96 protein-coding genes, 1 tRNA gene and 1 other annotated feature (1 of these 98 only partly in view) are annotated in these 115,343 nt (G+C 51.7%); of the genes, 63 read left to right on the plus strand and 34 right to left on the minus strand.

Annotation, left to right across the window (positions count from 1 at the left end; genetic code table 11):
* From hisD to hisL, 3 genes are all read right to left on the minus strand, one after another.
* On the minus strand, window positions 1-666 hold the 5' portion of the coding sequence (gene hisD, locus BUB06_RS00250) for a histidinol dehydrogenase (RefSeq protein WP_029368343.1). It extends 663 nt beyond the left edge of the window; only the first 666 of its 1,329 coding nucleotides appear in the window; it begins with the start codon at window positions 664-666; its stop codon lies off the left edge, out of view.
* Window positions 667-671: 5 nt separating this feature from the next.
* Entirely contained in the window at window positions 672-1,571 is a 900-nt protein-coding gene (gene hisG, locus BUB06_RS00255; protein ID WP_010277135.1) for an ATP phosphoribosyltransferase, read from the minus strand.
* Between the two features lie 49 nt (window positions 1,572-1,620).
* Window positions 1,621-1,742: a sequence feature (His leader region), on the minus strand.
* Window positions 1,718-1,765: a his operon leader peptide gene (hisL, locus tag BUB06_RS21830; RefSeq protein WP_106389040.1), complete on the minus strand. Its 48-nt coding sequence runs from the start codon at window positions 1,763-1,765 to the stop codon at window positions 1,718-1,720. (Overlaps the previous feature by 25 nt.)
* A 497-nt stretch (window positions 1,766-2,262) precedes the next feature.
* On the opposite strand from hisL, the gene BUB06_RS00260 reads away from it, so the two are divergent.
* Window positions 2,263-3,099 carry an SDR family oxidoreductase gene (locus tag BUB06_RS00260; RefSeq protein ID WP_039472690.1) on the plus strand — a complete coding sequence of 279 codons (837 nt, stop codon included), beginning with the start codon at window positions 2,263-2,265 and terminating at the stop codon, window positions 3,097-3,099.
* Between the two features lie 104 nt (window positions 3,100-3,203).
* Here the strand turns inward: BUB06_RS00260 and BUB06_RS00265 are convergent, their stop codons facing one another.
* The 4 genes from BUB06_RS00265 to BUB06_RS00280 all read right to left on the minus strand — a co-directional run bounded on the left by BUB06_RS00265 (window position 3,204) and on the right by BUB06_RS00280 (window position 10,254).
* The gene (locus BUB06_RS00265; protein ID WP_039472700.1) at window positions 3,204-5,156 is read right to left on the minus strand and encodes a methyl-accepting chemotaxis protein; all 1,953 of its coding nucleotides are present in this window, start codon (window positions 5,154-5,156) and stop codon (window positions 3,204-3,206) included.
* A gap of 302 nt (window positions 5,157-5,458) precedes the next feature.
* A complete protein-coding gene (locus BUB06_RS00270; RefSeq protein WP_039472702.1) occupies window positions 5,459-7,393 on the minus strand; it encodes a methyl-accepting chemotaxis protein in 1,935 nt (644 codons plus the stop codon).
* Window positions 7,394-7,864: 471 nt separating this feature from the next.
* Window positions 7,865-8,566, minus strand: a complete 702-nt coding sequence (locus BUB06_RS00275; RefSeq protein WP_039472703.1) for a response regulator — start codon at window positions 8,564-8,566, stop codon at window positions 7,865-7,867.
* 92 nt (window positions 8,567-8,658) lie between these two features.
* Window positions 8,659-10,254 carry an ATP-binding protein gene (locus BUB06_RS00280; protein WP_039472705.1) on the minus strand — a complete coding sequence of 532 codons (1,596 nt, stop codon included), beginning with the start codon at window positions 10,252-10,254 and terminating at the stop codon, window positions 8,659-8,661.
* A gap of 419 nt (window positions 10,255-10,673) precedes the next feature.
* On the opposite strand from BUB06_RS00280, the gene BUB06_RS00285 reads away from it, so the two are divergent.
* The 11 genes from BUB06_RS00285 to BUB06_RS00335 all read left to right on the plus strand — a co-directional run bounded on the left by BUB06_RS00285 (window position 10,674) and on the right by BUB06_RS00335 (window position 21,596).
* Complete coding sequence (locus tag BUB06_RS00285) at window positions 10,674-12,044, plus strand: 2-hydroxycarboxylate transporter family protein (protein WP_039472706.1); 1,371 nt, start codon at window positions 10,674-10,676, stop codon at window positions 12,042-12,044.
* Between the two features lie 116 nt (window positions 12,045-12,160).
* Window positions 12,161-13,045: a fumarylacetoacetate hydrolase family protein gene (locus BUB06_RS00290; protein WP_010305304.1), complete on the plus strand. Its 885-nt coding sequence runs from the start codon at window positions 12,161-12,163 to the stop codon at window positions 13,043-13,045.
* 87 nt (window positions 13,046-13,132) lie between these two features.
* Entirely contained in the window at window positions 13,133-14,197 is a 1,065-nt protein-coding gene (gene citC / locus BUB06_RS00295) for a [citrate (pro-3S)-lyase] ligase (protein WP_039472712.1), read from the plus strand.
* 23 nt (window positions 14,198-14,220) lie between these two features.
* Window positions 14,221-14,511, plus strand: coding sequence for a citrate lyase acyl carrier protein (gene citD, locus BUB06_RS00300; protein ID WP_039357949.1), 291 nt, complete (start codon window positions 14,221-14,223; stop codon window positions 14,509-14,511).
* The gene (citE, locus tag BUB06_RS00305) at window positions 14,511-15,386 is read left to right on the plus strand and encodes a citrate (pro-3S)-lyase subunit beta (protein WP_010305292.1); all 876 of its coding nucleotides are present in this window, start codon (window positions 14,511-14,513) and stop codon (window positions 15,384-15,386) included. Before citD ends, citE begins: the two co-directional genes overlap by 1 nt.
* Window positions 15,387-15,439: 53 nt before the next feature.
* On the plus strand, window positions 15,440-16,969 hold the full coding sequence (gene citF / locus BUB06_RS00310; protein ID WP_039472714.1) for a citrate lyase subunit alpha: 1,530 nt from the start codon (window positions 15,440-15,442) through the stop codon (window positions 16,967-16,969).
* A gap of 25 nt (window positions 16,970-16,994) precedes the next feature.
* Window positions 16,995-17,522, plus strand: coding sequence for a citrate lyase holo-[acyl-carrier protein] synthase (citX, locus tag BUB06_RS00315; RefSeq protein ID WP_039473329.1), 528 nt, complete (start codon window positions 16,995-16,997; stop codon window positions 17,520-17,522).
* Entirely contained in the window at window positions 17,500-18,405 is a 906-nt protein-coding gene (citG, locus tag BUB06_RS00320) for a triphosphoribosyl-dephospho-CoA synthase CitG (RefSeq protein ID WP_039472717.1), read from the plus strand. The genes citX and citG overlap by 23 nt, the downstream gene beginning before the upstream one ends.
* A gap of 441 nt (window positions 18,406-18,846) precedes the next feature.
* Window positions 18,847-19,602: a flagellar brake protein gene (locus BUB06_RS00325; RefSeq protein WP_010305276.1), complete on the plus strand. Its 756-nt coding sequence runs from the start codon at window positions 18,847-18,849 to the stop codon at window positions 19,600-19,602.
* Between the two features lie 412 nt (window positions 19,603-20,014).
* Window positions 20,015-20,236: a hypothetical protein gene (locus tag BUB06_RS00330; RefSeq protein ID WP_010305272.1), complete on the plus strand. Its 222-nt coding sequence runs from the start codon at window positions 20,015-20,017 to the stop codon at window positions 20,234-20,236.
* A complete protein-coding gene (locus tag BUB06_RS00335; protein WP_039472719.1) occupies window positions 20,226-21,596 on the plus strand; it encodes an APC family permease in 1,371 nt (456 codons plus the stop codon). The genes BUB06_RS00330 and BUB06_RS00335 overlap by 11 nt, the downstream gene beginning before the upstream one ends.
* Before the next feature lie 249 nt (window positions 21,597-21,845).
* Here the strand turns inward: BUB06_RS00335 and sbcB are convergent, their stop codons facing one another.
* The gene (gene sbcB, locus BUB06_RS00340; protein ID WP_039472721.1) at window positions 21,846-23,273 is read right to left on the minus strand and encodes an exodeoxyribonuclease I; all 1,428 of its coding nucleotides are present in this window, start codon (window positions 23,271-23,273) and stop codon (window positions 21,846-21,848) included.
* A gap of 303 nt (window positions 23,274-23,576) precedes the next feature.
* On the opposite strand from sbcB, the gene BUB06_RS00345 reads away from it, so the two are divergent.
* The 5 genes from BUB06_RS00345 (at window position 23,577) to tmaR (ending at window position 27,706) form a co-directional block, all read left to right on the plus strand.
* On the plus strand, window positions 23,577-24,521 hold the full coding sequence (locus tag BUB06_RS00345) for a siderophore ABC transporter substrate-binding protein (RefSeq protein WP_394297198.1): 945 nt from the start codon (window positions 23,577-23,579) through the stop codon (window positions 24,519-24,521).
* Window positions 24,522-24,543: 22 nt separating this feature from the next.
* Complete coding sequence (locus tag BUB06_RS00350) at window positions 24,544-25,506, plus strand: ABC transporter permease (RefSeq protein ID WP_039472724.1); 963 nt, start codon at window positions 24,544-24,546, stop codon at window positions 25,504-25,506.
* Window positions 25,493-26,500: an iron chelate uptake ABC transporter family permease subunit gene (locus BUB06_RS00355; protein WP_039472726.1), complete on the plus strand. Its 1,008-nt coding sequence runs from the start codon at window positions 25,493-25,495 to the stop codon at window positions 26,498-26,500. Before BUB06_RS00350 ends, BUB06_RS00355 begins: the two co-directional genes overlap by 14 nt.
* Window positions 26,497-27,255, plus strand: a complete 759-nt coding sequence (locus BUB06_RS00360; protein WP_039472730.1) for an iron ABC transporter ATP-binding protein — start codon at window positions 26,497-26,499, stop codon at window positions 27,253-27,255. Before BUB06_RS00355 ends, BUB06_RS00360 begins: the two co-directional genes overlap by 4 nt.
* Window positions 27,256-27,388: 133 nt before the next feature.
* Window positions 27,389-27,706: a PTS system regulator TmaR gene (gene tmaR, locus BUB06_RS00365; protein WP_005967626.1), complete on the plus strand. Its 318-nt coding sequence runs from the start codon at window positions 27,389-27,391 to the stop codon at window positions 27,704-27,706.
* Between the two features lie 135 nt (window positions 27,707-27,841).
* On the opposite strand, the gene BUB06_RS00370 is transcribed toward tmaR, so the two are convergent.
* The 3 genes from BUB06_RS00370 to BUB06_RS00380 form a co-directional block, all read right to left on the minus strand.
* Entirely contained in the window at window positions 27,842-28,672 is an 831-nt protein-coding gene (locus BUB06_RS00370; protein ID WP_039473331.1) for an ABC transporter permease, read from the minus strand.
* A 12-nt stretch (window positions 28,673-28,684) separates the two neighbouring features.
* Window positions 28,685-29,521, minus strand: coding sequence for an ATP-binding cassette domain-containing protein (locus tag BUB06_RS00375; RefSeq protein ID WP_072886112.1), 837 nt, complete (start codon window positions 29,519-29,521; stop codon window positions 28,685-28,687).
* Window positions 29,522-29,631: 110 nt separating this feature from the next.
* Entirely contained in the window at window positions 29,632-30,555 is a 924-nt protein-coding gene (locus BUB06_RS00380) for a LysR substrate-binding domain-containing protein (RefSeq protein ID WP_039472731.1), read from the minus strand.
* Window positions 30,556-30,661: 106 nt separating this feature from the next.
* Between BUB06_RS00380 and betC the strand changes: the two genes are divergently transcribed.
* From betC to BUB06_RS00425, 9 genes are all read left to right on the plus strand, one after another.
* A complete protein-coding gene (gene betC / locus BUB06_RS00385) occupies window positions 30,662-32,206 on the plus strand; it encodes a choline-sulfatase (RefSeq protein ID WP_039473334.1) in 1,545 nt (514 codons plus the stop codon).
* Window positions 32,206-33,153 carry a choline ABC transporter substrate-binding protein gene (gene choX, locus BUB06_RS00390; RefSeq protein WP_039472734.1) on the plus strand — a complete coding sequence of 316 codons (948 nt, stop codon included), beginning with the start codon at window positions 32,206-32,208 and terminating at the stop codon, window positions 33,151-33,153. Before betC ends, choX begins: the two co-directional genes overlap by 1 nt.
* Window positions 33,154-33,380: 227 nt before the next feature.
* Complete coding sequence (locus BUB06_RS00395) at window positions 33,381-35,657, plus strand: ComEC family protein (RefSeq protein ID WP_039473336.1); 2,277 nt, start codon at window positions 33,381-33,383, stop codon at window positions 35,655-35,657.
* A gap of 37 nt (window positions 35,658-35,694) precedes the next feature.
* Complete coding sequence (msbA, locus tag BUB06_RS00400; RefSeq protein ID WP_039473337.1) at window positions 35,695-37,443, plus strand: lipid A ABC transporter ATP-binding protein/permease MsbA; 1,749 nt, start codon at window positions 35,695-35,697, stop codon at window positions 37,441-37,443.
* Entirely contained in the window at window positions 37,440-38,441 is a 1,002-nt protein-coding gene (gene lpxK, locus BUB06_RS00405; protein WP_039472736.1) for a tetraacyldisaccharide 4'-kinase, read from the plus strand. Before msbA ends, lpxK begins: the two co-directional genes overlap by 4 nt.
* A gap of 111 nt (window positions 38,442-38,552) precedes the next feature.
* A complete protein-coding gene (locus tag BUB06_RS00410) occupies window positions 38,553-38,735 on the plus strand; it encodes a Trm112 family protein (protein WP_005967647.1) in 183 nt (60 codons plus the stop codon).
* On the plus strand, window positions 38,732-39,484 hold the full coding sequence (gene kdsB / locus BUB06_RS00415; protein ID WP_039286895.1) for a 3-deoxy-manno-octulosonate cytidylyltransferase: 753 nt from the start codon (window positions 38,732-38,734) through the stop codon (window positions 39,482-39,484). The genes BUB06_RS00410 and kdsB overlap by 4 nt, the downstream gene beginning before the upstream one ends.
* Window positions 39,485-39,789: 305 nt before the next feature.
* A complete protein-coding gene (gene pelN, locus BUB06_RS00420) occupies window positions 39,790-41,103 on the plus strand; it encodes a pectate lyase PelN (protein WP_039472738.1) in 1,314 nt (437 codons plus the stop codon).
* A gap of 201 nt (window positions 41,104-41,304) precedes the next feature.
* Window positions 41,305-42,198: a YcbJ family phosphotransferase gene (locus BUB06_RS00425; protein ID WP_039472742.1), complete on the plus strand. Its 894-nt coding sequence runs from the start codon at window positions 41,305-41,307 to the stop codon at window positions 42,196-42,198.
* On the opposite strand, the gene elyC is transcribed toward BUB06_RS00425, so the two are convergent.
* Window positions 42,150-42,998, minus strand: a complete 849-nt coding sequence (gene elyC, locus BUB06_RS00430; protein ID WP_039472744.1) for an envelope biogenesis factor ElyC — start codon at window positions 42,996-42,998, stop codon at window positions 42,150-42,152. The two genes, BUB06_RS00425 and elyC, sit on opposite strands and share 49 nt — an antisense overlap.
* Before the next feature lie 167 nt (window positions 42,999-43,165).
* Here elyC and cmoM point away from each other — a divergent pair, with 167 nt between their 5' ends.
* From cmoM to BUB06_RS00465, 7 genes are all read left to right on the plus strand, one after another.
* Window positions 43,166-43,951: a tRNA uridine 5-oxyacetic acid(34) methyltransferase CmoM gene (cmoM, locus tag BUB06_RS00435; protein ID WP_010309622.1), complete on the plus strand. Its 786-nt coding sequence runs from the start codon at window positions 43,166-43,168 to the stop codon at window positions 43,949-43,951.
* Window positions 43,948-45,273 (plus strand): chromosome partition protein MukF, encoded by a 1,326-nt coding sequence (gene mukF / locus BUB06_RS00440; RefSeq protein ID WP_010309619.1) that lies wholly within the window; start codon window positions 43,948-43,950, stop codon window positions 45,271-45,273. Before cmoM ends, mukF begins: the two co-directional genes overlap by 4 nt.
* Window positions 45,254-45,976 (plus strand): chromosome partition protein MukE, encoded by a 723-nt coding sequence (mukE, locus tag BUB06_RS00445; RefSeq protein ID WP_010309617.1) that lies wholly within the window; start codon window positions 45,254-45,256, stop codon window positions 45,974-45,976. Before mukF ends, mukE begins: the two co-directional genes overlap by 20 nt.
* A gap of 19 nt (window positions 45,977-45,995) precedes the next feature.
* Window positions 45,996-50,435 (plus strand): chromosome partition protein MukB, encoded by a 4,440-nt coding sequence (mukB, locus tag BUB06_RS00450; RefSeq protein ID WP_039472747.1) that lies wholly within the window; start codon window positions 45,996-45,998, stop codon window positions 50,433-50,435.
* Window positions 50,436-50,869: 434 nt separating this feature from the next.
* Window positions 50,870-52,609 (plus strand): L,D-transpeptidase, encoded by a 1,740-nt coding sequence (gene ldtD / locus BUB06_RS00455; RefSeq protein WP_039472750.1) that lies wholly within the window; start codon window positions 50,870-50,872, stop codon window positions 52,607-52,609.
* Window positions 52,610-52,787: 178 nt separating this feature from the next.
* Entirely contained in the window at window positions 52,788-53,336 is a 549-nt protein-coding gene (locus BUB06_RS00460; RefSeq protein ID WP_010277035.1) for a peptidoglycan L,D-endopeptidase MepK, read from the plus strand.
* An 82-nt stretch (window positions 53,337-53,418) separates the two neighbouring features.
* Window positions 53,419-54,066 carry an MBL fold metallo-hydrolase gene (locus BUB06_RS00465; protein ID WP_010307825.1) on the plus strand — a complete coding sequence of 216 codons (648 nt, stop codon included), beginning with the start codon at window positions 53,419-53,421 and terminating at the stop codon, window positions 54,064-54,066.
* Window positions 54,067-54,163: 97 nt separating this feature from the next.
* On the opposite strand, the gene BUB06_RS00470 is transcribed toward BUB06_RS00465, so the two are convergent.
* The 4 genes from BUB06_RS00470 to pncB all read right to left on the minus strand — a co-directional run bounded on the left by BUB06_RS00470 (window position 54,164) and on the right by pncB (window position 59,815).
* Window positions 54,164-55,354, minus strand: a complete 1,191-nt coding sequence (locus BUB06_RS00470) for an amino acid aminotransferase (protein WP_039472753.1) — start codon at window positions 55,352-55,354, stop codon at window positions 54,164-54,166.
* A 290-nt stretch (window positions 55,355-55,644) separates the two neighbouring features.
* Window positions 55,645-56,721 (minus strand): porin, encoded by a 1,077-nt coding sequence (locus BUB06_RS00475; RefSeq protein ID WP_039472756.1) that lies wholly within the window; start codon window positions 56,719-56,721, stop codon window positions 55,645-55,647.
* Window positions 56,722-57,016: 295 nt separating this feature from the next.
* Window positions 57,017-58,417: an asparagine--tRNA ligase gene (gene asnS / locus BUB06_RS00480; RefSeq protein ID WP_010307810.1), complete on the minus strand. Its 1,401-nt coding sequence runs from the start codon at window positions 58,415-58,417 to the stop codon at window positions 57,017-57,019.
* Window positions 58,418-58,609: 192 nt separating this feature from the next.
* Entirely contained in the window at window positions 58,610-59,815 is a 1,206-nt protein-coding gene (pncB, locus tag BUB06_RS00485) for a nicotinate phosphoribosyltransferase (RefSeq protein WP_039472760.1), read from the minus strand.
* A 223-nt stretch (window positions 59,816-60,038) separates the two neighbouring features.
* On the opposite strand from pncB, the gene pepN reads away from it, so the two are divergent.
* The 3 genes from pepN (at window position 60,039) to BUB06_RS00500 (ending at window position 64,657) form a co-directional block, all read left to right on the plus strand.
* Window positions 60,039-62,654 (plus strand): aminopeptidase N, encoded by a 2,616-nt coding sequence (pepN, locus tag BUB06_RS00490; protein ID WP_039472764.1) that lies wholly within the window; start codon window positions 60,039-60,041, stop codon window positions 62,652-62,654.
* A gap of 203 nt (window positions 62,655-62,857) precedes the next feature.
* Entirely contained in the window at window positions 62,858-63,868 is a 1,011-nt protein-coding gene (gene pyrD, locus BUB06_RS00495; RefSeq protein ID WP_010277017.1) for a quinone-dependent dihydroorotate dehydrogenase, read from the plus strand.
* Window positions 63,869-64,069: 201 nt separating this feature from the next.
* Window positions 64,070-64,657: a cell division protein ZapC gene (locus tag BUB06_RS00500; protein WP_010308830.1), complete on the plus strand. Its 588-nt coding sequence runs from the start codon at window positions 64,070-64,072 to the stop codon at window positions 64,655-64,657.
* Between the two features lie 64 nt (window positions 64,658-64,721).
* Here BUB06_RS00500 and BUB06_RS00505 read toward each other — a convergent pair whose 3' ends face one another.
* Window positions 64,722-65,825, minus strand: a complete 1,104-nt coding sequence (locus BUB06_RS00505; RefSeq protein WP_039472768.1) for a YcbX family protein — start codon at window positions 65,823-65,825, stop codon at window positions 64,722-64,724.
* Between the two features lie 110 nt (window positions 65,826-65,935).
* Between BUB06_RS00505 and rlmKL the strand changes: the two genes are divergently transcribed.
* The 7 genes from rlmKL to BUB06_RS00545 all read left to right on the plus strand — a co-directional run bounded on the left by rlmKL (window position 65,936) and on the right by BUB06_RS00545 (window position 76,004).
* Window positions 65,936-68,053 (plus strand): bifunctional 23S rRNA (guanine(2069)-N(7))-methyltransferase RlmK/23S rRNA (guanine(2445)-N(2))-methyltransferase RlmL, encoded by a 2,118-nt coding sequence (rlmKL, locus tag BUB06_RS00510; protein WP_039473339.1) that lies wholly within the window; start codon window positions 65,936-65,938, stop codon window positions 68,051-68,053.
* Window positions 68,054-68,056: 3 nt separating this feature from the next.
* Window positions 68,057-69,985, plus strand: coding sequence for an ABC transporter ATP-binding protein (locus tag BUB06_RS00515; protein ID WP_039472771.1), 1,929 nt, complete (start codon window positions 68,057-68,059; stop codon window positions 69,983-69,985).
* Window positions 69,986-70,080: 95 nt separating this feature from the next.
* Window positions 70,081-71,388, plus strand: a complete 1,308-nt coding sequence (gene pqiA / locus BUB06_RS00520) for a membrane integrity-associated transporter subunit PqiA (RefSeq protein ID WP_072013007.1) — start codon at window positions 70,081-70,083, stop codon at window positions 71,386-71,388.
* Entirely contained in the window at window positions 71,348-73,015 is a 1,668-nt protein-coding gene (gene pqiB / locus BUB06_RS00525; RefSeq protein WP_397265047.1) for an intermembrane transport protein PqiB, read from the plus strand. The genes pqiA and pqiB overlap by 41 nt, the downstream gene beginning before the upstream one ends.
* A complete protein-coding gene (gene pqiC, locus BUB06_RS00530; RefSeq protein ID WP_039472776.1) occupies window positions 73,015-73,581 on the plus strand; it encodes a membrane integrity-associated transporter subunit PqiC in 567 nt (188 codons plus the stop codon). The genes pqiB and pqiC overlap by 1 nt, the downstream gene beginning before the upstream one ends.
* 303 nt (window positions 73,582-73,884) lie before the next feature.
* On the plus strand, window positions 73,885-74,052 hold the full coding sequence (gene rmf, locus BUB06_RS00540) for a ribosome modulation factor (protein WP_010276992.1): 168 nt from the start codon (window positions 73,885-73,887) through the stop codon (window positions 74,050-74,052).
* A 392-nt stretch (window positions 74,053-74,444) separates the two neighbouring features.
* Window positions 74,445-76,004, plus strand: a complete 1,560-nt coding sequence (locus BUB06_RS00545; RefSeq protein WP_039472781.1) for a methyl-accepting chemotaxis protein — start codon at window positions 74,445-74,447, stop codon at window positions 76,002-76,004.
* 115 nt (window positions 76,005-76,119) lie between these two features.
* On the opposite strand, the gene BUB06_RS00550 is transcribed toward BUB06_RS00545, so the two are convergent.
* A tRNA-Ser gene (locus BUB06_RS00550) sits at window positions 76,120-76,209 on the minus strand.
* A gap of 279 nt (window positions 76,210-76,488) precedes the next feature.
* On the opposite strand from BUB06_RS00550, the gene BUB06_RS00555 reads away from it, so the two are divergent.
* Both BUB06_RS00555 and BUB06_RS00560 read left to right on the plus strand, forming a co-directional pair.
* A complete protein-coding gene (locus BUB06_RS00555; protein WP_039472784.1) occupies window positions 76,489-77,226 on the plus strand; it encodes a phosphatase in 738 nt (245 codons plus the stop codon).
* 61 nt (window positions 77,227-77,287) lie between these two features.
* Window positions 77,288-77,869, plus strand: a complete 582-nt coding sequence (locus BUB06_RS00560; protein ID WP_039472787.1) for a TorD/DmsD family molecular chaperone — start codon at window positions 77,288-77,290, stop codon at window positions 77,867-77,869.
* Between the two features lie 57 nt (window positions 77,870-77,926).
* Here the strand turns inward: BUB06_RS00560 and BUB06_RS00565 are convergent, their stop codons facing one another.
* From BUB06_RS00565 to mdtH, 3 genes are all read right to left on the minus strand, one after another.
* Entirely contained in the window at window positions 77,927-78,493 is a 567-nt protein-coding gene (locus BUB06_RS00565) for a lipoprotein (protein WP_010306811.1), read from the minus strand.
* Between the two features lie 199 nt (window positions 78,494-78,692).
* Complete coding sequence (gene grxB / locus BUB06_RS00570; protein ID WP_039472790.1) at window positions 78,693-79,340, minus strand: glutaredoxin 2; 648 nt, start codon at window positions 79,338-79,340, stop codon at window positions 78,693-78,695.
* 182 nt (window positions 79,341-79,522) lie between these two features.
* Window positions 79,523-80,728, minus strand: coding sequence for a multidrug efflux MFS transporter MdtH (mdtH, locus tag BUB06_RS00575; protein WP_010306805.1), 1,206 nt, complete (start codon window positions 80,726-80,728; stop codon window positions 79,523-79,525).
* A 315-nt stretch (window positions 80,729-81,043) separates the two neighbouring features.
* On the opposite strand from mdtH, the gene rimJ reads away from it, so the two are divergent.
* The 4 genes from rimJ to murJ all read left to right on the plus strand — a co-directional run bounded on the left by rimJ (window position 81,044) and on the right by murJ (window position 84,960).
* Window positions 81,044-81,628: a ribosomal protein S5-alanine N-acetyltransferase gene (rimJ, locus tag BUB06_RS00580; protein ID WP_010306801.1), complete on the plus strand. Its 585-nt coding sequence runs from the start codon at window positions 81,044-81,046 to the stop codon at window positions 81,626-81,628.
* A 9-nt stretch (window positions 81,629-81,637) separates the two neighbouring features.
* A complete protein-coding gene (locus BUB06_RS00585) occupies window positions 81,638-82,276 on the plus strand; it encodes a YceH family protein (protein ID WP_039472793.1) in 639 nt (212 codons plus the stop codon).
* Between the two features lie 25 nt (window positions 82,277-82,301).
* A complete protein-coding gene (locus tag BUB06_RS00590) occupies window positions 82,302-83,297 on the plus strand; it encodes a Gfo/Idh/MocA family protein (RefSeq protein ID WP_039472796.1) in 996 nt (331 codons plus the stop codon).
* 127 nt (window positions 83,298-83,424) lie between these two features.
* Window positions 83,425-84,960, plus strand: coding sequence for a murein biosynthesis integral membrane protein MurJ (gene murJ, locus BUB06_RS00595; RefSeq protein WP_010306786.1), 1,536 nt, complete (start codon window positions 83,425-83,427; stop codon window positions 84,958-84,960).
* A gap of 173 nt (window positions 84,961-85,133) precedes the next feature.
* Here the strand turns inward: murJ and argS are convergent, their stop codons facing one another.
* The gene (gene argS, locus BUB06_RS00600; RefSeq protein ID WP_010306783.1) at window positions 85,134-86,864 is read right to left on the minus strand and encodes an arginine--tRNA ligase; all 1,731 of its coding nucleotides are present in this window, start codon (window positions 86,862-86,864) and stop codon (window positions 85,134-85,136) included.
* 657 nt (window positions 86,865-87,521) lie between these two features.
* Here argS and BUB06_RS00605 point away from each other — a divergent pair.
* Window positions 87,522-88,070 carry a VOC family protein gene (locus tag BUB06_RS00605; RefSeq protein ID WP_039472799.1) on the plus strand — a complete coding sequence of 183 codons (549 nt, stop codon included), beginning with the start codon at window positions 87,522-87,524 and terminating at the stop codon, window positions 88,068-88,070.
* Window positions 88,071-88,354: 284 nt separating this feature from the next.
* Window positions 88,355-89,113 carry a copper homeostasis protein CutC gene (gene cutC, locus BUB06_RS00610; protein WP_039472803.1) on the plus strand — a complete coding sequence of 253 codons (759 nt, stop codon included), beginning with the start codon at window positions 88,355-88,357 and terminating at the stop codon, window positions 89,111-89,113.
* 156 nt (window positions 89,114-89,269) lie between these two features.
* On the opposite strand, the gene cmoB is transcribed toward cutC, so the two are convergent.
* The 5 genes from cmoB to BUB06_RS00635 all read right to left on the minus strand — a co-directional run bounded on the left by cmoB (window position 89,270) and on the right by BUB06_RS00635 (window position 93,814).
* Window positions 89,270-90,256, minus strand: coding sequence for a tRNA 5-methoxyuridine(34)/uridine 5-oxyacetic acid(34) synthase CmoB (gene cmoB, locus BUB06_RS00615; RefSeq protein ID WP_039472806.1), 987 nt, complete (start codon window positions 90,254-90,256; stop codon window positions 89,270-89,272).
* On the minus strand, window positions 90,253-90,996 hold the full coding sequence (gene cmoA / locus BUB06_RS00620) for a carboxy-S-adenosyl-L-methionine synthase CmoA (protein ID WP_010306764.1): 744 nt from the start codon (window positions 90,994-90,996) through the stop codon (window positions 90,253-90,255). The genes cmoB and cmoA overlap by 4 nt, the downstream gene beginning before the upstream one ends.
* Window positions 90,997-91,151: 155 nt before the next feature.
* Window positions 91,152-91,547: an MAPEG family protein gene (locus BUB06_RS00625; RefSeq protein WP_014915147.1), complete on the minus strand. Its 396-nt coding sequence runs from the start codon at window positions 91,545-91,547 to the stop codon at window positions 91,152-91,154.
* Window positions 91,548-91,702: 155 nt separating this feature from the next.
* On the minus strand, window positions 91,703-92,515 hold the full coding sequence (locus BUB06_RS00630; protein WP_080726783.1) for a DUF72 domain-containing protein: 813 nt from the start codon (window positions 92,513-92,515) through the stop codon (window positions 91,703-91,705).
* 78 nt (window positions 92,516-92,593) lie between these two features.
* Window positions 92,594-93,814, minus strand: a complete 1,221-nt coding sequence (locus BUB06_RS00635) for an EAL and HDOD domain-containing protein (protein ID WP_039472810.1) — start codon at window positions 93,812-93,814, stop codon at window positions 92,594-92,596.
* Between the two features lie 458 nt (window positions 93,815-94,272).
* Here BUB06_RS00635 and aspS point away from each other — a divergent pair, with 458 nt between their 5' ends.
* The 6 genes from aspS (at window position 94,273) to ruvB (ending at window position 99,593) form a co-directional block, all read left to right on the plus strand.
* Window positions 94,273-96,069 carry an aspartate--tRNA ligase gene (gene aspS, locus BUB06_RS00640; RefSeq protein ID WP_039472813.1) on the plus strand — a complete coding sequence of 599 codons (1,797 nt, stop codon included), beginning with the start codon at window positions 94,273-94,275 and terminating at the stop codon, window positions 96,067-96,069.
* A 1-nt stretch (window position 96,070) separates the two neighbouring features.
* Complete coding sequence (gene nudB, locus BUB06_RS00645) at window positions 96,071-96,514, plus strand: dihydroneopterin triphosphate diphosphatase (RefSeq protein WP_010275904.1); 444 nt, start codon at window positions 96,071-96,073, stop codon at window positions 96,512-96,514.
* Between the two features lie 23 nt (window positions 96,515-96,537).
* Window positions 96,538-97,281 (plus strand): YebC/PmpR family DNA-binding transcriptional regulator, encoded by a 744-nt coding sequence (locus tag BUB06_RS00650; protein ID WP_010275900.1) that lies wholly within the window; start codon window positions 96,538-96,540, stop codon window positions 97,279-97,281.
* Between the two features lie 63 nt (window positions 97,282-97,344).
* Complete coding sequence (gene ruvC, locus BUB06_RS00655) at window positions 97,345-97,866, plus strand: crossover junction endodeoxyribonuclease RuvC (protein ID WP_010307920.1); 522 nt, start codon at window positions 97,345-97,347, stop codon at window positions 97,864-97,866.
* Window positions 97,867-97,957: 91 nt separating this feature from the next.
* On the plus strand, window positions 97,958-98,575 hold the full coding sequence (gene ruvA, locus BUB06_RS00660) for a Holliday junction branch migration protein RuvA (RefSeq protein WP_039472816.1): 618 nt from the start codon (window positions 97,958-97,960) through the stop codon (window positions 98,573-98,575).
* Window positions 98,576-98,582: 7 nt separating this feature from the next.
* On the plus strand, window positions 98,583-99,593 hold the full coding sequence (gene ruvB / locus BUB06_RS00665) for a Holliday junction branch migration DNA helicase RuvB (RefSeq protein WP_010307912.1): 1,011 nt from the start codon (window positions 98,583-98,585) through the stop codon (window positions 99,591-99,593).
* A gap of 75 nt (window positions 99,594-99,668) precedes the next feature.
* On the opposite strand, the gene BUB06_RS00670 is transcribed toward ruvB, so the two are convergent.
* From BUB06_RS00670 to BUB06_RS00680, 3 genes are all read right to left on the minus strand, one after another.
* Window positions 99,669-101,048: a carbohydrate porin gene (locus tag BUB06_RS00670; RefSeq protein ID WP_010307908.1), complete on the minus strand. Its 1,380-nt coding sequence runs from the start codon at window positions 101,046-101,048 to the stop codon at window positions 99,669-99,671.
* A 167-nt stretch (window positions 101,049-101,215) separates the two neighbouring features.
* The gene (locus BUB06_RS00675) at window positions 101,216-101,521 is read right to left on the minus strand and encodes a PTS lactose/cellobiose transporter subunit IIA (protein WP_138255298.1); all 306 of its coding nucleotides are present in this window, start codon (window positions 101,519-101,521) and stop codon (window positions 101,216-101,218) included.
* Between the two features lie 166 nt (window positions 101,522-101,687).
* Window positions 101,688-103,016: a PTS cellobiose transporter subunit IIC gene (locus tag BUB06_RS00680; RefSeq protein WP_010307901.1), complete on the minus strand. Its 1,329-nt coding sequence runs from the start codon at window positions 103,014-103,016 to the stop codon at window positions 101,688-101,690.
* Window positions 103,017-103,475: 459 nt separating this feature from the next.
* Between BUB06_RS00680 and BUB06_RS00685 the strand changes: the two genes are divergently transcribed.
* Window positions 103,476-104,435 carry a LacI family DNA-binding transcriptional regulator gene (locus BUB06_RS00685; protein ID WP_039472822.1) on the plus strand — a complete coding sequence of 320 codons (960 nt, stop codon included), beginning with the start codon at window positions 103,476-103,478 and terminating at the stop codon, window positions 104,433-104,435.
* A 94-nt stretch (window positions 104,436-104,529) separates the two neighbouring features.
* On the opposite strand, the gene znuB is transcribed toward BUB06_RS00685, so the two are convergent.
* Both znuB and znuC read right to left on the minus strand, forming a co-directional pair.
* Window positions 104,530-105,315, minus strand: a complete 786-nt coding sequence (gene znuB, locus BUB06_RS00690; RefSeq protein ID WP_039472825.1) for a zinc ABC transporter permease subunit ZnuB — start codon at window positions 105,313-105,315, stop codon at window positions 104,530-104,532.
* Window positions 105,312-106,070 (minus strand): zinc ABC transporter ATP-binding protein ZnuC, encoded by a 759-nt coding sequence (gene znuC / locus BUB06_RS00695; RefSeq protein ID WP_039472827.1) that lies wholly within the window; start codon window positions 106,068-106,070, stop codon window positions 105,312-105,314. Before znuC ends, znuB begins: the two co-directional genes overlap by 4 nt.
* Before the next feature lie 77 nt (window positions 106,071-106,147).
* On the opposite strand from znuC, the gene znuA reads away from it, so the two are divergent.
* From znuA to lpxM, 3 genes are all read left to right on the plus strand, one after another.
* Window positions 106,148-107,167 carry a zinc ABC transporter substrate-binding protein ZnuA gene (gene znuA / locus BUB06_RS00700; RefSeq protein WP_039472830.1) on the plus strand — a complete coding sequence of 340 codons (1,020 nt, stop codon included), beginning with the start codon at window positions 106,148-106,150 and terminating at the stop codon, window positions 107,165-107,167.
* A 12-nt stretch (window positions 107,168-107,179) separates the two neighbouring features.
* Window positions 107,180-108,502, plus strand: coding sequence for a murein DD-endopeptidase MepM (gene mepM, locus BUB06_RS00705; protein WP_010307879.1), 1,323 nt, complete (start codon window positions 107,180-107,182; stop codon window positions 108,500-108,502).
* Between the two features lie 314 nt (window positions 108,503-108,816).
* Window positions 108,817-109,788 carry a lauroyl-Kdo(2)-lipid IV(A) myristoyltransferase gene (gene lpxM, locus BUB06_RS00715; RefSeq protein ID WP_039469143.1) on the plus strand — a complete coding sequence of 324 codons (972 nt, stop codon included), beginning with the start codon at window positions 108,817-108,819 and terminating at the stop codon, window positions 109,786-109,788.
* A gap of 124 nt (window positions 109,789-109,912) precedes the next feature.
* Here lpxM and pyk read toward each other — a convergent pair whose 3' ends face one another.
* Window positions 109,913-111,355, minus strand: coding sequence for a pyruvate kinase (pyk, locus tag BUB06_RS00720; protein WP_010310094.1), 1,443 nt, complete (start codon window positions 111,353-111,355; stop codon window positions 109,913-109,915).
* A 384-nt stretch (window positions 111,356-111,739) separates the two neighbouring features.
* Window positions 111,740-112,609, minus strand: coding sequence for a MurR/RpiR family transcriptional regulator (locus BUB06_RS00725; protein WP_010275858.1), 870 nt, complete (start codon window positions 112,607-112,609; stop codon window positions 111,740-111,742).
* A 399-nt stretch (window positions 112,610-113,008) separates the two neighbouring features.
* On the opposite strand from BUB06_RS00725, the gene zwf reads away from it, so the two are divergent.
* Together zwf and BUB06_RS00735 are read left to right on the plus strand one after the other, a co-directional pair.
* Window positions 113,009-114,484, plus strand: a complete 1,476-nt coding sequence (zwf, locus tag BUB06_RS00730) for a glucose-6-phosphate dehydrogenase (RefSeq protein WP_039472832.1) — start codon at window positions 113,009-113,011, stop codon at window positions 114,482-114,484.
* 172 nt (window positions 114,485-114,656) lie between these two features.
* A complete protein-coding gene (locus BUB06_RS00735; protein WP_010275853.1) occupies window positions 114,657-115,298 on the plus strand; it encodes a bifunctional 4-hydroxy-2-oxoglutarate aldolase/2-dehydro-3-deoxy-phosphogluconate aldolase in 642 nt (213 codons plus the stop codon).
* The last annotated feature ends 45 nt before the right edge of the window (window positions 115,299-115,343 follow it).

The raw sequence follows: 115,343 nt of genomic DNA on the forward strand, positions 1-115,343 counted from the left end.
GACATATGCGTTACCGGGGCCAAAGATCTTATCCACTTTCGGCACGCTCTCGGTGCCAAATGCCATCGCAGCAATCGCTTGCGCGCCACCGAGCTGAAAGACTTCTTTAATGCCGCACAGCTGTGCGGCATACAGAATTTCATCGGCAATCGGCGGCGGTGAGCACAGTACGACACGACCACAGCCGGCAATGCGTGAAGGCGTTCCCAGCATCAGCACGGTTGACGGCAGCGGGGCAGAGCCCCCAGGAATATACAGCCCGACGGTTGCGATAGGGCGAGTGAGCTGCTGGCAACGTACGCCTGGCTGCGTTTCGATATCGACAATCGGCAGTTTTTGCGCGTTGTGGAATGTCTCGATATTACGCACGGCGATCGCCATCGCCTGTTTTACCTCATCGCCCAAACGGGCGGAGGCGGCGGAAATCTCGGCCTCGGTGACGCGAATCGCATTCACCTGAACCTTATCGAACTGTGCGCTGTAGTCGCGTAACGCGCTATCACCACGGCTTTTCACGTTTGCCAGAATATCGCTCACGATGGCGGTGATGCGGTCTGATGCGGAAATAGCCGGGCGAGTCAGTAGCTGACGCTGCTCTTCTGCTGAACAGCGCTGCCAGTCAACGAGCGTGCTAAAACTGCCGGTGCTGTTGGTGTTGTCAGCCATCGTCATCACTCCATCATTTTTTCAATAGGCAGAACCAGAATGGAGCTGGCACCCAACGATTTCAGTTTTTCCATCGTTTCCCAGAACAGCGTTTCGCTACTGACCATGTGCATGGCAACGCGGCTTTGGTCGCCGGCCAGTGGCAGAATGGTTGGGCGCTCAGCGCCAGGCAACAGGGCGATGACTTCTTCCAGACGTTCGCTAGGCGCGTGCAGCATGATGTATTTCGATTCACGTGCCTGAATCACGCCTTGCATACGGGTCAGCAGTTTATCGATCAGCAGCTGTTTCTCTTCTGGCATCTCGCCGTCGCGCTGAATCAGGCAGGCTTTGGAACGGTAAATCACTTCCACTTCGCGCAGGCCGTTGGCTTCCAGCGTGGCACCGGTAGAGACCAGATCGCAGATAGCATCGGCCAGACCGGCACGCGGTGCTACTTCGACGGAACCGTTGAGCAGACAGGATTTGAAATTGACGGATTGTCTGTCGAGATATTGTTTGAGCAGGTGAGGATAAGAGGTGGCGATACGTTTGTTTTGCAGACATTCAGGACCGGTATAGGCTTCGTCCAGCGGCATCGCCAGCGACAGGCGGCAGCCGCCGAAATCCAGACGACGCAGCGTGAAGTAACGCGGATCTTCACCCTGTGCACGACGGTTTAACAGCTCTTCTTCCAGCACGTTTTCGCCGATGATGCCCAGATCGACTACGCCATCCATGACCAGACCAGGAATATCGTCATCGCGTACGCGCAGGATATCAATCGGCATATTTTCTGCGAATGCAATCAGACGCTGTTGCTGTAAGTTGATTTTGATCCCGCAGCGCGCCAGCAACTCTCGTGAATCGTCGCTCAGGCGACCTGACTTCTGCATTGCTATCCGTAAACGTGTTTTATCCAGCATGGAAACCTCATTAACCTGTCAAATTTAAAATTTTTAGAAACATTGGGCCATAAAAAAACCCTCGGAAGGTGATCTTCCGAGGGCTCTCTTTGTGTTCTGCGCCACTGGAAGATCTTAATGTCTTCCAGCACCAACTGCCCGAAAGACTAATCAGGATGATGGTGATGATGGTGGTTAAACAGAACGCGTGTCATAAGATGTCTCTTTGTTGTACAAATATTGTTGTGTCAGTGTTTATTAAACCAATAACGATTTCTGTCGAATAACCTAAACCATGTTCGGGCTGTTGTGCAACATTTTTTTAGCAGATGTGGGAAGTTCGTTTTGGTTGCGTGATGTGCCAGCATAATCGCGCTGGATATCCGCTTTTGATAGGCAGAAAAGACTACGGAAATCGGACAGGCATCCGTAGCGGTGGGCGTCAAAGCCGTTTACTCTGTAGGCGTGCGTATACTCGTCATACTTCAAGTTGCATGTGCGTTGGCGACGCTACTCGGTCCACTAGCGTGGACCTCGCCCCGTTGGGGCCGCTGCAAGCAGCGTTCAAACCTGCCTCTGGCAGATTTGTCAGTCACCCGAATCACTTACTTGAGTAAGCTCATCGGGATGCCTTCTCTTGCCGCCTGCCTGAAACTCGAATTATGTAGAGTATAGTGTTAATTAACAGGCTCCTTGCAGGGGAGAACGGCTGATGAAAAAAGTATCGATTGTGGGATTGGGCTGGCTGGGTATGCCGCTAGCTCTGGCGCTGAATGGGCACGGCTACCACGTGACAGGGACGAAAACCACTCAGGATGGCGTTGAAGCGGCGCGTATGAGCGGTATTGAGTGTTATCAACTGGCGCTGACGCCTGAACTGGAATGTGACGCTGATGAACTTAGCGCACTACTACAGGTTGACGTGTTGATCGTGACGTTGCCCGCTAGCCGAACGGCGGAAGGGGGCGATGGGTATGCCCAAGCGGTACAGCAGTTGGTGAATATGGCGCGCGTGTTTCATGTCCCGCGTATTATCTTCACCAGTTCAACCTCGGTTTATGGCGATAGCAGCGGCACGGCAAAAGAAAACTCGCCGCTACAGCCGACGACGGTAGCAGGGAAAACGCTGGTGTCCCTCGAACAGTGGTTGCAGCATCTACCTGATACCTCCGTCGATATCTTGCGTCTTGCGGGGCTGATCGGTGGTGAACGCCATCCTGGACGTTTCCTTGCGGGCAAAACCAATCTGCCGCGCGGTAATCATGGCGTGAATCTTGTACATCAGGAAGATGTGCTGGCGGCGATCCTATTGCTGCTTAAGCTTCCAAACGGCGGGCATATCTATAATCTGTGTGCGCCAGAACATCCTGCCAGACAGGACTTTTATCCTGAACAGGCGCGCAGATTGCACCTGTCTCCGCCGCAGTTTGCGCCCGTAACCGACAGCGATCAGGGGAAGATTGTGGATGGACAGCGTATCTGCCATGAACTCGGGTTTGAGTATCAGTACCCTAATCCCTCAACGATGCCGTTGAACGAGGGCTTGTAGCGCGAATCCCAATGCGTTCTAGTCTATTTGCTTCGATTTTTTGATACACCGCGACAGGGTTTCTGATACGCCCGAATGTGTGTGAAGCATCCGGGCGTGAGGCGTTAAAACGACGTCCAGTCGCTTTCTGACGATGCGGTTTTTTTGTCTGCCGTTGATAGACGTTTTGGCAGCGCGTGGCGTGACGCGGAGGATGATGCGCGTGAGCCTGTGCGGTTATCCGATTGGGACACGCGGAAGTGCTCAAGCAACTTCTCTAACAATACAGCCTGTTCTTCCAGCGAGTTGGCGGAAATGGAAGATTCCATTACCAGCGAAGCGTTCTGCTGAGTGGTGGTATCCAGTTCGCTGATGGCCTGCGCGATTTGCCCAATTCCCCGGCTCTGTTCTTCAGACGCGGATGAAATTTCCCCCATGATGTCGTTCACGCGAGAAACGGAATCGACGATTTGCTCCATGGTTTCTCCAGCAACTGCCACAAGATGGCTACCCGCATTGGTGCGCTCGACGGACTCTGAGATCAACGCTTCGATGTCTTTGGCAGCCTGAGAACTGCGCTGCGATAAACTGCGTACTTCGCCTGCGACCACGGCAAAACCGCGCCCTTGTTCACCGGCGCGTGCGGCTTCTACCGCGGCGTTCAGCGCCAGAATGTTGGTCTGGAAAGCAATGCTATTGATGACGGTGGTGATATCGGCGATTTTTTTGGAGCTGGCCGCGATATTGTCCATGGTCGTCACAACCTGTTTCACGACCTCACCGCCTTTCAGCGCATTCTTGGAGGCATCGGCAGCGATCTGGCTGGCATGTTTAGCGTTATCGGCGTTGTTTTTCACCGTTGATGTCAGTTCTTCCATGCTGGCTGCGGTTTCAACGACGGCAGCCGACTGCTGTTCGGTGCGTGATGAAAGATCGCTATTGCCTGTGGCAATTTTACTTGCTGACTGGCTAACGCTACCGACGCTGTCCCGCACTTCGGAGATAACGTGGCGCAGCTGTTCATTCATTGTCCCCATTGCGTGGGTAAGCCGCCCCAGTTCATCGTGGCGATCGGTCTGAATTGTCGTCGTCAGGTCACCACTGGCAATACGTTCCGCCAATGCCAGATTATGGATGATAGGTCGGGTGATAATCCGGGTAATGTAGATCGAAATGATAATACCGATAATGACGGCAATGAAGCCGATAATCATCGTAATGGTGGCGGAGTTATAGGCCAGTTCATCGTTTTTCGCTTTGATAATGGCCGTCAGCGCGTTGATGTCTGCGCTGCTTTTCGTTCCTGCTCTCATGACCAAATACTCTGCTTTTTTCACGTCATCGAAAGCGGTGTAATAGTCTGCGTTAATCTGTTGATATTGCTTGATGTAATTGCGTAATGCATCCGCCTGGCCTTTCAGATCGGAAGGTAAAATCGGTAAGGCCTGATAGGCTGATTCCGTCTCTGCATAACGGTTATTCAGTGCGGCTATTGTTTTCTCATCTTTTGTTATTTGCAGCTCATAACTCAGTTTTTGCACCTCACTCAATAAGAAAGCCAGTTTGCTCATCGCGTAATAAGCATCATTATCGGGGAACGAGCTGGTGTTATGAATGGTCTGTGCAACGGGTTCCAGCGTGGCTTGTGCATGCAGTTGATTCATTTTTCCCTGAATCTCAACTGCTTTTTGTGTCGCAACAGACATGGCGGATACCGATGTCTGAAAACCCTCTAAGTTTTCTTTTAAGCTGTTGATGTGGCCTAACTCATCGGCGCTCCAAGCCAGAGTTTTTGCACTGTCTGTTAAGTCTGTCGCGCTTTTAACGAATTTTGCCAGAATATCTTTTGTCTTCTCATCGGGGGCGTAGAAATATTTAACACGGTTTATTTTTGCCTGAAATACCTCAATGTTGATGCTGTAAATAAGATTGGTTTTCTCATAGATATCTTTGATGTCTTTAAATCTTTTTGTACTAAGCGATGAGGCAACAATAACGAGTAATAAAATAATGCCAAATCCGGCATACAGTTTATGTGCGATTTTTGTGTTACGAATTCGACTAGCAAAATGCTGCATTATAACTCTCCATGTGTGACGCTTTTTTAATAAAAATAATGCTCACGATTTTATTGCTAACAGCTTTTTATGACTCACTACTATGAGTTATCGGGTTTTCTTATCGCGATGTTAGTGCCAAAGTAGGGGATAATAACATTCTGTGATGGGTATCAAGATAGAATGTGCAAATGCATAGTTTTTTATGTAAATACTGCCAAATTAACGTAGCCTACTGATTATTTAACGATTTATTTATCGTTGAATAATGTTATGCCGTTGAATCCAGCCCTGACGTGATATCAGGGCTGGAAGGTAAAACGTTAGAATGTTGTCCAGCCGGAATCCTGCGTTTGTTTTGATGCAGGCGGTAAGTGTTTCTGCTGTGGCGGCAAACTGGGGAGAGTTGCTTTGGGTTTGCGCCCCTCGTGATCGGACAGGCGGAAGTTCGCCACCATACTTTCCAGTATTGCAGACTGTTCTTCCAGCGAGTTAGCGGAGATTGAGGATTCCATTACCAGCGCTGCATTCTGCTGCGTGGTGGTATCAAGCTCGCTGATGGCGCGAGAAATTTGCTCAATGCCGCGGCTTTGCTCATCGGAAGCGGAGGCTATTTCTCCCATGATGTCGTTAACCCGCGAGACAGAGGAGACGATCTGATCCATCGCGGTTCCCGCGTTAGCCACCAATTGTGTGCCGACATTGATACGCGACACCGATTCGGATATCAGGCTGGCGATTTCTTTCGCAGCTTGAGAGGTGCGTTGAGAAAGCGTCCGTACCTCGCTGGCAACCACGGCGAATCCACGGCCTTGCTCCCCGGCGCGTGCGGCCTCTACCGTGGCGTTGAGCGCCAGAATATTGGTCTGGAAAGCAATGCTGTTGATAACGGCGGTAATGTCGGCAATTTTTCGTGAGCTGTCTGAAATCCCTGACATGGTATCTACCACATCCCGTACCACTTCTCCGCCTTTGTGCGCATTTTGCGAGGCTTCGGTACTGATCTGGCTCGCCTGTTTGGCGTTTTCGGCGTTGTTCTTCACAGTCGACGTCAGTTCTTCCATGCTGGCGGCGGTTTCTACCACGGCGGCCGACTGTTGCTCGGTACGCGAGGAGAGATCGCTATTGCCGGCGGCAATCTTGGCAGCAGAGGTCGACACGCTGTCCACGCTGTCACGTACATCACTGATCATATGGCGCAGTTTTTCGTTCATTCTGCCCATGGCGGCCGTTAGCTGGCCCAGCTCATCATCGCGGTCAGCCACGATTGTTGAGGTCAGATCGCCTGCGGCGATTTTTTCCGCCAGAGAAAGGTTATGAATCACGGGACGGGTGATTTGGCGGGTAATCAGCAGTGAGATGATAATACCGATCACGACGGCGATGAGGCCAATGATCATCGTGATAGTCGCGGAACCGTATGCCAGCTCGTCATTCTTCTCTTTGACGATAGTGATAAGCGCTTTAATGGAGGCACTGCTTTTATCCCCGCCAACCTTCACGCCGTCTTCGGCTTTTTTCAGATCGTTGACGCTCTGGAAGTAATCAGCATTGAGCTTTTTATAGCTGGTGACATAGCTCCGCAGGCCCTCTGCCGCGACCTTTTGTTCAGGCGTCAGTGCCGCAGTGGCGGCCTGATAGCTGCTGTCAAAGCGGCTAAAAGCCTCATCGAGCTTCTTCGCGGCATCGGCATTTTGCTTAAGCTGCAGCTCATAGGATAACGGCTTGAGTTCTGAAACCTGCGTTGCCAAATCTTCAGCTTGATACTGCGTCGCGCTATCAGAAGGTTGCTGACGCAGCTTGGCGTAAAAGTCTGCGGTAATATTTTGCCCGTTGGCGGTGCTGATTTTGTCGCGATTTTCTACCAGGCGCTGCGTGGCTTTCCCCATCTCGGTGATAGCGTTCTGAAATTCGGTCAGGTGCTGGCCGAGATCGTTGACGAGGGGCGCGCCTTCTGGGCTCCATGAGAGCGTTTTCGCTTCAGTGGTTAACTCTGATGCATGTTTAACGAAGCCCGCCATGGTTTCACGCGACTTCTCTTCATAGGAATAAAAATACTTCAGGCGGTTTATTTTGGCCTGAAAGACTTCGATGTTGATGTTGTAAATAAGATTGGTTTTTTCATAGATATCACGAATTTCTCTGAAGCGCCCTGCGCTCAGTAGCGATGCAATGATGACCAGTAGCAGGATTACCCCAAACCCAAGATACAGCTTTTGGGATATTTTAAGATTTCTGATTTTTTTGGCTAAGAACATGACGTCTCTCCGGGGATGAATTACTGGTGTCGGGTAACGAATTAATAGCGATATGACCCATGGTGCTTATCGGATTTATGGCGATTTTTTTTAGTGTGAACGAAGAAACTAATAATAATTTGTGAGGCTTCTCTCTTATGGTTGGACACCTGCACAGCAAGTGCGGGTTGAATTACCAATAGGCGTTACTTTACTCGTTATCAGAATAAACACAGAAAATTGTGATTATTTTTTTAATCTTTAAAAAATTGAGAAGAAAGTGATTAATTTAGAAATATGTTGAAATAAAAATGGAGTGAAAGTAACGAATGGTTAAGTTTGGTTTTAATGCTGGTGAATCGTCCCCAAGTAGTGAATGACGTTATTACCTTATCCGAGTTTTATCTCAATTTTTATTGCATATCGTCGTCTGCCTCTGCCGGATACGCTATGGCGGCGCATATTGTCGCCATAGCGTACGGTTTATGGCACCTACAGGGTGCTTTTTGTACGATACAGCCGACGTGGGTGACCAATCTTGCCGTAACGCATTTCGATATCGAGGAACTGGTTTTCAACGCAGAATTCCAGATAGCGGCGCGCCGTCGTTTTACTGAGCCCCGTTTTTTCGACGATCTCATCGACAGAGTAGAGTGTATCGCCTCCATCGTTGGCAAAAATCTGCTTGATCAACCCCAGCGTGTTCTCTTCAATGCCTTTTGCTGATGAGGAGGAGGCAGTGCCGGACGATTGCAGCTGATAGAGAATATCGACGTTCTGCTGATCGACAATTTTGTAGGTGTGCTGGGTCTTTACGAACTGAATAAATCGCTCCAGCGAAGAGCGCAGCCGTGGGTAGGAGAGCGGTTTGATAATGTAGTCAAAGGCCCCGCAGCGAATCGCCTGAGCGCAGGTATTCATATCGCTGGCGGCGGTAATAAAGATGACGGAACAGTCCATCCCCTTGAGCAGTTGGCTTTCAATCAGCGAAACCCCTTCGCCGTCAGGCAGATAGTTATCCAGCAGGATTAGACGTGGCCTGTGCTGCTGAAGGAGCTTTTTGGCTTCAAAAAGCGTAGCGGCAATCCCGACGACACGCAGATTGAAATGTTTCTCAATAAATTCAGCATGAATATTTGCCAGCTTACTTTCATCTTCAACGATTAAGACATCGAAATGTTCAGTGTGCTGCATGGTGTGAATCCCTGTTAGTCTCTGAATTATAAAATAGTGTGTCCGTTATACCTCAAGCGGCCTGTGCGTTGTTCAATACGCTGCCGCTCAAATTATTGGGGGGACATCGGAATAAATAGGGAAAATATGCTGCCCTTCGGCTGGTTGGCCGAGACTTCGATCATTCCCTGAGCCTGATTGACGTAGCTGGCGACCAGATGCAGCCCCAGCCCGTGATCGCCCTGCGTTTTGCTGGTCACGCCCATTTCAAACAGGCTATCGGCAATGGCGGGATCGATACCCGTTCCCTGATCGGCGACTTCAATGACCAGCTCTTGTTCGCTGTTATAGATGTACACCTCGACAGGATAATGTGGCGCGGTGGTGGCTAATGTGGCTTCCATCGCGTTATCCAGCAAATTACCAATGATGGACATCAGTTCCGTTTCACTCAGCGCGGGTGGAATGTGGGTGAGCTGGCAGCGTGGGTCGAAAACAATCTCAATGCCTTTTTCCCGTGCCGTCGCGTACTTGCCCAACAGCAGCCCGCACAGCGCGGGCGAACAGAAGCGGCGCGAAACAAAATCCAACACCACCTGCGCGCTTTCCGACTGCGCTTCAATATATTTGATGGCTTCGTCATAGCGTTTTAGATGCAGGAGCCCAGCTAGCGTCGCGGTCCAGTTCAACTGCTCGTGGCGCAGAATGCGCAGGCTATTCGCGTAACGTTTCACCTGACTGAGCTGCATGCTAAGCGTGTGAATATCATTTTTACTGCGGAAGCTGATGACCCAACCCTGAAGCTCATCCTCCAGCATGATCCGCACCCGGCTGGCAATCACAGTGGCGTGGTTAAACCGGCAGATCTCATCGTGGGTGTCGCTGTTCCACATGGCCTCGCCGGAGAAAAAGGGGACGGGTTTAATGACGGTATCAATCGGCTTGCCGCGTAACAGATAGGAAGGTTCGTTCAGTCCAAGGATTTCTTTGGCGGCATGATTAATGGCAGCAATGCGGTGCTGCTTATCGATGGCGATCACCCCTTCGTAGATTGATTCGAGCAGCGCCTTCTGCTGCCTGACCAGCATACGAATCTCCAGGGGTTCGAGGCCAAACATCTGTTTTTTCAGATTACGCGAGAACCACCAGGAAAAGATAAACAGTGCGACAAACATCGCCAGAATCGCCAGCAGGATATGCGCCAGTTTACTGAACGTCAGGTTGTCTATATGGGTTTTCAGATAGCCGACGGAGACAATACCAATAACCTGACCATCAGCTACAATCGGTGCTTTGCTGCGTAGTGAGATACCAATGCCGCCCCGGCGCACGGTGATAGTGCTTTTTCCGGCGAGTACCTCAACGTTATCGCCGCCCACCATTTGCGTGCCGACAAGACTGGCATCTTCAGAATGAAACAGGTGATGCGCCTGATCATCCCCGATCACGATATAGCTGGCGTCGCTGCGCAGCTTCAATTGTTGAACGAGCGTGCTGATCTGCTTGATGTCTTTATGCTTCACCGACTCAATCAAGGACGGGATGATGGCGATTTCTCTGGCCTGTACCTGCGCTCGAGTACCCAGCTCGGAATACAGCTGCTTATCGATATCGTGGTAATAATAAATACCCGTCATCAGAAGTAACGAAGAGAAGAAGACGATCAAATAGATAAATAATTTGATATGAAAGGAAAGTCTTACTCTCATGATGTGCGGTAGCCTGCCGGTGAACGAAAAATAGCTGATGAATTTATCACGAATGGTAATAAGAATGGACTGAGAGGAAAAAACTTGTGAGCAATAACACGTTTAAATAGGTTGTTACCAATACGATGGCAGTAATAAACAGATAAAATTAAACGCATCTGTTTTCTTTAATAAACAACTTAATTACGTTTTATCAACATAGTCATTTTTAGGAAATAAAAACCATAAACTCCATAGAAACCATAAAGTTTATTTTGATCGTAAAATCATCTAACCGCCTGCGTAATAAACGATTTTTGAATATAAACCATAAAAACCATAAACACCTTTAAAACTCATTTTTTAATTTGAAGGGAATCACATAATAATAGGTGACCGCCCCCTATCATTCGCGGACAAAATAAAACGGGGACAGAGTTATGAGCACGACTGATGATTCATATATTGTGGTAAATAATGAGGCGGCTGGGAAGGCCTCATTAAAGGAAAAATGGTGGCACGTTCTGGATACCTATAAAGTAGGTATTATCCCAGTGCCGCTTTTTGTATTGGCGGGGGTATTAATCGGCATCGACTGCCTGAGTGGCAAGTTGCCGAGCGACATCGTCGTGATGGTGGCGACGCTGGCATTCTTCGGGTTTGCCTGTGGTGAATTTGGCAAGCGTCTGCCGATTATCGGCAAGATGGGGGCGGCGGCAATCTGTGCGACCTTTATCCCCTCGGCGATGGTGCATTACGGCCTGCTGCCGGACGTTGTCGTTGAATCCACGACCAAGTTCTATAAAAGTACCAACATCCTGTATCTCTATATCTGCTGCATTATTGTCGGCAGCATCATGAGTATGAATCGGCAGACGCTGATTCAGGGCTTCCTGCGTATTTTCTTCCCTATGCTGTGCGGTGAAGTCGCTGGCATGCTGGTGGGCATGGGCGTAGGTATTGCGCTTGGCCTGGATCCGTTCCAAATCTTCTTCTTCCTGATTCTGCCGATTATGGCGGGCGGGGTGGGTGAAGGTGCTATCCCGCTGTCTATCGGTTATGCCACGATTCTGCATATGGATCAGGGCGTTGCGCTGGGGCGCGTCTTGCCTATCGTCATGCTGGGCAGCCTGACCGCGATCATTCTTGCCGGTGTTCTGAATCAGTTGGGTAAACGCTATCCACACCTGACCGGTGAAGGTGAATTGATGCCGAATAAAGACAATAACCTGGGCGGTGGCGCAAGCAGCACACCGGCTTCTGCCTTTAGCGGCAAAGCCGACGTCACGACCATTGCCTCAGGCGCTCTGCTGGCAATCCTGCTGTATATGGTGGGTATGCTTGGTCACAAAGTCATTGGCCTGCCTGCACCGGTTGGCATGCTGTTCGCTGCGGTGTTGGTGAAACTGGCTCACGGTGTTTCACCGAAAATGCTGGAAGGTTCTCAGGTCGTTTACAAGTTCTTCCAGACCTCTGTGACGTATCCGATTCTGTTTGCCGTGGGTGTGGCGATTACACCGTGGCAGGAATTAGTGAACGCTTTTACGATTCAAAACCTGCTGGTGATTATTTCTACCGTAGTGACGCTGGTCGCGACTGGCTTTTTTGTGGGTAGAAAAATCGGCATGCACCCGATTGATGTTGCCATTATTTCCTGCTGCCAGAGCGGACAAGGCGGTACCGGTGACGTTGCGATTCTGACGGCAGGTAACCGTATGGTGCTGATGCCATTCGCACAGATTGCCACGCGTATCGGCGGTGCGATTAACGTTTCGATATCACTGCTGGTGCTCGCCAACTTTTTAGTCTGATGCCATTCAGAAAATAAAACGGCGCTGAGATAAATAAGTATTACGTTGAAAAATGAGCTGAGTTAACAGAATAAAAACCGCCAATGCGCGTGGGTTTATTTTGCACAGGAAATATTATGAAACTTGCAAGCTATCGTTATAACGGTAAGGACAGTTACGGCATTTATACGCCAACGGGATTAATCGATCTCGGCGGTAAAATTGGTCACCGCTATCCCGATCTGAAAACACTGCTGGCGCAGAATGCGTTACACGTTGCACACGAATTCAGTATGAGTACGCCGGATATTCCGGTCGCAGATGTGACGTTCTTACCGGTTATTACCGCACCAGGGAAAATACTGTGTGTGGGGATGAATTACGCCGCTAAACGTCAGGAATTTAATGAAGAGAATCCCGCGCCAACATTATTTGTGCGCTTTGCGGATTCGCAAACCGGGCACGCGACGCCAGTTATCAAACCGCATTATTCCAGCGAGTTCGATTATGAAGGCGAGCTGGCCGTCGTTATCGGTAAAGGTGGACAGAATATTTCTCAGGATGTCGCGCTCTCTCATGTCGCAGGCTACAGCTGCTACATGGATGGTTCTGCGCGTGACTGGCAGCACAGCTGGTTTACTGCGGGTAAGAACTGGCAAAAAACCGGTGCGTTCGGCCCTTATCTGACCACTACGGATGAAATTCCCGATCCGCATGTATTGGCGATCCGCACGTATCTGAATGGCCGCATGGTGCAGGACGACAATACCAGCAGCATGATCCACAAAGTCGCTGAACTGATTGAATACATCAGCACCTTCACCGAGCTGAGTGCCGGCGACGTGATCATTACCGGTTCACCGGGCGGCGTGGGTAAAAAACGCAATCCACCGCTGTTTATGAAAGCGGGTGACTGCATTGAAGTTGAAATCGAAAACATTGGCCATTTGCGTAACACGATAGTGGATGCCGCTGCGCCGGTGAAATCGGTTCAGGCAACGGCTGAAGCCGTCGCGCACTGACTATCCGTGTAAGTACCAGGCTGCCGACGCTAAACCGGCAGCCTGTAATAGATTGCCTAAATAATTCGAGTTGCAGGAAGAACCGTGATGTATGCCAATGATTCCGTCTTTTTTGACACGCTGGATGTGCGCCTTCGGGAGCAGGAGAGGGATGCCGTACGACAGTTCCTCGCACACTGCCAGCTCGGCATGGATGACGATATTGACATCGTGGTGGTTGGCAAACGGGGTGGGCGGCTGATTGCCTGCGCGGGGCTAGCCGCCAACACCATTAAATGCGTTGCGGTCGATCCTGAATTCAGACACCTCAATCTGGGCGTGCAGGTAGTGAATGAAGTGATGCAGCAGGCGGCGCAGCGCGGCCACTTTCACCTGTTTCTCTATACCCGACCAGAAAATGTCGACATCTTTCGCGGATGTGGTTTCTACCCGCTGGCGTGCTATCAGGACAGCGCGGTGCTGATGGAAAACACGCCGATTGGCATTCAGCAATATTGCCAGTCTTTGTCGGCGTTTGCGCATCCTGAATCGCTCGCGACGCAGGCAGATAAAAAGATCGGCGCGATTGTCATGAACGCGAATCCCTTCACGCTGGGCCACCGCTATCTGGCGGAGCATGCGGCGCAGTCGTGTGACTGGCTGCACGTTTTCGTGGTGCGGGAAGACGTTTCCTTTTTCCCATTCAGTGAACGTCTGGAGATGGTACAGCGCGGTGTGGAACACATCCGCAATCTGACAGTACATGCCGGTTCTCACTACATGATCTCTAAAGCGACGTTTCCCGGCTACTTCCTTAAGGAAGAGAAGCTGATCACACGCGCCCACGCGGCGCTGGATTTAATCATTTTCAGGAAGTATATCGCGCCAGCACTGGGGATTACCCAGCGCTTCGTCGGCACCGAACCCTTTTGCCCGGTGACGTATCAGTACAACCAGGACATGCACTACTGGCTGGAGAAAGACCAGACGGTGTCTTCCCCCGCGTTAAGCGTGGTTGAAATTGAACGCAAACGGCAAACATCAGGACTGGCAATTTCCGCTTCGGAAGTCAGGAAATTACTCAAACTTCGGCAGTACAGCCGTATTCAGGACATCGTGCCGGCCTCAACCTTTGCGCATTTACAGCGCTACTACGAACCCGAATACGCGTAATTAAAATTAATCAGGATAAGTCTATGAAGATTGTTAAGGAGTCCCTGGCGGGCACCTTTGAATCCAGCGATTTGCTGGTCAAAGTGGCACCGGCAGAGGGAAAACTCACCGTGGTCATCAACAGCGAAGTGATGAAACAGTTCGGTCATCAAATCAAACAGGTCGTGAATGACACGTTGAAAGCGCTGGGCGTACAGGAAGGGACGATCATTGTGGATGATAAAGGCGCGCTGGATTGTGTCATTCGTGCTCGCGTGCAAAGCGCGGTATTGCGCGCCGCAGACGGACAGCAGATTGAATGGGAGAAATTATAATGAATAAGCTTCGTCGCAGCATGTTATTCCTCCCCGGCGCGAACGCCGCCATGCTGTCTAATGCGTTTATCTATAAGCCTGACTCCATCATGTTCGATCTGGAAGATGCCGTTTCCCTGCGCGAGAAAGACACCGCGCGCCTGCTGGTTTTCCATGCGCTCCAGCACCCGATGTACCGTGATATTGAAACCGTGGTACGCATCAACCAGTTAAGTACGCCGTTTGGCCTGCTGGATCTTGAAGCCGCCGTGCGCGGTGGTGCCGATGTGATCCGCCTGCCGAAAACTGACTCCACCGACGATGTCGATGAGCTGGAACATCATCTGGTTCGTATCGAGAAAGCCTGTGGTCGTGAGGTTGGCTCCACGCGCATTATGGCGGCGATTGAGTCTGCGGTGGGCGTGATTAATGCCGTCGCGATTGCCCGTTCTTCCGAGCGCATGATCGGGATTGCGCTGGCAGCGTTCGACTACGTGATGGATATGCAGACGGAACGCGGTGACGGCACAGAGCTTTTTTATGCCCGCTGCGCGGTGCTACACGCGGCTCGCGCTGCCGGTATTGACGCCTTCGACGTGGTTTATCCCAACGTCAATGACGATGCGGGCTTCCTGAAAGAGGTCGATCTGATCCGCAGACTGGGCTTTAACGGTAAATCCCTGATTAACCCACGCCAGATTGAGCTGCTACACAACGCCTATGCTCCCACGCAGGATGAAGTGGACTATTCCCATCTGGTGATCAAAGCCGCCGATGAGGGCGAGCGTGCCGGCTTGGGCGTGATTTCCCTGAACGGGAAAATGATCGACGGGCCAATCATCGACCACGCCAGAAGAGTGCTGGAACGTGCTCAGGCCTCCGGCGTTCGCAAATAGCTATTGCGCGATTACACCGCAATGGCCGCTCTCAGGAATTACAGGATTAGACAATGAGTCATTTTATTGAAGCACTGCAAAAGCAGTACCCGGAAAAACGTCATCTGCAACCCTTCGTCAACGCCAACCACAATACGCCGTGGCTGAATGATGTCGCCCAAAAACATGAGCGCAAACTGTGCGCCGATCTGGAGGAGGCGATTCGCCACAGCGGACTGAAAGATGGAATGACGATCTCTTTCCATCACCATTTCCGCGAAGGCGATAAAGTGATTAATCGGGTGATTGATACGCTGGCTCGCATGGGCTTTCGCGATCTGACGCTGGCATCCAGCTCGCTGATGAGCTGTAACGCGTCGCTGATCGAGCACATTAAAGCGGGCGTGATCGGCCGGATTTACACCTCGGGGATGCGTGGCAAGCTGGCCGATGCGATTTCTCATGGATTAATGAAAGAACCGGTACAAATTCATTCCCACGGTGGTCGCGTCCATCTGCTGCAAAGCGGTGAACTGAATATTGACGTCGCTTTTCTGGGCGTCCCGTGCAGCGATGAATTTGGTAATGCTAACGGCACTGTTGGGAAATCCAGCTGTGGTTCGCTGGGCTATGCGATGGTTGATGCGCAGTTTGCCCATAAAGTGGTGCTGCTGACCGAAGCGCTGGTGCCATTCCCGAACATGCCAGCCAGCATCGTGCAGGATCAGGTGGACTACATCGTTCAGGTAGATGAAGTGGGCGATCCGGCCAAAATCAGCGTGGGCGCGGCGCGCGTCACCAGCAACCCACGTGAATTGCTGATCGCTCGTTCCGCGGCAGACGTGATTGAACATGCCGGTTATTTCAAAAATGGTTTCTCGATCCAGACCGGTTCCGGCGCGGCTTCTACGGCCTGTACGCGTTTCCTCGAAGATAAAATGCGTCAACAGAACATCGTAGCGCGCTTCGCGCTCGGCGGCATCACGGGCGGGATCGTCGATCTGCACGAAAAAGGACTGATCGAAAAACTGATCGATACCCAGTGTTTCGATGCCAATGCGGCTGCATCGCTGGCGAAGAACCCGAATCACGTCGAGATTTCCACTAACGTTTACGCCAACCCAAGCTCTAAAGCCGCCAGCTGCGATCAGCTCGATATGGTGATTCTCAGCGCGCTGGAAATTGACACCGATTTTAATGTCAACGTCATCACCGGTTCTGACGGCGTGATGCGCGGCGCGTCCGGCGGACACTGTGACGTCGCAACGGCAGCGAACCTGACCATCGTGGTTGCGCCGCTGATTCGTAGCCGTATCCCGACCGTGGTGCGTCAGGTGACGACGCGGGTTACGCCGGGAGAAAGCATTGACGTACTGGTGACCGATCACGGCATTGCCGTTAACCCGGCGCGCCCTGAAGTTGCTGAACGCCTGAAACAGGCGGGTCTGACGGTGATGACGATTGAAGATCTGTATCAGCGTGCGATTGCGCTGGTGGGGGAACCACGCGCTATCGAGTTTCACGAGCGCATCGTCGGCGTTATTCGCTATCGCGATGGCAGCGTGATTGACGTCGTTCGTCAGGTGAAAGAAGCCGACGAATAAGCGTAAACGCATGAGGGAATCGATGATGACAAATGCTGTTTCCATCTCGCTGGAAACCTTACTCGCGGCGAAGGAACGCCGCGCAGTTCGCCAGCAAGAATGGCTTGCCCGCCACGGTACGACACTGGTGTCGCTGACGCTGGTCACGCCGGGGCCGGTAAAAGATAGCGAAGGCTATCGGCAGGTGATGGCCGAAGCCATCAAGTCGTTCGCTTCGCTGTGTCAGACGCGAGGGTGGACGGTGCTGGAACAGCAGATATGCTGGCTGGCAACGGGCGCGGAAGGGCTATGGGCGATCACCAAAGATGCGCTGTCGGTGAAAGCCGCGACCATTGCGCTGGAAGATAGCCATGAGCTGGGGCGACTATGGGATTTCGATATCTTCAGCCCGGAAGAAGGATTGATTGGCCGGTCGATGCTGGCGCACAGCGGGCGAACCTGCCTATTGTGTGACCAGATGGCACATGCCTGTAGCCGTTCACGTCGTCATTCGTTGCCTGAGCTGCTTGAGCACATTGAGGAAAAGGTTAATGCCTACTTTACGCCAGCCTGACGGTATTCTGTCTGCTGCGTTATCCCGTTCCGCTGTCGGCGATTATCGGGAGCGTGACTCATTACCGGATATCGACCAGCGGGTGGAGCATGCGTTGACGATGGAAGTCATGCTGACACCGAAGCCCGGACTGGTGGATTGCGCCAATAACGGATCTCACCGCGATATGGATGTCGCGTTGTTTCAGACCAGCATTCAGGCGATCGCCCCCTGGTTTCGGCATTTTACCGAGGCGGGTTATCAGCACGCCAGCGTACCGCTAGCGCAGCTGCTGTCTCAGGTTCGGCCTATCGGTATCGCCTGTGAACAGGCGATGCTGTCAGCGACGCAAGGTGTGAATACCCATAAAGGTGGGATTTTCGCGTTTGGCCTGCTGTGTAGTGCTGCTGGTTGGCTGGCAGGACGGGGAGAGCGTGTGACGCAGCGCAGCCTGTGCGATAGCGTTGCGACAATGTGTCACGATGTGGTGCGGAATGAGCTGGAGACGTGTTCTGGTGCCGCAACGGCGGGTGAACATCTCTATCAACGTCATGGCCTGACGGGCGCGAGAGGGGAAGCTGCCAGCGGTTTCAATACCGTATGCCAGTACGCGTTGCCCGCTTTGCAGGAGGCTATTGCCGCCGGAGAGGATGACGAAACCGCGCTGTTACGGACGCTGCTGGTCTTGATGGCTCACAATCCTGACACCAATGTCGTTTCACGCGGCGGAATGGACGGACTGGTGTTTGTGCAAGATTACGCACGGCGATTGCTGATTGGTCCGCTGGATCGTCAGGCATTGAGGGAGATGGACGACGCGCTGATTGCCAGAAACCTTAGCCCGGGCGGCAGCGCCGATTTACTGGCCTTAACCTGGTTGCTGTTTCACTATCCTGCTGAATAGCGAACGGGTGTTACATAAGGAGCGGCTGGCCTCGTGATGACTGGCGTCGATAATTTTCATCTTTTGACGGCTCCTTAACACTTTTCCTATTGTTCCACTAAAGTTATTGAGAAAATTGCCGATATCGTTTTCACCAACTTCTACCTGTCATACTTCGAGTTACGTACGTGCTGGCTGCTCAAATTCCTTTCCACGAGTTTGTTCTTCGCTTGTCACGTGACGAGGCGCATAAGTGTGCCTTGCCTTAAAGGACCAACGCTTTGTCCTGTTACTCGATGTATTTAAGGTAGGTTTCATGCTGTTTCAGGTACTCCGAGTAATCGTTTTCAATATGTAGCCAGTACAGTGCATCGTGTTGGCACACATGGGACTTGAAAGATAACGAAGAGGCGTGCATCAATATAAGCCATTGACACATAATCCGTGTAAACAATGGTGGGGATGAAAGCGGTGAATGAAAATTTGAAAGAGCAGTTTGTTAAGCGCAACAAACTGGCCATCTGTGCAACATTGCGCGAGTTAAAGAAGAATGATACGTCTCTGATGGTTCATCATTCTCACGGACAGTTCATCAGTAAAATTCTTGACGTCGTGCCCGACAACAACCTGTTTGTCTTCGATTTAGGCGGCATTGAGCGTGAGAATAACCGCGCGCTGTATGCCGGCGCACTGTCTTTTGTCGCTGAACCCGCGGGTGCAAAAGTCGAATTTAATGCCGAAATTGCAAAAACGGTGGACTACGACGGGCTGCCGGCCTTTAGCGCGCAGATTCCTGAATTGCTTTATCTTATCCAACGCAGAACCTATTTCCGCATTAACACGCCGCTGTGGCCGCCGTTGACGTGCCGTGGCGAACTGCCGGACGAGAGTGTTTTCCTGTTCACCATCAAAGATCTCTCTCTGGGTGGATTGAGCCTGTATACCGACCGTGACACTACGGGGCTGTTGACCGAAGGTGACATCATTAAGAGCGTCGAGATGGATCTGGCTGACCACGGTTTCTTCTGCGTTGATTTGCAGTTTGTCGGTCAGGCAATGGTGAAAATCGTCGATAACAAAGGCGAATTGAAACTGACGCAGCGTTTGAGCTTCAAGTTCCCTTCACTGAACGCGGCGCAGGAACGTGATCTTCAGCAGGTGATTTTTGAGTTGGAAAGATTACAAAACGAAAAGAAAAAGCGGTTCCAGGAATTGTAATTTTTAAGCACCACTTTTTGTGTGGGCTTCACACATAGCAGCAACGTTTTTATAACGAGTATTATCTTATTTATCCTACTTATTTACCCATGAGTCATGCGAAAAGCCAACGTACAGGCAGCTTGAAGAAGGGTGGGGATAAATAAATGGTTTCCAGCGTTCTCAGAGCCTTGTCAGATGAGATCGAGTGGTGCAGAATACGCGCCTTGCAAAATAACCGACGTCTAATAGCGTCGGTTATTTTTTTACATTTATGCTCGTCATACTTCAGGTTACAGGGGTATTGGTGTGGTTTCTTACCTTTCTCTGTAGCTCAGATTGGCTGGGTATAGGGTCTTCAACCAAAGAGGCCGGACAACGATCCGGATAGATAATTTTGTGTGTGCCTGTGAGCACAGTGAGGAAAGGAAAGATGGGGCAATTAACACGTTTCGCACCGGTGCCCGCCGGTTTGTGCTGCAAAGGTATTGGTTATGGCGCGACGCAGTCGCAAGTTATCTCTGGTGCTGTTACAGCCACCTCTTCTCATCGTGATTCAGGCGAATCCTGTATCCACTCCCTTATTTTTAGTGCGTTCGCCGACAACAGTGCTGCCTTTGCTGTGACTGACGGAGGTGTGCGCCATGTCGCTTGATTCTCAACTGCCTAATGCTGGCGCAAAGCGTGCCCAGTTAAAAAGAACGCTCACGCTGTGGCCTGTCGTTATGATGGGGCTGGCGTACATGCAGCCGATGACCATTTTTGATACCTTCGGTATCGTGTCTGGCCTGACCGACGGCCATGTGGCGACTGCTTATGCGTTTGCGCTGATCGCCATTCTGTTCACGGCGCTGAGCTACGGCAAATTGGTAAAACGTTTCCCGTCTGCGGGTTCTGCGTATACCTACGCGCAAAAAGCGATTAGCCCGCACGTCGGGTTTATGGTCGGCTGGTCGTCGCTGCTGGACTATCTGTTCATGCCGATGATTAACATCCTGCTGGCGAAAATCTATCTGGAAGCGATCTTCCCCGGCGTACCGTCATGGATTTTTGTGGCGGCGCTGGTCGGTTTGATGACGCTGTTTAACCTGCGTGGCATCAGTCTGGTTGCTAACCTGAACTCCATTATCGTGGTGGTGCAGGTTGCGATCATGGCGGTATTCCTCGGTCTGGTGATTCACGGTGTTTATCTGGGTGAAGGTGCCGGTACGCTAACTAGTACGCGTCCGTTCTGGTCTGAGAATGCCCACGTAGTGCCGATGATTACTGGGGCAACCATTCTCTGTTTCTCGTTCCTGGGTTTTGACGGCATCAGTTCTCTGTCGGAAGAAACGCAGGATGCAGGCCGAGTGATTCCAAAAGCCATCTTCCTGACGGCGCTGATTGGCGGCGTGATCTTTGTTGCCGTGGCGTACTTCCTGCAACTGTATTTCCCGGATATTTCGCGCTTTAAAGAGCCGGATGCGTCTCAGCCTGAAATCATGCTGTATGTCGCGGGTAAATTCTTCCAGTCCGTTATTCTGGTGTTCTCCTGCGTCACGGTGCTGGCATCGGGTATGGCCGCACATGCAGGCGTGTCTCGCCTGATGTATGTGATGGGTCGTGACGGTGTATTCCCAGAGCGCTTCTTCGGTTACATCCACCCGAAATGGCGTACGCCGTCTTTGAACGTCTTGCTGGTTGGCGTCATTGCACTGTCTGCGGTGTCGTTCGATCTGGTGACGGCAACCGCGCTGATCAACTTCGGTGCGCTGGTGGCGTTTACGTTCGTGAACCTGTCGGTCATTTCACAGTTCTATATTCGCGAACGCCGTAACCGCACAGTGAAAGACACCATTAATTTCCTCGTGATGCCTGTGTTGGGCGCGTTGACGGTGGGGGCGCTGTGGGTGAATCTGGAAGCCAGTTCGATGACGCTGGGTCTGGTGTGGGCAACGATTGGATTGCTCTATCTGGCATTCGTGACGCGCAGCTTCCGTCAGCCAGTACCGCAATGTAGTGAAGAGCCGGTTTAAATAAGCTGACGGCTTACATAAAAGAGAAAAGCGGAGCCAATGTGCTCCGTTTCAGACTGTTGACAAACCTATTTTCTGAACGAGAACGGGAGTAACGGAATAGAAGAGTAAAGCGTTTGCGCCAGGGATGGCGCAATCCGAGCGTACAGGGATGTATTTACAGCGTCTTTACGATCTATCCGTTACTACCGCTCAACAGACTTTGTCAGCAACCTCCAGCGGAGCCAGTGCGCTCCGCTTTTTTATGCTTTAGCCCACTAGTTCCTGCGCATAGGCGTACAGCGCTTTTAGCTGTGCCATCTTCTCTTTATCGTCTTCATGCAACTGATACAGGTTGCTGAGTTCCGACAGATAGGACTGCAAGCGCTCCGGCGTAAATACCGCACGCCGATGTTGCAACCAACGCTGCTGTTCCCGGTCGTCCAGCGTGCCGGGGAAATTGCGGGCACGGTAGCGGAAGAACAGTGGTTCCAGACGATTATCGGCAAATGTGAGATCCAACGCAGGAAGGTTCTGCGGGGCGGTCTCCTGAATAATCTTCATCGCCATGCGGTCGGCATCGCCAAAGAAGCCATCATAAAGCCGCAGATCGACATCATCAGAAGCGGCGAAAGCAGGGGCATCGGCAAACAGTTCCACCACTTTTTCTCTGACGCTCGCGTTGTTACGCAGCACGGCCAGATTGTCTAAACAGCGTTGACGATCGATGCCTAATCTTTCTGCGTCTTCTGGCCGTAAGGTATTGGCCGGCGCTAAGACCGGACATTTGTTGATGTGCACTAGCTTAAGTGGAACCGCGCTCTGATTGGCTTCCAGTGCATCCCGGCGGGTGTATAACCGCTCACGCAATGCTTCGCTGTCCAGCTCCAGCAGCGGCGTCATATCGCCAGCCAAATCGCACATGATGACCGCATTACGGTTGTCCGGGTGCCAGGCGAGCGGCACAACCCAACTGGTGTTGCTCCTTGCCGCGCCAAACATGCCAGACACGTGAACGAGCGGCTTCATTTGCGGGATATCAATCAGCGCGGAAATTTTGTTTTTGTTACGCAACGGGAACAGATAGTCAAACAGCTTGGGCTGAGCTTGCTTAAACAGTTTCGCCATAGCGATGGTGGCATAAACGTCTGACATTGCATCGTGCGCTTGCTCGTGCGCGATGCCGTTGGCTTTTGTCAGATGTTCAAGGCGAAAACTGGGCAGGCCGTCATCATTTTCCGGCCAGACGATACCTTCCGGCCGCAGGGCATAGCAGGCGCGTAACGCATCCAGCAAATCCCAGCGGGAATTCCCGTTTTGCCAGCTGTAGGCATAAGGATCGTAGAAGTTGCGATAGAAAATATTGCGGCTGACTTCATCATCAAAGCGAATGTTGTTGTAGCCCATGATGCAGGTGCCGGGCACGCTGAATGCCTCGTGGATCTGACGAGCGAACTCCGCTTCATTGACGCCTTTTGCCAGCGCGATCTGCGGCGTAATGCCGGTGATCATCACCGCTTCTGGTTCCGGCAGGTAATCATCCGACGGACGGCAATAAATGACGAGCGGCTCACCGATAATATTGAAATCCATATCGGTACGGACACCCGCAAACTGCGCGGGGCGATCGCGCGCCGGATGCTTACCGAACGTCTCGTAGTCGTGTATGAAAAAAGTGGGTTGTGTTTTCTCGGCCATATATGCAGTTAGCTACGTGTGCGCGCTAAGCCTGAAATCAGGCAAAACAATCTGGAAAACGGCAAGGATACCATTGAATCGACTTTTCTGTGGCGCTTTCCTGATTTGCATCACTTCCCTGACTTACATCAATAGGAGGGTAGACATAATCGCTAGGCATGACTGTGTCCATTCGGTTACAATTTTCGTTTTAATGCGAATGATAATTAAATTCTTTATTGCCGCGTAGCGTCCGCTGCGGGGTAGCATTCGGCGACAAACAGCGAAATGGAGAACACACTTATGCGGTTAAATGCGGTGCGATTGAATGCAACGTTTGCAGTGAAGGCGACGTTATTGGCATCTATGTTTGTTCTGGCCGGCTGCGATCAGCAGGCATCGTCTTCAGAAGGAAGCCACACGGTCAGCATTGAGCATGCGCAGGGCACCACTCAGGTTCCACAGCCGCCGAAGAAAGTGATTGTGTTCGATCCTGCCTCATTGGATACGCTGGATGCACTGAAGGTCGACGGGATTGCCGGTGTACCGAAAAGCAGCACGCCGCTGCCTGCGTTTTTATCAAAATATAACAGCGATACTTACCTGAACGCCGGGACGCTGTTTGAACCTGCCTATGAAGCGCTCAGCAGCGCTAAACCCGATCTAATTATTGCCGGTGGACGTACGCGTGACGCTTACGACAAGCTGAGCGGTATTGCACCGACGATCTCGATGGATGTGGATGAGCACCAGTTTATGGCGAGCTTTATCCAACGCATCGAGCAACTGGGCACCATCTTCGGCAAAGAAGATGAAGCGAAAAAACAGATTGATGACTTTAAACAACAGATCGCCCAAACGCGCGCCAAAACAGAAAACGCGGGCAATGCGCTGGTTCTGATGATTAGCGGCGGCAAGATGTCGGCCTACGGTCCTAAGTCGCGCTTTGGCTTCGTGTTTGATGAGCTGGGCTTCAAACCAGCGACCGAATTCCCTGAATCCGGGCGTCATGGCAACGTGGTGACCTCAGAATTCTTACTGAGTGTGAACCCGGAATGGCTGTTCATCCTCGATCGTGACAGCGCGATTGGTCGCCCGGGCGGGGAATCGGCCCAGCAGGTGCTGGATAACCCGCTGATTCACAAAACTAACGCCTGGAAAAACAATCGCGTGATCTATCTGGATTCTGCATCGCTGTATATCGCTGGGGGGCTGCAAAGCTATAAAAACCTCGTGACTACCGTCAGCGACGCGTTAGATAAGCAATAACGGCAGGGTTACGGCAGAATCAATGAAGTCTTTTTACTATTCGCTGGGTCTTGCGTTTCTGGCCTGCATGATCGTTGTCAGCCTGTTTGTTGGGGCAGGGCAACTGAACATGCAGGCCGTCTGGAACGACTCGGAAATGCGCGATATTTTCTTTATCAGCCGCGTTCCCCGCACGCTAGCTTTGCTACTGGCAGGCAGCGCCATGAGTGTGGCGGGTCTCATCATGCAGTTGCTGACGCAAAACCGTTTTGTCGAACCGTCTCTGGCAGGGACCACACAGTCGGCTAGCTTAGGTTTGCTGGTGGTGATGATCGCCGTGCCCGGCGCGACGATTTTCACCAAAATGGTGGTGGCGAGCCTGTTCGCTTTAGCGGGTACCTTCCTGTTCATGATGCTGCTACAGCGAATTGTGCTGAAATCCGCACTGGTGGTGCCGCTGGTCGGCATTATGCTGGGTGCGGTTATCAGTTCAATCACCACGTTTGGCGCGATGTATTTTGATCTGCTACAGGCGCTCGGCAGTTGGGAATCTGGTGATTTCTCCGGTGTCTTGCAAGGGCGTTACGAGCTGCTCTGGCTGGTTGGTGCGTTAACGTTGGTGGCCTGCTGGATTGCTGACCGCTTCACGGTCGCAGGCATGGGGCGTGAATTTTCCGTCAATGTCGGCCTCAACTATCGGCAGGTGATGATGATGGGGCTGAGCATTATCGCCATCGTCAGCGGTGTAGTAGTCGTGGTGGTTGGCAGCCTGCCGTTTATCGGACTGATCGTGCCGAACTTGATCAGCATGATGATGGGCGACAATGTGCGCAAAACGATCCCGTGGGTGTGCCTGCTTGGCGGCGGTCTGGTGCTGTGCTGCGACATTATCAGCCGCGTGATTCGCTATCCTTTCGAGATTCCAGTGAGCGTAATTCTTGGCGTCATTGGCGCTGCCGTTTTCCTTCTCTTATTGCTAAGCCAGAAACGCCATGTCAGTCAATGAACGTAATACGGTGCTGACCGGAGCCGTCAGCGAAAAACGTGCGAGGTTATCGCCGACGCAGCGGTTGATGTGGCTGGCTGGCGCGGCTGTCGTGGTGATCGTGCTGTTTATGACCATCAACCTAGGCAGCAACCTGCGCTACATTTTAACGCACCGTGGGCTGATGCTGACGACGATGCTGTTGGTGGCATTTGCCGCCAGCGCGTCGACGGTGCTGTTCCAAACGGTGACGAATAACCGGGTGCTGACGCCGTCGATTATGGGGTTTGAAGCCCTGTTTATCCTGATTCAGACCTCGCTGGTGTTTGTTTTCGGCATTAGCGGTATTCCGGGTCTGGGCGTTGAAGGCAAATTCGTTCTTGAGACGCTGCTGCTCATTCTCTTCTCCGCGCTGCTGTATCGCTGGCTGTTCACCGGCAGCCGCAATAACCTGCATCTGGTTTTACTGGTCGGGATTATCTGCGGCACGCTGTTTCGCAGCATGGCGGGCTTAATGCAGCGTCTGCTGACGCCCGGTGAGTTCGCCATCCTACAGGGGCGGATGTTTGCCACTTTTACCCGTACCGTGCCTGAACTGGTGGCGCTGTCGGTTGGCATTACGCTGGTGGTCGCGGTGGTGATCTGGCGCATGCGCTTTCGGTTTGATGTGTTGGCGTTGGGACGTAATAACGCGATTAACCTGGGTATCGACTACAAGCGCAGCGTCACGATCATTCTGCTGCTGGTTTCCGTGCTGGTGGCCATTTCAACGGCGCTGGTCGGTCCGCTTACCTTCTTAGGTTTTATGGTCGCAAACCTTGCCTATTTAGTGATTGGCTCCAGCCAGCATCGCCTGTTGCTGCCCGCGGCTTTCCTGCTAGGCGTGATTTCACTGGTTGGCGGACAGTTGGTGCTTGAGCATCTGCTGGATATGTCTGGGGCGCTGTCGGTCGTGATCGAATTTGTGGGTGGATCGCTGTTTATTGTGTTGCTACTGAAAAAGGTTTCCGTGTGATTGAGATCGGCAATGTAACTAAAACGTATAATAACGTGACGGTATTGAATAATGTCACGGCGACGGTGCCTCGTGGTGGCGTCACGTCGATTATCGGTCCGAATGGTGCAGGGAAGTCGACATTGTTGTCCATCATCAGTCGCCTGCTGGACGCGGATCGCGGACAGGTCAAAGTTAACGGCATGGACGTGATGACCACGCCAAGCGATAAGCTGGCGACGTGTTTGTCCGTGCTGCGTCAGGAAAATCAGTTTACCAGTCGCTTAACGGTAGCGGAGCTGGTAGGGTTTGGTCGCTATCCTTATACCAAAGGGCGGCTGAATGCTGACGATCGTGAACGTATCAGCGCCGCGCTGGCGTTCCTCAATCTGACCGAATTGAAAGATCGCTTTTTAGATGAGCTTTCCGGCGGCCAGCGGCAGCGTGCCTATGTCGCGATGGTGCTGTGTCAGGACACGGAATACGTGCTGCTGGATGAACCGCTGAATAATCTGGATATGAAGCACGCCGTAGCGATGATGAAGCAGATTCGCCGTGCGGCCGACGAGCTAGGCAAAACCATCGTGCTGGTTATCCACGATATCAACTTTGCTTCCGCCTATTCGGATTACATTATTGCGATGCGCAAAGGGCAGATCATCTACACGGGAAAACCGGAAGACATTATGGTATCCGAGGTGTTGGAAGATATTTTCGATACGGAAGTGGTCATTGAGCAGGTTCATAACCAGCGTATCGCGGTATATTATCGTTGATAGTTTGATGACAGATTATCCGCTCAGTGAGGTGTTAGCGCAAAGGGCGTAAGCACTGCTTGAAAGACGCTGGGTATAACCTGTATGGTGAATGCATAAAGAATTTATGTATGACTTAAGGTAAGGGTAAAAGATGGATAAGGACACTAAGCCGTGTTTCCAGGATGTGCTGGAATTCGTGCGCATGTTTCGTCGTAAAAACAAACTTCAGCGTGAAATCGTCGACAACGAGAAGAAAATTCGTGATAACCAGAAGCGTGTTCTGCTGCTGGATAACCTGAGCGAATATCTTAAACCTGGCATGTCCATTGAGGACGTACAGAACATCATCGCTAACATGCGCGGTGATTATGAAGACCGCGTTGATGACTACATCATCAAAAACGCCGATCTGTCGAAAGAACGCCGTGAACTGTCTAAAAAGCTGAAAGCGATGGGCGAAGTTAAGTAACCTGACGCGCCGTTTTTGACGGTAAACAGCTACGGTAAATAGCTACTGTAAAAGGATCGCTTCTGCGGTCCTTTTTCTTTTGCTGTGCTCAGCCCCTTAACAAAGCCTGTCGGCGATCCTGATTAAAACAGCACGCTAGCGTTCCCTGTGCCGAACAAAGCTGGCGGAAAGCCGGTCGAGCAAAATGGCCATCAGCACCACCACCATCCCACTTTGTAACCCCAAGCCGATATCAAGCTGCTGAATGCTACTGAGAATGTCATTGCCCAGCCCGCCTGCACCCACCATGGAGGCAATGATCACCATCGACATAGCCATCATAATGGTCTGGTTCACCCCCGCCATGATTGACGGTTGAGCGGCGGGTAATTGTACTTTCCACAGCAGTTGCCACGGCGTACAGCCAAAGGCGACACCGGCTTCAATACGGGCAGCATTTACCTGACGGATCCCTAAATCGGTCAGACGTACGACTGGCGGCATGGAGAATAAAATGGTGGCGAAAATACCTGGCGGTCGACCCAATCCAAACAAGATCGTCGCGGGAATCAGATAAACAAAGGCGGGCATGGTCTGCATAAAATCCAACAGCGTGCGCACTAGGCTGCCAACGACCGCGCGCCGTGCGCTCCAGATGCCCAGAGGAATACCGAACAGCAGGCTGAAAAAAGTGGAAGAGAGCGTTAGCGCGAGAGTGATCGATGCGTGTTCGCTGTACCCGCTATAGATGATGTAGAGCGTAGCAAGCAATGCGAACAGCGCGAACCCTTTTCCGATACGCCAGAGCCCGATACCCACGGAGAGGATTACCAGCCCCCACGGCGTTAACCATCCGGTGAGCGTCTCCATTCCTCCAGCAAAGGCATCAATACTTGCTGCCAGCGCGTCAAAAAAGCCACCAGCATGCGACAGCATGGCGTGGATTGCGCGGTCAATCTGGCGACTAAAATCTAATGGATAGGTCATAAATTTACCTTCTCAGGGCGCCATCCCGGTATCGACATAACTTTCCGCCAGTTGCCAGCGTGAGGTGTCCACGCCGGAGAAAAAATGGCGCACGTAGGGCGTTGCAGGCGTATTAATCAGGGTTTCCGCCTGGCCGACCTGCACCAGATTGCCCTGTTCCATGATGGCAATGCGTGTTCCCAGCCGTAGTGCTTCTTCCATGTCATGTGTGACAAACACGATGGTGCGCCGCTGCTGCGCCTGTAGCGTCAGCAATAGCGACTGCATTTCCCGACGAATGATGGGATCCAGCGCGGAGAACGCTTCATCCATCAACAGCACTGACGGGTTCACAACCAGCGCTCTGGCAAGCCCGACACGCTGCTGCATCCCACCGGAAAGCTGGTGGGGATAATGGTTTGCTACCTGACCGAGCCCGACCTGCTCCAGCATATCCTGTGCTTTCTGGTAACGGGTTGCACGACTCACTCCGGCGACTTCCAGACCGAATGCCACGTTATCCAATACCGTGCGCTCATCGAAAAGCGCGAAAGACTGGAAAACCATGCCCATTTTTTGACGACGTAAGGCGATCATTTGTGCGGATGAGAGTGATGACAGTTCCTGGCCGTCAAACCACACCGAACCGTCAGTGGGGGGAATCAGAAAATTCAGTGTGCGTAAAAGCGTCGACTTTCCTGAACCTGAAAGGCCAACGATGACAAAAATTTCGCCCGGATAAATTTGCAGATTAATATTATTCAAGGCATTAACTGACGTTTGCTGTTTAGCCCGAAAAAAAAGACCGCCTTTTTCTTCGCTGTAATAATTTTTATTGATTGCACGCAATTCGATAATTGGCTCTGACATGGCCATATCACCTATTTTCTGAGAATCATTATACGCTAACCTAAAATAACCAGGCCAAGTTAAATATTTTATTGCAGAGAATAGAACTATTCCGTATTAGCTTAGCGATATTATTGCAATGCGTTCTTTTTAAGATGGAAATTCCATGCCTCATCTAATAACCATGCTTTTACTTTTTCCTGCTGAGCTGATGACGGCTTTCCACTGGCGGAGATTAAGTAATATCCCCGTTCGGTTCGCATTTCTGGCCCACAACGGAAAAGCTGTTTGCTGGCAAGAAAAGAGTCAATTAAGGAGCGCCAGCCGAGAGCAATGCCTTGACCTTCAATAGCGGCCTGAATCACCAGAGAGTAAGCGTTAAACGTACGCGATGCCGTATGTTGCTGGCTGATAACCTGATGTTGTCGAAACCAGTCTTCCCACGTTAACCAGCGCTGTGGATGCGTTTCCGGCAGTTTTATTAACGGATATCCCAGCAGTTTATCAGGCGAGGGATTGGCACCGATCTCATCGATAAGATTTTGATTGCAAACGGGAACAACGTCTTCAGGAAACAGGCGCTGCGCCTGCGTGCCCGGCCAATTTCCGCTACCAAAATAGATGGCCAGATGGGCATTGTTGTCGCGGAAGTTGTAGTCGTTGGGCGAGGTGGAAATTTGTACCTCTACGCCGGGGATCAGTGCCTGAATGTCGTTCAGACGTGGCAGCAGCCAGTAACTAGCGAACCCCATATCGGTATCGATTCGCAATGTGCTCCGCTGGTAGCGCGTGCGTTCCAGTTGTTCGCTGATATCGTTAAGACAAGAGCGAACAATTTGATAAAGCCCATTACCTGATTCGGTGAGTTCCACACCACGATGACGACGTTCAAATAACGGCGTATTCAGGAGATTTTCAAGCAGTTGAATGCGCTGACTCACGGCAGGTTGAGAAAGACTCAGCTCATTTCCCGCTGCGGTGAAATTGCCATGACGCGCTGCCGCCTCAAACACCACTAATACCTGTAACGGCGGTAATTGTAATTTTCTTGCCATAATCTGACCTTATCTCATGATAATAAAATACCCCCTTCACAGAATGAAAAGGGCGTGCGATAAAAATATCACGATTCATTTAATCAATTTTAATTTCTGGCTGACTATGCTTATAAATAAACCGAATATCGTTATTCTCATGGCCGATCAATTAACGGCATCGGCATTACGAACGTATGGAAATAATGTCAGTCTGACCCCGAATATTGACAGGCTCGCGCGTGAAGGTGTGGTATTTGAATCAGCGTATTGCAACAGTCCGCTGTGCGCGCCGTCGCGGGCGTCATTAATGACGGGCCAGCTCATCTCACGTAATGCCGTATTCGATAACGCAGCCGAGTTTCACGCCGATTCGCCGACGTTTTGTCACTATCTGCGTGAGCAGGGTTACCGTACCTGGCTTTCCGGCAAGATGCATTTTTGCGGCCCTGACCAACTGCACGGCTTCGATGAACGGCTGACGACGGATATCTATCCTGCGGATTTTGGCTGGACACCTGACTGGCGTCACCCGGAGCGGCGTCTGGATTGGTACCACAATATGAGTTCGGTGCTGGAGGCGGGCGAATGCGTGCGAACCAACCAGCTTGATTTTGATGATGAAGCCCTGTTTTTGGCGCGGCAACGGTTGTATGACGCCGCCCGTCGCCCTGAGGACCAGCCGTTCCTGCTGTTGCTGTCGTTGACGCATCCACACGACCCATTTGCTATTCCCCGCCGATATCTCGACCGATTCAACGCCGAGGATATCGACTTGCCGAGAACACAGGCTGGTGACGTTGAGGACGATCCTCATTCCGCCCGTCTGAGGGCAATGTATCAACTGGAGGAGGGGCTACTTAGCGAAGATGACATCCGTCGGGCCCGTCATGCCTATTACGGCGCGATGGCCTATGTGGATGACTGTTTTGGTGAGATTGTGCGCACGCTGGAAGAAACCGGGCTTGCAGACGATACCATCGTTTTTGTGGTCGCCGATCACGGTGAAATGCTGGGTGAACGCGGTCTGTGGTACAAGATGACGTTCTTTGAAAATGCGGTTCGCATTCCGTTTATTGTGCATAACCCGAAACGTTTCGTGCCGCGTCGTATCACAGAGAACGTTTCGTTGGTCGATTTGCTGCCCACTCTGTGCGACCTGGCGAGCGGTGAGGATCGCTCAGCGCGGGCGATTGCGCCGCTGGATGGACGCAGTTTAGTGCCGCATTTGCGTGGAGAAACAGGCCCAGATGGCGTATACAGCGAATATCTGGCAGAGGGAGCAATAGGGCCAATGGTGATGATTCGCCGCGGGCCGTGGAAATACATTCACTCCCTGAGTGAAGCGCCGCAGTTGTTCAATCTGCAACAGGATCCGTATGAAAAGCGCAATCTGGCAGCAGATAGTGAATATCAGGATACCGTTGAGAGCTTTGCTAAAGAAGTGGCCGCACGTTGGCAGTTAGACAACCTGAACCAGCAGGTGCTGGCGAGCCAGCAAAAGAGATTGTTTTTAACCCGCATCGCGGGCCGTGATGCGATCCCTAAATGGGGCTATCAGCCTCATCAGGAGGCTTCGCAGCGCTATATCCGCAACCATCAAACACTGGACGAGCAAGAAGCCTTTGCTCGCTACCCACAGCCGTTAAAAAAATCAATCGGGGAAGAATAATGAAGCAGAAATCATTGTCGGTATTCATGCTGTTGGCCGGTGCTGCGCTATTGCCTGTGACCAGTTTCGCCGCGGAAGATCCACGCTGTGCGGTGGTCACGCAATCCGATCCCGGCTGGACGGATATCGCGGCAACCAACGCGGTGTCTGGTGTTGTGCTCAAGGCGCTGGGCTATCAGCAGAAGGTACAGAATCTTTCCGTCGCGCTGGCTTTTCAGGGGCTGAAAACCGGGCAAGTTGATGTGTTCCTCGGTAACTGGATGCCCGCGCAGGAACCGGTTATCAGCAAATATACCGCAGAGGGTTCAATCAAGGTGCTCGGGGCGAATCTCCCGGCCGCCAAATTCACACTGGCGGTGCCGGAGTATGTTGCAGAGGCTGGAGTAAAAGACTTTGCCGATTTACAAAAATACGCCGATAAGTTCGACCACAAAATATACGGTATCGCGCCCGGTGCGCCAGCCAATCAAAATATTAAAAAGATGCTGGATAAACAGGATTTCGGGCTGCAAGGCTGGAACCTCGTGGAATCCAGTGAGAGTGGGATGCTGGCACAGGTCACCCGTGCGACGAGCCGCAATCAGTGGGTGGTTTTCCTCGGTTGGGAGCCGCACGCGATGAATACGCGCTTCAAACTTAAATATTTAAGCGGTGGGGATGCCTATTTCGGCCCTAACTATGGCAGCGCGACGGTGAATACGGTGACGCGTAAGGACTTCGCCACGCAGTGCCCGAATGTTAACCGTTTTTTCAGTCAGTTAACGTTTGATGTCGCGCTGGAGAACGCCATTATCACCAGCATTCTGGATGATAAACAAACTGCCGAAGACGCGGCGCGCGCAGAATTGGCGAAGCACCCAGAACGGCTTTCAAGCTGGCTTAACGGCGTAACCAACCGCGAAGGTCAGCCTGCTGAAGCTATCGTGAAAAAAGCGCTCGGGATTTAATGTGGTACGCCGTAGCCAGATTGTTGTCATCGTACCGCCTGGGGAAACGCAGGAAGCAGAAAATGGAATCAGGCTCACAGAGTCGACGTCGTTTGCTGACAGTTAGCCGTTTTCTTGCGAAGCGTTTCCCTACCTGAATTTTTCGTCCTGTTGCATCAGCTTGGGTTACTGCAACATGCCAGGACGAACCACAGGGAAGAGGGAAGGGTGTGTCATGGCAAGGGATGATGTCAGTCAATAGTCTGGCTTGGGCGAGCGTGCTGGGTATTCTGCCGTTACTTTTTTTACCGCAGATCCCAGCACCAACGCTGCTGTGGTGGGGAATTGGGCTATCCACCTGCGTGATGTTAGTCGGATATCGTCACGCGGGGATACGCGGTGTGGCGCTTGTTGCCATGAGTTTTTGCTGGGCATCGTTGAATGCTCAAACCTTACTGCTACAAATTGAGCGCGTTACGCAGGGGCAGGTTAACGCTGTCGTGACGATAAGTAGCATACGGTTCAATGAGCATGATGATGATGATTGGATCACGGTTCGGCTGGAAGAGATAAATCAGCACAGAATCTTCCCTCCATTATATGCCCAACTGACCTTATCACCGGCAATGGAAAACTGGTGTGGTGGTCAACGTTGGGCAATCACTGCCAGTTTACGACCTATTCACAGTCGACTAAATGAAGGCGGTTTTGATAGCCAACGCTGGGCGATAGCCAAACGGCAACCGGTGTCGGGTCGTGTGCTAACGGCAACGGTGGTTGACAGTCATTGTGATTTTCGCCAGCGCACGATTGTACAGGCGGAGCAGCAGGTGCGGGGACTAGCGTGGCGTTCTGTTTTACTAGCGCTGACGTTTGGTGAGATGAAAACGGTTAGCCCAGAGCTCAAGGCGCTACTTCAGAATACCGGGACGATGCACCTGATGGCGATCTCTGGCCTCCATATCGTGCTTGCGGGTCTGGTTGGCTGGGGAATAGCGCGGGCGTTACAGTATGGTTTTCCCGTGCAGTGGATTGGCTATCGCTTTCCATTACTGACGAGCGCCGTGGTTGCCTGGGGATATGTCTGGCTGGCAGGAGGAAATCCGCCTGCGGTGCGATCTGCACTGGCGCTTAGCGTATGGGTTTGCCTAAGAATGTGGAGTATCAACGGCTCAGCCTGGCAGGTCTGGCTATGGTGTGTCGCGTTGATTCTGGTCAGCGATCCATTGAGCGTGCTGTCAGACAGTTTTTGGCTATCTTGCCTTGCCGTCGCGTCGCTGATTTTCTGGTTTCAGTGGGCACCACTTCCTCATCGGCTACAGACCCGGCGGCGGTGGTTCTGGCTGCGCTGGATCCACCTGCAAACGGGAATCACGCTGCTATTGATGCCCTTACAACTTCATATTTTCCACGGTTTCAGTATCACCTCTCTGCCCGCAAATCTTTGGGCTGTGCCTTTGGTGTCCTTCGTTACTACCCCGCTCATTTTGCTGGCATTGAGCACAATGGCATTTGTGCCGCTGAGTGAAATGCTCTGGTGGCTGGCGGATATTTCGCTGCGTGTGGTATTCGCCCCGCTGACGTATCTACAGACAGGGTGGGTGTATCTTGATGCATCGCTGCTGCTAGGAAGCGTCGCGGGCTGGGGTGTGGTTGTGATATGGCGCTTTAGCTGGTGGCGCATCCATCCGGCGAGTGTCGGTGCTCTGATTCTGGTTTTATTGGTCTTTCGCATAAAGACTGATGAGCCTGATTGGCGTGTGGACATGCTGGATGTCGGTCATGGTCTGGCGATTGTGATCGAACAGCGTGGGAAAGCGGTGCTATACGACACGGGAAACCGCTGGGAAGGCGGCGATATGGCGACGCGAGAAATTCTACCCTACCTGCGATGGCGGGGCGTCGACGTGGAAAACATTATTCTGAGCCACAGCCATAGGGATCACATCGGCGGGCTGGAAACGCTACGGATGGCTTACCCTAAAGCGACGATATATAGCGCGACCAACACGATGAATCATCGTTCTTGCCAACGTGGTGAGCGTTGGCGCTGGCAGGATCTCACGTTTACCGTGCTGTGGCCGTTAGCGCTCGTAGAACGGGCGGAAAATAACGACTCCTGCGTTATCCGTGTTGATGATGGAAAATACAGTGTCCTGCTGACGGGTGATCTGGAGTCGGATGCAGAAAACGCATTGATTAGGTTAGATCGCAGTGCCCTGCGTGCGAATTTGTTACAAATCCCTCACCATGGCAGTAAGACATCATCATCACCTCCCTTTATTCGTGCAGTTAATGCCGAGTTTGCTATGGCTTCTGCAGCGCGTTATAACCCGTGGCGATTGCCTTCAGTAAAGATTGTTGAACGATATCGGCAATATGGCTACTCATGGCTGGATACCGCGGCATACGGGCAACTAAGTGCACGTTTTTTCAGCGATTCATGGCACATTCTGCGGTTCAGGGATCACATATCACCCCGTTGGTATCATCAGTGGTTTGGCGTAGAGCGGTATAATGAGTAAAATGGTCGGCTATTTCTTCCCGATTCAGGTTCACTACATGCTGAATGATAAAGATCTCTCCACCTGGCAGACCTTTCGCCGCCTATGGCCGATGATCTCTCCTTTTAAAGCAGGGCTTGCTGCTGCTGCCATCGCACTCATCATTAACGCAGCTGGCGATACATTGATGCTCTCGCTGTTGAAACCCTTGCTGGATGAAGGGTTCGGTAAAGCTGAGCGTTCCGTATTGCTCTGGATGCCGCTGGTTGTCATTGGGTTGATGCTAGTAAGAGGGCTCTCTGGGTTTGTCTCCAGCTACTGTGTTGCCTGGGTTTCAGGCAAAGTAGTGATGAATATGCGTCGTCGTTTGTTCTCCCATATTATGGGGATGCCGGTGTCGTTCTTCGATCAGCAGTCAACCGGGACGCTGTTATCCCGCATTACCTATGATTCGGAACAGGTTGCGGCCTCTTCATCCGGCGCGCTGATTACGGTTGTCAGGGAAGGGGCATCGATTATCGGCCTGTTCATTCTGATGTTCTACTACAGCTGGCAGCTTTCCATCATCCTGATTGTTATTGCGCCGATCGTGTCAATTGCCATGCGCATGGTGTCCAAGCGATTCCGAAGTATCAGTAAAAACATGCAGGATACGATGGGGCACGTTACCACCAGCACGGAGCAGATGCTTAAAGGCCACAAAGAAGTGCTGATGTTTGGCGGCCAAGGAGTTGAAACTAAACGTTTTGATCAGGTCAGTAATCGGATGCGTCAGCAGGGCATGAAGATGGTGTCCGCTTCGTCGATTTCCGATCCCATCATTCAGTTGATTGCTTCGCTGGCACTGGCGTTTGTGCTATATGCCGCCAGCTTCCCCAGCGTGATGGAAACGCTAACGGCCGGTACGATCACGGTGGTGTTCTCTTCCATGATTGCGCTGATGCGCCCGCTAAAATCACTGACCAACGTGAACGCGCAGTTCCAACGCGGGATGGCTGCATGCCAGACGCTGTTTGCGATTCTGGACATGGAACAGGAACGTGATACTGGCAAACTGGAAATCGAACGTGCGAAAGGTGAACTCGAATTCCGCCAGGTAAATTTCGCTTATCCGGGAAGAGAAAATCTGGCGCTCAAGAATATCAATCTGCATATTCCTGTGGGTAAAACGGTGGCGTTGGTTGGCCGCTCTGGTTCGGGTAAATCGACCATTGCCAGTTTAATCACCCGTTTTTACGATATTCAATCAGGCGAGATTCTGCTCGATGGCCATGATTTACGCGAGTATCGCCTGCCTTCCTTACGTAATCAGGTCGCGTTGGTTTCTCAAAACGTACATTTGTTCAACGATACGGTAGCGAACAACATCGCCTATGCCCGCAATGAGCACTATAGCCGTGAGGAAATTGAGCGTGCGGCGACAATGGCGTATGCGATGGATTTCATTAATAAGATGGAACACGGTCTGGATACGGTCATTGGTGAAAACGGCGTAATGCTTTCCGGCGGACAACGGCAGCGTATCGCAATTGCCCGTGCGCTGTTGCGTGATAGCCCGATCCTGATATTGGATGAAGCCACGTCGGCGCTGGACACGGAATCTGAACGTGCGATTCAGTCTGCATTAGACGAGCTGCAAAAAGATCGTACCGCGCTGGTGATTGCACATCGCCTTTCCACGATTGAAAAGGCAGATGAAATTCTGGTAGTTGAAGACGGCAGAATCATCGAGCGTGGTAACCATGCGGCGTTGCTGGCGGCGAACGGTGCCTATGCTCAGTTGCATAAAATGCAGTTTGGCGAATGATTGAGCGCATCTGGTCCGGGCGGTCGCCGCTCTATTGGCTGCTGCTGCCGCTTTCGTGGCTATACGGACTCATCACGTTTCTGATTCGTCAGAGCTATCGGTTGGGGTGGCGGAAAAGCTGGCGATCGCCTGTTCCCGTTGTGGTCGTGGGGAATCTGACGGCTGGCGGCAATGGGAAAACACCGGTAGTCATTTGGCTCGTCGAACAGCTGCAACGCAGAGGCTATCGTGTCGGCGTGGTGTCACGCGGTTACGGTGGGAAGGCTGAACGTTATCCGCTGCTGCTGGATGAGTCGGTAACGACGGCGCAGGCAGGTGATGAGCCGGTGCTGATTTTCCAGCGTACTGGGGCACCTGTTGCGGTCGCTCCCCGTCGGCGGGATGCCGTGAGTGCGTTATTAGCACAGCACACGCTAGATGTGGTGATCACCGACGATGGATTACAGCACTATGCGTTGGAAAGAGATATCGAGCTGGTGGTGATTGACGGGGTGCGGCGTTTTGGCAACGGATGGTGGCTGCCCGCAGGCCCAATGCGGGAAAGAGAAAGCCGTCTGGCATCAGTGGATGCGGTTATTGTTAATGGCGGCACGCCACGAAAGAATGAGATAGGCATGACACTCACGGCGGGTATGGCGGTTAACTTGCTTTCCGGTGAATCGCGCCCGCTGAGCCAGTTGCATGATGTCATTGCGATGGCGGGCATCGGACATCCTCCGCGTTTTTTTGCTACGCTGCGTGATGCTGGTGTTCGCATTGCACGTGAAGTCGCCTTTGCTGACCATCAATCGTACCAGCCAGAACAGCTCGACTCGCTGACTCAGGATGCGACGCAGCCACTGCTGATGACGGAAAAAGATGCCGTAAAATGTAAGGCGTTTGCTCAGGATAACTGGTGGTATCTGCCTGTCGATGCCGTGTTAGCTGAGCCCTACGGCACGCAATTGCTCGACAAACTAGAAAATATGCTTAATCGAAATGCGGGCAGCAGAGCATAAATTAGTCTGCTATCACGGTTTCAGGTATCCCTTGTGGATATCACCTTATTAGATCGCTGTCATAGCGAGAAAGAACATGCCGGTCATCGATCGGCCAAAGATGGAGGAAGCATGGATCACCGTTTACTTGAGATTGTTGCCTGTCCTGTTTGTAATGGTCGGCTGTACTTTAATAAAGAGAAACTGGAACTGATATGCAAGGTCGATGGTTTGGCCTATCCAGTTCGTGATGGTATTCCTGTGCTGCTGGAAAACGAGGCGCGTAAACTCGGGGCTGATGAGATAACACAATGACCTTTACTGTGATCATTCCTGCGCGTTTTGCGTCAAGCCGACTGCCAGGTAAACCGCTGGCGGACATCAACGGCAAACCGATGGTCGTCCATGTGATGGAGCGGGCGCTGGAATCGGGGGCGCAGCGCGTTATTGTGGCCACCGATCACCCCGACGTCGAGGCTGCCGTGCAGCAAGCCGGTGGCGAAGTATGCCTGACCCGCGCCGATCATAATTCTGGCACAGAGCGTCTGGCTGAAGTCATCGAGCGTTACGGTTTTACCGATGACGACATCATCGTTAACGTTCAGGGCGACGAACCGCTCATTCCTTCCGTGATCATTCGTCAGGTGGCGGAAAACCTCGCTGCCAGTAAAGCAGGAATGGCAACGCTGGCGGTGCCGATTGAAACCAGCGAAGAAGCATTCAACCCGAATGCGGTAAAAGTGGTTACCGACGCTGAGGGATACGCGCTGTATTTTTCCCGTGCGACGATTCCCTGGGACAGAGAACGTTTTGCTCAGTCTAAGGAAACCATTGGCGATCACTTCCTGCGTCATATTGGCATCTATGCTTACCGCGCGGGCTTTGTGCGTCGTTATGTGAGTTGGGCACCGAGCCAACTGGAGCAAATCGAACTACTGGAGCAGCTACGTGTGCTGTGGTACGGCGAGAAGATTCACGTTGCGGTCGCCAAAGCCGTTCCTAGCGTCGGCGTGGATACCCCAGAAGATCTGGCCCGAGTGCGGCATGTCATGGCGAGTCAGTAATATCTATCACGCGATGCGGCGATGAATACGTCATGGGGGAATCTATTCTTGCCGGAATAGATTTTCTCCATGACGTTTTTTCTTTATACGACATATTATCTTTTAAGTTATTTAGCACTTATTTAGATAAGCATTCTTAAAAATTCTTAAATTACGCGGCATCGCTTTATTTATGCGGGTGGCTTATTCCTATCCTGAATTGATTCGTCGCGAGTGGAACTTTTATTTTCATCGTTAAATGCTACTATCAATTCGCCATGTTTTCGCATGGCGTTTTTGTTATTTCAACTAAGGACGGTAATGATATGAATGCTAAACATTATATCGCAAAAATTTTTCTCGGCGGTATGTTAATGGGGGCAGCAGCGGGCAGTAGCGCGGCGGTTTATTACATGGCACCCAACGGCAACGATGCGAACAACGGCAGTAAAAACTCCCCCTGGAAAACAATCGACCGCGCACAGAAAACATTAAACCCTGGTGACCGCCTGTGGATCCGTGGCGGTAAATACGTGTTTACCAAAGGGCTGAACGTCTGTACGACGCGCACCGATGTGGTGAATGCGATCACGCTGAGTAAGAGCGGTACTGAAGGTAAGCGCATTGAATATTGGGCCTCTAGCGGGGAAGTGCCGGTTTTTGATTTCAGCCAGATGCAGGATGATTGCCGGGTCAAAGGGTTCAACGTCGTTGCAGATTGGGTTTCCGTAAAAGGGCTGGAAATAACCGGTGTCCCACAGCGTAATAACCTTAACCATGAATCCTGGGGCGTGTGGATAAGGGGCAGCAATAATATATTCGAACAGTTGAATATCCACCATATTATGGGGACAGGGCTGTTTATTCAGCGTGGGGGGAATAACCTGGTATTGAATAGTGATTCTCACCATAATTACGATCCTCTGACCTCTAATGGTGCTGGCCAAAGTGGTGATGGTTTTGGTGCGCATATCCCTGCTAACCAACCGGGTAATATTTTCCGCGGTTGCCGGGCGTGGTCAAACTCGGATGATGGCTTTGATTTAATTAATGCCTATTCTCCGGTACTGATTGAAAATTCCTGGGCCTGGTCACACGGTTATTTACCAGGGACGACACAATCACTGGCTGCGGGTAACGGCAACGGTTTTAAAATCGGTGGCTACGGTGGCGTTTATGTGGCGAATGCGGTGAAACATACCGTGCGTAATTCGGTTGCGTTTTTAAATAAAGCGGCCGGATTTTATGCCAACCACCATCCGGTAGCGAACGATTTCTTCAACAACACGGGCTATAAAAATAACCCGAACTTTAATATCCGCGGCATCGATGCAAACGGAAAAGCGATTGGCCTGGGTACGCTGCGCAACAACGTTTCTCACGGCGGTAAGGACCTGTCGTTCTCCGACGGAGCGAACATGCGCTATAACTCGTGGGATCTGAAAATTGCAGTATCAGATTCTGACTTCGAGAGCGTGTCCGTGACCGGATGGGATGCACCGCGTCAGGCCGACGGTAGTTTACCAGTGCTGAAGAGTCTGCGTCTTGCTTCAGGTAGCGCGCTGATCAACAAGGGTGGCGATGTCAAACTGCCTTATAAAGGATCAGCCCCAGACCTGGGTGCCTTTGAACGCGAATAATCGTCGGGTGTTAACACGCTAGCCTGTCACTCACGATATTCCCTGCTGACGGGCAGGGAATATCGCTGCAGCAACCCCGGCAGGGTGTGCTCCCTGCCGTCATGAGATCCCCTTTTATTTGATCTGCGTTGAAGTATTTGTATTCTGCTCGCCGCATCATGGTGAGTGGAGCTATTTGGCTCAACTGAGGTATCGCCGTTTATGGAACAGTTGAAATCGGAACTCAGTACGGTGTTAGGGGAAAGCCTCAGCCGACTTGAGCGCATAAGCGAACAGCCGTATGCGGATCTGTATGCCTTGTATGATAAAGAAGGCAACGCCATTCCTTTGTTGGCTAAAAGTTATGTTTGTCAGGGCGTGGCACAGCAGGAAGCTTACAAACTCTCGATGCTGGCGCGTGAGGGCGACGTGCGTCTGCCAACCGTTTACGGGCTGGTGCTGACGCAACAGCAGCCTTATCGGGAACTGCTGCTGATTGAGCGTTTGCGCGGTGTGTCGGTGGAAGCGCCACCACGAAGCGGCCAGCGCTGGACCTTGCTGATGGACCAAATCGTTGAAAATGTATTGGCCTGGCACCGAATTGATAGCCATGGCTGCGTCGGTTCGGTGGACAGCACGCAGGACAATGATTGGTTCAGTTGGTATCAGCAGCGTCTGGAAGTCCTGTGGTCCACGTTGCTCAATGTCAATGCGCCGCAGCTTACGCAGCAGGACCGGAGCGTGCTTTATCGTTCGCGCCAGTGTTTAGAGATGCTGTTTGAGGATTTCGAAGATGGTTGTGTGCTGGTACACGGTAACCTTTCGCTGCGCAGTATGTTGAAGGACGCACGTAGCGATCAGCTATTGGCCATGATCAATCCGGGAATGATGCTGTGGGCACCCAGAGAGTACGAACTCTTCCGCCTTTGTGAATCCGGCATGCCGGAGCAGTTACTTTATCACTATCTAAAAAAGGCACCGGTATCTGAATCCTTTGTCTACCGGCGCTGGCTATATGTCATTTGGGAAGCGGTATCCCGCTATATCCACACGGGACAGCTGGACCGTCAGCTATTTGATGTGGCTTCCCGTGAGTTGTCCCCTTGGCTGGAGTGATCCTGCGGTTGTTCCGCATCATGCGGTGCTGCTGTGGTTCCCTTCAGTGCCTGCCAGAGGCGACCGAGCGTTTCGTACCAGGCTCGCTCGCTGTGCGATAAATAGTAAGCGGAAGGGAATACTTTTTCCCACGGGTTGAGCGCGGAGGTGATCGCCATCTGATTGGCTGGCGCGGGAATCGGCGCTAACCCCTGAGCCTGGAAGAATCGCATGGCGCGAGGTAAATGGTTGGCTGAGGTCACCAGCAAGAAAGGGCGTTCGCCAACAATCTTAGCGGTTGCTGCCGCTTCCTCTTCCGTATCCCTTGGCGTATCCAGAATGACGATGTCTTGCTGGGGAATGCCCAAGCTTTCGGCGACCAGCGCCGCGGTTTTCGCGCTGCTGACAGGGTTCCCCTGCGCGGCTCCACCGGTAAAAATCAATTTTGCGCCGGGATTGGCATGATAAAGGCGAACGCCTTCCGTGACGCGTGGGAGGCTGTTGCTAATGAGATTAGAACTGGGTGCCCATTCCGCGTTATAGGTATATCCCCCGCCTAGCACGACAATATACTCAGCTTTGCTCGCCTGTGGCGTTTGTCGCCAGGTTGGGTAGTGTGATTCCAGTGGTAACAACAGTCGATCGGCAACAGGCTGCAGGCTGAGCAGAATGAGCATCAGCCAACTGGCTAATATTATCGTTTTCCCCGTGCGCTGCCGCTGGGTAAACCAGAGCAGCAACAGGCCAACACCCATCAGAAGCAATAGCAATGGCAGGGGCTGCATAAGCCCACCGACGAACTTTTTGAGTGTGAAAAGCATAAAATTGCATTCCTTTTGAGTGAAAAACCCGCATTTGGGAAGATATCATGCGGTAAGGCCATTTATTCTAAGCCAGCCTGTGCCAAAATGGCAGGCTGGAAAAAAATCGCATCGCGCAGACATGTCCTGCACGAGATCCCCGTTTATATGATGCGGAACAATGACTGATGCAGGATCGCAATTTTAACGATATCGCCGAAAAATTTGCTCAGAATATCTATGGCACGACGAAGGGGAGACTTCGGCTGGCGGTATTGTGGCAGGATCTTAGCCATCTTTTGACACAGCTTCCTGCCCGGCCTTTGCGTATCCTTGATGCGGGAGGCGGTGAAGGGCAGATGGCCTGCCGTCTGGCAGCTTTAGGACATCAGGTCTTGTTGTGTGATGTTTCCGGTGAGATGATTCAGCGCGCCAAAAATGCGGCAGCGGAACAGGGCGTTACCCATAATATGCGTTTTGTGCAGTGTGCCGCACAGGATGTCGCGCAATATATGGACGGCCCCGCCGATCTGATATTGTTCCATGCGGTGCTGGAGTGGGTCGCGCAACCGCAGCAGGTACTGAAAATATTGTACGATTGCCTGTCGCCGGGAGGGGCATTGTCCCTGATGTTCTATAACCATCATGGGCTGTTGATGCGTAACATGGTGGTGGGCAACTTTGATTATGTGCAGGCCGGAATGCCTAAGGGTAAACGGCGCTCGCTCTCGCCGGATCACCCGTTGAACCCGCAAGAAGTATACGGCTGGCTTGATGAGATGGGGCTGACCATTAGCGGGAAAACCGGCGTGCGCGTGTTTCATGACTACTTGAAAAATAAACAGCAGCAAGTTGAGAAATTTGACGACATTCTGGAGATTGAACAGCGGTATTGTCGGCAAGAGCCTTTTGTGAGTTTGGGCCGTTATATCCATGTCATGGCGCATAAACCCCATTTGAAGGATGCATTATGAGTGATTTTTCCCAGACTGTACCCGAACTGGTCGCCTGGGCACGAAAAAACGATTTCTCCATTTCTCTCCCCACCGAACGCCTGGCGTTTTTGATGGCGATCGCTACGCTCAACGGCGAGCGCATGGATGGTGAAATGAGTGAAGGCGAGCTGATTGATGCCTTCCGTCATGTGAGTCAGGGATTTGATCAGACGAACGAAACCATTACCGTCCGCGCCAATAACGCGATTAACGATCTGGTGCGTCAGCGGTTGCTTAACCGCTTTACCAGCGAGCAGGCCGAAGGTAATGCGATTTATCGTCTGACTCCGCTGGGGATTGGCATTACCGACTATTACATTCGACAGCGTGAGTTCTCGACGCTGCGCCTTTCCATGCAGCTATCTATCGTGGCGCAAGAGCTCAGTCGCGCAGCTGATGCGGCGGAGGAAGACGGTGATGAGTTTCACTGGCACCGCAACGTATTTGCGCCGCTGAAATACTCCGTTGCAGAAATTTTTGACAGCATCGATCTGTCACAGCGCGTGATGGATGAGCAACAACAGGGCGTTAAAGACGACATCGCCGCGCTGTTAAATCAGGACTGGCGAGCAGCGATCAGTAGCTGTGAACAACTGCTGACAGAAACGTCATCGACGTTGCGTGAGCTGCAGGATACGCTGGAAGCCGCAGGCGACAAATTGCAGACGAGCCTGTTGAGCATTCAGGATGCGATTATGAATAACCCGCATAATCTGGAGTTTGTCGACAAACTGGTGTTTGACCTACAAAACAAACTCGATCGCATTGTGAGCTGGGGGCAGCAGACGATAGATTTGTGGATTGGTTATGACCGCCACGTACATAAGTTTATCCGTACCGCGATTGATATGGATAAAAACCGCGTCTTTGCCCAGCGGTTGCGTCAGTCGGTGCAGAGCTATTTCGATAGCCCTTGGGCGCTGACGTTCGCCAACGCCGATCGTCTGCTGGATATGCGTGACGAAGAACTGACGCTGCGTAGTGAAGAAGTCACCGGTGAACTGCCGCCGGAGCTGGAATACGAAGAGTTTAGTGAAATGCGCGAGCAGCTGATCGCGCTGGTCGAGCAGGCGCTGCATAAATATAAAGCGCAACAAATTCCGCTGGATTTGAGTGAAGTGATGCGTGAATACCTCGCGCAGCATCCTCGCTCGCGGCATTTTGATGTTGCCCGAATCGTGGTCGACCAGGCAGTACGTCTGGGCGTAGCCGAAACAGATTTCACCGGATTGCCTGCATTGTGGCAGGCGATCAATGATTACGGAGCCAAGGTGCAGGCCCATGTCATCGACAAATATTGAACAATTTATGCCAGTGAAGCTGGCAACCGCGCTGTCGAATAATCTCTTTCCTGCGCTGGACAGCCAATTGCGCGCCGGGCGCCATGTTGGCATTGAAGAACTGGAAAACCACGTATTTTTGATGGATTTCCAGGAGGTGCTGGAAGAGTTCTACAGCCGTTACAACGTGGAGCTGATCCGCGCGCCAGAAGGATTTTTCTATCTGCGTCCGCGCTCCACCACGCTGATCCCTCGCTCGGTGCTGTCTGAGCTGGATATGATGGTAGGGAAAATTCTCTGCTATCTCTATCTGAGCCCGGAGCGTTTGGCGCACGAAGGCATTTTCAGCCAGCAGGAGCTGTATGAAGAGCTGCTGAGTTTGGCGGATGAAAGCAAACTGCTGAAGTTGGTTAACCAGCGTTCGACCGGTTCCGATTTGGATCGCCAAAAGTTGCAGGAAAAAGTCAGAACCTCACTTAACCGCTTACGTCGGTTAGGTATGATCTACTTTATGGGCAATGACAGCAGCAAATTCAGAATTACTGAATCGGTGTTCCGCTTCGGGGCTGATGTGCGCAGCGGTGATGATGCCCGCGAAGCACAGCTACGCATGATTCGCGATGGTGAAGCGATGCCTGTTGAAGGTACGTTGTCGCTGAAAGATGACAGCGACGACAATGATCGCACCGATGATACCGCGCCAGAAACGGGCGAGGATGAATAAGTGTTGAGGATGAACAGGAATGATTGAACGCGGTAAATTTCGCTCACTAACGCTGGTCAACTGGAACGGCTTTTTCGCCCGCACCTTCGATCTGGATGAACTGGTTACCACGCTATCCGGTGGTAACGGTGCCGGGAAATCCACCACGATGGCCGCCTTTATTACGGCACTGATCCCTGACCTGACGCTGTTGCACTTCAGGAACACCACAGAAGCGGGGGCCACCAGCGGTTCACGCGATAAAGGTCTGCACGGTAAATTGCGCGCGGGTGTCTGCTACTCCACGCTGGATGTCGTTAACTCGCGTCATCAGCGCGTGCTGGTTGGGGTTCGCCTCCAGCAGGTTGCAGGGCGCGACCGTAAAGTTGATATCAAGCCTTTCACCATTCAGGGGTTACCGACGGCGATACAGCCGACGCAAATTCTGACGCAGGTGGTCGGCGATCGTCAGGCGCGTGTACTCTCATTGCAGGAGTTGAAAGATCGCGTCGAGGAGATGGAAGGCGTTCAGTTCAAGCAGTTTAACTCCATCACTGACTATCACTCGCTGATGTTTGATTTGGGCGTGGTGCCGCGTCGCCTGCGTTCTGCATCCGATCGCAGCAAGTTCTATCGTCTGATCGAAGCGTCGCTGTACGGCGGTATCTCCAGTGCGATTACTCGCTCGCTGCGTGACTACCTGCTGCCGGAAAACAGCGGCGTGCGTAAAGCGTTTCAGGATATGGAAGCCGCGCTGCGTGAAAACCGCATGACGCTGGAAGCGATCCGCGTCACCCAGTCCGATCGCGATCTGTTCAAACACCTGATCTCTGAAGCGACCTCTTATGTTGCTGCTGACTACATGCGACACGCCAATGAACGCCGTATTCATCTGGATGGGGCGTTGGAACTGCGTCGTGACCTGTTCTCCAGCCGTAAGCAACTGTCGACGGAACAATATCGTCATGTAGAAATGGCGCGGGAACTGGCGGAGCAGAGCGGTGCCGAAGGCGATCTGGAAACAGATTATCAGGCGGCCAGCGATCACCTGAATCTGGTGCAGACCGCCATGCGCCAGCAGGAAAAAATCGAGCGCTATAACGCCGATCTGGAAGAATTGAGCTATCGCCTCGAAGAACAGAATGAGGTGGTGGAAGAGGCTCGGGAGCAGCAGGCGGAAAACGAAGAACGCGCTGATGCTGCCGAGTTGGAAGTGGATGAACTGAAAAGTCAGCTTGCCGATTATCAGCAGGCGTTGGACGTACAGCAAACGCGCGCCATTCAGTATCAGCAGGCGCAACAAGCGCTGGAGCGCGCCCGCACGCTGTGCCAGTTGCCGGATTTAACGGCAGACAACGCGGATGAGTGGCTGGACAGCTATCAGGCGAAAGAGCAGGAAGCGACAGAGATTCTGCTGATGTTGGAGCAGAAACTGAGCGTGGCCGATGCGGCGCACGGTCAGTTCGAACAAGCCTATCAGCTGGTGACTAAGATTGCGGGTGCGGTGAATCGCAACGAGGCCTGGCAGGTTGCGCGCGATTTACTGCGTGACAGCTCTTCACAGCGCTATCAGGCGGAGCGAGTACAACCGCTGCGGATGCGCCTGTCTGAGCTAGAACAGCGCCTGCGTGAGCAGCAGGATGCCGAGCGGTTATTGCTGGATTTCAGCAAACGCAACGGTCAAGATTATCAACCGGAAGAGCTGGAATCACTCCAGCAAGAACTCGATGCCCGCATAGAAACGCTGTCATCGCTGGTGGCGGAAGCGGGCGAGCGTCGCATGGCGCTGCGTCAGGAATTGGAGCAAACCCAGCAGCGTATTCAGAAGCTGACGACGCGCGCGCCAGTTTGGCTGGCCGCACAGGAAATGCTGACGCAACTGAGTGAGCAGAGCGGCGAAACGTTTGAAGATAGCCGCCAGGTGACGGAATTCATGCAGCAGTTGCTGGAGCGTGAGCGTGAAACCACCGTTGAACGTGATGACATCTCCGCCCGCAAGCGGCAGATCGAAGCGCAGATTGAGCGGCTGAGTCAGCCCGGTGGTTCGGAAGACCCGCGCCTGAACGCGCTGGCGGAACGCTTTGGCGGCGTGCTGCTGTCTGAGATTTATGATGACGTGACGTTGGATGATGCGCCGTACTTCTCGGCGCTTTATGGTCCCTCCCGCCATGCAATCGTGGTGTCCGATCTCTCGCTGGTGCGCGATCAGCTTGCCGGTCTGGAAGATTGCCCAGAAGATCTTTATCTGATTGAGGGTGACCCGCAGTCGTTTGATGACAGCGTGTTCGCCGTTGAAGAACTGGAACGCGCCGTGGTGGTGAAAGTTGCGGAGCGCCAGTGGCGTTATTCGCGTTTCCCGGAAGTGCCGCTGTTTGGCCGCGCCGCGCGGGAAATGCGTCTGGAAAGCCTGCGTGATGAGCGCGAAGCACTGGCGGAACAGTACGCGACGATGTCGTTTGACGTGCAAAAAACGCAGCGCCTGCACCAGTCTTTTAGCCGCTTTATCGGTACGCATCTGGCCGTCGTTTTTGATGAAGATCCCGAAGCGGAAATTCGTACGCTCAGTTCTCGTCGTGGCGAACTTGATCGTGCGATGGCCAGCTTTGATGGCGAAAACCAGCAGCAGCGTCAGCAGTACGAGCAGGCGAAAGAAGCCAGCGCACAGCTGAATAAACTGATTCCGCGCATTAGCCTGCTTTGCGATGAGACATTACAGGATCGCGTGGAAGAGATTCGTGCGGAACTGGATGAAACGGAAGAATCCGCCCGTTTCATTCAGCAGCACGGTGCAACGCTGGCTAAGCTGGAACCGTTGGTTTCTGTCCTGCAAAGCGACCCGCAGCAGCATGAACAGTTGCAGGAGGATTATACTCAGGCGCAGAACGCACAGCGGCAGGCAAAACAGCAGGCGTTTGCACTGACTGAGGTTGTGCAACGTCGCGCGCACTTTAGCTACGCCGATTCTGCTGGCATGCTGGGTGAGAATGCCGGTCTGAATGACAAACTGCGCCATCGTTTGGAACAGGCTGAGGCAGAACGGACAAAAGCGCGTGAACAGCTACGCCAGCATCAGGCTCAACTGACGCAGTACAGTCAGGTTCAGGCCTCGCTGAAAAGCTCTTACGATGCCAAGCAGGACATGCTGAAGGAACTGACGCAAGAGCTTCAGGATATAGGCGTACGTGCTGACGCGGATGCCGAAGCGCGCGCTCGTCAGCGTCGTGATGAGCTGCATGCCGCATTAAGTACCAACCGCTCACGCCGGAATCAGTTGGAAAAACAGATTACGTTCTGTGAAGCGGAAATGGACAGTTTGCAGAAGAAATTGCGCAAGCTGGAGCGTGATTATCACCAGATGCGTGAGCAGGTTGTTACGGCGAAAGCGGGCTGGTGTGCGGTCATGCGTTTGGTGAAAGACAACGGCGTCGAGCGCCGTCTGCACCGCCGTGAACTGGCGTACATGGAAGGCGATGAACTGCGTTCCATGTCGGATAAGGCGTTGGGTGCGCTGCGTCTGGCGGTTGCGGATAACGAACACCTGCGCGATGTACTGCGGCTTTCCGAAGATCCGAAGCGGCCCGAGCGCAAGATTCAGTTCTATATCGCCGTTTACCAGCATCTGCGCGAGCGTATCCGTCAGGATATTATCCGCACCGATGATCCGGTAGAAGCCATTGAGCAGATGGAGATCGAGCTTAATCGTCTGACTGAAGAGCTGACGGCGCGTGAGCAGATGCTGGCCATCAGCTCTCGCAGCGTGGCAAACATCATTCGTAAAACGATCCAGCGTGAGCAGAACCGTATTCGGATGCTGAATCAGGGGCTGCAAGCGGTCGCGTTTGGTCAGGTGAAAAGTGTGCGCCTCAACGTCAACGTGCGCGAAACGCATACCACGTTGCTCAATGTGTTGTCTGAGCAGCAGGAAATGCATCAGGATCTGTTTAACAGCAACCGACTGACCTTCTCGGAAGCGTTGGCGAAATTGTATCAGCGCCTGAATCCTGAAATTGACATGGGGCAGCGCACGCCGCAAACCATCGGTGAAGAGCTGCTGGATTACCGAAACTACCTTGAAATGGAAGTTGAGGTTAATCGTGGCGCGGATGGCTGGTTACGAGCGGAAAGTGGGGCACTGTCTACTGGGGAAGCCATTGGTACCGGGATGTCGATTCTGGTCATGGTGGTGCAGAGCTGGGAAGAAGAGTCCAAGCGCCTGCGTGGCAAAGATATTATTCCGTGTCGTCTGCTCTTCCTCGATGAGGCGGCGCGTCTGGATGCCAAATCGATTGCGACGCTGTTCGAGCTCTGCGATCGTCTGGAAATGCAGTTGGTCATCGCGGCACCGGAAAATATCAGCCCCGAGAAGGGAACCACCTATAAGCTGGTGCGTAAAGTCTACCAGAACAACGAGCACGTCCATGTGGTCGGGCTGCGTGGTTTTGGAACGGAAGCGCCAGAGACGCAAGAGCAAGCCTCGTAGTGGAGAGTGGTAAATTTTACCGTTGTAAACCTTGCCGATATTTTCTTCTATAATGATAAAGCCGCTTTTTTAAGCGGCTTTATTTTTTTCGTAAAGCGTTGCGTAAAGAGAATGCTGACAGCGAATAGCTTCATCAAACGCGTAAGATAATAACCAGAAGAAGAAGCAAAAATATTTTTCTCTTTATATACTGACGATAAAACGATTGCAGGCCGTAGAAGGATTTACGGTTTTATGTTGCAAGGTGGTGTACCGTAATAACGGGCGCTATATAAAAATGATCATATTTCATTCTTTCTCGTTTTCTACACAAGAAAGCCTAAAGAATGTGCTTACGCCAGTGTGACCGTATACGAGCGAATTCGGTTGTTATTCCATATCCAACGTGGATTGTTGTGAAAGCATAGTGATTAATGAGTACAGGGGATAAATGGATGTTGTTGTTACATAAACGAAAAATGGTCAGGCTGCTGTTACGCGTGGGTTGTATTTGGGTCGGAAGCCTGTCTCCTTCGTTTTCGGTGCTGGCAGCATCTCCGACGGTGGTATCCGGCTTATCACAAAGCTCGGGTGTGGTGTCTGTAGAAAATAGCCGTGCAGGGCTTCTGGCAGCGCTGCCGCACGGTATGACGTTACATTATCTCTCTGATTTATCATCGCTTTATGCCCAGCATCAGATGCAACCTATGTGGGCAGATAATCGCGCGGTTCAGCAGTTTCAACAACAGCTGGCCGAATTGGCGATCGCTGGTGTACAGCCGCAGTTCACCACGTGGGTGACCTGGCTGACCGATCCGCAGTTGACCGGATTTGCGCGTGACGTCGTGCTATCGGATGCGATGCTGGGCTATTTGCAGTTCGTCTCGGGTGTAGAACGCAGCGGTAACGACTGGCTGTACAGCAGCGTGCCTTACCGTCTGCAATCGCCAGCGCTCAATATCGTTGCGCAATGGCAACAGGCCGTGAAATCCGGCACTAGCGCGGCTTATGTCGTTTCGCTGGCACCACAGCATTCGCAGTACGCCAAAATGCATGAAGCGCTGAAGACGATGCTGACGGACAATCGCCCGTGGCCGAGCCTGAATCTGGCGGAATCTCTGCGACCAGAACAGCAGAGTCGGGAACTGGCGGTACTGCGTGAAATTCTGCAACGTACTGGCATGCTGACTTCAACGGAGAGCATTACGCTATTTAACGAAAATACCGCCGTGACGACAGTATCGACAGGACAGGTTCCGCTGGTCGATGGCAGCGGGACTAGCGACGATCGTTATACTGGCGAACTGGTTGACGCGGTTAAACGCTTCCAGCATTGGCAAGGGCTGGAGGATGATGGCGTTATTGGTAAACGTACGCGCGATTGGCTCAATGTCTCCCCGCAAATGCGCGCAACGCTGCTGGCGCTGAATATCCAACGTCTGCGCCTGTTACCGGACAATGTTCACACCGGTATCATGGTGAACATCCCCAATTATTCACTGATCTATTATCAGGATGGCGCTGAGCGTTTATCGTCGCGCGTCATTGTGGGGCAGCCCAAGCGTAAGACACCGTTGATGAGCAGCTCGCTGTATAACGTCGTGGTCAATCCGCCGTGGAATGTCCCGACGACGCTGACTCGGCAGGACATCATTCCTAAAGTGGTGCGTGACCCTGGTTATCTACAGCGTCATGGCTACACGGTGTTGTCCGGCTGGAGTCAGGATGCTGAAGCGATCGATCCTTCAATGATCGATTGGCAGATGGTGTCAGCGGAACGCTTCCCCTATCGCCTGCGTCAGGCCCCAGGTGCGAATAACTCGCTGGGACGCTATAAGTTCAATATGCCGAATTCGGAAGCGATTTATCTGCACGACACGCCTAATCACAATCTGTTCCAGCGCGATATCCGGGCACTGAGTTCCGGCTGCGTGCGGGTTAATAAGGCGTCGGAACTGGCTAGCATGCTATTGCAAGATGCGGGATGGAATAATAGTCGTATTTCTTCCACGCTGGACCAGGGAAATACCACCTTTGTGTCGATGAAACACCGGATTCCGGTCAACCTCTATTACCTGACTGCGTGGGTGGCTGAGGATGGCAGGCCGCAGTTCCGAACAGATATTTACAATTATGATGACACCGCGCGTGCCGGGACGAAAGTGCTGTCCAAAGCAGGGCTGTTGCTTCAGTAAGTATTGAAAATACGAGCATTAGCGGCATTGGTATTTTATTGTTTTGCGGAGGATCGATGCGATCTTCCGCAAACCCCTTAGCAAAGCGGGTTGACTCACTTTTCTCTGGCAGTTAAGGTTCAAGGCGGCACGTTTTGTGCCTCCTTTTATACCGTTCTTTAGCCAGGGTACTTGTTCTATGGATCACATTGACAATCATCGCCGTAAGTGGCTTGCACTGGGTGGTGCCGCGTTGGGTATCGCACTGCTTCCCGGTCAGGCATTTGCGACGTTATCGACACCCCGACCACGAATTTTGACGCTGAACAATCTGAATACCGGAGAGCGGCTGAAAACGGAATTCTTTGATGGCAAACGGTATAACAAATCAGAACTTTCCCGCCTGAATCACTTTTTCCGCGACTATCGCGCCAATAAAGTCAAAACGATTGACCCTCAACTTTTCGATCAGCTTTATCGCTTACAGGTGATGTTGGGCACTAACAAGCCCGTACAGCTGATTTCTGGTTATCGCGCGATAGATACGAATAATGAATTACGCGCGCATAGCAGAGGTGTGGCAAAGCAGAGCTACCATACGAAAGGGCAGGCGATGGATTTCCATATTGAGGGCGTTCAACTCGCTAACATTCGTAAAGCGGCGATGAAAATGCGTGCTGGCGGCGTTGGCTACTACCCACGCAGTGATTTCGTTCACATCGATACCGGCCCGGTTCGCACCTGGTAATTCGCTACAGCAGCGTTAAATTTTTTCTGATACGGTTCGCGAATGCAGAGCGAGCCGCTCAGTTTATTCAACATGGAGTGATATGAAATATCAAATAGTCCCGGTGACGGCATTTAGCCAGAACTGCACGTTGTTATGGTGCGAAAAAACGAATGAAGCGGCGATTGTCGATCCCGGTGGCGATGCAGAAAAAATCAAACGTGCCGTTGCGGATGCAGGCATTTCGGTTAAACAGATTCTGTTAACGCACGGTCATTTGGATCATGTGGGTGCGGCTGCAGAGTTGGCCGAACACTATCAGGTAGCAATTATTGGCCCGCAGATTGAAGATGCTTTCTGGCTGGAAGGGCTACCGGCACAGAGCCGCATGTTTGGTCTGGAAGAATGCGCGCCGCTGACGCCATCGCGTTGGTTACAGGAAGGTGATGAGGTTAGCGTGGGCGAGACGACGCTGGCGGTTTTCCACTGTCCAGGCCATACACCGGGCCACATTGTTTTCTTTGACGCAGAATCGCGCTTGGCACAGGTCGGCGATGTTATTTTCAACGGTGGCGTAGGGCGTACCGATTTCCCACAGGGCGATCATCAGGCGTTGATTGCGTCCATCAAGAATAAGCTGCTGCCGTTGGGTGATGACGTGACCTTTATTCCGGGGCACGGTCCGATGTCAAACTTAGGACATGAACGTAAAACTAATCCTTTCCTGCGTGAAGATGCTGCGATTTGGTAGTTTCTGTACTTTTTATCAGTAAGGGCAGAAATTTATCAGTAAAGGACAGAAATGAAAAAGCCGACACAGGGTGTCGGCTTTTTTGATCGCAGAACGATCAGAGTACGGCAACAATCGCTTCGCAAAGTGGCGCCATGTTTTCTGGCGTCATTCCTGCAACGTTGATACGGCCAGAATTCACCGCGTAAACGCCGAATTCGTCACGCAGACGCAGAACCTGCTCTTTGGTCAAGCCGCTGAATGAGAACATTCCATTCTGATTGATGATGAAGGAGAAATCCTGCTGCGCGCCTTTTTCCTGCAGGGTATTCACGAACAGCTGACGCATACGCTGAATGCGCTCACGCATCGCCGTCAATTCCTGCTCCCACATGGTTTTAAGCGCATCGTTGCCCAGAATGGTAGCAACAACGGTCGCGCCGTGTGACGGTGGGTTAGAGTAGTTTGCGCGAATAGCGGCTTTCACCTGACTGAATGCTTTGTCTGCTGTTGCGGCATCGGCGGCAACCAGCGTACAGGCACCGACGCGCTCATTGTACAAACCGAAGTTTTTAGAGTACGAGCTGCATACGATCAGTTCATCGTGTTTTGCAGCGAAGAGACGCAGGCCTTCCGCATCTTCTTCTAGCCCGCGGGCAAAGCCCTGATAGGCGAAGTCAAACAGCGGCAACCAGCCTTTCGCTACCGACAGTTCAGCCAGCGTAGCCCACTGCTCAGCGGTAGGATCGATACCGGTTGGGTTGTGGCAACAGCCGTGGAACAGTACCACGTCGCCTGCTTGTGCGGCGTTCAGGCTGTTCAGCAGGCCATCAAAATCCAGCGCATGGTTCGCTGCATCGTAGTAGTCATACTGGCACACTTCCAAACCGACAGCAGAGAAGACGTTATTGTGATTTGGCCAGGTTGGGTTGCTGATCCAAATGCGTTTCGCAGACGTCTGGTTTGCAATGAAATCAGCGGCTACGCGCAACGCACCAGTTCCGCCTGGGGTTTGCGCCGTACGGGCACGTTTGTCGGCAATGATGGCATTCTGCTTGCCAAACAACAGCTCCTGCGTGCACTGACCGAATGCTGGCAGACCGTCAATGCCCAGATAGTTTTTGGTGGTTTCATTTTCCAGCAGATAGTGTTCTGCTTTTTTTACGCTGGTCAGAACCGGGGTTTTACCGGTTTCATCTTTATAGACACCAATACCCAGATTGATTTTATTCGCGCGGTCATCGGCGCGGAAAAGATCGGTCAGCCCGAGAATAGGATCGGCCGGTGCGGCAGAGATATTTTCAAACATTGCCAGAATGTTCCATAACTGAGATGAAATAAGAATTCTCAGAGTACCGTCAGTAAAAGGCTTTGCCAACCGTTGATGTCAAAAAGAAAGGGAAATAACAGGGAGAAGGAGAGAGACGAAATAAAAGACTGGTTAGACGAGAATAATTGGCGCAGCGTGGCGTAAAGCAGAAACCAAAAAACGCGCGTAAAGGTAGAATGCTATCCGGCCCACAATAAAAAAGACAGAGCCGAGGCTCTGTCTTTTCATGCAATACGAACGATTAACTCGTTACGTTATGCTGCAACAACTTAGAACTGGTAAACAACACCGACATTTACAACATCGTTGTTTTCGATACCATAATTGTTGTTTTTGTCCAACAGGCTGATGTCGTATTCAGCGTAAGTAGAGAAGTTTTTGTTGAATGCATAGGTTGCACCAATGCTTGCATACTTAACGCCATAGTCGTTTACAACATTGCTGATTTTGTCTTTACGAGAAACGTAAGCAATTGTCGGAGTCAGACCGAAATCAAAGTTGTACTGTGCAACCACTTCGAAGATCTTGCTCTCATCAGCAATAATGCCATCGATTGGTGCATAGAAATTACGAGCTTCGCCGTAAGTGGCTGCAACGTAGATGTTATTTGCATCGTATTTCAGGCCAGTTGACCATACGTCTGCGCGCTCACCACCAGCACTTGATGTGCGTTGAGCAGCGGTACGCTCATAAGAGCCGTAAGAAGCAACCGCGCCTACGCCGAAATCAGTATCATAAGACAGAGACGTCGCCCACGCATCGCCGTGATTGCGTTCAATGTTCTTGCCAGTGGTTGCGTTAACGGTAGAAGAAGTATCGTCTTTAGCAACGTATTGCAGACCGAAACCTAAGCCGTCAACCAGACCAAAGAAGTTAGAGGTGTTATAAGTTGCGGCGTTACCGATACGGCCAGTCAGCGTATCGGTGATGCTGCTGTCGCCGCCGTTTTCTGGCAGCACGTCGGTATAAGCCATACCGTTATAAGCTACACCTACGTTACGACCGTAGTCGAAAGAACCGAAATCACCAAATTTCAGACCAGCAAACGCTTTACGGGTTTTGCCTGCGCTGCCATTGCTATCTTCTGCTTTCTTGGCATCGAATTGGTATTCAAAAGTACCGTAACCCGTCAGATCGCTGGTGATCTGAGTTTGGCCTTTAAAGCCCAGACGTGCATAGGTGTTATCTTCGTTGTCTGTGTCTTGGTTATTGAAAGTATAACCCGCGTGTACACGACCATTCAGATCCAGCTTGTTAGCGTCTTTATTATAGATTTCTGCTGCGTTGGCTGTGCCTGCGACTAACAGAGCTGGGATTACTACTGCAAGAATGTTGCGTTTCATCATTATTACCCTCATTGGTGTTATTTAGACACCTGCCACTGCCATAAATAATTCTTTACGGAACTATTCCTGAAAGTTTGGTGTCTTCCTGTGTCTGAACGCAGTTTTCCATTCACTCGCCAGTTAATCCACCCTAAAGATGCTACAAAGTTCGTAATCGAGTAACAAATGGAAATAATGTGTATCTAAATGTAAAAATCAGGGAACTTTGTGAGGCATAACAAAAATTAAAAAAAAAGAGCCGGGAAACCCGACTCTTCTTTTCTACATATTTGTTTTACTTATATTAAATTTTTATTTAGAAACTGGCGTTCCGTGGTGTGCGTGGGAAAGGAATGACATCGCGCACATTTTGTACACCGGTAACATAAGCAATCAATCGTTCAAAACCTAAACCAAAACCGGAATGGGGAATGGTGCCGTAGCGACGCAAATCACGATACCACCAGTAGTCTTCTTTATTCAGTCCCATCTCTTCCAGACGGCTATCCAGTTGAGCCAGACGCTCTTCACGCTGAGAGCCACCGATGATTTCACCGATTCCTGGTGCCAGAACATCCATCGCAGCAACGGTCTTACCGTCTTCATTCATACGCATGTAGAAGGCTTTGATGTCTTTCGGGTAGTTTTTAACGACAACCGGTGCTTTGAAGTGCTGCTCCGCCAAATAACGCTCATGTTCGGAGGAGAGGTCAACGCCCCAGTAAACTGGGTTCTCGAACTGCTTCCCGCAGTTCAGCAGGATCTCGACGGCATCAGTGTAGTCCACCTGTGCGAAATCAGAGCTGACAAATTTTTCCAGTCGAGTGATGGCTTCTTTGTCGACACGCTCAGCAAAGAACGCCATATCATCGGCACGCTCGTTCAGTACAGCCTGGAAAACATATTTCAGCAGGTTTTCAGCCAGACCGGCAACGTCATCCAACGTGGCGAAAGCGACTTCCGGTTCGATCATCCAAAACTCGGCCAGATGGCGGCTGGTGTTGGAGTTTTCCGCGCGGAAGGTTGGGCCAAAGGTATAGACGTTAGACAGCGCACAGGCGTAGGTTTCGCCATTCAACTGGCCGGATACAGTCAGGAATGCTTCTTTACCGAAGAAATCTTCGCTGAAATCCACTTTACCTTGTTCGGTACGCGGCAGGTTTTCCAGATCGAGAGTAGAAACGCGGAACATTTCACCCGCGCCTTCGGTATCGGATGCGGTAATCAGCGGGGTAGATACCCAGAAGTAACCATTCTCATGGAAGAAGCGGTGAATCGCCTGTGCCAGCGTATGGCGAACACGTGCCACGGCGCCGATCAGATTGGTACGTGGACGTAAGTGCGCAACTTCACGTAGATATTCGATGCTGTGACGCTTCGCCGCCATCGGGTAGGTATCGGGATCGTCAACCCAGCCGACAACGTTGACGTTGGTGGCTTGTAGCTCGAAGCTCTGACCTTCACCCGGAGACGCGACGACATTACCGGTGATTTCTACGGAACAACCGGTAGTCAGGCGCAGCACGTCATCCTGATAATTGGAGAGATTATTATTAACGACAGCCTGTAATGGATTAAAGCAGGAGCCGTCATAAACGGCGATAAAGGAGATACCGGCTTTAGAATCTCTCCGGGTACGTACCCAGCCGCGCACGGTGACTTCGCTGTCAACGGCGACACGGCCTTGCAGTACATCGACTACAGGCACTACGCTCATAAAATTCTCTCTTTAATTAATCGTGTTTAAGAAATATATCGTGGTTAAAACGTCAAATGGCCCAATCCGAGCCATTTGCTATGTTACTTGCGATGCAACAGGACACAAGCAGAAATCACCGGAATGGCGCGAAGTTTTCGCTCATGTGGGTGAATCTGCTGCAAAGTTGGTCAACATCTATAGGGGAAAGCCTCAACTGGCTTTTTTCACGCGGGGTAAGTCAAACGCTTTGCGCAACTCACACACGAAGTTCTGATCCTGACAGATGGTTTTACCTGGACTATCGGAGAGCTTTGCCACTGGCTTGCCATTGCATTCCACCAGTTTGATGACGATATTCAACGGCTTCACGCCGGGGATGTCACACGTCAGGCGGGTGCCCATGCCAAATACCAGATTCACGCGTTGCCAGAAGTGACGATACAGCGTCAGCGCTTTATCCAGATTCAGATTATCGGAGAAGACCAGCGTTTTGCTCATCGGATCGATGTTCAGGCGCTGATAATGTGCAATGGCTTTCTCTCCCCAATCGACCGGATCGCCAGAGTCGTGACGCAGCCCTTGATAGGCTTCGGCGAACGACAAATCGAAATCGCGCAGGAAGGCATCCATAGTGATGCAATCGGTCAACGCAATGCCCAAATGTGTGGGATATTCACGCAACCACATTTGTAGCGCGGCGCGCTGGCTGTTTGCCAACGTTGGACTAATCTGTTGATGGGCCTGAAACCACTCGTGCGCCTGCGTACCGACAGGCGTGATATCCAAACGGCGCGCCAGATCGTAATTGCTGGTGCCGATAAGATAAGGGAAATCGGCTTGCAGCGTCGTAACAATAGTCTGCTGGACATCACGAGAGAAACGTCGGCGCGTGCCGAAATCCATTAGCTTGAATTGGCTGAGATCCACATCCGCGCTGTTCTGGCGGAAGCTCTCCAGTGAGGCAGACAGTTGGGCGAGCGCCTGCTCAGTCGTGACGTCGGGCGAACGATCGCGATGCACGACTTCACTGATCACGGCCAGCAAGGGAACTTCCCACAAAATCACTTCACGCCACGGCCCAGTGATACGGATATCCAGTTTGCCAGCATGATTTTTGATCGACACCTGCTGCGGATTGAAACGGAAGTCCCGCAGCCAGTGGAGATAGTCCTGTTTAAAGAACGGCAGAGAAGAAAGATAGGTAAACTCATCGTCACTCAATGACAAGAAACGCATCAGATCGACCTGATGGGCTATCTCATCAGCGTAAACGCCTAATAACTCATCACCGCGACAGCGAAATTCAGCCGCAACGTCGACATCATAATAGTGATGATACACCGCCTGTTGCATGTGCAGCTTGTAGGCGTCGGTATCCAGCAATGAGTGCAGAATCGGGGAAGTGTGCAAAGTCATAATGCGTTACAGCATCCTTGTAAGATGCCTATCCACCATCGGGACAATTAGCAATGTCCGGTCAGTATACCTTGATTATCTGTTTATTACATTACGACAACATAGCGAGACGTGCGGGAATGAACCACGGTACGATGATTATCCTCATTATTTTGTCGTGGTAACATTAAGATAACAGGCTTAGACTTGATCTTTGATGCTTATGACGAGGTGGAAACTTTATATGAATCAACAGCCGCAAATAAAATATCGCCATGACTACCGTGCGCCGGATTACACCATTACCGACATTGCACTGGATTTCGATCTTCATGCTGAAAAAACTCACGTAAAAGCCGTTAGTCAGGTGGTGTTGCAGGGGGACGCTGGCGCGCCGTTGAAGCTGAATGGAGAAGGGCTGAAGCTGGTTAGCCTGAGCGTTGATGGTCAGCCGTGGACACATTATCAGCAGCAGGACGATGGCCTGATTCTGACGCAATTACCCGCACGTTTTACGCTCAGCATCGAAACGGAAATCAATCCTGCCGCCAATAGCGCGCTGGAAGGGCTATATCAATCAGGCGAAGCACTGTGTACGCAGTGTGAGGCCGAAGGATTCCGCCACATTACTTATTATCTCGACCGACCGGATGTGCTGGCGAAATTCACGACGCGCATCACGGCGGATAAAGCTCGCTATCCTTATTTACTCTCTAACGGTAATCGTATTGCACAAGGAGAGCTGGAAGGCGGTCGCCACTGGATTGAATGGCAGGATCCGTTCCCGAAACCGGCTTATCTGTTTGCGCTGGTTGCCGGCGATTTTGATGTGCTTCAGGATCGCTTTACGACACGTTCTGGTCGCGATGTGGCGTTGGAGCTGTACGTTGACCGTGGCAACCTCGATCGGGCTGGCTGGGCGATGACCTCGCTGAAGAATTCGATGAAGTGGGACGAAGAGCGTTTCGGTCTGGAATACGATCTCGACATCTATATGATCGTCGCCGTTGATTTCTTCAACATGGGGGCGATGGAAAACAAAGGGCTGAACGTATTCAACTCAAAATACGTGCTGGCCAAGGCAGAAACCGCGACGGATAAAGACTATCTGAATATTGAAGCGGTGATCGGCCATGAATATTTCCACAACTGGACCGGTAACCGCGTCACCTGCCGCGACTGGTTCCAGCTTAGTCTGAAAGAAGGGCTGACGGTGTTCCGCGATCAGGAGTTCAGCTCCGATCTGGGATCGCGTCCGGTGAACCGTATTGATAACGTGCGTGTGATGCGCGGTGCGCAGTTTGCCGAAGATGCCAGCCCGATGTCGCATCCGATTCGTCCCGATCAGGTGATCGAGATGAATAACTTCTACACGCTGACGGTCTATGAAAAGGGATCGGAAGTGATCCGCATGATGCACACCTTATTAGGTGAGGAAAAATTCCAAGCCGGTATTCGTCTGTATTTTGAGCGTCACGATGGCAGCGCGGCGACCTGTGATGATTTCGTGCTGGCGATGGAAGATGCCTCCGGTGTCGATCTCACACAGTTCCGCCGCTGGTATAGCCAGTCAGGCACGCCAGTTCTGACCGTGCGTGATGATTACGATCCGCAGACGCAACAATATCTGCTGAGCGTGAGCCAAAAGACGCCGATCGGTGCCGACAAACAGCCAAAGCTGCCGCTGCATATTCCGTTGGATATCGAACTGTACGACCCACAAGGGCAGGTCATCCCGCTACAGAAAGACGGCCAACTGCTGGCGTCGGTGCTTAATGTGACCGAATCTGAACAGACGTTCATTTTCGATCAGGTACCTTGCCGCCCGATTCCTTCTTTATTACGTGAGTTCTCTGCGCCGGTAAAACTGAACTATGCCTGGAGCGATGAACAACTGACGTTCCTGATGCGCCACGCAAGCAATGCCTTCTCACGTTGGGATGCGGCACAGAGCCTGCTGGCTAACTATATCCGTCTGAACGTTTCTCGCTATCAGCAGAAACAACCGCTTTCTGTACCGATGCATGTTGTCGATGCTTTCCGTGGCGTGTTGCTGGATGAAAAACTGGATCCGATGCTGGCTTCTCAGATTCTGACATTGCCGAGCGAAAACGAGATTGCCGAGCTATTTGACATCATCGATCCTACGGCTATTGCTGCTGTACGTGAAAGCATGACGCGTACGATGGCAAAAGAGATGACGGATGAGTGGCTGGCGGTATACCACGCGAATCACGCGCCGCAGTATCGTATCGAACATGCGGATATGGGCAAACGCGCGCTACGCAACGTCTGCCTGCATTATCTGGCATTCAGCGATGCGGATCAGGCGGATAAATTGGTGCAGGCGCAGTTCCGTCAGGCGGATAACATGACGGATTCGCTAGCGGCGCTGTCGGCGGCGGTTGAGGCTCAACTGCCCGTGCGTGATGAGCTGCTGACGCAGTTTGATAACCGCTGGCATCAGGATGGCTTGGTCATGGATAAATGGTTTGTGCTGCAAGCCACCAGCCCGGCGGCCGATGTGCTGACCCGCGTGCGTGAACTGCTGCAACACCGTTCATTCAGCCTGAACAACCCTAACCGTCTGCGTTCGCTGGTAGGGGCATTTGCGGCCTCGAATCCCTCGGCTTTCCATGCCGAAGACGGTAGCGGCTATCGCTTCCTGACGGAAATTCTGAGCGACTTGAATACCCGTAATCCGCAGGTCGCGGCACGGGTGATCGAACCGTTGATCCGTCTGAAACGCTATGATGCTAAACGTCAGGCGCAAATGCGTCAGGCGCTGGAGCAGTTGAAGACGTTGGAAAATCTGTCCGGCGATCTGTTCGAGAAAATCAGCAAGGCACTACAAGACTAATCCTGCCACGCTAATTCTTCGGTCACACGCGGTAGCCTGCCGCGTGTGACATTCTCCCTCGCACTAATTTCTTACTTCCGCAAACGTTTTACTTTCCGCAGAGATGGCACTACCATCACCGACCGTGAGTTAAACCGTAATCCACTATTGCTTACTTCCAGCGTAGGCAAGATACCTTTGCGATAGGGATCTCAGGAGACAATATGTTCTATCCCGTTATCAAAAAAGCCCTGTTTCAGCTCGATCCAGAGCGTGCACATGAGCTGACCTTCCAACAATTACGCCGTATTACCAACACGCCTTTTGAATTTCTCGTCCGCCAATCTGTTCCTACTAAACCGGTTACCTGCATGGGGTTATCTTTTAAAAACCCACTCGGTCTAGCGGCGGGATTAGATAAAGACGGCGAATGTATCGATGCGTTAGGCGCAATGGGATTTGGTTTTATTGAAGTGGGGACGGTGACGCCGCGTCCACAATCCGGTAATGACAAACCGAGATTATTCCGCGTAGTGGAAGCGGAAGGATTGATCAACCGGATGGGTTTCAATAATAAAGGCGTGGATTATCTGGTCGAGAATGTAAAGAAAACACGTTTTGGCGGTGTATTAGGGATCAACATCGGCAAGAATAAAGATACGCCGGTTGAGCAAGGTAAAGACGACTATTTGATCTGCATGGATAAGGTTTATCCTCACGCAGGCTATATCGCGATCAACATTTCGTCACCCAATACGCCGGGATTACGCAGCCTGCAATATGGTGAAGCGCTGGACGATCTTTTACTGGCGATAAAGAACAAGCAGACGGAATTAAAAGATAAGCATCAGAAATATGTTCCCGTGGCGGTAAAGATCGCGCCGGATCTTTCTGAAGAAGAATTGATCCAAATTGCCGACAGTCTGGTTCGCCATAACATCGACGGGGTGATTGCCACCAATACGACGCTCGACAGAAAACTGATTCAGGGATTAAACCACTGCGGGCAAACCGGAGGATTAAGTGGACGTCCATTGCAGACAAGCAGCACGGAAATTATCCGCCGTTTGTCACAGGAATTAGCGGGACGTTTGCCAATTATTGGCGTTGGCGGAATTGATTCTCTGGTCGCCGCACGTGAAAAAATGGCGGCTGGCGCGTCGCTGGTACAGATATATTCAGGCTTTATTTTCCATGGTCCTCGCCTGATTAAAGATATCGTTACACATATTTAATCCGAAATGCCTTTCATTTTTAGCTGGGGGTTTATTTATCCCCCCAGCTAGTCTATATTTTATCCGTTTACGTAAATAATCTATCAACCGATGTCTGATCTTCTTACCGCAACGTTTATGACGATGAACTGTTATTGCAATGTGAGAAAACACAATCAGCCATTTCTGATATTTCTACTGTGAAGGCGAAGGGTAAATAATATGAAGTTAAAACCTGACGATAACTGGCGCTGGTATTTTGATACCGAACACGATCGCCTGATGTTGGATTTGGCTAACGGCATGTTATTCCGTTCTCGTTTTCCATCTAAAATGCTAACGCCGGATGCATTTAATGAATGTGCATTCTGTGTTGACGATGCTGCGCTATTTTTTACCTATAACGACAAATGTCAGAAAGCGGCACTGCACCGTGACCTTCAAGGCGAATTGGTTTTGAATGCACTGGTCGCAAGCCGATTCTTAAAACCGCTTATGCCAAAAAGCTGGCACTTCATCCAACAGCCGGATGCCGTAACGTATTCGCCGCAGGCGGGTGATGTTGTACAGGTACAGCTCACTGAAACTCATGAAACGGCCTGTTTCCTGGTGGCGGAAGCAGGGGATAAAGCCTGTCTCTGTCTGCTGGCGCAAGAACAGCTGTCATTAAGTGGAAAGACCATGGGGCTGGGCGACGCCATAAAAATCATGCACGACAGGCTAATGCCTGCCGTCGTTCAGAATAGAGCTGAGTGGGAAACCGCGTTGGGTGAAGGCACGTCGGCATTTGAGTATGCCAAGGTCGTCTAAACCACTTTGTCATACCGCAAGCTGCATACGTACTGGCTTTTCTTCGACTATTGCAGATGCTTTCTTATTGCAAATGAAGGTCACTCTGCGGAATACAGCTACAGCTAAGAATTTCGCCGTTTTCCCTGATGGCACTCTGCTTCAGCGCGGAAACTTCTCCGCTGACTAACGTCAATTTACAGCAACCGCACAGCCCTGCCCGACAAGAATAGGGGATTCGAATACCCTGTTGCTCCAACTGCTCCAGTAAAATCTGCTGATTATTCCCTTGTAACGATTTTCCCTGATAGTGGATGGTGACGACCTGTTCGCTTTTTTCGGGAACGACAAGGCTTTCGACCACCTGACCAGAACCATAAGGACGCGGCGGTTTGGTTGCTAACACTTCCAATGTGTCGCCTACGCGAATGATGCCCGTATTTCTGGCGACCAGATTTTGCCCAAAATCAACGTCGCCGTTCTCGGCAGTACGGAACGATTGCAGTGTTGCCAGCGGTTCTCCTGACGGGTGCTTACGGCCACGTTCGATGCTGACGGTGGTGAAAATGCAGCGGCTACAGGGTTTGACGACGTCAAAAATAACCTCGCCAATCCGAATGGTCTTCCAACTGTCTTCGGCAAAGGCTTCCGCGCCCGTCACTACTAGATTGGGGCGAAATTGTTCGATTTTAATGCCGGCGGAACAGCGCTGGCGTAGCGCCTGAAATGAGGCATCATTAATTAACAGAAACGGATAGCCGTCGGCAAACGCCAGAGGAACGTCTGGATAATGCTTCACTCGACGCGATGGCTCATTGCCCACCCAACGAAGCTGGACGGTGCGCTGAAAATAGTGGCTTAACCAAACATTGATAGCATCGGGGGCGACGAGTGCAGTGAAGTGCGTTCCCCAGACTTCTGTTGGCTGAGGTGATTCGGTGAAGTCGGCAAAACGAATAGTGGCCGTTTGACCATCCGGCGCGGCAATAAACAATCCATCGGGTAACAAGGCGGGGGTAAATAACACCATCTGCGGATACTGGCGGGCAGTAATAAATGTGCCATCAGGCTCGGTAATCATGAAGGCACGATCGTTCGCCAAACCGCTGACAGACGCCATTGCGTGGGACAGTTGCAGTCCCCGCATCGATTTTACCGGATGAATATAAAGCCGCGTTACGCCAATCACTGACCTGTTCCTTGCCAAAGTAAAACGGCAACTTTATGACAAGCGTCTCGGATTAGCTATAATGCGCCTCAATTTCTTTTATGAATCTATTTTTTGGTGATAGTGACGACATGAATGCTTTGTTTGCCAGTACGGCGCGGGGATTGGAAGAGTTATTAAAAAGCGAACTCGAATCATTGGGTGCGCAGTCCTGTGCGGTTGTGCAGGGCGGTGTCCATTTTGAGGGTGACAATCGCCTGCTGTACCAGAGCCTGCTGTGGAGCCGTCTGGCATCGCGCATTCTGCTGCCGCTGAATGAATTCAAGGTACACAGCGATCTGGATTTGTATCTGGGCGTGCAAGCAATTGACTGGTCAACGATCTTCAGCATCGATAAAACCTTTGCCGTGCATTTTACCGGTACCAATGAAGATATCCGCAACAGCCAGTACGGCGCGTTAAAAGTCAAAGATGCGATTGTGGATAGCTTCACGCGCAAAACCGGGCAGCGTCCAGATGTTGCGAAACAGCAGCCGGATATTCGCGTTAACGTCTTTTTACAGCGTGATATGGCCAGCGTTTCACTGGATTTAAGTGGTGATGGCTTACATCAACGTGGTTACCGCGATCTGGCTGGTCTGGCACCGCTAAAAGAGAATCTGGCTGCGGCGATTGTGTTGCGCTCCGGCTGGCAGAGCGGCACGCCACTGGTCGATCCGATGTGTGGTTCCGGTACGTTGCTGATCGAAGCGGCGATGATCGCGTCCGATCGCGCGCCCGGCTTGCATCGTACGCACTGGGGATTTAACGCCTGGTTAAAGCACGATGCTGAACTGTGGCGGGAGGTGACCGCAGAAGCTCAGGTGCGTGCTCGTCAGGGTTTGCAGGCGACAACGTCGCGCTTCTTCGGATCGGATAACGATCGTCGAGTGATCGAGATCGCCAAAGCTAATGCGCGTCGCGCAGGCGTTGCCGAACTGATTTCTTTCGACGTGAGGGATGCCGCACAGCTAAAAAATCCACTGCCGGAAGGCCCGAAAGGTACGGTTGTCAGCAACCCGCCTTACGGTGAGCGTCTGGAAAGTGAGCCCGCGTTGATCGCTCTGCATAATATGCTGGGTCGCAAGATGAAAAGCGACTTTGGTGGCTGGCAACTCTCTCTGTTCAGCGCATCGCCGGAGCTGCTGAGCTGTCTGCAATTGCGTGCCGAGCGCCAATTCAAGGCGAAAAATGGCCCGCTGGACTGCGTACAGAAAAACTATCAACTGGCGGAAACACCGGGTGGATCTGCGGGGCAAATCGCAGAAGACTTTGCCAACCGTCTACGCAAGAACCTGCGCAAGCTGGAGAAATGGGCGAAGCAGCAGGGGATTGAGTGCTATCGCATCTATGATGCCGATCTGCCTGAATATAATGTGGCGGTTGACCGCTACGGCAGTTGGGTTGTCGTACAAGAGTATGCGCCGCCAAAAACCATTGATGCGCAAAAGGCTCGTCAGCGCCTGTTTGATGTGATCAACGCGACGCTGAGCGTACTGGAATTACCGTCGAACCGTCTGGTGCTGAAAACGCGCGAACGTCAGAAAGGTAAAAATCAGTATGAGAAACTGGCGCAGAAAGGTGACTTCCTCCTGATGGAAGAATTTGGTGCCAAGCTGTGGGTCAACCTGACCGACTACCTCGATACCGGTCTATTCCTCGACCACCGTATCGCTCGTAAAATGCTGGGTGAGATGAGCCGTGGCAAAGATTTTCTCAACCTGTTTGCCTACACCGGCACAGCGAGTGTGCACGCTGGATTAGGCGGCGCACGTTCAACGACCACCGTCGATATGTCACGCACCTATCTGGAATGGGCCGAGAAAAACCTGCGGGTGAATGGCCTGACCGGGCGTCAGCATCGCCTGATTCAGGCGGATTGCCTGTCATGGTTACATAACGCCAATGAACAGTTCGATGTGATCTTCATTGACCCGCCGACCTTCTCCAACTCAAAACGGATGGAAGAGTCGTTTGATGTCCAGCGCGATCATCTGGCGCTGATGAAAGATCTCAAACGCCTGTTACGCCGTGGCGGCACCATCATGTTCTCGAATAATAAACGCGGCTTCCAGATGGATATTGCTGGCCTGACCGTGCTGGGGCTGAACGCCAAAGAAATTACCGCGCAGACCCAATCGCAGGATTTTGCTCGTAATCGTCAAATTCATAACTGCTGGCTGCTGACGCATGCCGGTGAGGAAAAGTAACCGATGTCTTTAATCAGTGTTTCAGGTGCGTGGCTGTCGTTCAGCGATGCGCCGCTGTTGGATAACACCGAACTCCATATCGAAGAAAATGAACGCGTGTGTCTGGTTGGCCGTAATGGTGCGGGCAAATCGACCCTGTTGAAAATTTTGGCCAAAGAAATCCCGCTGGATGACGGTCGTATCACCTATGAACAGGATCTGATTGTCGCACGCCTGCAACAGGATCCCCCGCGTGATGTTGCTGGTAGTGTCTTTGATTTTGTTGCTGAAGGGGTCGCTGCACAGGCGGATCACCTGAAAAACTATCACGCTATGCTGCGTTTGGTAGAAAGCGACCCGAGCGAAAGAAACCTGAATCAGCTGGCTAAGTTGCAGGACGTTCTGGAACATCAGGGTTTGTGGCAACTGGAAAGCCGCATTCACGAAGTGCTGGAACAGCTTGGGCTTGCAGCCGATGCACCGCTGGCTTCACTTTCCGGTGGCTGGCTGCGTAAAGCTGCACTCGGCAGGGCGCTGGTGAGTTCACCGCGTGTGCTGTTGCTGGATGAACCGACCAACCATCTGGATATTGAAACGATTGACTGGCTGGAAACCTTCCTGAAAACGTTCCAGGGCAGCATCATCTTTATCTCCCATGACCGTTCGTTTATTCGCAATATGGCAACCCGCATTGTCGATCTTGACCGCGGCAAGCTGGTTTCCTGGCCGGGTAACTACGATAAGTATCTGGAAGGGAAAGAAGAAGCGCTGCGGGTGGAAGATCTGCAAAATGCGGAATTCGATCGCAAACTGGCTCAGGAAGAAGTGTGGATCCGTCAGGGCATCAAGGCCCGTCGCACCCGTAACGAAGGCCGTGTTCGGGCGCTGAAGGCCATGCGTCAGGAACGTGCGGAGCGCCGTGAAGTGATGGGCTCGGCGAAAATGCAGGTTGAAGAAGCCGCCCGCTCCGGCAAGATTGTGTTTGAGCTGGAAGACGTGAACTATCATGTTGATCAGGGTTCTGTGGGTGAAAAGAAAGTGCTAACGCGCAATTTCTCCGCTCAGGTGCAGCGCGGCGACAAGATTGCATTGGTGGGGCCGAATGGCTGCGGTAAAACCACACTGCTAAAATTGATGTTGGGTGGGTTAGAACCGGTCAGCGGTCGAGTGCACTGTGGCACGAAGCTGGAAGTTGCCTATTTCGATCAGCACCGCGCTGAACTCGATCCAGAACGTACGGTGATGGACAATCTGGCAGAAGGCAAACAGGAAGTGATGGTCAACGGCCGCTCACGTCATGTGCTGGGCTATTTGCAAGACTTCCTGTTCCATCCGAAACGCGCTATGACGCCAGTAAAAGCGCTGTCGGGTGGGGAGCGTAACCGCCTACTGCTGGCGCGTTTGTTCCTCAAACCTAGTAACCTGCTGATTCTTGATGAACCGACCAACGATCTGGACGTGGAAACGCTGGAGTTGCTGGAAGAGTTAATTGAAAGCTATCAGGGAACCGTTCTGCTGGTCAGCCACGATCGTCAGTTCGTCGATAATTCGGTTACTGAATGCTGGATCTTTGAAGGTGAGGGCAAGATTTCTCGCTTCGTCGGCGGGTATTACGATGCGCAACAGCAGCGTGCCACGGCAACGCCACTGCGAACGACGGCCGCTCCGACAGTCACCACGACAACGGCTGCAGCGAGCACCGCACCGTCCGCTAAACGAAGCGCGGGGAAATTGAGTTATAACCAGCAGCGCGAATTAGAGCAACTGCCGCAGCGCCTTGAGCAACTGGAGCAGGAAATTGCGTCGCTGCAGACGCAAATGAATGACGCAGGTTTCTTTAACCGCCCACGCGAAGAGACGCAGCAGGTCTTAAGTGCTCTGGCGGAGGCGGAAAGCGCGCTGGAAACCTGTTTCGAACGTTGGGAAGAGCTGGAAGCACAGAAAAACGGCTAATTCACGTGGTTGTATGACGCCATCAATATGGGGGTAATGACCCGTATTGATGGGGTTTTCAGTCAGAAGCTGACGAATTTTGAAGGAGAGAACGTGTGTGTTCCCATCACGATCGGCATGACTGTAATCTTCAACATGAGCATCACCATGATGACTATATGCTTTGCCCGCAGTGCGACCTGCTGGTGGAGTTACCTGAGCTATTACACGGCCAGAAAGCGACCTGCCCACGTTGTAAAACCGTACTAACCAGTCGCCAGACGGAACCGCGTAAACGGCCTGTTGGCTACGCGGTGAGTGCACTGTTCATGCTATTGCTGGCAAACCTTTTTCCCTTCGTTTCTATGCGCGTGGCGGGCATCACCAGCGAAATTACCCTGATACAAATTCCTAAAGTGATGGTGGCGGAAAACTATGCCAGCGTTGCGACGCTGTTCATGCTTTTTGTCCAACTGGTCCCGGCTTTCAGTATGGCGACCCTCATTCTGCTTTGTCTGCACGCCTCTCTGCCGCTGGCGTTGAAAAAAAGCCTGGGCAAGATGCTGTTTCATCTCAAAAGTTGGGGCATGGCGGAGATTTTCCTGGCTGGCGTGCTGGTCAGCTTTGTCAAACTGATGGCCTATGGCGATATCGGCATCGGCACCAGCTTTATGCCTTTTGTCCTGTTCTGTCTGTTGCAACTGCTGGCTTTCCAAAGCCTCGACCGCCGCTGGCTGTGGAATGACATCGTGCCGCCCCCCGCGCTGCCTGCGCCACCAATTCTGGGGCAAAGCGGGCTATCGCAAGGGCTGCGTTCATGCCCATGCTGCACCGCCATTCTGCCGTCTAACCAGTTAATCTGTCCGCGTTGCCACTCACGCGGACATGCCCGCAAGAAGCACAGCCTGCAATGGACGCTAGCCCTGCTGATTACCTCCATCATGCTCTATATCCCCTCGAATTTGATGCCGATCATGGTGACCGAAGCCTTCGGCGATCGCATGGGATCGACGATCATGTCGGGTGTCGTCCTGCTGTGGGGGATGGGATCTTACCCTGTCGCGCTGGTGATTTTTGTCGCCAGCGTCATGGTGCCATCGCTAAAAATGCTGGCGCTAGGCTGGCTTTGCTGGCAGGCCAATGGCAAAACCAAAAAAACGGAAGACAGCGAGCGGATGCACGTCATCTATGAGATGGTGGAGTTTGTTGGACGCTGGTCGATGATTGATGTGTTCGTTATTGCCGTCCTGTCTGCGATGGTGCGCATCGGTCGCCTGATGAGTATTTATCCCGCCATTGGGGCGGTGCTGTTCGCGGCCGTGGTGATTCTGACCATGTTTGCCGCGATGATGTTTGATCCCCGCTTGTTGTGGGATCGTCGCGATGATGTTCTTCATAAGGAGCCTGCCGTTGGCGAAAGATAACCATGCCATTGCGGATGTAGAAACGATTAAACGCTGGTCGCCGGTCTGGATTGTGCCGATTGTCACGGTACTGATCGGTGCCTGGATACTGTTTTACCATTTCAGCCATCAGGGGCCGCAAATTACGCTGATTACCAGCAACGCCGAAGGCATTGAAGCGGGAAAAACCACCATCAAAAGCCGTAGCGTGGACGTTGGGATCGTAGAAAGCGTCGTGCTGAGTGACGATCTCCATCGGGTGGAGATTAAAGCACGCCTGCATGACGGTATGGATAAACTGCTCAAGCAGGACTCCGCTTTCTGGGTGGTGAAGCCGCAAATTGGTCGCGAAGGGGTGTCCGGTCTGGGGACGCTTTTATCCGGTGCTTACATTGAGCTACAGCCCGGAGCCAGTAAAAATGATAAAAGCGAGTTTACCCTGCTGGATGCACCGCCGCTGGCCTCGCCGGATGCGAAAGGCATCAGGGTGATACTGGACAGTGAGCAGTCTGGGCAGTTGAATGCGGGCGATCCGGTCCTGTTCCGTGGCTATCGGGTGGGATCGGTGGAAACCAGCGAATTCGATCCGAAAGCGCGCAAGATGCGCTATCAACTGTTTATCTCCGCGCCGTATGACGGTCTGGTCACAACCAATGTCCGTTTCTGGAAAGACAGCGGCGTAGCGTTCGATATGTCGGCACAGGGCATGCGTGTCGAAATGGGCTCGCTGACCACGCTGTTCAGCGGTGGCGTCAGCTTTGATGTTCCTGCTGGGTGGGAACTGGGCGATGCGGCCAAGACAATGGCGCAGTATCGACTCTTTGATAGTCAGCGCAGTATTCAGGACTCGCTATACACCGAATATAAAGAGTATCTGCTGTTCTTCAGCGAATCGATCCGCGGTTTACAGGCCGGGGCTCCGGTTGAGTTCCGTGGCATTCGACTGGGCACGGTTGCCGAAGCGCCGTTTTTCCCGCGCAATATGAAGCAGGAACTGGATGATGACTATCGCATTCCGGTGCTGATCCGTATTGAACCCGATCGGTTCGAGAAGAAGATTGGTGGTTCGTTCGACTTTGAACAGCATCTGAAGCAAGCCCAGTCGCTGGGGCTGCGTGCGTCGATGAAGTCGGCTAACCTCCTGACGGGCGCGCTCTATATTGATCTCGATTTTTATCCAAAAGAGAAAGTGGATAAACAGCTGTTCGTTCTGGATGGTTACCCGGTTCTGCCTACGATTGACGGTGGCCTGTCACAGATTCAGCAGAAGCTGATGGCGGTGTTGGATAAGGTGAATAACCTGCCGCTGAACCCGATGGTCAATGAAGCAACGAAGACGCTGACGGAAAGTCAGGCAACGCTGCGCGAAATGCAAAAAACGCTGGCGACGCTGAACAAGCTGACATCGAGCAAAGCGATGCAGGATCTGCCGGAAGATATGCAAAAAACCTTGCTTGAGTTGAATCGCAGCATGAAAGGCTTCCAGCCTGGCTCACCGGCGTATAACAAGATGGTGGCGGATATGCAGCGCTTGGATCAGGTGTTGCGGGAACTACAGCCTGTGCTGCGTACCCTGAACGAGAAAAGTAATGCGTTGGTGTTTGAGGCGTCGGGTAGTCAGGATCCTCAGCCGAAGAGGGCAAAATAATGATGAAAGCATGGACACTGGTTCTGGCGCTGATATTGAGCGCGTGCAGCAGTAGTAATACGCAGAAAACGTACTATCAGTTGCCTACAATCGCGGATACCACTACGACGCAGTCTGCGGTGACTCAGGGGCATCCGCTATGGGTTGAACATGTCAGCGTGGCGGATTACCTCGTCAATGCTGGCTTGGTTTATCAGACTAACGATGTGCAGTATGTCATTGCCAGTAATAACCTGTGGGCCAGCCCGTTGGATCAGCAATTACAGCAGGCGCTGGTGACTAATCTGGGGAATAAACTGCCCGGTTGGGTTGTGACCACGCAGCCGCAGGGAAGCGAACAGGCTGTGCTGAACGTGGCTGTTACGGGCTTTCATGGCCGTTATGATGGCAATGTTATCGTCCGTGGTGAATGGATGCTGACCTATCAGGGAAAAGTGACTAAACGCCCCTTTAGCGTAGTGCTGCCACAAACGGAAGATGGCTATGACGCGCTGGTAAGAACATTGGCGCAAGGCTGGCAGCAGGTTTCCCAGTCGATTGCCCAGCAGGCGGGGACGCTGAAATAACGGTTACGGGTGCTCGGTATTATCCGATCACGGTTTGACATAACTAACGTTCTAAAAAAATCAGGCCTCTAGAGATGTAATGCTGTGATTGCATTACGTTTTTAGAGGTTTTTTATTGTTTTCAATTAGTTAGGTTTTTCGGTTCTTTAACGGGGAAAATTCCTATTTTGGATCACAAATATGACACTGGCGTGAATTTTGCGCCTTGACCTTTGGCGACAGAATCGGTATTGATAGTCTGTGATTGCTTGCAAAGTAATCATTGTTTTCTTTCCACCAGATAAATGATGAGGGAAATAAGGCATGAAGAGACAGAAACGCGATCGCCTGGAACGGGCTCATTCACGTGGTTATCAAGCAGGTATTGTCGGTAGACCAAAGGAATTTTGTCCTTATCAATCAATTAATGCCCGGTCTTACTGGTTGGGAGGCTGGCGAAAAGCCATGGAGGACAGGGCTGTTACCGCTTAGCGCGCCTTGTCATTAGAGGGAACGCCTCCGCTTCTGCGGAGGCTTTTGTTTTTTAGGGGCTAAATCCCCTGATTCTGCATCTTTCTCTGTTCAATCGACACAGAGATCAACTGGCGGAAGCGATCGACAAATGCACGGTCCTCGGATGACGAACCAGGACTGTATTGCTTCTGTAACGTCATTTACGTATTTATTTCGCTTTCGATCATTTTTTGCCAATTTCTTATTCGTTATTGCTCGAATGTGGTTTTAAATTGAGCAAATAAGGTAATTTTTCATTATTTATTGTTAAAAAATCTATCATTACTACCTGGATGGTATGGCTCAAGGCGGCAATGTAGTGTAGTTTTTTGTTCGGAATTTTCTGAAAAGCGGTTAGAGAGAAGAATATCGTGAAATTACGAACCAGAATTGCACTGCTATGCGGTACGACCTTGTTAGGGATGTTAATTTTATCTGCGGTGGCGCTGAATACGCTCTATAACACGATGATGAGCGAACGCACCGGCCAGCTTTCTACGCTGGTTCAACTGGCTCATGCGGCAGCACAAAAGGCATATGACCTTGAGAAAAGTGGTCAGTTGTCACGCGAGGACGCAGAGAAAGAGGCCAAACGGGCAATTAGCAGTTTCCATCAGGACGATCGCTATTTTTTCGTACGCGGCTATACGAATGATGTGAACTACGTGCACCCCAATCCTAAGCGCATTGGCATCGTCGATGCGAATGGCGGTAAAGAAGCGGGAGAACGCTACCGTGCGTCGCTTCAAGGCAATACGATTGGCACGGTGATCGCAGAAGGGACGCGTCCGGGGCAGCAGAATAAAGTTGAGAAACTTTATGCCGTCATTAAATTCGAGCCTTGGGACTGGACGATTGGCTACGGTGACTATATTGACGATATTCAGCAGACGTTCTGGCGCAATGCGCTGATCCTGCTGTCCTTAGGGCTGGTTCTGCTGCTAATCATTTCCGCGTTTGCATGGAATATGTTGCGTACGCTGATGCGCCAGCTTGGCGGCGAGCCGCAATATGCGGTGGAGGTTGTGCGAGAAATCGCGGAAGGCAATTTGCGTGTCGATGTTGAAACGAAGCCGGGCGATCAAACCAGTATTCTTTACGCTATTCGCGCGATGCGTGACAACTTGTCGCATCTGGTTAATCAGGTTCGCAGCAGCACAAACTCCATTGCCACAGCCTCGACGCAGATTGCATCGGGTAACGGCGATTTGTCCGCTCGTACCGAATCGCAGGCCAGCGCTCTGGAACAAACAGCCGCGGCAATGGAACAGCTGACCGCAACAGTGAAACAGAATGCAGATAACGCGCGCTACGCGAATGAACTTGCGGTGTCGGCATCGGATGTGGCGGTGCGTGGTGGGGATGTTGTCAGCCGGGTCGTGGTGACGATGGACTCCATCAGTACATCATCGCGTAAGATTGTGGATATCATTGGCGTTATTGACAGTATCGCTTTCCAGACGAATATTCTGGCGCTGAATGCGGCGGTAGAAGCGGCACGTGCTGGTGAGCAGGGGCGTGGTTTCGCCGTGGTCGCGAGTGAAGTCCGCACGCTGGCGCAGCGCTCTGCATCCGCTGCTCGAGAAATTAAAGGTCTGATTGATGATTCCGTTGCCAAGGTAGGCGAGGGCACGGATTTCGTGAAGCAGGCAGGCGATACCATGAGTGAAGTGGTTGAAAGCGTACACCGCGTCACGTCCATGATGGGCGAGATTAGCGTGGCGAGTGCAGAACAGCGTTCCGGTATTGAACAGGTCAACCTCGCGATATCGCAGATGGATCAGAGTACTGAACAGAATGCGGCACTGGTTGAAGAAGCGCTGGCTGCGGCAAGATCGCTAAACGAGCAGGCGCAGGAGCTGTCACGTACCGTTGAACAATTCCGCGTCGATGAATCCGCAGGCAGCTATCTGGCGCTGGGAGCAAGGTAAGAGGAACAAAACGGCGGGGTTCAGGCATTAATCGAACGCTGCCGCTGCTTCTCATCCGTTCCGACGATACAAAAGAAAACGCCCCTGACTTGCGTCAAAGGCGTTTTCTTTTATATGGCGGTGAGGAAGGGATTCGAACCCTTGATACGTTTTCACGTATACACACTTTCCAGGCGTGCTCCTTCAGCCTCTCGGACACCTCACCGTGGTCTCGCTGTATCGCATAGCAGCGGACGGCGCTAATGTAGGGAAATTGCCGAACAGCGTCAACAAACTTCTGCATTCAATGCGCGCAATTAGCTAAAGTTAACGCAATTTGTTGCTTTGCTCACCGCTTTTCATTCTCACCCTCGCGCATTCCCTCGTCATGCGCCAAAAACTGATGTTTCAGTTGTGTTAATCATGCGTTGTAATTTCGTTCGCTGGCTGCGGAATAGCCCTGAAAATGGTATGCTGATTTGCAAACGTTGACCCAGGAGAACCTATGTATCCCGTCGATTTACATATGCACACCGTTGCCAGTACGCACGCTTACAGTACCCTGCATGATTACATCGCTGAAGCACAACAGAAGAATATCCGCCTGTTCGCCATTACCGATCATGGCCCGGATATGGCGGATGCGCCGCATTATTGGCACTTCATGAACATGCGCGTCTGGCCGCGTCTGGTTGATGGTGTCGGTATCCTGCGCGGTATCGAAGCGAATATTAAAAACACCGAAGGCGATATCGACTGCACTGGCCCCATGTTGGATCAGGTGGATGTGATAATCGCGGGCTTTCATGAGCCAGTTTTTCCACCACAGGATAAAGACACGCATACTACGGCGATGATCGCGACTATGGCACGTGGCGACGCGCATATCATTAGCCATCCCGGTAACCCGAAATTTCCCGTCGATATCCGCGCGATTGCGGAAGCCGCGGCGAAATACAACGTTGCGCTGGAGCTGAATAACTCCTCTTTCATGCATTCACGCCAAGGCAGTGAGCCAAACTGTCGGGCGATCGCGGAAGCCGTGCGTGACGCGGGTGGGTTACTTTCTTTAGGTTCCGATTCCCATATTGCGTTTTCTCTGGGAGACTTTACCCACTGCGAACGCATTTTGCAGGAAGTGAATTTCCCGCAGGATCGGATATTAAACGTAAGCCCTCGGCGCGTGTTGGATTTCCTCGAACAGCGTGGAATGCCGGCTATCGCTGAACTTGCTGATTTGTGACGTTGTCACTCAAAACAATGTCACTTAAAGCATTGTCACTTACAGATAAACAGGATTATGAATGAACGAGTTTTCTATTGTGTGCCGCCTATTGGGCACACTGTTTTATCGCCAGCCGCAGGATCCTTTGCTGACGCCGTTATTCACGCTGATTAAAGACGGGAAACTGGCGCAACACTGGCCGTTAGAGCAGGATGCGTTGTTGGAACGTTTGCAAAAGGGTCTGGATTTGCCCGCAATGGCGGCAGATTATCAGGCGCTGTTCGATAGTGAAAATGGCTCAGTGTCACCGCTGCGTTCGTCCTACGAAAGTGATGCTGATGACGCGGAAATTCGTACCTTTTTGCAACAGCGTGGCATGCCGTTAAATGACGGTGGTGTGGTTGGGCATTTTGGTAGCTTGTTACTTGCCGCATCATGGCTGGAAGATCAGGCACAAGAAGACGAAACGGCGGCACAGATTACCCTGTTTGATGAATATCTCTTACCGTGGAGCGATCGTTTTCTCGGGAAGGTGGAAAGCCACGCCACCACTGCATTTTATCGCACACTGGCGATAGTGTGCCGCGAAGCGCTGGAAGCCATGCGGGATGAGCTGGGCGAAAGCGAAGAAGACGACGACGAGTCTGAAGCAGAAGCGTAATACGGTAGACCGACGATGCCGATAGCAAACATTGAGTATGCTATCGGCGAGTCAGCGTTAGTCAGTAAACAGGATAACGATCTGGCCGGGTTTGATTTCGATGCCTTTCGCCATCTTCTTCGCCATCGACTCCGTTGTGCTCTTATCCGCATTCAGCACGTAAGCTGGCTTTTGGTCAAAATAGCTTTTTAGCGATTGATTAAGATACGGGCTTAGCGTTTTCATTACCGTCTGCATTTTTTCCGGCTGTACGGTGTAATCAACCAGTTCCATGTCTTTCAGGTAAATCGCGCCCTGCGCTTTATCAAATACCGGCTGTGCTTTCAGCGTAAGCTTCATGTCGGCAGCCTGATTGCCCAACAGGGACGAAATATCGACTTTCGCATTGCCCGTCAGGGTAACTTTTCCCGGTTCTGCCCGACCGATCTGGCTAGATAGCTCGGTCAACACGATATGGGCATCCACTACGCCAGGCACGCCCAGCTGTTTCTGATAATCATTGTGTTTTTGCAGGTACTCATTCACTTCCTGCTCACTGAGCGTGTATTGCGTGAGTTTGTTACAGCCGCTGAGTGTAAAAGCCAGCAGCACTGCGGCCGCTGCCATCCATCCTGATTTTTTCATTATTCTGACCTCTTGGTACTATTTACGCGCACAATTCATTCCTACGGTTGTCTATTCACATGAACGATCTCTTTATGTGAACAATCAACACGATTCTGCACGGGCAGCGTGCGCCTGATGCGCAGGGTAAACAATAGGATAGCACTGAAATGGCCGATGATGCCGCTTCAGAACGAAGCGGCGGAGTAAAACTAAACGGTTAGATTGCCAGACTGCTGAGTAGTGTTACCTGAGTCTGTTTCGCCATGTTATCCCGATAATCCGCAACGCGGGAAGGAGGGGTAACTCCCGCAACGATGGACAACGAGCGGAGCAACGGGAAGAGGTTGATGTCGTCCGTTGATAGCACGCCGTTACAGGCATTTGGTTGAACAATTAGCGGATCCAGATCCTGTAAGTCGTTGTTCAATTTCTTAATCAGCCCCTGTGAATGACTCAGATGGTCAGCGAAATTGCCTAGCTGGGCTTCCTTCTTATTGACGAAATAGTGTCGGGCGGAAGCGGAGGCAAATTCTTCAAAGGCCGCCTGAGCAAAGCGGGGGATAATCAGGCGCGGCGTATACTCGGTGACTTTACGCAGCCAGGCGGCGATGGCCGGATTGGTTGAGCCAGTCAGTAGCGGTTTGCGGTCGTAATGATCGATGTAATGAACGATGTCCATGCTTTCTGGCATGTAGCTGCCATCGTCTTTTTGCAGAATGGGCACCATTTTCTGGCCGATCAATCTCTCTGGCGTTGCAGCATCATCGTTCGCCAGTATTTGCAGTTCAACAGGGAGATTTTTCAGGCCGAAGATCATGCGCGCTTTAACGCAGTAGGGACAGTGATCGTAAATGTAGAGCTTCATACATCGTCTCCTAAATCACAGGTTGTAGACAAAGGCCGCAGGGCGGCCCAGCGTGTAACCCATCATCAAACAAAATAAGCCGAGTGTGCGAGAAGGCCCGCGACGATAACAATTGTTTGAATGTATTAGGAAAGTATAGGAGGGCTTTACCGACGAGATCAAACTCGCCGGTAAAATTCAGACTAATGACCACCCAGCATCGCGGGTTCAATGCGGCGTTGGTTGAACTGCCAATACAGTGCGGCTAACGTCAGGAACCCGATAGTGCCTAGCATGAACCACGGTAGTTCAGGCTGATTCAGCGCGTGTCCGGTATCGAATAACCAGCCGCCGCCGCTGTAACCAATCGCGCCACCGAGCGCCAACCCAAGTCGACTGAAACCCATATAGCTGCCTCTGGCTCTGGAGTCTGCCAGCGAAGCGCTCAAGGTTTCACGCGCAGGTTCGGCAATAATCGAACCTACGTAAAACAGGCTGATCAGCAGCAGCAGGGTTTGCAGCTCCGTTGTCATCCCGATCGGGAACATACTGACGGACATAATGAAAAGGCCTGCCATCAGACGTTGTTCCAACCGGAAGCGCTTCTCGCTCCAGCGGGCGATAGGGTACAGCAGCGTTAGCGACAGCCCCGCTTCAATGGCGTACATCCATTTCACAGCAGACGGCGTTCCGGAGATTTCGTTGACCATAATGGGCAACATCAATAGAACCTGCACGGCCAACATGTAGTAGCCCGTCAGCGTTAACACATACATCAGGAAACGGCGGTCGCGAATGACACGTGTCAGACCTTCCAGTATTGGCGTCTTGACCGTCGAGATCCGATAGGCCGGCAGCAGCCAGGCATTGAGTGCAGCGGCAAGCACAAAGATGACCGCGCCCGCCCAGCAGACGATCTCGAAATCATACTGGAGCAGCCAGCTACCGATAAGGGCACCGATAACGGCACCAGCGCTGTCCTGCATCATCAACAGAGAGTAAAAACGGCCACGTTCCTGCGGACGAACCAGTTTGATGACCAGTGCGGTACGCGGCGGATCGAATAGCGTGCCGCCAAGGCCGGATAGCGCACAAGACAACCAGAGCAACCAGGGTTCATCGGCAATTGCCATGAACACAAAACCGGAGGCACGCAGCAGCATCCCGGTAATAATCATCGGTTTGGCACCAAAACGGTCAGCAATGGCCCCGCCGAAAATACCGAGCCCTTGCTGAATAAACTGGCGCAATCCCAATGCGATACCGACTAATAATGCGGCCCAGCCGAGATCGTCGACAAAACGAATGGAAATAAGGGGAAAGACAACGAAGAATCCCAAAACCACCAGCATATTATCGAGTAATAGAAAATATTTACCCAAGCTCCGAGCTTGCGACATCAGAGGCATGTTTCACCACAACGAAGAAAGGAGGAAAATAACAGACGTGACTATTTTGTACTCTAATTCGACTTTGGTATAGCCTATTGTTGGATAATATTTTTTTATCGATTTAACGTTATGCGAGTAGCATTTCGGCGAGAAAAAATGGCTTTCCTGATTCAACTGCGCAATAACTCGGCGACGGGGATTTTACGTCTCTGAATTTATGTGGTTATAGTAAGGATTATCGGAAATACCGATATATTCTGCTTGTACAGAGTAGTTACTTTTTCAGCGGCGATGAATTTTACTTATCGATAACATGGAGAGGCAGGGGGAAAAATGTTTGGCTACCGTTCAACGCCAGCAAGAGTGCAATTGACAACTGACAGGCTGGTGGTGCGTCTGGCCCATGAACGCGATGCATGGCGTCTGGCCGAATACTATTCTGAAAACCGTGATTTTCTTAAGCCGTGGGAACCCGTGAGAGACGCGAGCCATTGCTATCCATCAGGCTGGCAGGCGCGGCTGAGCGTGATTAACGATATGCACAAACAGGGCAGCGCTTATTACTTCCTCCTGTTGGATCAGAATGAAAACGAAGTGTACGGCGTGGCGAATTTCAGCAACGTACTGCGGGGATCGTTTCACGCGTGCTATCTGGGCTATTCACTCGGCCAAAAATGGCAGGGGCAGGGGCTGATGTATGAAGCGCTGCAACCGGCAGTACGTTATATGCAGCGTCAGCAGCATATGCATCGCATCATGGCTAATTATATGCCGCATAACCAGCGTAGTGGGAATTTACTGGCGCGTTTGGGGTTTGAACGTGAAGGCTATGCGAAGAATTATCTGCTCATTGATGGCAAATGGCAGGATCATGTATTAACCGCGCTGACCAACGCCGAGTGGAAGTCTCCGCGTTAAGGAAGAATGATGAAATACCAATTGGATGCTCGTGAAGCCCGCGTGATTGGTTGCATGCTGGAAAAGCAGATCACTACGCCGGATCAATATCCGATGTCGTTAAACGGTATCACCACGGCCTGTAATCAAAAAACCAACCGAGAGCCCGTGATGGAACTGAGCGAAAGCGAGGTTCAGCAAACGCTGGATTTACTCGTGAAGAAGCATTTCCTGCGCACGCTCAGCGGGTTTGGTAATCGAGTGGTGAAGTATGAACATCGTTTTTGCAATTCTGAGTTTGGTGACCTGAAACTCTCACCTGCGGAAGTGGCGCTGGTGACGACGCTGCTGCTGCGCGGTCCGCAGACGCCGGGCGAATTGCGTACGCGTGCGGCCCGATTGTATGAATTTTCAGATGTCGGTGAAGCCGAGTCTACCCTTGAACAGTTGCAACAGCGTGAGGATGGGCCATTTGTCGTCCGGCTGGCACGTGAAGCAGGGAAACGAGAAAGCCGCTATCAGCATCTTTTCAGCGGCGAGGTCAGTGATGCTGCCGCTCCCGAAGCGGACAGCGCAAGTGACAATTCACCGCTGGCTGAGCGCGTTGAGACGTTAGAAAAAGAGGTTGCTGAACTCAAACGCCAGCTTGCCGCGCTGTTAGCGCAATGAATCTGTATCAGGGAGAAAACGCGTTATGAAACCTCAGTTTACGTCTGCGGAACGTGTTGCAGAACATAGCATTTCAGAAAATAGTATTTCAGAACGGAGCGTCTCCGCCCGACGTCCCCGTATCGGCGTCGTTGGGCTGGGATCCATCGCGCAGAAAGCCTATTTGCCGATTCTCAGTCAGGCTGAGGGCTGGGAACTGGTCGGCGCGTTTTCTCCCGATTGGCAAAAGACGCAGCGAATTTGTCAGCACTATCGGATGACGAGTTTCTCGGCGTTGGATGAACTGGCAGCACAGTGCGATGCGGTCTTCATTCATAGCAGCACTGCCAGCCATTTTTCCGTTGTGAGCCAACTGCTTAACGCGGGTGTCGATGTCTATGTGGATAAACCGCTGGCAGAGACGCTTGAGCAGGCGGAAGCGCTGGTCGAATTGGCGGCGCAACAACAAAAAATTCTGATGGTTGGCTTTAATCGCCGTTTCGCACCGTGCTATCAGCAGCTAAAGCAACGCTTGGATCAGCCAGCATCTTTGCGCATGGATAAACACCGTATTAATGGCGTTGGGCCGCAGGATGTCCGTTTTACTCTGCTCGACGATTATCTGCACGTGGTGGATACCGCACTCTGGCTGGCGGGCGGCGATGCTCAACTGATTGATGGCGTGTTGCATGCGAATGCGGATGGCCAATTGCTGTATGCCGAGCACCATTTCCAGAGCGGCGGCTGTCAAGTGACGACCAGCATGCATCGTCATGCGGGAAGCCAGCGGGAATGGGTTCAGGCCGTCACTCAGGGGGGGCTCTATCAGGTGGATGAGATGCGTGAATGGCGTGAAGATCGCGAAGGAATAACGATCCGCCCGGCCGTACCATCCTGGCAAACCACGCTAGAACAACGCGGATTTGTCGGTGCGGTACAGCATTTCATCGCGGCGATTGAACAACGGAAACCAGTGGAAACATCAGGTAACCAGGCATTGCTGTCCCAGCGAATGATTGAACAATTGCTGGGAAAAAGCTGAAAAGTTCGGCGGTTATGACAATGTTCGGTAGCTATTACACGCGCAATGCGTAGACTAGTCGCACCTCGTAATCAGGATGACCTCAACGGGTTAATAATCGGTCCTGAACCGTTCAGAAAATAATCGGATGAATTTACTTAAATCACTGGCTGCCGTCAGTTCTATGACCATGCTATCGCGCGTTTTAGGGTTTGTGCGCGATGCAATCGTCGCCCGTATTTTTGGTGCAGGTATGGCGACGGATGCCTTCTTTGTGGCGTTCAAGCTGCCTAACCTGCTCCGACGAATTTTCGCGGAAGGCGCGTTTTCACAGGCTTTTGTGCCGATTCTGGCCGAATACAAAAGTCAGCAGGGCGACGAAGCTACGCGGACGTTCCTCGCTTATGTTTCCGGTATGCTGACGCTGATTCTGGCGTTAGTCACCGTGGCGGGGATGGTCGCCGCACCGTGGGTTATCATGGTGACTGCTCCCGGTTTTGCCGCGACGCCAGAGCGCTTTGAACTTACCTCGGATCTCTTAAGAGTCACGTTTCCCTACATCCTGCTGATCTCGCTGACCTCTATGGTCGGTTCGGTGCTAAATACCTGGAACCGTTTCTCGGTGCCTGCGTTTGCACCGACATTGCTTAACGTCAGCATGATTGGTTTCTCGCTGTTTGCCGCCCCGTATTTTAATCCACCGGTGATGGCGCTGGCCTGGGCGGTATTGGTTGGCGGTTTACTGCAACTCGGCTATCAGCTACCGCATCTGAAAAAGATTGGCATGCTGGTATTGCCGCGTTTGAAGTGGCGTGACCCGAGCGTCTGGCGAGTTATGAAGCTGATGGGGCCTGCGGTTCTAGGCGTCTCGGTGAGCCAGATTTCGCTCATCATCAACACCATTTTTGCTTCCTTCCTCAGCGAAGGAGCGGTGTCATGGATGTATTACGCCGACCGCCTGATGGAGTTTCCTTCCGGTGTACTGGGTGTGGCGTTAGGGACGATCCTGCTCCCGTCGCTGGCGAAGAGTTTTGCCAGTGGCAATCATGATGAATACTCCCGTCTGATGGATTGGGGGCTCCGCCTGTGTTTCCTGTTGGCGCTGCCGAGCGCGGTGGCATTAGGCATTTTGGCTAAGCCCTTAACCGTGTCGCTGTTCCAGTACGGAAAATTTAGCGCCTTTGATGCGCTGATGACCCAGCGTGCGCTGATTGCCTACTCGGTCGGGCTGATGGGATTGATTGTCGTCAAAGTGTTAGTGCCTGGCTTTTATTCCCGGCAGGATATCAAGACGCCAGTCAAAATAGCGATAGTCACTCTGATCCTGACGCAAGTTATGAACCTGATCTTTATCGGACCGCTACAACATGCGGGTCTGGCGTTGTCTATCGGTCTAGCCTCCTGCCTGAATGCCGGACTGCTGTATTGGCAACTGCGTAAGCAGGATATTTTCCAGCCGCTGCCGGGGTGGCGGGGGTTTCTGGTTCGCCTGTTGACGGCAGTTATTGTGATGTCGCTGGTTTTGTTGGGCATGCTGTGGTGGATGCCCGCGTGGGATGACGGCAATATGACGATGCGAATCCTGCGCTTGTTGCTGGTCGTGGTCGCAGGGGCGGGTTCCTATTTTGCCACGCTGGCGCTGTTGGGATTCCGTCCCCGGGATTTTGCCCGCCGTAGCGTGTGACAACGCGACGCCATTCGGAATAAAAAACGTAGGGATCGTTTTTCAACCTTGCACAGCAACGGCCCTCAGGGTGACGGACAAGGATGTTCGCCATAAAAAAACGCCATTGGTTTGTCACCAATGGCGTTTTTGCTTTCAATCGATAGATAAATAAGTTTTCAGTCGATGGAGAATTACATCTTCTCGACGGTTTCGATGCCCAGCGTATCCAGACCTTGCTTCAACGTTTTCGCAGTCAGCAGTGCCAGTCTCAGACGGCTTTGACGCACGTCGTCACTTTCGGCATTGAGAATCGGACAGTGCTCGTAGAAACCGGAGAACAGGCCCGCCAGATCGTACAGGTAGCTACACATCACATGCGGCGTGCCTTCACGGGCGACGGAAGTGATGGTTTCTTCAAATTGCAGCAGACGCGTGGCAAGCGCAAATTCGCGCTCATCGTTCAGCGTAATTGGCTGCGTTAAGCTGTCTTCCTGTATGCCTGCACGCTTGAAAATAGACGCGACACGCGTATAGGCGTATTGCATGTAAGGCGCGGTATTGCCTTCAAACGCCAGCATGTTGTCCCAGTCGAAAACGTAGTCCGTCGTGCGGCTCTTCGACAGGTCGGCGTATTTGATCGCGCCGATAGAAACCACTTTCGCCAGCGCGGTTAACTCATCGCTTTCCATCTGTGGATTTTTCTCTGCAATGAGCTTCAGGGCGCGATCGTAGGCTTCATCCAACAGCTCTGACAGTTTGATCGTTCCGCCTGCGCGCGTTTTGAATGGCTTACCATCTTTACCCAGCATCATGCCGAACATGTGGTGTTCCAGGCTGACAGAATCAGGCACATAGCCGGCTTTACGCACGATGGTCCAAGCCTGCATCAAATGCTGATGCTGACGAGAATCGATGTAGTAAAGCACGCGATCGGCGTTCAGGGTTTCATAACGGTATTTGGCGCAGGCGATATCCGTTGTGGTGTAGAGATAGCCGCCATCCTTTTTCTGGATGATAACGCCCATCGGTTCGCCTTCCTTGTTTTTATATTCATCAAGGAAAACGACCGTTGCGCCTTCGCTCTCAACCGCCAGACCTTTTGCTTTCAGGTCGGCAACGATGCCCGGCAGCATGCTGTTATACAGGCTTTCACCCATTACATCCTGTTTGGTCAGCGTGACATTGAGGCGTTCATAGTTGATCTGGTTCTGCGTCATGGTGATATCGACGAGCTTGCGCCACATCTGACGGCAATACTCGTCGCCACCCTGCAATTTCACTACGTAAGCGCGCGCGCGTTCGGCGAAATCGGCGTCTTCATCGTAGTGTTTCTTCGCTTCACGATAGAACGCTTCGAGATCGGACAGATCCATCTCGCTGGCGCTTTCGTTTTGCATTTTTTCAAGGTAGGCGATCAGCATGCCGAACTGCGTACCCCAGTCGCCAACGTGGTTCGCACGAATCACGTTGTGGCCTAAAAACTCCAGCGTACGGGCCGATGCATCACCAATAATGGTTGAGCGCAGGTGACCGACGTGCATTTCCTTCGCGACGTTAGGGGCAGAGTAGTCAATTACGATCGTTTGAGGCTCAACTGGGGTTAAACCCAGTTTTGGTGCATTCAGGGCGTTCTCAACCTGGCTCGCAACCCACTGCTTATCGAGAAAAATATTAATAAATCCCGGGCCTGCGATTTCTGTTTTTTCCGCAATGCCCTCCAGCGCCAAAAGTTGGACGACTTTTTCGGCCAATTGTCGCGGCGGCATGCCCAGTTTTTTTGCCACGGCCATGACGCCATTGGCCTGATAATCACCAAACTGTGCTTTTGCCGACTGACGAATCTGAGCTTCGCTGTCTGCTGGCGCGCCCGCGGCGGTTAACGCCTGGCTGACTTTTTCGGAGAGAAGAGCCTGAATATTCACCGGTTTACCTTAAATAAAAAATTAAGCCTTGCTTATACCATATTTGCCTTTCCTCGTCAGCAGACGGGGTGAGGCAAAGGGATGTTCAGGCGAAAAAATACCCGGCAAGCGGGAGGTAAAAGAAGGGGCGATGATATGAAAAAAATGGATAAGGAGAACACGACAAAAAAGAAAAAGTAGTTTTAGGTAGAATAAAAATAAATCAAATCGCGATCTTAACGTTTTCTTGACCGACTATTTACACCAATTTTATGTGAATCTCTGGTTTTAAAATGACGAAAAATAGCGTATGCCGCAATAGCGATAAGCGCGATGGATATAATGAGCAAAACCATGATGATATCTCTGCGTTATTATTTGTTTTCTTAATTTATACGTTTTCTTTTCGGCGTTCAATGGGGCGATTATTATTTAAGATTCCTCCCAGAATAGATTGCGAGAAGTATCGCAGATTACACCAGGTAAAAAACATTTCCGTTTATTAATCAAACACCATGGTTACCTTTTCTTTGCATTTAATGCGTTTCACGTAATGAAGGTGTAAATAAATGTACGTGGATAAAAATAGAATTTAATTAGGATGTGTCACGGGTATGATATTCTCACAGTGCAAATGGTGATTGATAATGTGAGAGGCCGCGAGGAGTGTTACCCGATATGTTACCCGATGATTTGATGACGGATTTAGCGCGATTTGAGCAAGCGCTACAGGAATTGGCCGATGTGCTACAGCTGGATTTAGGCGCATTTCATGCGGACCATATTTCGCTGCGCTGCCATCAGAATACGACGGCTGAATCATGGAAAGCGGCGCTGCTAAAGTCTGGCAGCCTGCTGTCTGAAAACCAAATCAATGGCCGCACAATCTGCTTGTTTATTCTGGACAATGCCATCGCGGTCGGCCCCTGGCAGATTACCTGTATCGAGCTACCGTGGCCGGGGAAAAAGCATTATCCGCATGAAGGATGGGAACATGTGGAGTTGGTGCTGCCCGGTGAGGCAGAAACGCTGCATCAGCGTGCGCTAGCCTGCTTGTCTGATGATGCGCTGCGTGCGCCGGGCATCAAGCTTAAATTCAGTTCTCCGCAAGGCGAAAAAGAGCGAATTCCTAATCCTACGCTGGCGGTAACCGACGGGAAAGTGACAATAAAGTTTCATCCATTTGATATACGTGATGTTGTCGCAAGCGAAATGTTGACGCTATAAAAATAATGTATGGCTCGTGCGTAGCGTAATCAGAAAGATAACATTGGCGGAAAGATAAAATGGTGTGCCACGTTATTGATGCCATTTTCTTTTACAGTGGAACAGATTAATAAAACTGTGGTTTATGTCATGTTTATTTCGGCACTGTATCGCGTTCATTGTGACTCCTGTCTCCTCACGATATGAATGCGAATGCCATAGTTATTACTTTAATCGGCGTTATGATTCGTCGATTTTTCGATAATTAAGAAAAGTGGTCTGGGAGTTTACATGGAGGAGCAGCGATGACGAAACTGGAAGTATGCTGTTATAGCGTTGATTGCGCGATAACAGCAGCGCAGTCTGGGGCTGACAGGATTGAACTCTGTGCAGGACAGCGAGAAGGCGGGTTAACGCCATCTTATGGTGCGCTGCGTGGCGCGCGTGAAAAGGTCGTGATTCCTGTCCACCCGATTGTGCGCCCGCGGGGAGGCGATTTTTGCTACAGCGCGACGGAATTTACTGCCATCAAATACGACATTGAGCAGATTCGTGAGATGGGTTTTCCCGGTGTTGTGGTCGGTGCGCTCAACGAGGAAGGGCACATTGATTTGCCCAAAATGCGCGAAATCATGGCGGCGGCTCAAGGCATGGCGGTGACCTTTCATCGCGCGTTCGATATGTGTCTGAACCCATACATTGCACTGGAACAGCTCACTGAGCTTGGTGTATCGCGCATATTGACCTCCGGGCAGCAGCAGACGGCGGAAAATGGGTTGCGATTATTACGTGAACTAACACAGGCCAGTCGCGGTCCAATTATTATGGCGGGTTCCGGCGTGCGCTTGACTAACGTGCACAAATTTCAGCAGGCCGGTATCCGGGAACTGCACAGTTCCGCAGGCCAGTGGACACCCTCTCCGATGCGCTATCGCAAAATCGGCGTGTCGATGTGTTCTGATACGGAATTAGATGAGTTTAGCCAGTATTGCGTGGATGGTGATGTGGTAGAAGCAATGAAGCGGGCAGTCAGCCCGGACCGTGAAATGCAGTACGTGTCATGACGTAAAGAATTTCACGGTGCAGGGGTAGAGCGACAGCGTTGTTCGCAACACCACATCGTCATTCTTCAATTTTGCCGCGCCGCATACCATCAGGTGTGCATGGCAAGTACCAAGCCCCAGCGTGTTGCTGGGGCTTTTTTTGTCTAGCGCAGTAATTTAGGGCTGGTAGATGCCGGGTTTACGGGCAACCAGTACGGCACGTACTGGGGCGGGGTAACCTTCCACCGTTTTCGTTGGATCCTCAGGATCGAGGAATTCAGCCAGCGACTCCGTGATCATCCAGTCAGTCCGACGCTGTTCCTGCGTTGTCGTGGTACAGATATCGACGACGCGGACATCAACGAACCCGCATTTCTCAAGCCATGTTGTCAAGGCTGCGGCAGAAGGGATGAAATACACATTGCGCATTTGTGCGTAGCGTTCTCCCGGCACCAGCACCTGATTTTCATCGCCTTCAATGACCAGCGTTTCCAGCACCAGTTCGCCACCTTCCATCAGCTGATTCTTCAATTGCCACAGATGATCGAGCGGGGAGCGACGGTGGTACAGCACGCCCATAGAAAACACGGTATCAAACGCAGCAAGTTCGGGGAGTTGCTCAATGCCGAGCGGCAGAACGTGCGCCCGCTGATCGTTGCCGAGTAGCTTACGCACGGCCTCAAATTGGCACAAGAACAGCTGCATGGGATCGATGCCGACCGCCATCGTGGCGCCTTCACCCACCATCCGCCACAGGTGATAGCCGCTGCCGCAGCCTACATCCAGAATCAGGCGATTCTTCAGCGGGCTGATATGCGGGAGAACACGTTGCCATTTCCAGTCAGAACGCCATTCTGTGTTGATATCCACGCCGTAAAGCGAAAAAGGGCCTTTACGCCAGGGCATCAGGTTACGCAGCAGCTTTTCAATGCCTTCACGCTGGCCGACGGAAATATCGGGCTCCATGCGTGCTGTGACGCTGTCGTTCAAATCCAGTGACGTTGGCGTTAACGACGGGAGATGTTCCAGCGAGTTAAACCAGAGTTTGAACTTACCGTGCAAAGATTCCTGCTGCCAACTGCTGAGCTGTGAAGGCAGCGTGTTAAGCCAGTGGCTGAGCGGACCTTTTGCGATTTGCTGGTAAAAATTGCCGAAATCGATCACGCCTTTTCCTCTGCTTTCACGGCTAATAATGAGCCAAAATTAAAACACTGAAACCAAATCTCGCTGTGCTCAAAACCGGCATCTGCCAGTCGAGCCTTATGGGTTTCTACTGAATCGGTCAGCATGACGTTTTCCAGCATGCTGCGCTTTTGACTGATTTCTAACTCGCTGTAGCCATTTGCCCGTTTGAAATCGAGATGCATGTTGAACAGCAATTCACCGACGTCTTTGTCCGCAAAATTGAATTTCTCTGAGAGCACGAGTACGCCACCGGGATTGAGTCCCTGATAAATACGCTTGATGAGTACCTGACGCTGGGAAGGTTCCAGAAACTGAAGGGTAAAGTTCAGCACCACCATAGACGCATTTTCGATATCAATGTTCAGGATATCGGCTTCTATAATCTCAACGGGGGTATCGGAACGGAAAGCGTCAATGTGGCTGCGGCAGCGTTTCACCATTGCCGGAGAATTGTCTACCGCGATAATTTTGCAATCTGGGACATGAATATTACGTCGCATAGACAACGTGGCTGCGCCCAGCGAGCACCCTAGGTCGTAAACGTGGCTATCCGGGCGGACGAAGCGTTCTGCCAGCATGCCAATCATCGAAATGATGTTGGAATAGCCGGGTACAGAACGTTGGATCATATCGGGGAATACGTCGGCAACGCGTTCGTCGAATGTCCAGTCGCCTAAATTGGCAATTGGCACAGAAAAAAGCATATCGCGGTTTGGCATGGCAGAAAGTGCACTGAGAGTAATAAAGAGGCGCGCATTCTAGCAGAATACACAGTGTTCTTCACCTTCCACAGGGTATGGACGCGGTTTTTGATTCCCGGACGCATAAATTCCGAGCGTCCGAGAGAAACAGGTCTCGTTCTTGTTTCACGCCATCAGTACAGCGTGAAAACCAGATCCCAGGGGAGATAATAGAGGTTTGCTGCAATCATCAGGATGAGCGAGGCATAGGTTGCCGCCATACCTGAACGTCGCCAGCGGAATTCGCGATGCCGAAGGCCGTAGTAGTGAACTAAACGTCCGGTGATCAATAAAATGCCGCAGAAGTGGATCATGATGATAAGGGCGCCGTTCATTTCCATCAGCACCAGCAGAATCGCCGCAATCGGAATGTATTCCACCGCATTGCCATGTACCCGGATCGCCGTTTGCAATTCATAAAATCCGCCGTCGCCATAGGCCACGCGATACTGCATTCTGAGTTTCACAACATCAATAGACAGCTTTATCAACAAGATTGCGCCAAGCACGATATAGAGCGCACTTACCATGTTTTACTCCGTAACCTAACCGAAAACGGCTTGCAGAATAATAGCTTTACCTAACGCAACTGTCGCCTGTAAAGGCCGATTTTTTTAGCGGAAATGCGTTGCATTGTAAAATTGTTTATAACCAAACGGGCTAACACATGTCAGTAACGGGTGGATCAAAAGAGCGTCGCCTGCTGTGGCCAATCCGGCTGGGGCGGAAAGGTCGGGTCGATCTCGGCGAGTAAAGGCCAAAGCTGCTGCGCCAGCGGTGGGGCATCACCGATATCCGGTGTGTGAATAAAGAAGAAGGGATTTGCCTCGCGCCACTGCGGCAGCTTGTTACGCCATGACTCGAACCAGCGAAGATTTTCTTCCAGCGTTTCACTGCCGATAAAGCGAATCAGCGGCTGCGTGGCCGTCAGCACGGCGTGTACAGGTACGCGAGGCTTCTTCCGCTGGGCTTCACGCATGGCAGCGCTTTCTGGAGCGGCGTGGTGAACCGGACGGCTGTCAAGAATCACGCGATTAATACCGCGCTGCTGTAGCCCCTGATTCAACGCGCGTTCTTCATCGCCTTTGGCAAAAAATAGCGGGTGACGTACTTCCACGCCGTAGCTAAATCCCTGCGGCAAGGCATCAAGAAAGCGCCATAAAACGGGCAACTGTGTGGGGCCGAAGGCGGCGGGAAGCTGTAGCCAGAGCTGTCCGATACGGTGGGCAATCGGTTCAAGGCATTGATAAAAAAGCCCAACATCGTTATCACAGTTCTGCAAGGCAGTTTTATGACTGATCGTTGAGGGAAACTTGAAGCAAAAGCGGAAGTCATCATGCGTCATATCACGCCAGCGCTCGACAACCTCGCGTGAAGGCAACGCATAAAAAGTCGTGTTACCTTCAACACAGGTAAAATAGCGGCTGTAGTCGGCAAGATCGTTTAATCCCAACCGACTCCAGGCGGGATGCTGCCATTGTGGTAATCCGATATACATCATGTCGTCGCCATCAATAGGATAGTGACGATTATCGCGTAATTGTCCGGGCAGCGCGAGTGAACAGAGAGAAATCGTTCATAAAATCTCATCCGCCCACTGTGTTGCCTCCATGATCATGCTAAAGAAGTTTTCCTCATCAATGCCCAATTGGGTTAACAGTTGCTCAAGTTCTTCCCATTCTTGCTGTTCGTATTTAGCGATTAACGTCAGATAAATCGCAAGCTCGCCAGTATTTTCTAACAAGCTCTGGTTAATTTTTTCCGATAGGGCAATTTGTGAGAGCAGCAGCGGCATCGGGGAATCCAATACAGCATCAAGCAGCGACAATAATCCGCAGAGAAACGCCTCGGTGGTATCGTCCTTTACGTTGAAGGACGCGTGCAACAGCTCGAAGAGCCTGGCGCGAATTAAGCTGGTGCGATAAAGCTCGCTGGGTTTATTTTCATTACTATTGGTAATGCTAATTAACGAGACAAAACGTTTAAGTTCCCGCTGTCCAAGCAGCATCGCCATCGCGCGGAAAGACATCGAGGTCGCGGTGATACCAAAGCGCGTGTTGTATTTGATATTGGTGATGTGGCGCATCAATTTATAATAAAGCGACAGATCGGCGCAGACCAATTCTTCGATCGTGGCATAGTTGATCTCAGGTTTATTGACCTCTCGCAGCAGCCTGATGGTATTGCTGGAGTTACTGACCAATTTTTTTGATTTGATCATCTCAGGTCGGCTGAAAAAATATCCCTGAAACAGGGTGATGCCCAGCTTTTTACTTTGCAAGTATTGCTCATGCGTCTCTACTTTTTCAGCCAGATAGATTAACTTGCGCTGTGTGGTTCTTTTGATGAAATGTTCAATGTCGCCAAAAGTCGACAGGGTTAAATCGAATTTGATGATATCAACGTAGGGCAAAAACCGATCCCACTCTGAGTCCATTGAAAAATCATCAAGTGCAATTCTGAAGCCTTTTCTTTTCAGCCTTTTTACAGCAGTAAAGAGATCGTTATTGGGGATCGAATTTTCAAGGATCTCAATAACAACCTTTTCCTGTGGTAATACTTCAGCCTGGCCATTGATCAACATCTGATGGGGAAAATTAATATAGTAAGGTTGTTCTTCAACCACGGACTTTGTCAACGGATTGGTTAAGAACTGATCGGAGATAAGCTGTGCGGTTGCAAATTCAGGGCTCACGTCAGGAAATCTATTGGTGACGTCCATGCGAAAAAGTAGCTCGTAAGCAACGGTTTGTAGGTGTTGATTTAAAATGGGTTGACGGGCAACAAATGAATACATAGTTGTTCTCCATGTAAACCATACGCATTTGCCAGCAATGGGAAAGCGCTTTTTATTAAAATTTTTATAAAAATAAGCAGTTACTCAGTAATTTTAGCAGGTTTTATTAAAAGAGAAGGTTAGCTTCCGCAAATCCTCACGCGATGTGTGTCGGTGAGTTCTGCCTCTTTGGGCTGATGATTGGGGTTTCCTCTGGCGTTCAGTTTTGCAACAACTCTATGCGGATTAGTGAACATTCCGTTAACCGGAACGGAAATTTCGTAAAAAGAGTAGGCGACAGCGTCGCAGAGCGTTACCTTCATGCTTATCGTTCGGGCGAATATCCTTTATAATAGCCGCCTTTTTTCATCAGACAGTAACCCAGAAAAACCATGCCGTGCAGCGAAAATGCCACTGTTTTTGCACTGTGATCTACCGTGAAAACGTGTGAGCTGGCGGATGAGTAAAAGGACATCGTGATGCGTACTAATTATTGCGGGCAGTTGAATTCGTCCCATGTGGGCCAGGAAGTGACATTGTGCGGTTGGGTTAACCGCCGCCGCGATCTGGGTGGTTTGATTTTTATTGATATGCGTGACCGCGAAGGGCTGGTTCAGGTGTTTTTTGACCCGGATCGTCAGGACGCATTTAAACTGGCATCCGAGTTGCGTAACGAGTTCTGCATCCAACTTACCGGTGTCGTACGCGCCCGTCCAGAAAGCCAAATCAACAAAGATATGGCGACGGGTGAAGTCGAGATTTTTGCCAACGCACTGACGATCGTTAACCGTTCTGAAGCGCTGCCGTTGGACTCCAACCAAACCAATACTGAAGAAGCGCGTCTCAAATTCCGCTATCTGGATTTGCGCCGTCCTGAAATGGCGCAGCGCCTGAAAACGCGTGCTCGTATCACCAGTTTTGTGCGTCGTTTTATGGACGAGCACGGCTTCCTGGACATCGAAACCCCGATGTTGACGAAAGCGACGCCGGAAGGCGCGCGTGACTATCTGGTGCCGAGCCGCGTACATAAAGGCAAATTTTATGCGCTGCCGCAGTCCCCACAGCTGTTCAAACAGTTGCTGATGATGTCTGGTTTTGACCGCTACTATCAGATCGTCAAATGCTTCCGTGACGAAGACCTGCGTGCTGACAGACAGCCAGAATTTACCCAGATCGATGTGGAAACCTCTTTCATGACCGCGCCACAGGTGCGTGAGGTGATGGAGAAACTGGTGCGTGAACTGTGGCAAGACGTGAAAGGCGTCGATCTGGGCGATTTCCCGATCATGACGTTCGCAGAAGCCATGCGCCGTTTCGGTTCCGACAAGCCCGATCTGCGTAACCCGCTGGAATTGGTCGACGTTGCCGATCTGGTTAAAGACATTGAATTCAAAGTCTTCTCCGGCCCGGCAAACGATGCTAAAGGCCGCGTTGCCGCTATCCGCGTACCGGGCGGCGCACAGCTGAGCCGTAAGCAGATTGATGAATACGGCAAGTTTATTGAAATCTACGGCGCGAAAGGTCTGGCTTACATTAAGGTCAACGAGCGTGCCAAGGGTCTGGAAGGCGTGCAAAGCCCGGTAGCAAAATTCCTGAGCGAAGATGTTCTGTCTGCTGTGTTGGATCGTACTGCGGCACAAGATGGCGACATCCTGTTCTTTGGTGCGGACAGCGCGAAAGTGGTGACCGATGCGCTGGGTGCGCTGCGTCTCAAGCTGGGTCGCGATCTGAGCCTGACGAAAGACAATAGCTGGGAACCACTGTGGGTCGTCGATTTCCCAATGTTTGAAGAAGATGGCGAAGGCGGCCTTGCTGCGATGCACCATCCGTTTACCGCACCGCGCGACATGCTGCCTTCTGAATTGGCGGCTAACCCGGTTTCGGCGATCGCCAACGCGTATGACATGGTCATTAACGGTTATGAAGTGGGCGGCGGTTCCGTGCGTATTCACAGTGGTGAAATGCAGCAAACCGTGTTCAGCATTCTGGGTATTACTGAACAAGAACAGCGTGAGAAATTTGGCTTCCTGCTGGACGCACTGAAATATGGTACGCCGCCGCACGCGGGTCTGGCGTTTGGCCTTGACCGTCTGGTGATGTTGCTGACGGGCACCGATAACATTCGTGACGTTATCGCCTTCCCGAAAACGACGGCAGCAGCGTGTCTGATGACGGAAGCGCCAAGTTTCGCCAACCCGGCTTCGCTGGAAGAGCTTGCCATTGCGGTTGTTGTGAAAGGGAAAGCGGCTCAGGATGGAAAATCCGAGAACGAATAAGATGGTATACAAGCGACCCGTTTCGGTTCTGGTGGTGATCTATGCCCGTGACACCGGGCGGGTGCTGATGTTGCAGCGGCGTGACGATCCTGAATTCTGGCAGTCGGTAACTGGCAGCATAGAAGAAGGGGAAAGCGCGCCGTATGCCGCACAGCGTGAAGTCAAAGAAGAAGTTAACATCGATATATCCGCGGAAGCGTTATCACTCTTTGACTGTCAGCGCTGTATTGAGTTTGAGCTATTTGCTCATTTGAGACGTCGCTATGCGCCGGGGGTCACGCACAATACCGAACACTGGTTTTGTCTGGCGTTACCTGCTGAGCGCGAGGTGCAATTATCCGAGCATCTTGCTTACCAGTGGCTGGATGTGCCCCATGCGGCGCAGTTGACCAAGTCCTGGAGCAACCGGCAGGCGATTGAGGAATTTGTTATTTATCCGGCCTGAACAGGCTTTTTTCGGAGATTTTTATGGCAGGTCATAGTAAGTGGGCTAACACAAAGCATCGTAAAGCAGCACAGGACGCCAAACGCGGTAAAATTTTTACCAAGATTATCCGCGAACTGGTCACCGCAGCCCGTCTGGGCGGTGGCGATCCGGGTTCTAACCCACGTCTGCGCGCTGCGATCGATAAAGCACTGTCCAACAACATGACGCGCGATACGCTGAACCGCGCGATTGCCCGTGGTGTCGGCGGTGATGATGATGCCAACATGGAAACCATCATTTATGAAGGCTACGGCCCAGGCGGTACTGCTGTCATGGTGGAATGCCTGAGTGACAACCGTAACCGTACCGTTTCCGAAGTGCGCCACGCGTTTACGAAAACCGGCGGCAACCTGGGTACCGATGGCTCTGTTTCGTACCTCTTCACCAAGAAAGGCGTCATTTCTTATGCGCCGGGTCTGGATGAAGATGCGGTGATGGATGCAGCGTTGGAAGCCGGTGCCGATGACGTTGTGACGTACGACGACGGTGCGATTGACGTCTTCACGCCGTGGGAAACGTTCGGTGATGTGAAAGATGCGTTGGACGCGGCTGGCCTGAAAGCCGAATCTGCGGAAGTGTCGATGATTCCGTCTACCAAAGCGGATATGGATGCGGAAACGGCACCGAAGCTGATGCGTCTGATCGACATGCTGGAAGACTGCGACGATGTGCAGGAGGTTTACCACAACGGTGAGATCTCCGATGAGGTGGCTGAACTGCTGTAATGGCAGGTCGGTAATGCAACATAGCAACAGCTATCCACACGGGCGAATCGGCGGAGCGGCACTATGACAATAATAGTAGGCATCGACCCCGGTTCGCGCGTGACGGGTTATGGCATTATCCGTCAGCAGGGGCGTCATCTGACGTACCTAGGCAGCGGCTGTATCCGTACCGTGGTGGATGATATGCCCACGCGGCTGAAGCTGATTTACGCTGGTGTCAGTGAAATCATTACGCAATTTCGCCCAGACTGTATGGCGATTGAGCAGGTTTTCATGGCGAAAAACCCGGATTCAGCCTTGAAGCTGGGGCAGGCGCGCGGTGTAGCTATCGTTGCCGGCGTGAATCAGGATCTGCCCGTGTTTGAATACGCGGCACGGCTGGTGAAACAAACGGTGGTAGGAACGGGCGCGGCGGATAAAAAGCAGGTGCAGCATATGGTTCGCTCACTGCTGAAACTATCGGCCAGCCCGCAGGCGGATGCCGCCGATGCGCTGGCGATTGCCATTACTCACTGCCACTTTAGCCAAAGCCTGCTGCGAACAGCGGCGGCGAAAGTGAACCCGCTGGCAGGAAGACTGCGCTGAAACAGGGGGCTGGATATTCATCCAGCCTTTTTTATGTTATATACTCGTCATACTTCAAGCCATTCTTTCCCTACGTAAAAGGAAGCGCAACGTGATAGGTCGTCTCAGAGGCATTATTCTGGAAAAACAGCCGCCGCAGGTGCTGATAGAAGCTAACGGCGTGGGTTACGAAGTCCATATGCCGATGACGTGCTTTTACGAACTCCCTGAACTCAATCAGGAAGCGGTCATCTTTACCCATTTTGTTGTTCGCGAAGATGCACAGCTGCTGTTCGGCTTTAATGATAAGCAGGAGAGGGCGCTGTTCCGTGAGTTGATCAAAGTGAATGGCGTCGGGCCGAAGCTGGCGCTGGCCATTCTCTCCGGGATGTCCGCGACACAGTTTGTCAGCGCCGTTGAGCGTGAAGAAATCGGTGCGTTGATTAAACTTCCGGGCGTCGGTAAGAAAACGGCGGAAAGATTGGTTGTTGAAATGAAAGATCGCTTCAAAGGCTTGAGCGGCGATCTGTTTAATCCAGTCAGCGATATTCCGCTGGCATCGCCCGCTACCGCAGACAGCCGTGTTAGCGATCCAGAAACAGAAGCCGCAGCAGCATTGGTTGCGCTGGGCTATAAACCACAGGAAGCTAGCCGCATGATTTCCAAGATTGCGCGTCCCGATGCTGACTGTGAAACCCTGATCAGGGATGCACTGCGCGCGGCGCTGTGAGGTATTCATGATAGAAGCCGATCGTTTGATCTCCGCTGACGCCGTTCCCGAAGAAGAATTTATCGACCGTGCGATCCGCCCTAAATTGCTCACCGAGTATGTGGGGCAGCCGCAGGTGCGTGAGCAGATGGAAATTTTTATCCAGGCGGCCCGCAAACGTGGGGATGCACTGGATCATCTGCTCATTTTTGGTCCTCCCGGTCTGGGTAAAACGACGCTGGCGAATATTGTTGCTAACGAGATGGGCGTGAATATGCGCACGACGTCGGGCCCGGTATTGGAAAAAGCCGGCGACCTTGCCGCGCTGCTGACTAATCTTGAACCGCATGACGTGCTGTTCATCGATGAAATCCACCGTCTGTCACCCGTTGTGGAAGAAGTACTGTATCCAGCGATGGAAGATTATCAGTTGGATATCATGATCGGTGAAGGGCCTGCCGCCCGTTCGATCAAACTCGATTTACCGCCTTTCACGTTGATTGGCGCAACGACGCGTGCTGGCTCGTTAACCTCGCCATTGCGCGATCGTTTCGGCATTGTGCAGCGTCTGGAGTTTTATAAAGTTGAGGATTTGCAGTATATCGTCAGCCGCAGCGCACAGTGTTTAGGGCTGGATCTGACATCGGATGGTGCGCTTGAAGTGGCGCGGCGAGCGCGGGGTACGCCTCGTATTGCTAACCGATTATTGCGACGGGTGCGTGATTTCTCCGAAGTTAAGTCAGAAGGGGCGATTACCGGTGATGTGGCGACGCAGGCGTTGGATATGCTGGCGGTGGATACCGAAGGTTTTGACTACATGGACCGTAAGCTGCTGTTGGCGATCATCGATAAATTCATGGGCGGCCCCGTCGGGCTGGACAATTTAGCGGCAGCGATTGGCGAAGAACGCGAAACGATTGAAGACGTGCTGGAGCCGTTTCTGATTCAGCAAGGGTTTATTCAGCGTACGCCGCGCGGTCGAATGGCGACGCAGCATGCCTATCGGCATTTTGGCTTAACGCGTGAAGATTTAGGTTAACGGGTGAAAAGCGTATCGCCTAAGAAATGCTTTCCATATTCAGGGAGACCACGCGGTCTCCCTGAGTTTATGTGATTAGAACCAGGCTTCCCACATTGCCCCAACGTTGAACGAATCGAGCTGCGTGTTGACGCCGGTCGTTGTCCGCGCGGTGTGTTTGTTATCGACTTCCCCGCCGGTGACGTAGAAGCGCAGCATCGGTCTGAACTCCGGTCCCATGGCGATCGATACATTCTGGGAAAGCGTCAGCTTCCACCCTTTGTTATCACCACCCTGACCGTAATCTACGTGTTGATAGCCCGCTTCAAGCCAGGTGGAATGCACATCATTCCAGAAATACATCGGTCGAACGATGGCATTATAGTTACGACGATCGTCCTGACTGGCTGAGTCATTCGAGTAGTCGTGGTAGGCCAGCAGATATTCGACCTGCGTTTGCGGCGTGAATTTGTATTTACCCTCAAAGCTGGCATAGAAGGTTTTCAGGTTGTCCGTTTTGTTGTAAACGCTGTTATCCGCATTATCCGAGTAGCGAGTGATAAACTGATTGAGGCTATTTTTTCCCGTGTGGCTCAGGACCGCGCCACCTTGCCAGGCTTTCAGGCGTGCATCGTTATCTACCGCTTTCGAGTCAAAACCGTAGTTTGCGTACAGCGCAAGATCCAACGGCCCCAGCTTGATGCCATGCACTTTGGACGTCAGTGCGTAATTACCTTTATCGCCCGTGCCGGAACTGCCGGTACAGCTGATGCGTGAGGGGTTCGCGTTATTCGTGATCACTTCGGGGTTACAGGACTCCACGGCCGCGACGGCCGCCACATCGAATTGAATACCACCGAGATCAAAATTCTTTATCCCTGCGCCCTGACCGTCGTGGTTCATCCAGAAGTAGTCGTTAATACCTTGCTGTGGACGCTGGTGGAAATCGCGCCCGGCCCAGAGATAGGCGTTTGGCTGAGAAGCAAAAAGGTTGGTGACGCCAGCATAGGCTTTTTTCAGGTTAACTTCGTCGCCCCAGTGGTCGATCATCACGACGACATCCCAGATTGCGCCGTTGTTACTTTTGAAAGCCTTGGAAAGCTGGAATTCACCGCCATTGCCTTCGTTGCCCAGACGGCCCAGTGCGGAGGCACCGTTATAGGAGCCGTCAACCGCAACATATTTCTGGTCACCGCTCTGGAATTGTGCACCGTAACGCGCATAGCCAGTGAAGTTGATGCCATAAGGTATCGCCATGTCAGGCGTTTTGGGGGCGTCGGGTGTCGTCAGCGGATCGACCTGTTTACTGGCAATCGCGTCTAATTTGGCCTGACGTTCCGCCAGCGCTTTTTCTACGGCCTGAGCAACGATGCGATCTAATTGCTCTTGAGTAATCGTTTCTTGTGCGAATGCGGAACCGGAGCAAAGGGCAGCCAGTACCGCCAGTGTAACGGGCAGTTTTTTGGAATTTGTCATAGTCATCTCAATTCGGTAAGTTATTTTCAGACAATAACCATCCCGCTCTGATTGGCGTGAATAATGGCACGGCGCTCAGAACAAGGTGATTGTTATTTTTTTAAACGGGTACAGCGTAATTAAATAACTGACGTAATCGACCCTCCCTATAAGGGGATTAAAATGAACTATTGCCGCTGATAGAGATGAATAATCTCTTCTGATAATTCGCGGGCGAGCAGTGATGTCATTAAATGGTCTTGAGCATGAACCATAATTAATGTCATCGGCTGTCTGGCTTCTCCCGCATCCTGTTCGATCAGCTTAGTCTGCATATGGTGGGCTTTGCGCGCGTAACCGTCGGCTTCCTTCAACAGATTTTTGGCTTCATCAATGTTACCTTTACGCGCAGCGTGTAGCGCTTCAAAACACAGACTGCGCGACTGTCCCGCATTGACGATAATTTCCATTACTGCATCTTCTAATGTAATCATCATATGACCTATTTTTATGTGAACGAATATTCGCAGCACGTATTTGCTATGCCGCGTTCTTGAATGTCGTCCGGGTCGATGAAAGCAAATAATAAAAATATTTCGACCCTAAACGCTTTATTTTCTTTCTTCTATTTAATATCTATCGCTGTTTTTATTAATCCTATTAATTACTGCTCACTGTTTTCGTCAGCGAAATATCGTCCTGTATTTTTTGCTCCTCGGTTTTCATTAATGTGCGTTCATAAGCTCGCAGGAACGGCAAATACATTAGCGCGGAAAACACCATGCACAGCAGGCACATGATTAGCGGGCTGAAGCTCCAGTTTGCGGCCCACGATGCACCAATGGGGGCCGGTGTGGTCCACGGCGTCAACGACACCACCTGCGCCAGCCATCCCATCTTGGTTGCGGTGTAAGCCAGCACGGCGTTAACCATCGGCACGAAGACAAAAGGGAGGAACAGCATCGGGTTCATAATGATGGGGGCACCGAACATGATCGGCTCGTTGATGTTAAAGAAGCTGGGTACGACGCCCATTCTGCCGATGGTCCGCAAGTGCGTGACCTTGCTGCGTAACAGCAGAAATGCCAGCGGTAGCGTCGAGCCTACGCCGCCAATCAACAGATAGTGATCCCAAAAGCCCTGTAAATAGATATGTGGTAAGACTTCGCCGGCTGCCAGCGCGGCCTGATTCACCGCCAGATTGGTCATCCAGAATGGATTCATGATGCCCGTGACAATCAGCGAGCCGTGGATCCCCGAGAACCAGAAAAGCTGGCACAGCAACACAGACAGAAGAATGGCAGGCAGCGAGTCTGAGGCGGAAACCAGCGGTGCCAGTAGGTGCATAATCGCTTCGGGAATGATCATGCCTGTTTGCGCTTCGATGAAAAGGTTGAGCGGATGCAGCGTTGCGACAATCACCAACACGGGAATGAGAATTTCAAACGAGCGAGCGACCCCCGTCGGGACTTCTTTCGGTAAGCGAATAGTAATGTTGTGCTGCTTCAGCGCCGCATAAACTTGGGTGGCGTAGATGGAGGTCAGTAAAGCGGTGAAGATCCCTTGTCCTGACAGATATTCGGTGGAAATTTTATCATCGGCGTAAGGCGCGGCGACAAGCAGGAAAGCCATAAACGCCAGCAGGCCGGACATCACGGAATCGAGATTGAGCTGCCTTCCCAGGCTGGCACCCACGCCTACGGAGATGAAAAATGTCATCAAGCCCATGCTGAGCTCGAAAGGCAGCATCAACTGTTCGCGATAGGTAATAGAAAAATCCAGCCAGGTACGGGCAAATCCGACGGTCGTATCGGCGGAAAACGGAGGGAAAATAAACACCAGCATAAACGAGCCGATGATCATAAAAGGTAGCGCGGCGGTAAAACCATCGCGGATAGCGATCACATACTTTTGCTGCCCCAAACGCCCTGCAAGCGGGGTAATCGATTGTTCGATAGCGGCAATCATTGATTGATATAAGGAACTCATGTGAACACCTTTTCATGTGTCGCCGTAGCAGCGACAGCTCGTCACCAAGTATGTTATCGCCACGTTGTACGCCGTAACTCATTGTATCTAAATATCTTACGGGAATGTCGCGTGTGGCAGCCTTTTATAAATGTGAGCCTATACCTGTTATCTTTCTTCCGCTGCGGACCGCATTTTCCGCCAAGCACAATGTAAAAAGTTATTGCTAAGATGATTGGATATCATATGGAAACCGTTTTCCATGCAAAGAAAAGAGAAGTGTGATGACCGTCAAGATGTGATGATTTCTGGCGGTATTAATTAGATTTGCATCACATCTTATTGGTAGAAATACGCATTGGATGTTAAACGGATAATCGGTTTCCATGCTGGATGGAAACGGTTATACTGCGAAGCAACGCAATGCGCGGTTGGTGTTTAGGGTTTTGAGTCGGATTTAGCGTTTTCCAGGGGCAAATGATGTCTACAATCAACGATGTATCGCGTTTAGCTGGGGTGTCCAAAGCCACAGTCTCCCGGGTGTTGAGTGGTTCACGCGGCGTAAAGGAAGCTAGCCGTCTTGCGGTGTTAAAAGCAGTTGACGAGCTTAAATACCGACCGAACGTCATCGCCCAGTCTCTGCTGAGTCAGTCAACTGGATGTATTGGCGTCATTTGCGCTCAGGACAACATCAACCAGACGACCGGCTACCTTTATGCGCTGGAAAAACACTTTAGCCGACATCAAAAGCATCTCTTGTTGCGGTTCGCCAGCAGCAGGGCTGAAGTTATGAATGTGCTTGATGAGCTGACCAGCGGCTTGTGCGATGACATTTTAATCATCGGCGCGCGCTTTCCGCTGAATCTGGCCGATAAGAACATCATTCTGATCGATTGCATGGAAACGGATACCACGAACAGCCTGCAATTCGATCACGCTTTCGCTACGGAAACCGCGTGTAATTACCTGATTCGGCAAGGAAGACGGCAAATTGCGCTGATCAATCCCGCCGCGAGCAGCTCAGCGGAGCAGGTGCTGTTAGGGTATAAGCGGGCGCTGGAAAATAACTTCTTACCGTTTAACCGCAACCTGATTTTTATGGATGCGTCTTCATCGTCGTCGGTGGCGCTGCAAGTGCTGCTCAATAACAGCACGACGCTGAATTTCAATGCGCTTTTGGTGGCGGATGAGCTGGAAGCCAAACGTGTGATTACGCAGCTTCAGGCGTTTAATAAATCTGTACCAAAAGACATCATGGTATTCAGTCTGGCAGGATCTCTCGATATTCCGGGCATTCCGGCGATACCAGCAATTGAATATTCGATGGATGCGGTGGCAGCCAGAATCGTGTCGTGGCTCAATGAGAAAACCCAGGATGTGCTGGGTTCGTATGTCTTACGGGGTGATTTAATCATTCCAGATATGGCTAACCGGAAATAAACGCTGCTCATGCCGTCTTCAAAAGCCCTTCTGAATCATGTATTCGGAAGGGCTTTTTGCTATTGAGTGTTTGTACTATTGAGCGATTGATAGGTTAGGTGGGTTGTCGCTTAATCAGGCTGACAATAAACAGCAGCGATGCGCACAGCACCACCGATGGCCCAGCGGGTGTATTGTAGCCAGCCGAGAATGCTAAACCGCCTGTTACGGCAATCATTCCAACAATAATCGCGATGCTTGCCATTTGTTCCGGCGTCCGTGCGAAGCGTCTGGCGCTGGCTGCAGGAATAATCAGCAGTGACGTAATGATCAGCGCACCCACAAATTTCATGGCGATACCAATCGTTAACGCGGTGGTCAACATCAGGAGCAGCTTGGTGCGCTGTAGCTTCACGCCATCGACGTGCGCCAGCTCAGGGCTGATCGTCATAGAAAGGAGTGCGCGCCATTGCCAGCACATAATGGCAACAACAACGATGACACCAGCGGCGATAACCCACAGATCCTCTGTTGTGACAGAGAGCAAATCGCCAAACAGATAAGCCATCAAGTCCACGCGCACGTTATTCATCAGGCTGACGACCACCAATCCAAGCGACAGGGCGCTGTGTGCCATGATGCCGAGTAACGTATCGATAGCCAGATAGGGGCGTCGCTCCAGCCAGACAAGCCCCAACGCCAGAATGAGCGTCACGGCAATAACGGCAGCAAACAGGTTGATGTTCAGCAGCAGGCCGAAGGCGACACCGAGTAAAGACGCGTGCGCCAGCGTGTCACCGAAGTAAGACATCCGTCGCCAGACGACGAATGAGCCGAGCGGACCGGCCGCAATCGCCAGCAAAATCCCCGCCAACCAGCCGGGAAACAGCAGTTCTATCATGCGTCGTTTCCACCTTGTCTTTTCAGAATGATACGTCCCTGTAGATCGTGACGATGATTATGATGGTGGCGGTAAACCGCCAATTGCTCCGCGCCGCGGTGGCCGAACATCGCTAAAAATTCGGGATGAAGCGAAACGACCTCAGGCGTGCCGGAGCAGCAAACATGTTGATTAAGGCAAAGAACTTCATCGGTTTTCGCCATCACCAAATGCAGATCGTGCGACACCATCAGTACACCGCAGTGGAATTCTTGCCGTAATTGGTTAATGAGGTCGTACAGCGCGAGTTGCCCATTGACGTCGACACCCTGCGTCGGTTCATCCAGTACCAGCAGTTGGGGCTGGTTGAGCAGCGCACGAGCCAACAGAACGCGCTGGGTTTCGCCACCGGAGAGCTTCTGCATCGGCTGTTCCAGCAGATGTGCAGCCTGAACCCGCTTAAGTGCTGGCAAAATATCCTGCTTTTTCACGCCGGGGCGCAGTTGCATAAAGCGGCTGACGGTCAAGGGCAGGGTGGTATCCAGATGCAGTTTCTGCGGAACGTAGCCGATACGCAGCGCGGGATCTCGTACCAGTGAACCGGAGGTGGGGGCAAGTAGCCCTAATACCACGCGCACCAGCGTCGATTTTCCTGCGCCATTCGGCCCCAGCAGCGTCAGAATTCGGCCTGCCTGCAAGGTAAGAGAGATATCTGACAGAACCTTTCGGCTGCCAAATGTAACTGAAATATTATTAAGTGATACCAATGTGGACATAGAATTCGGTTTGCATAACCCATGTAACGTTATAATATAACAAACAACACGATAAAAATCGATGGGAGCGACTTTTCATGCAGCAGTCTATTCAACAAAAAAAATCTATTCAGCAAAAAAAATGGTTAAAAAGTGTGTTTGTTGCCAGCGCGCTGCTCGCAAGCGGGATGTCAATCAGCGCGGCATCCGCTGCGGTCATTACGTCAATTCGTCCTTTAGGATTCATTGCGTCGGCTATTGCCGATGGTGTGACGCCAACTGAGGTTTTGTTACCTGATGGCGCGTCGCCCCACGATTATGCCCTGCGCCCGTCTGATGTCCAGCGTTTACAGTCTGCTGAACTGGTGATTTGGGTCGGGCCGGAAATGGAAGCCTTTCTCGGAAAGCCATTAGAGAAAGTTTCACCTGAAAAACAGATTACGCTTTCCGCGCTCCCCGCGATTAAAGCTGAGCTGGAAAAAGAGGCCGGACACGATCATGAGGATGGTCATGAACAGGCGCATGATGGCCATGAAAAAGGCCACGATCATAGCCATGCCGCCCATGATGACGGCGACGATGGCCACCATCATGGTGAGTACAATATGCACATTTGGCTGTCGCCGGAGATGACAAAACAGGCGGCAATGGCCATTCATGCAAAATTATTGGAACTTATGCCTCAGAATAAGGACAAACTAGACGCGAATCTGCTTTATTTCACGGATAAAATCGGGCAAGCAGATGAAAAAATTGTTAAGATGCTAGCGCCTGTGCAGGGTAAAGGCTATTTCGTGTTCCATGATGCCTATGGCTATTTTGAGAAACACTATGGGTTAAGCCCCTTGGGTTACTTCACGGTTAACCCCGAAATCCAACCTGGTGCACAGCGTTTACATCAAATACGAACACAGTTGGTTGAGCACAAAGCCGTATGCGTTTTTGCTGAACCACAATTCAGGCCAGCCGTTATTAATGCTGTTGCCAAGGGAACCGACGTGCGCTCGGGTGTGCTCGATCCATTGGGAAGCAATATTGCACTGGGTAGAGATAGCTATGCCGATTTCTTGTTGCAGCTATCGAACCAGTATGTGAGCTGTCTGGAGGAAAAATCATGAGGATACGAATAAGTGCAGCAGATAGTCCGAACTATCGCTCTGGCGTATAACAGCTTACCTCGGCCCCATCGCGTCATGCTGGGGTCGCTTACCGTTGTAACATTGGCCGTTGCTGTTTGGCGGCCTTTTGTTTATCCCCACGTCGATGATGCCCCCGTCATCGTGAAAGATATCGACCTGGAAACCAGCCAACTGCGTACGTTGACGCCTGAAGCCAGTGAACCGATAGACCAACCTTCGCCAGATGACGAGATTCCACAAGATGAGCTGGATGATAAGGTGGCCGATGAAGGCGGCGTACATGAGTACGTGGTCTCTACGGGCGATACCTTAAGCAGCATTTTGACGCAGTACGGCATTGATATTGCGGATGTCACCCAGCTTGCGGAGCAGAATAAAGATTTGCGGAACCTGAAAATTGGTCAGCAAATCTCATGGGCTCTGGCAGAAAACGGCGACCTGCAAAGTTTGACCTGGCAGATGTCCCGCCGTGAAACACGCATTTATGAGCGTGTTGGTGCCGATTTCAAAGAGCGCATTGAAACGTTGAAAGGCGAGTGGCGCAACAGCGTCCTGAATGGCCGAGTCAGCGGCAGCTTTGTCAGCAGCGCAAAAAACGCCGGTTTGACCAGCACAGAAGTGCGTGAAGTCATTAAAGCGCTGCAATGGCAGTTGGATTTCCGTAAATTACGCAAAGACGATACCTTCTCTGTCCTGATGTCCCGCGAAATGCTCGATGGTAAAAGTGAGCAGAGTGAGCTGGTCGGTGTTCGTCTGAATACGGGTGGCAAAGACTATTACGCTATTCGTGCAGAAGACGGTAAATTCTACGATCGTGAAGGTTCTGGGTTGACGCGCGGCTTTATGCGTTTCCCAACCATGAAACAATTCCGTATTTCCTCCAACTTCAATCCACGCCGTCTGAATCCTGTGACAGGGCGCGTCGCACCACATAAAGGTGTCGATTTTGCCATGCCAGTCGGTTCACCGGTTCTGGCCGTCGGTGATGGCGAAGTGGTGATCGCGAAACGCAGCGGTGCAGCGGGGAACTATGTTGCGATCCGCCATGGTCGCCAGTACACCACGCGCTATATGCATATGCATCGCATCTTGGTTAAACCGGGACAGAAAGTGAAACGTGGCGATCGTATCGGGTTGTCTGGTAACACTGGACGTTCTACTGGTCCGCATCTGCACTACGAATTCTGGATCAACCAGCAGGCGGTAAACCCGCTAACGGCTAAACTGCCGCGTTCTGAAGGGCTGGCGGGTAAAGAGCGTCGTGATTATCTGGCGCAGGTTAAGGAAGTGGTACCGCAGCTTAAGTTTGATTAATGATATCCGTCATACTTCAAGCTGCTTGTGCGTTGGCCGCCCTTACTCACCCCAGTCACTTACTTGTGTAAGCTCCTGGGGATTCATGCGGTTGCCGCCTTCATGCAACTTGAATTATTTAGGATAGATATTGATTGCATGTTATGCCGGTGGGGCTTGCTGCCGGCATTTTCATTTATAGAACATTTGATAGAACACAGGTTCCTGATTTTTTATTATCGAGCAGACGTGTTTTTGCGTAATTGCTGTCGGTGTTGCTAAACGCCGAGCGGCAATTATGATTATGTTTATTGATTGATCTGAAGAGTTTAGGCATGGAAAAAGAAAAAAAATCGAACGCTGAATTTGTTCCCCAGTTTCAACGCGCCTTTTTTCATCCGCGCTATTGGGGCGTTTGGTTAGGTGTTGGTGTGATGGCGCTCGCTGCCTATGTTCCCGCGCGATTAAGAAATCCAGTGCTGGGTGGGCTAGGGCGTTTTGTTGGGAGAATATCAAAAGGCGCCCGCCGCCGTGCCCGTATTAATCTGCTGTATTGCATGCCGGAATTAACTGAAGCACAGCGCGAAGCTATCATTGATGACATGTTTGCAACGGCTCCTCAGTCGATGATCATGATGGTGGAAGTGGGAATTCGTAACCCGAAGAAAATCGAAAAATACGTTCGCTGGCATGGCGAAGACATTCTGGAGCGTATTAAAGAACAAGAGAAGAACGTGATTTTTCTGGTTCCACACGGCTGGGGGGTTGATATCCCTGCGATGCTGCTGACCTCGCGTGGTCAACGTATGGCGGCCATGTTCCACAACCAGAAGAATGCGTTGGTGGACTACTGGTGGAATCGGTTACGTCGTCGTTTTGGTGGCCGCATCCATGCTCGTAACGACGGTATTAAACCGTTTATCAGCTCCGTGCGCTCCGGGTGCTGGGGTTATTACCTGCCCGATCAGGATCACGGCGCTGAGCACAGCGAATTCGTCGACTTCTTTGCGACCTATAAAGCAACGCTGCCTGCCGTCGGACGGCTGATGAAAGTGTGTCGTGCTGATATCGTGCCGCTGTTCCCGGTGTATAACGCCAAAGACGGCTGCCTGGATGTGTTTATCCGTCCGCCGATGGACGATCTAGCGGATGCGGATGACGTATATATTGCGCGGCGTATGAATGAAGAAGTGGAAATTCTGGTCAAACCGAACCCTGAGCAGTACACCTGGATTCTGAAGCTGTTGAAAACCCGCAAACCGGGTGAGATTGAACCGTACTGTCGGGACGATTTATACCGCGACTAACTTATACGGTAGATAACAGCGGGCTGATAGGCCGCATAGATAAAAAAGCCGGACGAGAAATCGTCCGGCTTTTTGCTGGTATGAACCGTCCACCACCTCAGCAGCAGAGCGGTTATGGTACTGATTATTCCACGCGCAGGATGCGGATCGTGTTGGTGGTGCCCACGGTACCCATGATGTCACCTTGTGTGACGATGACCAGATCCCCAGACATCAGGAACCCTTTGTCACGCAGCAGGATCACTGCATCATTGGCGGCAGCAACGCCGTCCGTGTAGCTGTCGAAATGCACGGGAGTAACGCCACGATACAGCGCGGTCAGGTTCAGCGTGTGCTCATGACGAGACATCGCGAAAATCGGCAGACCAGAACTGATACGGGACATCATCAGGGCGGTACGACCCGATTCCGTCATGGCGATCAGCGCGGTAACCCCTTTCAGGTGGTTGGCGGCGTACATGGAAGACATCGCGATGGATTCTTCGGTGTTATCAAACTGCACGTCAAGGCGGTGCTTGGAGACGTTGATGCTTGGGATTTTCTCCGCGCCTAAACACACTTTCGCCATAGCTGCGACGGTTTCAGCCGGATATTGGCCCGCAGCGGTTTCTGCTGACAGCATCACGGCATCGGTACCATCCAGCACGGCGTTGGCGACGTCCATCACCTCGGCGCGCGTTGGCATCGGGTTGGTGATCATCGATTCCATCATCTGCGTAGCGGTGATGACCGCACGGTTCAACTGACGGGCGCGACGAATCAATTTCTTCTGAATACCCACCAGCTCTGGGTCGCCGATTTCAACGCCTAGATCGCCCCTCGCCACCATCACCACGTCGGAAGCCAGAATAATGTCATCCATTGCGGCATCTGAGCAGACAGCTTCAGCACGTTCAACTTTTGATACGATCTTGGCGTGACAGCCCGCATCACGCGCAAGGCGGCGTGCGTAGTTGAGGTCTTCACCGGTACGAGGGAAAGAGACGGCCAGATAGTCGACGCCAATTTTTGCGGCGGTAATAATGTCGGCTTTATCTTTTTCCGTCAGCGCTTCGGCAGACAGACCGCCACCGAGTTTGTTGATGCCTTTGTTGTTAGACAGCGGACCGCCAACGGTGACTTCGGTATACACTTTCAGGCCTTCAACCTGCAGGACTTTCAACTGCACTCGGCCGTCATCCAGTAACAGGATATCGCCAGGTACCACGTCGCTCGGTAAGCCCTTGTAATCGATCCCGACTTTTTCTTTATCGCCTTCGCCTTTCGCTAAGTTGGCATCCAGCAAGAATTTGTCGCCGATATTCAGGAAAATTTTACCCTCTTTGAAGGTAGAAACACGAATTTTTGGACCCTGTAGATCGCCAAGAATGGCAACGTGGCGGCCTAATTTAGCCGCAATTTCACGAACTTTGTTGGCACGTAATAGATGATCTTCTGCTGTGCCGTGAGAGAAATTCATTCGTACTACGTTCGCGCCCGCACTGATAATCTTTTCGAGATTATTATCACGGTCGGTAGCGGGCCCCAGGGTGGTGACAATCTTGGTTCTTCTGAGCCGTCTGGACATGTATAACTCCGTTCACTTGTGAAGCTGTAGTGTTGCGATTAAGCGTCGAATAACGGTGCAAAATGTCACTTTACAACAAAACTATTTCACCTGCGTTATCCGAACATCGTGTTGAGTCTGATTATCATACTGTACAGGTAATCCCCGCCATCTTTCTATGTCTGTCGTCTGTGGCCATATCAAGATGAAACAGGTTGATGATACCGCTCATTTTCCATTACCCGTCATACTTCAAGTTTCATGTGCGTTGACTGCGCTTACTCACCCGAATCACTTACTTGAGTAAGTTCATCGGGACTCCCTCGCTTGCCGCCTGCCTGAAACTCGAATTATTTAGGGTACAAAATATAGCTAAAAAACAAAGCATAACGTAAAACTTATCTATCACCTGAAGGGGTTAATCAATCGCTCGTCTTTATCAAAGCGCGACTCACGCAGGGCCTCTTTGACCCGTTTCAGGTTATCACGAAATTTTTCCCCGCGGCGTAGCGTGAAGCCCGTCGCCAGAACGTCGATCAACGTCAACTGAGCGATGCGGGACACCATCGGCATATAAACGTCGGTATCTTCAGGCACATCAAGCCGCAAGGCCAGCGACGCCTCACGCGCCAGCGGCGTGCCGTCCGAGGTAATGGCGATAACGGTCGCGTCGTTTTCGCGTGCCAACTGCGCCATTTCGACCAGACTTTTGGTTCTGCCTGTGTGGGATATCAATACCACGACGTCGCCGTCGCTGGAATTCATACAGCTCATGCGCTGCATGACGATGTCATCGAAATAGACAACGGGGATATTGAAGCGGAAAAATTTGTTCATCGCATCGTGTGCGACCGCAGCGGAAGCACCCAGACCAAAGAAAGAGATTTTCTTCGCCTGCGTCAGCAAATCCACGGCGCGGTTAACGGCGGTGACATCCAGACTGGATTTCACCTGCTCCAGGCCAGCCATCGCGGATTCAAAAATCTTACTGGTATAGGCGTCAACGCTGTCATCTTCTTCAACGTTACGGTTCACATACGGTGTACCGTTTGCCAGACTTTGCGCCAGATGTAGTTTAAAATCGGGAAAACCTTTAGTTTCAAGGCGGCGACAGAAACGATTAACCGTTGGTTCGCTGACATCGGCCATTTTGGCTAAGGTTGCGATGCTGGAGTGAATGGCCGTCTGCGGAGTGCTCAGGATCACTTCAGCAACTTTTCTTTCTGATTTGCTCAAGAGTTCTAAGTGACTCTGGATTTTTTCCAGCATATTCATACGACAAGGGCCATGTAAGTTTTTTCCAATTTCAACTAAAGGTACAACTGGCATGTATTACGTGAAAAAATGTTACGTGAAAAAATGCACGTCGTGAAAATATACTACGACCCTGTAGTGGTTGGCAGAGGGCAACAGGCCAAGTTAGGTCCTTTTTTTGCCAGAACATGACATGTGTCTAACTTTCAGAAAAGTAATCGACTGTCAGAAACGACGAAAAATTTCGTTTTAGGGCGAATGCATAAGTGACTTCAGCCACTGCACAGACCGATTTATGCATGGTTTTCAGTCAATCCCGACCATTATTTAGCATTTTTATGATGGGTTTACTGGCTGTAGTCAAAAAGAGTACATTATCGCTGTAATAAAATTACAGCATCCTGCAACGAGGAGATGAACATGGCGGTAACTTCAACAGCCCAAGCGTGCGATCTGGTTATTTTCGGTGCTAAGGGCGATCTGGCACGCCGTAAATTGCTGCCTTCCCTTTACCAGTTGGAAAAAGCAGGGCACATCCATGCGGACACCAGAATTATCGGGGTGGGCCGTGCGGATTGGGATAAAGCGGAGTATACCCGCGTCGTGCGCGAAGCGCTTGACACCTTTATGAAAGAAGCCATCGACGATAAGTTGTGGGAAACGCTAAGCAGTCGGCTGGATTTCTGCAATCTTGATGTGGAAGACACCAAAGCCTTCAACAAACTGGGCAAGATGCTTGACCAGAAAAACCGTACCACCATCAACTATTTTGCGATGCCGCCGAGTACATTCGGTGCGATCTGCAAAGGATTGGGAACAGCAGGGCTGAATAAAGAGCCCGCGCGCGTGGTAATGGAAAAACCGCTCGGTACCGATCTGGCGTCTTCTCGCGTCATTAACGATCAGGTCGCGGAATTCTTTAACGAGTGTCAGGTTTACCGCATCGACCACTATCTGGGTAAAGAGACCGTTCTGAACCTCCTGGCGCTGCGTTTTGCCAACTCGTTGTTCTCCTCAAACTGGGACAACCGGACGATCGACCATGTGCAGATCACGGTAGCCGAGGAAGTTGGGATTGAAGGGCGCTGGGGCTATTTCGATAAAGCCGGCCAGATGCGCGATATGATCCAGAACCACCTGTTACAGATTCTGACGATGATTGCGATGTCGCCGCCGTCTGATTTGACGACTGATCGCATCCGTGATGAAAAAGTGAAAGTGCTGCGTTCACTGCGTCGCATCGACCGCTCCAACGTGCATGAAACGACGGTACGCGGCCAATACACGTCTGGTTTTGTTCAGGGACATAAAGTGCCGGGCTATCTGGAAGAAGAGGGCGCGAACAAAAGCAGCAGCACGGAAACCTTCGTCTCGATTCGCGTTGATATCGATGACTGGCGCTGGTCTGGCGTGCCGTTCTACCTGCGTACCGGTAAACGTCTGCCTACCAAATGTTCAGAAGTGGTGGTGTACTTTAAGAATCCTGCGCTGAACCTGTTCCGTGATTCTTACCAGCAGCTGCCGCAGAACAAGCTGATTATTCGCTTGCAGCCGGATGAGGGTGTGGAAATCCAGATTCTGAATAAAGTGCCAGGGTTAGAACACAAACACCGCCTGCAAACGGTGAAACTGGATCTGAGCTTCTCGGAAACCTTTAATCAGCAGCATTTAGCGGATGCTTACGAGCGTCTGCTGCTGGAAACCATGCGTGGGATTCAGGCACTGTTTGTCCGTCGTGATGAAGTTGAAGAAGCCTGGAAGTGGGTGGATTCCATCATGGATGCGTGGGCGATGGACAACGATGCACCGAAGCCGTATCAGGCAGGAAGCTGGGGACCGGTGGCATCCGTGGCGATGATTACCCGCGATGGCCGTTCCTGGAATGAGTTTGAGTAATTTTTTGATAATACGTCAGTAATGGGGAGGCTGGCCGAGAACGGTCGGCCTCCCACAGTTTTTAATGTATGGCTCACGGTGCGGTCGGACATCTGTGGCAACGCAGATCCCTGTGGCAGGGGCGCGCTATATAATTAATGATGCCCTCGGGCATGACTGGAGATAATTTTTGATGAAAAACTGGAAAACGAGCGCGGAACAGATTTTGACAACGGGTCCCGTTGTTCCTGTGATTGTGGTCAACAAACTGGAACACGCGGTGCCGATGGCAAAAGCGTTAGTCGCGGGCGGCGTTCGCGTTCTGGAACTGACATTGCGTACCGACTGCGCCATCGAAGCGATTCGCGCGATTGCAAAAGAAGTACCGGAAGCTATCGTGGGTGCTGGTACGGTAACAAACCCTGAGCAACTGGCTGCGGTGGTTGAGGCCGGTGCGCAGTTTGCCATCAGCCCAGGCCTGACCGAGCCGCTGCTGAAAGCCGCAACGGAAGGCAACATCCCGTTGATCCCAGGTATCAGCACCGTATCTGAACTGATGCTGGGTATGGATTACGGCCTGCGTGAGTTCAAATTCTTCCCAGCGGAAGCTAACGGCGGCGTGAAAGCGCTCCAGGCGATCGCTGGTCCGTTTGCTCAGATCCGTTTCTGCCCAACCGGTGGCATTACGCCGAATAACTACCGCGACTATCTGGCGCTGAAAAGCGTGCTGTGCGTAGGTGGTTCATGGCTGGTGCCGAACGACGCGCTGGAAAGCGGTGATTACGCGCGTATTACTGAACTGGCGCGTGAAGCGGTTGCAGGCGCGAAAGCGTAAGTTTGCTCGTGATTGAATGACAAAGGCCACTCACTGCGAGTGGCC

This window comes from Pectobacterium carotovorum (genome assembly GCF_900129615.1).
Lineage (GTDB): Bacteria > Pseudomonadota > Gammaproteobacteria > Enterobacterales > Enterobacteriaceae > Pectobacterium > Pectobacterium carotovorum.

Excerpts from the sequence above, each read along its gene's own strand:
- ruvB (WP_010307912.1), top strand. The coding sequence starts at position 98,583 with ATGATAGAAGCCGATCGTTTGATCTCCGCTGACGCCGTTCCCGAAGAA.
- BUB06_RS00425 (WP_039472742.1), top strand. The coding sequence starts at position 41,305 with ATGGAACAGTTGAAATCGGAACTCAGTACGGTGTTAGGGGAAAGCCTC.
- BUB06_RS00725 (WP_010275858.1), bottom strand. The coding sequence starts at position 112,609 with ATGAATATGCTGGAAAAAATCCAGAGTCACTTAGAACTCTTGAGCAAA.
- BUB06_RS00680 (WP_010307901.1), bottom strand. The coding sequence starts at position 103,016 with ATGAGTTCCTTATATCAATCAATGATTGCCGCTATCGAACAATCGATT.
- citG (WP_039472717.1), top strand. The coding sequence starts at position 17,500 with ATGCCTACTTTACGCCAGCCTGACGGTATTCTGTCTGCTGCGTTATCC.
- citF (WP_039472714.1), top strand. The coding sequence starts at position 15,440 with ATGAGTCATTTTATTGAAGCACTGCAAAAGCAGTACCCGGAAAAACGT.
- BUB06_RS00500 (WP_010308830.1), top strand. The coding sequence starts at position 64,070 with ATGAAGTTAAAACCTGACGATAACTGGCGCTGGTATTTTGATACCGAA.
- BUB06_RS00265 (WP_039472700.1), bottom strand. The coding sequence starts at position 5,156 with ATGCAGCATTTTGCTAGTCGAATTCGTAACACAAAAATCGCACATAAA.
- cmoM (WP_010309622.1), top strand. The coding sequence starts at position 43,166 with ATGCAGGATCGCAATTTTAACGATATCGCCGAAAAATTTGCTCAGAAT.
- BUB06_RS00370 (WP_039473331.1), bottom strand. The coding sequence starts at position 28,672 with ATGACCTATCCATTAGATTTTAGTCGCCAGATTGACCGCGCAATCCAC.
- pyk (WP_010310094.1), bottom strand. The coding sequence starts at position 111,355 with ATGTCCAGACGGCTCAGAAGAACCAAGATTGTCACCACCCTGGGGCCC.
- ruvC (WP_010307920.1), top strand. The coding sequence starts at position 97,345 with ATGACAATAATAGTAGGCATCGACCCCGGTTCGCGCGTGACGGGTTAT.
- BUB06_RS00565 (WP_010306811.1), bottom strand. The coding sequence starts at position 78,493 with ATGAAAAAATCAGGATGGATGGCAGCGGCCGCAGTGCTGCTGGCTTTT.
- ldtD (WP_039472750.1), top strand. The coding sequence starts at position 50,870 with ATGTTGTTGTTACATAAACGAAAAATGGTCAGGCTGCTGTTACGCGTG.
- elyC (WP_039472744.1), bottom strand. The coding sequence starts at position 42,998 with ATGCTTTTCACACTCAAAAAGTTCGTCGGTGGGCTTATGCAGCCCCTG.
- tmaR (WP_005967626.1), top strand. The coding sequence starts at position 27,389 with ATGGATAAGGACACTAAGCCGTGTTTCCAGGATGTGCTGGAATTCGTG.
- BUB06_RS00355 (WP_039472726.1), top strand. The coding sequence starts at position 25,493 with ATGTCAGTCAATGAACGTAATACGGTGCTGACCGGAGCCGTCAGCGAA.
- BUB06_RS00260 (WP_039472690.1), top strand. The coding sequence starts at position 2,263 with ATGAAAAAAGTATCGATTGTGGGATTGGGCTGGCTGGGTATGCCGCTA.
- citD (WP_039357949.1), top strand. The coding sequence starts at position 14,221 with ATGAAGATTGTTAAGGAGTCCCTGGCGGGCACCTTTGAATCCAGCGAT.
- BUB06_RS00625 (WP_014915147.1), bottom strand. The coding sequence starts at position 91,547 with ATGGTAAGTGCGCTCTATATCGTGCTTGGCGCAATCTTGTTGATAAAG.
- pepN (WP_039472764.1), top strand. The coding sequence starts at position 60,039 with ATGAATCAACAGCCGCAAATAAAATATCGCCATGACTACCGTGCGCCG.
- BUB06_RS00590 (WP_039472796.1), top strand. The coding sequence starts at position 82,302 with ATGAAACCTCAGTTTACGTCTGCGGAACGTGTTGCAGAACATAGCATT.
- lpxM (WP_039469143.1), top strand. The coding sequence starts at position 108,817 with ATGGAAAAAGAAAAAAAATCGAACGCTGAATTTGTTCCCCAGTTTCAA.
- BUB06_RS00635 (WP_039472810.1), bottom strand. The coding sequence starts at position 93,814 with ATGTATTCATTTGTTGCCCGTCAACCCATTTTAAATCAACACCTACAA.
- BUB06_RS00380 (WP_039472731.1), bottom strand. The coding sequence starts at position 30,555 with ATGGCAAGAAAATTACAATTACCGCCGTTACAGGTATTAGTGGTGTTT.
- BUB06_RS00475 (WP_039472756.1), bottom strand. The coding sequence starts at position 56,721 with ATGATGAAACGCAACATTCTTGCAGTAGTAATCCCAGCTCTGTTAGTC.
- hisG (WP_010277135.1), bottom strand. The coding sequence starts at position 1,571 with ATGCTGGATAAAACACGTTTACGGATAGCAATGCAGAAGTCAGGTCGC.
- BUB06_RS00685 (WP_039472822.1), top strand. The coding sequence starts at position 103,476 with ATGTCTACAATCAACGATGTATCGCGTTTAGCTGGGGTGTCCAAAGCC.
- rmf (WP_010276992.1), top strand. The coding sequence starts at position 73,885 with ATGAAGAGACAGAAACGCGATCGCCTGGAACGGGCTCATTCACGTGGT.
- choX (WP_039472734.1), top strand. The coding sequence starts at position 32,206 with ATGAAGCAGAAATCATTGTCGGTATTCATGCTGTTGGCCGGTGCTGCG.
- mukF (WP_010309619.1), top strand. The coding sequence starts at position 43,948 with ATGAGTGATTTTTCCCAGACTGTACCCGAACTGGTCGCCTGGGCACGA.
- BUB06_RS00470 (WP_039472753.1), bottom strand. The coding sequence starts at position 55,354 with ATGTTTGAAAATATCTCTGCCGCACCGGCCGATCCTATTCTCGGGCTG.
- cutC (WP_039472803.1), top strand. The coding sequence starts at position 88,355 with ATGACGAAACTGGAAGTATGCTGTTATAGCGTTGATTGCGCGATAACA.
- zwf (WP_039472832.1), top strand. The coding sequence starts at position 113,009 with ATGGCGGTAACTTCAACAGCCCAAGCGTGCGATCTGGTTATTTTCGGT.
- pelN (WP_039472738.1), top strand. The coding sequence starts at position 39,790 with ATGAATGCTAAACATTATATCGCAAAAATTTTTCTCGGCGGTATGTTA.
- sbcB (WP_039472721.1), bottom strand. The coding sequence starts at position 23,273 with ATGGCCGAGAAAACACAACCCACTTTTTTCATACACGACTACGAGACG.
- citX (WP_039473329.1), top strand. The coding sequence starts at position 16,995 with ATGACAAATGCTGTTTCCATCTCGCTGGAAACCTTACTCGCGGCGAAG.
- BUB06_RS00650 (WP_010275900.1), top strand. The coding sequence starts at position 96,538 with ATGGCAGGTCATAGTAAGTGGGCTAACACAAAGCATCGTAAAGCAGCA.
- znuA (WP_039472830.1), top strand. The coding sequence starts at position 106,148 with ATGCAGCAGTCTATTCAACAAAAAAAATCTATTCAGCAAAAAAAATGG.
- pqiB (WP_397265047.1), top strand. The coding sequence starts at position 71,348 with ATGATGTTCTTCATAAGGAGCCTGCCGTTGGCGAAAGATAACCATGCC.
- BUB06_RS00335 (WP_039472719.1), top strand. The coding sequence starts at position 20,226 with ATGTCGCTTGATTCTCAACTGCCTAATGCTGGCGCAAAGCGTGCCCAG.
- BUB06_RS00395 (WP_039473336.1), top strand. The coding sequence starts at position 33,381 with ATGTCAGTCAATAGTCTGGCTTGGGCGAGCGTGCTGGGTATTCTGCCG.
- pncB (WP_039472760.1), bottom strand. The coding sequence starts at position 59,815 with ATGACTTTGCACACTTCCCCGATTCTGCACTCATTGCTGGATACCGAC.
- BUB06_RS00605 (WP_039472799.1), top strand. The coding sequence starts at position 87,522 with ATGTTACCCGATGATTTGATGACGGATTTAGCGCGATTTGAGCAAGCG.
- BUB06_RS00375 (WP_072886112.1), bottom strand. The coding sequence starts at position 29,521 with ATGTCAGAGCCAATTATCGAATTGCGTGCAATCAATAAAAATTATTAC.
- grxB (WP_039472790.1), bottom strand. The coding sequence starts at position 79,340 with ATGAAGCTCTACATTTACGATCACTGTCCCTACTGCGTTAAAGCGCGC.
- BUB06_RS00280 (WP_039472705.1), bottom strand. The coding sequence starts at position 10,254 with ATGAGAGTAAGACTTTCCTTTCATATCAAATTATTTATCTATTTGATC.
- betC (WP_039473334.1), top strand. The coding sequence starts at position 30,662 with ATGCTTATAAATAAACCGAATATCGTTATTCTCATGGCCGATCAATTA.
- BUB06_RS00285 (WP_039472706.1), top strand. The coding sequence starts at position 10,674 with ATGAGCACGACTGATGATTCATATATTGTGGTAAATAATGAGGCGGCT.
- kdsB (WP_039286895.1), top strand. The coding sequence starts at position 38,732 with ATGACCTTTACTGTGATCATTCCTGCGCGTTTTGCGTCAAGCCGACTG.
- BUB06_RS00735 (WP_010275853.1), top strand. The coding sequence starts at position 114,657 with ATGAAAAACTGGAAAACGAGCGCGGAACAGATTTTGACAACGGGTCCC.
- BUB06_RS00350 (WP_039472724.1), top strand. The coding sequence starts at position 24,544 with ATGAAGTCTTTTTACTATTCGCTGGGTCTTGCGTTTCTGGCCTGCATG.
- BUB06_RS00410 (WP_005967647.1), top strand. The coding sequence starts at position 38,553 with ATGGATCACCGTTTACTTGAGATTGTTGCCTGTCCTGTTTGTAATGGT.
- msbA (WP_039473337.1), top strand. The coding sequence starts at position 35,695 with ATGCTGAATGATAAAGATCTCTCCACCTGGCAGACCTTTCGCCGCCTA.
- BUB06_RS00560 (WP_039472787.1), top strand. The coding sequence starts at position 77,288 with ATGAACGAGTTTTCTATTGTGTGCCGCCTATTGGGCACACTGTTTTAT.
- mdtH (WP_010306805.1), bottom strand. The coding sequence starts at position 80,728 with ATGCCTCTGATGTCGCAAGCTCGGAGCTTGGGTAAATATTTTCTATTA.
- BUB06_RS00555 (WP_039472784.1), top strand. The coding sequence starts at position 76,489 with ATGTATCCCGTCGATTTACATATGCACACCGTTGCCAGTACGCACGCT.
- rlmKL (WP_039473339.1), top strand. The coding sequence starts at position 65,936 with ATGAATGCTTTGTTTGCCAGTACGGCGCGGGGATTGGAAGAGTTATTA.
- BUB06_RS00270 (WP_039472702.1), bottom strand. The coding sequence starts at position 7,393 with ATGTTCTTAGCCAAAAAAATCAGAAATCTTAAAATATCCCAAAAGCTG.
- BUB06_RS00330 (WP_010305272.1), top strand. The coding sequence starts at position 20,015 with ATGGGGCAATTAACACGTTTCGCACCGGTGCCCGCCGGTTTGTGCTGC.
- mukE (WP_010309617.1), top strand. The coding sequence starts at position 45,254 with ATGTCATCGACAAATATTGAACAATTTATGCCAGTGAAGCTGGCAACC.
- rimJ (WP_010306801.1), top strand. The coding sequence starts at position 81,044 with ATGTTTGGCTACCGTTCAACGCCAGCAAGAGTGCAATTGACAACTGAC.
- BUB06_RS00460 (WP_010277035.1), top strand. The coding sequence starts at position 52,788 with ATGGATCACATTGACAATCATCGCCGTAAGTGGCTTGCACTGGGTGGT.
- BUB06_RS00675 (WP_138255298.1), bottom strand. The coding sequence starts at position 101,521 with ATGATTACATTAGAAGATGCAGTAATGGAAATTATCGTCAATGCGGGA.
- citE (WP_010305292.1), top strand. The coding sequence starts at position 14,511 with ATGAATAAGCTTCGTCGCAGCATGTTATTCCTCCCCGGCGCGAACGCC.
- murJ (WP_010306786.1), top strand. The coding sequence starts at position 83,425 with ATGAATTTACTTAAATCACTGGCTGCCGTCAGTTCTATGACCATGCTA.
- BUB06_RS00325 (WP_010305276.1), top strand. The coding sequence starts at position 18,847 with ATGAAAGCGGTGAATGAAAATTTGAAAGAGCAGTTTGTTAAGCGCAAC.
- asnS (WP_010307810.1), bottom strand. The coding sequence starts at position 58,417 with ATGAGCGTAGTGCCTGTAGTCGATGTACTGCAAGGCCGTGTCGCCGTT.
- BUB06_RS00515 (WP_039472771.1), top strand. The coding sequence starts at position 68,057 with ATGTCTTTAATCAGTGTTTCAGGTGCGTGGCTGTCGTTCAGCGATGCG.
- aspS (WP_039472813.1), top strand. The coding sequence starts at position 94,273 with ATGCGTACTAATTATTGCGGGCAGTTGAATTCGTCCCATGTGGGCCAG.
- BUB06_RS00290 (WP_010305304.1), top strand. The coding sequence starts at position 12,161 with ATGAAACTTGCAAGCTATCGTTATAACGGTAAGGACAGTTACGGCATT.
- cmoA (WP_010306764.1), bottom strand. The coding sequence starts at position 90,996 with ATGCCAAACCGCGATATGCTTTTTTCTGTGCCAATTGCCAATTTAGGC.
- pyrD (WP_010277017.1), top strand. The coding sequence starts at position 62,858 with ATGTTCTATCCCGTTATCAAAAAAGCCCTGTTTCAGCTCGATCCAGAG.
- BUB06_RS00275 (WP_039472703.1), bottom strand. The coding sequence starts at position 8,566 with ATGCAGCACACTGAACATTTCGATGTCTTAATCGTTGAAGATGAAAGT.
- nudB (WP_010275904.1), top strand. The coding sequence starts at position 96,071 with ATGGTATACAAGCGACCCGTTTCGGTTCTGGTGGTGATCTATGCCCGT.
- pqiC (WP_039472776.1), top strand. The coding sequence starts at position 73,015 with ATGATGAAAGCATGGACACTGGTTCTGGCGCTGATATTGAGCGCGTGC.
- lpxK (WP_039472736.1), top strand. The coding sequence starts at position 37,440 with ATGATTGAGCGCATCTGGTCCGGGCGGTCGCCGCTCTATTGGCTGCTG.
- citC (WP_039472712.1), top strand. The coding sequence starts at position 13,133 with ATGTATGCCAATGATTCCGTCTTTTTTGACACGCTGGATGTGCGCCTT.
- BUB06_RS00670 (WP_010307908.1), bottom strand. The coding sequence starts at position 101,048 with ATGACAAATTCCAAAAAACTGCCCGTTACACTGGCGGTACTGGCTGCC.
- BUB06_RS00465 (WP_010307825.1), top strand. The coding sequence starts at position 53,419 with ATGAAATATCAAATAGTCCCGGTGACGGCATTTAGCCAGAACTGCACG.
- mukB (WP_039472747.1), top strand. The coding sequence starts at position 45,996 with ATGATTGAACGCGGTAAATTTCGCTCACTAACGCTGGTCAACTGGAAC.
- znuC (WP_039472827.1), bottom strand. The coding sequence starts at position 106,070 with ATGTCCACATTGGTATCACTTAATAATATTTCAGTTACATTTGGCAGC.
- BUB06_RS00630 (WP_080726783.1), bottom strand. The coding sequence starts at position 92,515 with ATGTATATCGGATTACCACAATGGCAGCATCCCGCCTGGAGTCGGTTG.
- znuB (WP_039472825.1), bottom strand. The coding sequence starts at position 105,315 with ATGATAGAACTGCTGTTTCCCGGCTGGTTGGCGGGGATTTTGCTGGCG.
- BUB06_RS00585 (WP_039472793.1), top strand. The coding sequence starts at position 81,638 with ATGAAATACCAATTGGATGCTCGTGAAGCCCGCGTGATTGGTTGCATG.